This window comes from Paenibacillus hemerocallicola (assembly GCF_006265175.1).
GTDB lineage: Bacteria > Bacillota > Bacilli > Paenibacillales > NBRC-103111 > Paenibacillus_AB > Paenibacillus_AB hemerocallicola.
Map to the genome: position 1 here is coordinate 1 of NZ_VDCQ01000044.1, position 81625 is coordinate 81625.

At 50.0% G+C, this 81625-nt stretch carries 61 protein-coding genes and 3 pseudogenes; 15 read left to right on the plus strand and 49 right to left on the minus strand.

Annotated elements, in window-relative coordinates; all coding sequences use genetic code 11:
- Nucleotides 1–270: 270 nt before the first annotated feature.
- The 3 genes from FE784_RS25770 to FE784_RS25780 all read right to left on the minus strand — a co-directional run bounded on the left by FE784_RS25770 (nt 271) and on the right by FE784_RS25780 (nt 5117).
- Complete coding sequence (locus FE784_RS25770) at nt 271–2655, minus strand: polyprenyl synthetase family protein (RefSeq protein ID WP_139605141.1); 2385 nt, start codon at nt 2653–2655, stop codon at nt 271–273.
- Nucleotides 2656–2795: 140 nt separating this feature from the next.
- A complete protein-coding gene (locus FE784_RS25775; protein WP_139605142.1) occupies nt 2796–3542 on the minus strand; it encodes a sugar phosphate isomerase/epimerase family protein in 747 nt (248 codons plus the stop codon).
- A gap of 36 nt (nt 3543–3578) precedes the next feature.
- A complete protein-coding gene (locus tag FE784_RS25780) occupies nt 3579–5117 on the minus strand; it encodes an FAD-dependent oxidoreductase (RefSeq protein WP_139605143.1) in 1539 nt (512 codons plus the stop codon).
- Between the two features lie 109 nt (nt 5118–5226).
- On the opposite strand from FE784_RS25780, the gene FE784_RS25785 reads away from it, so the two are divergent.
- Nucleotides 5227–6063, plus strand: coding sequence for an AraC family transcriptional regulator (locus tag FE784_RS25785; protein ID WP_139605144.1), 837 nt, complete (start codon nt 5227–5229; stop codon nt 6061–6063).
- Nucleotides 6064–6403: 340 nt separating this feature from the next.
- Here FE784_RS25785 and FE784_RS25790 read toward each other — a convergent pair whose 3' ends face one another.
- From FE784_RS25790 to FE784_RS25815, 6 genes are all read right to left on the minus strand, one after another.
- Entirely contained in the window at nt 6404–8365 is a 1962-nt protein-coding gene (locus FE784_RS25790) for an alpha/beta hydrolase family protein (RefSeq protein ID WP_139605145.1), read from the minus strand.
- A gap of 50 nt (nt 8366–8415) precedes the next feature.
- Complete coding sequence (locus FE784_RS25795) at nt 8416–8574, minus strand: hypothetical protein (RefSeq protein ID WP_218103810.1); 159 nt, start codon at nt 8572–8574, stop codon at nt 8416–8418.
- A 468-nt stretch (nt 8575–9042) separates the two neighbouring features.
- Complete coding sequence (locus FE784_RS25800) at nt 9043–9390, minus strand: alpha-amylase family protein (RefSeq protein ID WP_139605147.1); 348 nt, start codon at nt 9388–9390, stop codon at nt 9043–9045.
- 58 nt (nt 9391–9448) lie between these two features.
- Entirely contained in the window at nt 9449–11395 is a 1947-nt protein-coding gene (locus FE784_RS25805) for a glycoside hydrolase family 55 protein (RefSeq protein WP_218103811.1), read from the minus strand.
- A 222-nt stretch (nt 11396–11617) separates the two neighbouring features.
- A complete protein-coding gene (locus tag FE784_RS25810) occupies nt 11618–13420 on the minus strand; it encodes an alpha-amylase family protein (protein WP_139605149.1) in 1803 nt (600 codons plus the stop codon).
- Nucleotides 13421–13448: 28 nt separating this feature from the next.
- Entirely contained in the window at nt 13449–14318 is an 870-nt protein-coding gene (locus tag FE784_RS25815) for a MurR/RpiR family transcriptional regulator (RefSeq protein ID WP_139605150.1), read from the minus strand.
- Nucleotides 14319–14523: 205 nt separating this feature from the next.
- Between FE784_RS25815 and FE784_RS25820 the strand changes: the two genes are divergently transcribed.
- Entirely contained in the window at nt 14524–14796 is a 273-nt protein-coding gene (locus FE784_RS25820; RefSeq protein WP_139605151.1) for a helix-turn-helix transcriptional regulator, read from the plus strand.
- A 557-nt stretch (nt 14797–15353) separates the two neighbouring features.
- Here the strand turns inward: FE784_RS25820 and FE784_RS25825 are convergent.
- A complete protein-coding gene (locus FE784_RS25825; RefSeq protein WP_139605152.1) occupies nt 15354–16094 on the minus strand; it encodes an SDR family oxidoreductase in 741 nt (246 codons plus the stop codon).
- Between the two features lie 222 nt (nt 16095–16316).
- On the opposite strand from FE784_RS25825, the gene FE784_RS25830 reads away from it, so the two are divergent.
- Nucleotides 16317–16898 (plus strand): TetR/AcrR family transcriptional regulator, encoded by a 582-nt coding sequence (locus FE784_RS25830; RefSeq protein WP_139605153.1) that lies wholly within the window; start codon nt 16317–16319, stop codon nt 16896–16898.
- A gap of 45 nt (nt 16899–16943) precedes the next feature.
- Here the strand turns inward: FE784_RS25830 and FE784_RS41125 are convergent, their stop codons facing one another.
- Both FE784_RS41125 and FE784_RS25835 read right to left on the minus strand, forming a co-directional pair.
- The gene (locus FE784_RS41125; RefSeq protein WP_176706516.1) at nt 16944–17081 is read right to left on the minus strand and encodes a hypothetical protein; all 138 of its coding nucleotides are present in this window, start codon (nt 17079–17081) and stop codon (nt 16944–16946) included.
- An 88-nt stretch (nt 17082–17169) separates the two neighbouring features.
- Nucleotides 17170–17748 carry a TetR family transcriptional regulator gene (locus FE784_RS25835; RefSeq protein WP_139605154.1) on the minus strand — a complete coding sequence of 193 codons (579 nt, stop codon included), beginning with the start codon at nt 17746–17748 and terminating at the stop codon, nt 17170–17172.
- A 155-nt stretch (nt 17749–17903) separates the two neighbouring features.
- Here FE784_RS25835 and FE784_RS25840 point away from each other — a divergent pair, with 155 nt between their 5' ends.
- The gene (locus FE784_RS25840; RefSeq protein ID WP_139605155.1) at nt 17904–18584 is read left to right on the plus strand and encodes an SDR family NAD(P)-dependent oxidoreductase; all 681 of its coding nucleotides are present in this window, start codon (nt 17904–17906) and stop codon (nt 18582–18584) included.
- Between the two features lie 254 nt (nt 18585–18838).
- Here FE784_RS25840 and FE784_RS25845 read toward each other — a convergent pair whose 3' ends face one another.
- The 3 genes from FE784_RS25845 to FE784_RS25855 all read right to left on the minus strand — a co-directional run bounded on the left by FE784_RS25845 (nt 18839) and on the right by FE784_RS25855 (nt 25301).
- Nucleotides 18839–20953 (minus strand): S-layer homology domain-containing protein, encoded by a 2115-nt coding sequence (locus tag FE784_RS25845; protein WP_139605156.1) that lies wholly within the window; start codon nt 20951–20953, stop codon nt 18839–18841.
- Nucleotides 20954–20991: 38 nt separating this feature from the next.
- The gene (locus FE784_RS25850) at nt 20992–21768 is read right to left on the minus strand and encodes a stalk domain-containing protein (protein WP_139605157.1); all 777 of its coding nucleotides are present in this window, start codon (nt 21766–21768) and stop codon (nt 20992–20994) included.
- A 197-nt stretch (nt 21769–21965) separates the two neighbouring features.
- Nucleotides 21966–25301, minus strand: coding sequence for an ATP-binding protein (locus tag FE784_RS25855; protein ID WP_139605158.1), 3336 nt, complete (start codon nt 25299–25301; stop codon nt 21966–21968).
- Between the two features lie 176 nt (nt 25302–25477).
- On the opposite strand from FE784_RS25855, the gene FE784_RS25860 reads away from it, so the two are divergent.
- Nucleotides 25478–25798 (plus strand): hypothetical protein, encoded by a 321-nt coding sequence (locus tag FE784_RS25860; protein ID WP_139605159.1) that lies wholly within the window; start codon nt 25478–25480, stop codon nt 25796–25798.
- Nucleotides 25799–26078: 280 nt separating this feature from the next.
- Here the strand turns inward: FE784_RS25860 and FE784_RS25865 are convergent, their stop codons facing one another.
- On the minus strand, nt 26079–26627 hold the full coding sequence (locus tag FE784_RS25865) for a pyridoxamine 5'-phosphate oxidase family protein (RefSeq protein WP_139605160.1): 549 nt from the start codon (nt 26625–26627) through the stop codon (nt 26079–26081).
- A 225-nt stretch (nt 26628–26852) separates the two neighbouring features.
- On the opposite strand from FE784_RS25865, the gene pdxR reads away from it, so the two are divergent.
- Entirely contained in the window at nt 26853–28283 is a 1431-nt protein-coding gene (pdxR, locus tag FE784_RS25870; RefSeq protein WP_139605161.1) for a MocR-like pyridoxine biosynthesis transcription factor PdxR, read from the plus strand.
- Between the two features lie 370 nt (nt 28284–28653).
- Here the strand turns inward: pdxR and FE784_RS25875 are convergent, their stop codons facing one another.
- The 3 genes from FE784_RS25875 to FE784_RS25885 all read right to left on the minus strand — a co-directional run bounded on the left by FE784_RS25875 (nt 28654) and on the right by FE784_RS25885 (nt 37132).
- Complete coding sequence (locus FE784_RS25875; protein WP_139605162.1) at nt 28654–34860, minus strand: metallophosphoesterase; 6207 nt, start codon at nt 34858–34860, stop codon at nt 28654–28656.
- Between the two features lie 273 nt (nt 34861–35133).
- Nucleotides 35134–35961 (minus strand): metallophosphoesterase family protein, encoded by an 828-nt coding sequence (locus tag FE784_RS25880; protein ID WP_139605163.1) that lies wholly within the window; start codon nt 35959–35961, stop codon nt 35134–35136.
- Nucleotides 35962–35986: 25 nt separating this feature from the next.
- Nucleotides 35987–37132 carry a substrate-binding domain-containing protein gene (locus tag FE784_RS25885; protein ID WP_176706517.1) on the minus strand — a complete coding sequence of 382 codons (1146 nt, stop codon included), beginning with the start codon at nt 37130–37132 and terminating at the stop codon, nt 35987–35989.
- A 226-nt stretch (nt 37133–37358) separates the two neighbouring features.
- Between FE784_RS25885 and FE784_RS25890 the strand changes: the two genes are divergently transcribed.
- Nucleotides 37359–37913 carry a type 2 periplasmic-binding domain-containing protein gene (locus FE784_RS25890; RefSeq protein ID WP_139605165.1) on the plus strand — a complete coding sequence of 185 codons (555 nt, stop codon included), beginning with the start codon at nt 37359–37361 and terminating at the stop codon, nt 37911–37913.
- A 199-nt stretch (nt 37914–38112) separates the two neighbouring features.
- On the opposite strand, the gene FE784_RS25895 is transcribed toward FE784_RS25890, so the two are convergent.
- Both FE784_RS25895 and FE784_RS25900 read right to left on the minus strand, forming a co-directional pair.
- Nucleotides 38113–40395: a right-handed parallel beta-helix repeat-containing protein gene (locus FE784_RS25895; RefSeq protein WP_176706518.1), complete on the minus strand. Its 2283-nt coding sequence runs from the start codon at nt 40393–40395 to the stop codon at nt 38113–38115.
- 19 nt (nt 40396–40414) lie between these two features.
- On the minus strand, nt 40415–41500 hold the full coding sequence (locus tag FE784_RS25900; RefSeq protein WP_139605167.1) for a peptidylprolyl isomerase: 1086 nt from the start codon (nt 41498–41500) through the stop codon (nt 40415–40417).
- 219 nt (nt 41501–41719) lie between these two features.
- On the opposite strand from FE784_RS25900, the gene FE784_RS25905 reads away from it, so the two are divergent.
- The gene (locus FE784_RS25905; protein ID WP_176706519.1) at nt 41720–42562 is read left to right on the plus strand and encodes an AraC family transcriptional regulator; all 843 of its coding nucleotides are present in this window, start codon (nt 41720–41722) and stop codon (nt 42560–42562) included.
- A gap of 54 nt (nt 42563–42616) precedes the next feature.
- Here the strand turns inward: FE784_RS25905 and FE784_RS25910 are convergent, their stop codons facing one another.
- The 6 genes and pseudogenes from FE784_RS25910 to FE784_RS25940 form a co-directional block, all read right to left on the minus strand.
- Nucleotides 42617–43621 (minus strand): Gfo/Idh/MocA family protein, encoded by a 1005-nt coding sequence (locus FE784_RS25910; protein ID WP_139605169.1) that lies wholly within the window; start codon nt 43619–43621, stop codon nt 42617–42619.
- A 20-nt stretch (nt 43622–43641) separates the two neighbouring features.
- Nucleotides 43642–44949, minus strand: coding sequence for an ABC transporter substrate-binding protein (locus FE784_RS25915; protein ID WP_139605170.1), 1308 nt, complete (start codon nt 44947–44949; stop codon nt 43642–43644).
- Nucleotides 44946–46433, minus strand: coding sequence for a glycoside hydrolase (locus tag FE784_RS25920; RefSeq protein ID WP_139605171.1), 1488 nt, complete (start codon nt 46431–46433; stop codon nt 44946–44948). Before FE784_RS25920 ends, FE784_RS25915 begins: the two co-directional genes overlap by 4 nt.
- Nucleotides 46434–47265: 832 nt before the next feature.
- A complete protein-coding gene (locus tag FE784_RS25930; protein ID WP_218103812.1) occupies nt 47266–47859 on the minus strand; it encodes a dihydrofolate reductase family protein in 594 nt (197 codons plus the stop codon).
- Nucleotides 47860–48154: 295 nt separating this feature from the next.
- Nucleotides 48155–48880 (minus strand): LysM peptidoglycan-binding domain-containing protein, encoded by a 726-nt coding sequence (locus FE784_RS25935; protein ID WP_246132175.1) that lies wholly within the window; start codon nt 48878–48880, stop codon nt 48155–48157.
- Nucleotides 48881–49066: 186 nt separating this feature from the next.
- Nucleotides 49067–49216, minus strand: a pseudogene (locus FE784_RS25940) (GMC oxidoreductase); the annotation flags it as partial.
- A 476-nt stretch (nt 49217–49692) separates the two neighbouring features.
- Here FE784_RS25940 and FE784_RS25950 point away from each other — a divergent pair.
- The 3 genes from FE784_RS25950 to FE784_RS25960 all read left to right on the plus strand — a co-directional run bounded on the left by FE784_RS25950 (nt 49693) and on the right by FE784_RS25960 (nt 53004).
- Nucleotides 49693–51363 carry a thiamine pyrophosphate-binding protein gene (locus FE784_RS25950; RefSeq protein ID WP_139605172.1) on the plus strand — a complete coding sequence of 557 codons (1671 nt, stop codon included), beginning with the start codon at nt 49693–49695 and terminating at the stop codon, nt 51361–51363.
- Nucleotides 51364–51379: 16 nt separating this feature from the next.
- Complete coding sequence (locus tag FE784_RS25955) at nt 51380–52282, plus strand: SDR family oxidoreductase (RefSeq protein ID WP_139605173.1); 903 nt, start codon at nt 51380–51382, stop codon at nt 52280–52282.
- An 80-nt stretch (nt 52283–52362) separates the two neighbouring features.
- Nucleotides 52363–53004: a L,D-transpeptidase family protein gene (locus FE784_RS25960; protein ID WP_246132178.1), complete on the plus strand. Its 642-nt coding sequence runs from the start codon at nt 52363–52365 to the stop codon at nt 53002–53004.
- A gap of 282 nt (nt 53005–53286) precedes the next feature.
- Here the strand turns inward: FE784_RS25960 and FE784_RS25965 are convergent, their stop codons facing one another.
- The 3 genes from FE784_RS25965 to FE784_RS25975 all read right to left on the minus strand — a co-directional run bounded on the left by FE784_RS25965 (nt 53287) and on the right by FE784_RS25975 (nt 54838).
- A complete protein-coding gene (locus FE784_RS25965) occupies nt 53287–53691 on the minus strand; it encodes a GNAT family N-acetyltransferase (RefSeq protein WP_139605175.1) in 405 nt (134 codons plus the stop codon).
- Nucleotides 53692–53769: 78 nt separating this feature from the next.
- A complete protein-coding gene (locus FE784_RS25970) occupies nt 53770–54225 on the minus strand; it encodes a DinB family protein (RefSeq protein WP_139605176.1) in 456 nt (151 codons plus the stop codon).
- A 91-nt stretch (nt 54226–54316) separates the two neighbouring features.
- Complete coding sequence (locus FE784_RS25975) at nt 54317–54838, minus strand: DinB family protein (RefSeq protein WP_139605177.1); 522 nt, start codon at nt 54836–54838, stop codon at nt 54317–54319.
- Nucleotides 54839–55367: 529 nt separating this feature from the next.
- On the opposite strand from FE784_RS25975, the pseudogene FE784_RS25980 reads away from it, so the two are divergent.
- Nucleotides 55368–55529 (plus strand): annotated as a pseudogene (locus tag FE784_RS25980) (ArsB/NhaD family transporter); the annotation flags it as partial.
- A gap of 132 nt (nt 55530–55661) precedes the next feature.
- On the opposite strand, the gene FE784_RS25985 reads toward FE784_RS25980, so the two are convergent.
- Nucleotides 55662–56369: a DNA alkylation repair protein gene (locus FE784_RS25985; protein WP_139605178.1), complete on the minus strand. Its 708-nt coding sequence runs from the start codon at nt 56367–56369 to the stop codon at nt 55662–55664.
- A gap of 330 nt (nt 56370–56699) precedes the next feature.
- Nucleotides 56700–57596 (minus strand): helix-turn-helix domain-containing protein, encoded by an 897-nt coding sequence (locus FE784_RS25990; protein ID WP_139605179.1) that lies wholly within the window; start codon nt 57594–57596, stop codon nt 56700–56702.
- 148 nt (nt 57597–57744) lie between these two features.
- Between FE784_RS25990 and FE784_RS25995 the strand changes: the two genes are divergently transcribed.
- Nucleotides 57745–58659, plus strand: a complete 915-nt coding sequence (locus FE784_RS25995; protein WP_246132176.1) for a DMT family transporter — start codon at nt 57745–57747, stop codon at nt 58657–58659.
- Nucleotides 58660–59150: 491 nt separating this feature from the next.
- On the opposite strand, the gene FE784_RS26000 is transcribed toward FE784_RS25995, so the two are convergent.
- The 13 genes from FE784_RS26000 to FE784_RS26050 all read right to left on the minus strand — a co-directional run bounded on the left by FE784_RS26000 (nt 59151) and on the right by FE784_RS26050 (nt 75834).
- Complete coding sequence (locus FE784_RS26000) at nt 59151–59783, minus strand: class I SAM-dependent methyltransferase (protein WP_139605180.1); 633 nt, start codon at nt 59781–59783, stop codon at nt 59151–59153.
- A 95-nt stretch (nt 59784–59878) separates the two neighbouring features.
- A complete protein-coding gene (locus FE784_RS26005; RefSeq protein WP_139605181.1) occupies nt 59879–60673 on the minus strand; it encodes a Cof-type HAD-IIB family hydrolase in 795 nt (264 codons plus the stop codon).
- Nucleotides 60674–61107: 434 nt separating this feature from the next.
- Nucleotides 61108–66207 (minus strand): FG-GAP-like repeat-containing protein, encoded by a 5100-nt coding sequence (locus FE784_RS26010; RefSeq protein ID WP_176706520.1) that lies wholly within the window; start codon nt 66205–66207, stop codon nt 61108–61110.
- A gap of 73 nt (nt 66208–66280) precedes the next feature.
- On the minus strand, nt 66281–67606 hold the full coding sequence (locus tag FE784_RS26015) for an ABC transporter substrate-binding protein (protein WP_139605183.1): 1326 nt from the start codon (nt 67604–67606) through the stop codon (nt 66281–66283).
- A 26-nt stretch (nt 67607–67632) separates the two neighbouring features.
- On the minus strand, nt 67633–69192 hold the full coding sequence (locus FE784_RS26020; RefSeq protein ID WP_139605184.1) for an extracellular solute-binding protein: 1560 nt from the start codon (nt 69190–69192) through the stop codon (nt 67633–67635).
- A gap of 67 nt (nt 69193–69259) precedes the next feature.
- Nucleotides 69260–69394 carry a hypothetical protein gene (locus FE784_RS42475; RefSeq protein WP_281287161.1) on the minus strand — a complete coding sequence of 45 codons (135 nt, stop codon included), beginning with the start codon at nt 69392–69394 and terminating at the stop codon, nt 69260–69262.
- A gap of 90 nt (nt 69395–69484) precedes the next feature.
- On the minus strand, nt 69485–69658 hold the full coding sequence (locus FE784_RS26025) for a helix-turn-helix domain-containing protein (protein ID WP_139605185.1): 174 nt from the start codon (nt 69656–69658) through the stop codon (nt 69485–69487).
- A gap of 15 nt (nt 69659–69673) precedes the next feature.
- Nucleotides 69674–71704: a cache domain-containing protein gene (locus FE784_RS26030; RefSeq protein ID WP_176706521.1), complete on the minus strand. Its 2031-nt coding sequence runs from the start codon at nt 71702–71704 to the stop codon at nt 69674–69676.
- Between the two features lie 7 nt (nt 71705–71711).
- Nucleotides 71712–71879, minus strand: a complete 168-nt coding sequence (locus tag FE784_RS41130) for a hypothetical protein (protein WP_176706522.1) — start codon at nt 71877–71879, stop codon at nt 71712–71714.
- 382 nt (nt 71880–72261) lie between these two features.
- Nucleotides 72262–72657: a VOC family protein gene (locus FE784_RS26035; protein WP_139605187.1), complete on the minus strand. Its 396-nt coding sequence runs from the start codon at nt 72655–72657 to the stop codon at nt 72262–72264.
- Between the two features lie 157 nt (nt 72658–72814).
- A complete protein-coding gene (locus FE784_RS26040) occupies nt 72815–73498 on the minus strand; it encodes a hypothetical protein (protein ID WP_139605188.1) in 684 nt (227 codons plus the stop codon).
- Nucleotides 73499–74019: 521 nt separating this feature from the next.
- Complete coding sequence (locus FE784_RS26045; protein ID WP_139605189.1) at nt 74020–75294, minus strand: MerR family transcriptional regulator; 1275 nt, start codon at nt 75292–75294, stop codon at nt 74020–74022.
- Between the two features lie 195 nt (nt 75295–75489).
- Nucleotides 75490–75834, minus strand: a complete 345-nt coding sequence (locus tag FE784_RS26050; RefSeq protein ID WP_139605190.1) for a winged helix-turn-helix transcriptional regulator — start codon at nt 75832–75834, stop codon at nt 75490–75492.
- Between the two features lie 251 nt (nt 75835–76085).
- On the opposite strand from FE784_RS26050, the gene FE784_RS26055 reads away from it, so the two are divergent.
- Entirely contained in the window at nt 76086–76625 is a 540-nt protein-coding gene (locus FE784_RS26055) for an NAD(P)H-dependent oxidoreductase (RefSeq protein WP_139605191.1), read from the plus strand.
- Nucleotides 76626–77058: 433 nt separating this feature from the next.
- Here the strand turns inward: FE784_RS26055 and FE784_RS42055 are convergent, their stop codons facing one another.
- Nucleotides 77059–77289: a hypothetical protein gene (locus FE784_RS42055; RefSeq protein WP_246132179.1), complete on the minus strand. Its 231-nt coding sequence runs from the start codon at nt 77287–77289 to the stop codon at nt 77059–77061.
- Here FE784_RS42055 and FE784_RS42950 point away from each other — a divergent pair.
- Nucleotides 77281–77451 (plus strand): annotated as a pseudogene (locus FE784_RS42950) (IS4 family transposase); the annotation flags it as partial. The gene FE784_RS42055 and the pseudogene FE784_RS42950 sit on opposite strands and share 9 nt — an antisense overlap.
- A 352-nt stretch (nt 77452–77803) precedes the next feature.
- Here the strand turns inward: FE784_RS42950 and FE784_RS26070 are convergent.
- The 3 genes from FE784_RS26070 to FE784_RS26080 form a co-directional block, all read right to left on the minus strand.
- On the minus strand, nt 77804–78550 hold the full coding sequence (locus FE784_RS26070) for an RraA family protein (RefSeq protein WP_139605192.1): 747 nt from the start codon (nt 78548–78550) through the stop codon (nt 77804–77806).
- 147 nt (nt 78551–78697) lie between these two features.
- Nucleotides 78698–79972, minus strand: a complete 1275-nt coding sequence (locus FE784_RS26075) for a sialidase family protein (protein WP_139605193.1) — start codon at nt 79970–79972, stop codon at nt 78698–78700.
- Between the two features lie 68 nt (nt 79973–80040).
- Nucleotides 80041–81625, minus strand: a 1585-nt coding sequence (locus FE784_RS26080; RefSeq protein ID WP_176706523.1) for an FIMAH domain-containing protein, incomplete at its 5' end; no start/stop codon positions are given.

Genomic DNA, 81625 nt, shown 5'->3' on the forward strand with positions numbered 1-81625 from the left:
TGCGTGCGCTCGGATTTCGTCTTCACGTCCTGCTTGATATAAGCTCTCCAATCAAACTCTGAGAGGTATTACTTATTATCTGTCTCTCAAACGAAACCATTCACTTGTGAACTATATAACCGGCAAACTAAACAGTCCGTAGGACTCTCCCCTACGGACTATAGGTCATTGCACTTGGTTTAGTCTAAATTATAGAGTAATTCTCTAATTCCTTCAATTATAATTTGTATATGTCCACTTTCCCAAAAGTCTCTGACTGAATTTTCAACTTCAACGATCCCGGCTAATGATATAAGTCAGCAAATGTTTCAAAAACACGGGAGCGCGCGGCAGCTTCTTCCACTCCTCCATGGCGAGGCAGTAGTGCTCCCACATCTCTTTTTTGGCGCCATCCCGTCCCAGAACGGTCACGAAAGTCGAGGTGTCGTTTTCAATGTCTTTGCCGGCGGGCTTCCCAAGCACATGCACATCCCCTTCTGCATCAAGCAGGTCATCCTTGATCTGAAAGGCAATGCCCGCATGATAAGCATAGCCGGATAAGCCGGCAATTTCCGCCTCGTCGGCTTTCGCGAGAATGGCCGGCATGACCAGCGAAGCCTCGAAGGCGATGCCGGTTTTGTAAAAACAGATGCGGTTCAATTGCTCAAGCGTTTGCACTTTTCCTTTGGAGCGCAAATCCATCGCCTGACCCGCGCACATATCCCCCGCCCGCCGGGACGAATATTGGATCAAGGACAGTACGGTTTTGGCGTCGAACCCTTGCAAGGAAGCCTGCTCTTCTGTCGCCTTCTGGATCAGAAACAGGCCGGTCAGCTCCGCGGTGGCGCTATCGTGCGCTTCATGCAGCGTCGGACGCCCTCTGCGGACGGACGCGTTGTCCTGCGACGGCAAATCGTCGAAGATCAGGGAGGCCGTATGCATATATTCCAACGATCTGAGCAGCGGAGCGATCGCTGCCGCCTGAAGCCCGTATTCGTCGACCCCCATGACCCAGGCCAGTATGGGCCGCAGCCGTTTGCCGCCTCCTTCCAGACTGTAATTGGCCGCGTCGATGATCGCCTCCTTCACCGGCGGAATCCCGTCCTGCTTCTTAATGAGCAGCAGGCTGTCGATCTGTCGGCGGACCGTAGCGATTTTGTCCAGAAACTGCTGCTCTTCTATCCGGTCGTTTTTCAGGACGGTCACCATCCGGTCCCGCAGCAGCTTGTCGAAAAAGTTCACATCGTCCGTACTGCGAACCAGTTTTTGGACAAGAAGATTGAACTCCGGAATTCCGGAGGCGAACGTCGTTACGATCTCGTTATACGCGTCCTCGCCTGCGCGCCGCCTGTATCGTTTTAAACCGTTGACGGCGCGGGCGAGAATCACGTCCCGGGCTTTCGCATCGTTATCGTATACATGATGGAGCAAATGCGAGATAACCGCCCAATACAGCTCGAAAGGATTGATCAAGTCCGAACGCCGGCCGCCGTAGGTCCAATAATACGTAAAGGGGGTCACCGCTCCGGCTTTCTTATCCTCAAACATATCCGCAAAGTCGTCGGCCAGCTGGTTATAGATGCCGTAGTAAAAGGTGCGTTCGTCGAAGCCCTCATCGGCGGGGACGCGTATGACGGACCGGACGATGAGCCGGGAAAAGGCCGATTTCAAAATGATCGGCACATACAGCTCTTCGTTCGTGTAATCCGCATTCGAAAGCTCCTTTGTCCGGTCCGTATCCTGGGCATGAAAAAATATATAGGACTGCTCGAAAAAAAGGCGCTGCGTTTCCGGCCGCTGATGCTTCTTGATATAAGCATAGGCGTCCCGAAGCTCCGCGTACACGTACCGGATCAGCTTCTTGTTAGACCCGGCCAACTTCCCGGGCTCCGGCACGGTTCCGGTGAGCAGAGAGGTTCGAATCATGCGGCTGTACAGTTCTTTTTCGCGAACGGTTAAAACCGGGGAATCGAGCAGATCGTCGATAAAAGGATAGGTCAGGCCGTACGAATAGCCAAGCCGGATCGCTTCGTCCAGCCTGCGCGCACGCTCCGCAGACGGCGTATGGTCGGCCAGCTCTTCGATAACGTGCAGGACAACCCCGACGATGATTTTGATGAGCTTGCGCAGCGAATGCTCGGCGTTCATTTCTTCCGGAATGTGCGCGGAAACGGCTTTTAGCTTGTCGATTACCCAGATGATGGCAGTTTCTATTCCTTCCTTCCGGGCCCAACGGTACAGCCCTTCCAAGCTTATCAACTCCGGCTCCGCCCCGCCATTTGCCGACTCGGAACGGTTCAAGTACATTTTGACATCGGCGACGACTTGGCGAATCCGGCTTTGGGTGGCCGGAGCCTTCAGCGACTTTCCCAAATCCCGCATGTAAATATACGAGACGCTTCGATCCAGGAAGCTGTCCAGTCTGCCCGTTTGGTTCAGCCAGCGTATATAATTGTGATAATCCCGGGAATCCGGTTTACGAATCGCTTGTGAAAAGAAGGACAGCAACGATTTACGGCCGCTTCGGCTTTTTTTCCACAATTGAAAGTCTTTGGTCAAAGCGGGGACATAGCTTTTATCCTGGACCTGCTCATAAAGCGATGCGAAATATTGAGCCGCCTTTCGCTCGGCCAGCCGATACGACTGATCAGCCTGAAGCGTAAGTTCCTCGTTCATAGGCCAGCTCCCTCGACTTCCATGTATGATAAACGATAATCCGGAAAAGGGATTATGTTTACATATTGTATACGTGAAAGTCGGGGTCGGGTTACGAAACCGGCCGAGGTTGGGCGGATTCCCTGCGTTTTTAGTTCCGGTTACGCCTCCCGATCCGCCAAAATCAAGGCGTCTACGCATCGTTTAATGCTGGGGACCGGATCGTTCGGCTCCCCTTCGTATTCGATCGAGGCGTACCCGTTGAAATGGGTTTGCTTCAAAGCGCGCACTACGCCGGTTACGTCCAAATTCCCTTCGCCCAATGCCGCTTCGAGACGTTCGCCCGACTCCGAGTAGTCGAAGTCTTTGAAGTGCACGCCGTAGATACGGCCTGCGAACCGATGGACAGCAGCCACCGGATCTTCATTCGCATCGATCAGCCAGCCGGTATCGAGACACAATCCGATCGGTTCCGGCGCTCGGGCGAGCGCTTCTTCGAGTCGAGCAGCAGTGCCGTAAACAAGATCTTTTCGTCCGTGGTTATGGATGGCCAGTTTGATCGAATACTCGTCGCACAGACGTCCGAGCATCTCGAAAGCATCGGGAGTCGGCTTGGCGCCCAATACTTTGATGCCTGCCGTGACTGCGAATTCGAAAAACGCCCTTGCTTTCGATTCATCGTTGTCGAATACGTTAATCCCGTACGAATTGAAGCTTATTCCGCTGCTCCGGTATAGATCAAGCACCCGATCCGGCTCTCCCGCAACCTCGAGGTTCAAATGTTTCCTGCAAATTTCAAGCCTCGTTAGTCCGCATTCTTGAAGCGCATCCACAATCCGTTCATTGGAAAACTCGCGGAAACAGTACGATTGCACGCCCAACCCGATTCCACCCAGTATACTTGTCATGTTTGACGTTCCCCCCGCCTCGATTGTATGGATAGATTACAACGGATTCCCCGACGTCCCTGGCGGAGTCACATAATGGTCTCCCAGATCGACAATTTGGCCGTTTTGCTCCAGCAGCCGCCGCAGCTCTCCGTACGGCACATCCTGAACGGATAACTGATCGCGCACGGCAATTGCCGCAGCGGTCGCGGCCGATTGCCCCAAAACCATGAAGACGGGTTCCATCCGAATGGAGCCGTAGGCCGCATGGGTGGCGGACAAACAAACGGGCACCAGCAAATTGTCGCATTCCGCCTTCTTCGGAACGATGGACCGGAAGCTGATCGGAAAAGGAGCTTTTACGGAAGCCATGAAGCCGCCTTCCACACAAAGATGGCCTTCTTCGTCAAGGCAATACTGGGTGTAGTGGGAATCCATCGCGTAGGAGCCCATTCCGACCGGATCGTCGTCCATTTCCTTCCGGTTCACGGTGTTCTCGGTAATGATCTTCTCGCCCAGCATGCGTCTCGATTCGCGAACATACAGTTGCGACGGCCAATGACCGCTCTCCGTGAATTCATCCATAGGCAACCCCCATGGCGCGTATGTTTCGCGGATCGCTTCCGGTACCCGGGGATGTTTTTGCAGCGTCCAGATCAAGCCCTTTTGATACGTTTCATGAGCAAGCTCGATTTGTTCGCGCCGAGCATAGGTCGCCTCCGGGTATTCATGGCTCATCCCGATATAATCGGTGGAAACCTGCCCCGTATTGTTGGAATCGGTTTTGCTGTTCGGCATCATCGTCAGCTTGAACAGCAGTTGATCGTAGCCGTTCTCCAGCAGGCGGAACAAGATTTCATAGTCGTCCTCCTCGTACCCTTCCGGCTTCGCTACCTCGATACGGTTGGACGGATCGTTCGTGAGACACATCCGGTAATTGTAGGCTTGAGTTTTGAGATCGCCTCCCCCGACCGGTCCTCCGGGGTCGGGATTGATGCGGTTCAGCAAGCCGCTGGACGGATCGCCGGGTACCCGATACGGATCGACGGGCTTCTTCAGCCGGAGCGGCTTGCGGATCCCGTTGTTGCTCTCGCCGTACACCTCGTTTCCTTCCCTGCCGACTATGTAGGAAATGCCCGCTTTCGCCATCAGGTCCCCTTCGTAGGTTGCGTCGATAAATATGTTCGCTTCGTAGACTTCGTTCGACTCCAGCGCGATCGAAACGATGCGGTTATCCCGCTTCTCGATCCCCCCTGCTTCCTTGAGCCGGTCCCGGAGCTTTACCGGAAGCCCGCATTCTTCGATACAGTCATAAAGAACCTCCAAAGCGGTTTTGGGCTCAAATCTCCAAACCAAACCCGAACGATTGTACTTTTTGGCGAGCCTCTCATAAAATTGTTTGGCAAAACCGCCGACAGTCGCCGGGTCTCCGGCATCCGTAGCTCCCAATCCTCCCGTCGTCAAACCGCCGATGCGGATTCCGGGCTCGATGACGATGGTGCGGAGCCCCATTCGCACCGCTTGAACTCCCGCGGCGATCCCCGCCGCATTGCCGCCATACACGACGACATCGTACACAAATGTTTGTTTCGACATGCGATTCCCTCCTGCTTGTGAATGGTCATAACGTTCCTCTTCTTGTCATCCTCTTCCGTGTCCCTATATAATCAGAGCAACATCGCTTCTTTCCGGAGGATCCATACCTATGACGGAGCTCGTTCCATACCGATCCAGCGTCATCTTTGCCGACTATTACAAGCATACGATGCCTCATTCCGTTACGTACAAAGACGGACTGACCTTCTATCTGTTCCGGCTTCAGGCGGAAGGAAGCTGCCGCGCGTTAGTGGCGGGGCGGTACGAAACCATCATTCCGGGCGACCTGTTGATTTATCCTCCCCATGAGCCGTACGAGCTGCACGTTCATCCCCGGAGCGCTCGGGAATCCGCTGCGGTTCAACCGGTCGGAGACTATTACCTGGCCGGCAAAGGGGACTGGATGGACGCATGGTGGGCCAATAAGCGGCTGCCGACCAAAACCAACATCGGCTTCGACGATTCGGTCGTTACTTTATGGAAGCATATTATCCGTGAAAAGCAAAAAGTGATGCAGAACCAAGAGGAGATCATGGACTATTTGCTGAGAACGCTCTGCTTGACGCTCGAGCAGGCGATCCAGCTGAAGCAGCACGGCCAAGAAGCGGATACCGCCTATCGACTCAAGCTATATATTGAAAATCATGCGAACGAGCCGCTCACTTTGAAAAAAATATCCGACTCCGTCGGCTTGAGCGTCTCCCGCTGCTCGCACCTGTTCAAAGCCGCATTCGGCAAATCGATGTTCGCCTATTGCATCGACGTGAAGCTGAAGCTGGCACAGCAGCAGGTGCTCTACAGCAATCTTGCGCTGCAGCAAGTTGCCGAAAAAACGGGCTTCCAGAGTTACCCTCATTTCTGCCGAGTGTTTCGCGAACGATTTGGACATCCTCCGGGAGAATACCGGCGTAAATTCGGATTCCAGTTCAATAATTCATTCAAGTAATGTTATGACTTCATTCCTCCCCAATTCATTAATGCGCTTGCTACCCCCATTATAAAACTGCGTAGCTATTGGCGAGAATGATGAATCTACCTTTTTTACTTGATGAATCTTACTGTTTTAAAGTTGGGCAAGATGGTCCGAAATGATTTGCTAGTTACTTGCTTAAGTTTGTCCCTTTGCCACCAGCAACCTTTCTTTCGAGTCTAGCTTTATTAACAGTTCTATCCGGGATTCCAACAACGACCTTAGGTATCCATGGGGACTAAAAAAAGATGACCCCTGTTCAATACAGGAATCATCTCGGGGCAGCAGGCGGTTGCATGCCGTCCAATCTTGAACTTTATTCAGCTTGAGCGCGCCTCCAACGCTCCAAATCCGGCAAGTCGAAATAATGCAGCATGCCCGGCATGACCATGCCCTCGCTGTCCAACGGATCATAATAGCGGGAACGGACCCACTCCGCGATGCTGCCGATGCCATTCACCGTATCGACCCGTTTCAGCCGATCGTCCAACACCTCCGCCAATCGTCCGTATAAGCTGAACTTCCCGGCCGCATATAGTCCAATGTCTTTTCCAGCTCCCCCGCCAAGCAGCTCCACGATATCGAGCGCCCGGATTACGTCAAATGTTCGCACGGCGGCCAAGCTATCGTCCAGCCAGAACAGATCGATCGTAAATTTATGAATCGTCCCGTAAAAATCATGCATGTCCCCATGCGTCGTAATGCTATTGGGTATTACCGCCCCGTCGCCGGATACGTCCAGCACGAAAACCGCTCTCCCGGTACCGCAAGTTTCACGAATCCATTCCAGATGCGGTTGCAAATCTTTGGTGCCGCGCGCCCAAAGCCCGATCGTGACGGGAGCGTCCACGCCAGCGCAGGCGCTGCTGCGGAACATGAACCCGTGGTTGAATAGCGACGTCTGACTCCACCACAGGACGCTTTCTGCGGTCAGCTCCTCGTCCAGCTTGCCAAGCGACACCCGACGCGGACCTAGCGCACACGGCTTGCGTCCCCCATATACCCGGTCGCGCAGCCAAGCGATCGCCCGTTCTTTTCTGACGTTATCCGGTACAGCTGCAGCAGCTTTCTCCAGATCGGCCAGACGATCAAGATTCTCTTCATGAACGCCGCGCACATCGTCACGATCGCCGCGCACTTGTCCGCTAGCCGTGCACCACAGCCGTTTAGGATCGATCGGTTGTATGCCCTCCCACGTACAAGCAAGCTGTTTTCCCAATAGATGCTTGCTGAAAAAAGCGGCGGCTTCTTTCGCCATAGGCACCGAATAAGTGTGTACGGTCGGGTCTTCGAACAGCTCCAGCCGATTGTCCCCATCGTACATGTCCCAAAACCTCTTCGTTCTTTCTACCGTTCTGCGCGTCCCTTCTATCGGGAAGAAATCGTATTCCGCCGCCAATACGAGAGTGGGGCGCGGCGCCATCGCCATCAGGATGTCTTCGTGATCGAACCCGATCTTCGTCATCCCCGTCCATATTTGCTCCGCATCCTGCGCTTGACCGGCATACATGTACGATTCCCTGTTCATGATGAAGGTGGCCGGCGCGGCGGCGGCAATGCGGGGATCGCATATCATGGCCGCGCTCGTCTGCGTCCCGCCGCCGGAGCAGCCGGTTACGCCGATTTTCGCGGGATCCACCTCCGGACGCGTGCATAAGTAATCGATCGCGCGTTTCGTATCGTGGATAAAATAACGGGCAAGATTGTCGCCGAGCGGCAAACATTGCTTTCCGACGTATTCGTGCTCCCGCGTCGAAGCCGCGACGACCGTCTTCTCCGTCTCGCGGTCGTAATAGCTTAACCGTTCCCCTTGACCGATCGGGTCCATATTCAGGACGATCAACCCCGCGCGAACGAGATGCAGCGAAACGGTCTGATACAAATCGGAATGTTTCGCCAAAGGGCTATGTCCGCACAAATGCAATACCGCGCCGGTCGGCGATTCGATTCCGTCGGGTATGTACAGGTTCGCCGTCACCCATTGATTCGGACGCGACTCGAACATCGCCTTCTCGATCCTATAGCCGTCCCCCCGCAAAGTCCCCGTTATTTGCGGATTGAGGGGCGTATCGCTTGACGGGAGTCCACCGAGCGAACGAATGAATTCATCCCGCATGAAGTTCCGGCGCTGTTCCAACTGCTCGACGGTTGCGATCTCGTCTCTAGCCCGGTCCCCCGCTGCAAAAGCTTCCGCGGACCGGCCGTACACCATCTGCTTCAGCTGATCCTTTACATCGTATATGCCCAGCTTGTAGCTTTCCAAATCGGTTACTTTCATATCGTCGCCTCCTCATTCCTCTATAACGATAGGCAATCATTCATCACGGGCTACTTTTTCGGATTTTCGGCGATATACTTATTCAGCTTCTCATCTGCGTCCCTAAGCGCCGTATTAATGTCCTTCTTGCCCGCATACGCCAGGTTGAACTCGTCGTTAAGAGTCCGCCAAAATCCGACGACGCTGTAACCTTTCTCGAATGCCTTCAAGCTCTCACTCGAACAGTGTGCCGGCTGTCCATTGTTCATCCTCCATTAATGAATTTAAAAATTCTTAATTTCAAAAATATGTATCAAATATTTCTTTTATAACTCCGTTATAGCACACCCGCTTAGAAAAGGGAATATGTTTCCAAAACTATTTTACGTCGATGATCGGAAGCGGACAAAAAAAGGCTAAGCCGTTCATTCGGGTTAGCCTGATCGTAATATCAATCTATTTTTGGCGGCGCCGTTCGAGACGGCTACGGCGGCCATAGTCAGCAGCGTCCAATCTTCCTGCTGCCCAGCTCATCGGGCTGCGATAATTCGAACGGCTTCCCGCTTCGGCGCCGCCGCCTGGCTTTCATGCTTCTATCCAAGGAATGGGGCGAGTGAAATTCGGTCAAGTACAGTATTCGATTACTATCGGTACAGGAACGAGTGCTGCCCCATATTCCCTTTAATAATCGATCACAATCATTTGGTGGCAGTCGAGAACAGGCAGCGTATACCGGATCTCGCCTTTCTCTTGCATATAACGAATTTCTTCCATCTGGGGAGCCAGATACACTTTTTTTGAGTTCGGACCCCGATCTCATGCGCGGCAGCGATCATTTCTCCCAGCAAATCAAAGCGCAATCCGGGATGTTTATCGAACTGCTTCGTATCGTAGTAAGCCCATCCGTGAAAACATTTCGCGAAAACGGTTATCGAATTGACGTTTCCGAGCTTCAGCATGTCTTGGAACTGCTTGCGCGAAAATCGCCCGCCGATCGCGACCAACCCGTGATTATGAAAATCCAAATGAATTTGCCTGAACCGCATAGAGCTCTCTCCCCCGATCCGCTTCTTCTCCGCCCCGCGGATCTTGTATTCCGTGCCGTTAGAACGAGCCGTTCAGACCCACATTTTTGACTTTAAAATAAGTTCCGGTAGACGGTCTCGTAATCGTTGTCTTCAAAATCATGATTTGCTGAGAATTGGGACTCAGCGTCAACCCGAACGCGAACGATACTTTACCGCTGCCTCCGCCCGTTTTCGTGCCGCTGCCGGTATGGAACAACGTATAGGAGCCATCCACTTTTTGCAAATACAGTTCGAAAGTAACACTGTAGTCGGTCGTGGCATCGGTGAGCACATTCAAGTCGATGTTGACAATATATCCCCACTCATTGATCGGGAGTCTCCAGTATCCGACCGGCGTCGTCTCCCCCGGCAGCAAATCGTCGGACAAGTCCGGTGTCGTAAACGGCAGCCCTTTCTGCTCGAACAGACCGTTCACCGACCGGAAATTGATCAGTCCTTCGACTTTGGCTCTGCCCAGACCCAAATACTTCGATTCGTTCAAGTACGAATGGATCAATACTTTACAACCCCCAAGCAATTTGCTGTTGGCTTGGATGACGTTGTAATTCGACAATCCGGCGTAGGAGTTGCTGCCCAGAACGAATCCGCTGATCCCATTGCCTGTACTATCAACCCCGATGATAGCGGAAACTTTATCGGATCCGGTGTACGTATTCACGAAATTGTTGCCTTCGATGATACAACCTTGCAAAGAATACGAGCCGCTCGGCGTAATTTTAATTTGTTCGTACTTGTTGATCTCGAAATCGATTCCTTTAACGTTAATGCCTGCCGCTGAAGAAATTCCGCCCGTCATATCGATGTGGATGCCTATTTCGTTGGCTTCTATGACTCCGCCCACCACATTGAGGTTAACCGAGCACCACTTGATGCCGGCTTTTTTATTTTTGAAAATCAAGCTGTTGAGCAGCGATATGGCGACTGCTTGAAGTTCAATGAGGGATAAACCGAGGAAGCCGTTTTGCTGGTTGCCGACAAACCGGCAGTTGACAAAATCGTACACCCAGCAGCCGCTGACGAGCTGGATGCCGTTTCCGCCGTGATAGCTGATATCTACGTTCGTAAACATCATATGGATGGCCGAGGTCATGATCAAACCGTCGCCGCCCGTGGCGCCCGAACCGTATGTATACGGGTCTCCGTTGCCGATAATCCCGATGTTGACGAGCGATACGTAGGTGCAATTCGTAAATTTAATCGATTTGCCGACGGAATCGTTGAACAGGATCGAAGATTTTTGGCCTTCTCCTTTGATCGTGATATCGCTTTTTCCCAATAAGGTTATGTCTCCGGTATGACGATAGCGATTGCGGCCTAGAACCAGCGTGCCGCCATTGGGAAGCGCATTTACCGCAGCTTGTATGGCTGTTGTCCAGTCGTCTCCGACAACGAGCTCGCTATAGGAGTCCAAATAAATATGGTTTCCCGATACGACTTTAAGACTGATCGTCCGATAAAGCCCGGAAGTAAATTGAACGCGGTTTCCGACGAACGTGACGGCGGAGGTGCTCGTCAGCGTCCCGGCATCATGGTAGGTGCCCGGGGGAAAATAGATCTCCGCAATGCTCTCGCTTATGGCCGCAGCAATCGCACTTTGAATATTTGCGGTATCGTCCGTGATCCCGTCGCCTTTCGCTCCGAAATCTTGAACGCTAATCGCTTCGCGCAGTCGGTCGGCGACGGTACGTTCCGGCTGTCCGTCCGAATACTCGAAAGTTACGCAATCCGCCGAAACGGTTTCGCATTCTTCGGGATCAGCCCCGTATACCGATGAAGAAACGGTACTTCCTCTTCCGAAGCCGGTCAGCAGCCCCGTTGATGCGGCGGCTACACCCGCTGCGCCCAAGGATGCGAGCAGCTTGCGGCGGCTGATTTTATCGTTCGCGGAACCGCCTGCTTCTTCTTGTTCTTGCCATACGTTTGCCAATCGGTTTTTCATTTCGTTCGGCCATTTCTCATTCATTCGAATGATCCCTCCCATTAATGGTTTGCCAAATCGTTCAAACCTTCGTATGCATGGTCTGGGTTGTAACCGCGCGGCACCACCTCCTTTATATTATATTTAATTTTTTATATATTATATAATTTAATAAAATTACGTACCATTGTTATTTTAGTTTTCTCGCAAAAAACTTTTTTCGCAGCCATTCCTTACCTTCTTACAAGAGCCCGGAAGAAGGGAGAACTACGGTGTGACGGAGCATGCAGGCATGCCTTCCAGCACAACCATCGCATGAAATCCTACATTATGCACATCAAACCGGACACCTTGAGCGGCCTCTTCAAAGACGATGTCGGTCATGTCCGGCGCCGTATATATCTTCGACGGTCGGGCACGCACCGTCACCCGAATCGTCGGAGTCGGGATGATCTCTTCGATAAAGGCTGGCGTCCCATCCGTCCGTTCCGTGCGAATCGACGTAAAGTGAATGATCCATCGGTGCTGCTCTTGCTGCTTCATTAGTGTAACCTCGACGGATAGCGGCGCTTCGATCCGGATGACCGGCTCCGGCAGCAACCGGTCGATGCAGTTCAGCACGATTTTGCGCAGCCAAGGCGAGCCTGTCGCGACAAACGACGTTTCCACCGAGCCGCTGAAATAGATAGCAGCCCCTGACCCGTGACGATGGTACGTAATGGCGGGGTAGTCCGTCACTCGCTCCGGATGCGCATGCTGATGGTAAACGTGACGATGAGCGCGGGTTTCGACGGCAGGTCTGACAAGCATAGCAAGCGCTTCCACTCCACCGCGTTTGCGGACGCGCAACAGGGGACTCGACGTTTTCTTCAGCAGTATCGGCATGCGGGGTACGCCTTCCGCAATATTCCGCTGGAATGCCGACAAATAATGGACACTATAGGGTGAAATATCCAGAAAATCGTTGCCAATTACGTCGGCCAGTCCGAAATTCGCAAGCCGCACGCCGTCGCGTCCATACAGCGAGGTGTGCCCGGTTGCGAGCAGCCGTCCGCCTTGAGCGACGTAGTCACGGATTCGCAGCTGCAGCCGCTCGGGAAGATAAGCCTGATCCGGCAGTACGACCAATGCGTATTCGGATATCCGGCGTTCCAGCACGGCTGCATGCGGAACGCTCCGAGCATCGTGCAGCCATGGCTCGCGCTCCTCAATCCAACGATTCATCGCACCGATGGACGCGATCATATCGGGATTGATCGTGCCGGCAAATTCGCCGCTCGGAATGACGATGTGGCCTGGTCGGAGAGCGGCGCCGTTGGACACGGCCACAGCCGCCATCGTCAGCAATGTCGGCTCCGGCAGCAGCGTCCAGTCTCCCCAGCTGCCCATCTCGTGCGGCAGCGATAATTCGAACGGCTTGCCGTTGCGGCGCTGCCATCTGGCCTTTATGCTCCCGTCCAAATAATGGGGCGGATGAAATTCGGTCGTCGTATAGTCGGCATGCTCATCGGCTTCCCGATTTGCCAAATGGTAGTTGCCGGAGCCATTCCAACTGATCGCATAGTTCGGATTCAACGCCTTGAGCACCATCACCGCGTCACGTAAAAAATGATGGCGTATTTCCCTCCGGAATTGCAGGAAATTGCGCATATCCGCTGTGCCCGGCTGCGGATCTACCGGCATTTCCGTGCCGAACCGTTCGCCATACCAGCGCTTGCAGTAATCGCAGTAGCAGGCGCCCGGCCAAACGTACGTAATATCGAAGAAAAAACCGTCGACATCGTAGGAGGAGGCAATCTCCTTCAACTGATCGTAGACGTAATCGCGATAAGGAGAGTTCATGCACAGCAGATCATAGAAGTCGAACGCGCCTTGCACCTTGGTACAGAATGTCGCAGCTCGCTTTAATAAGGCATCGCCTCTCAGTTGCATCACTTTATCGAATTCAACATTCCGGAACAATAAAAAATCGCCAGCTATGATGATCGGCTGACGTTTCTCTTCCCATATTGAGTCGGATTCAAACAAAAGCACGGCACTTCCGGCCACCCCGCGCTTCTCCCCTGGCATTAGGGGCCAGCCTCCGCACATCCGGTGTTTATTCGACAAATATATCGGAAGCCGTGTACATTTGCTCCAGCTGCTGCTGCCGGGCCCGGAACTGCTCCCGGTCCTTCGTCTTGATCCCGTATATAAGCAGATTCAGCAGGCTGATGACCGAAGACATCGACGCCATGCCCGTATCGACATTCACATCCGTCGCCAGTGTAATATCCGATATGCGGCCCACCGGCGACAGAAGCCGGTCGGTTACGGACAACAGCTTCACGTTTTGCCGTTTGGCCTGGTGTGCCAAATTCAATAATTCCCGGGAGTAGCGGGGGAACGAAATCACGGCGACGACGGAACGTTCGGTGAGATTGACCAGCTTGGCGTAATCGTCTCCGCCGGAGGGGCATAGCTGCACATGGTCACGGGTCGTGCTCAGCATGAACGAAAACCAGTAAGCCGCCGCATAAGAAGCGCGGTAGCCGGCGATCAGCACTTGGTCAGCCCGAATAAAGGCATCCACCGCTTTCCAGATTTCCGCATAGTTCAACTGCTGCAACGACTGCTTCAATATCAAAATGTCGTTTTCGATTACCTGCGCCAGCGCATTCGACTCATCCAATGCGGACAATGCGGGAATTTCTTCTTGAGGCGGAATGTAAGCGGGAACTTTATTTTTCAATATCCGCTCCCGCATCCGCTGCTGCATTTCGGAAAAATTGCTGAATCCGAGCGCATACGACAACCGGATTACCGTCGTTTCGCTTACGCAGGCTTCGCGGCTGATCTGCTTGGCCGTAAGCAGGGCCCCTTCATCCGGATGCAGCAGCAAATATTCCGCAACCTTTTTCTGTGCGGAGGATAACCCGTCAAATTCTCCTTTGACAAGCTGTTCAATGGATGTTTGTCCGGTTGTCAAACCAATACCTCCCTAAATGTTAAAATTTATTATCCGTTTATATTGAATCATATAATTCTTCACCAACCCATATATACCACAACCCTCTCGAAAAGGGAATAAAATGTGCTGACGCCGTTTTTCGATTTCTTATGTGGAGCCGTTTTTTCGCCAGACGCTCGATTTCGATTCCCATATGAAGCTCTCTGTTCTGGAAGACGAAGAAATGAAGCAGCGTCTGGATCGTATCGTCGGGGAATTCAGCCGCAAAGCGCTTGGCTATCGAATCTCCGTTAAAGCACAGTTGATCGACATGCTGGTGTGGCTCAGTCGCCGCTACGAAAAGCGCATTATTGCCCCGTCCCCGCTCCGGAGTCAACCCGCCGCCATCAAAGCCGTATGCGAATTAATCGAGCAACACTACGCGCAAGACATCAGCTTGGAGCAAATTAGCCGCATGTGCACAATGAGCCAGTCCAGTTTGCCAAAAACAAAATGAGTGTACCCGTTATCCTCTTCATATAAAATCACCTCATGGACAGCTATAAATTGGCTTTCAATAATTCCACCTGATATATAAAGACGAACTTATGGAAAATAATGTTTCAACTATACTGCCCGTTCGTAACGAAGCGTGCCGAATGACAGTCAGCCTCGCCGCCCCACTTTCCCATCATATGCAGCAACCAGCGCCCGGTGTTTTTCGGCGCCGTGAGTCCGAGCACGCCGTGGTTGCTATTTCTGCCTTCGTCGGGAATGTCACAATGTTCTTGACACAAAACAGGAATGTCACAAGGTCCTTGTCATCGCCCAATGTCAAGAACCTTGTGACATTAAACAAAAAAGTCGCGATTTACGCGACTCGTAATGTAACAATGAATCCTCTGCATATAGCTTACTGTTCTGCTGTCAATCCACGGTTGATCCGTTCGAAAAAATAAATTTTTACGATTCACTCTTTATTATCCCTTCAAAAGTCGCAACAAACGATTGAAAGTTTTCTCCGGCATTGCCCCAGCCATAAGGATAAATCCCGATCATCTTGTTTGGAAATGTTCAAGACAACGCGGTCGGCCTAACCATAATTTCGCTGATTAGGGTATCATCAGGTTCATTAATGGCAAACGCGATGGCTCTAGCAATACTGTAAGGAGAAATCCCTTTGCCGCTGAGCTGATTGGCTATCGTCTGCACTTCCGGGCTTGTAATGCTGTCAAAAAGTTCGGTCTTCGTCAGACCTGGAGCAATCACGGTAGATCTAATACCCGAAGTCGAAGACTCTTCCAAGCGCAGTCCTTCCGAAATGGCTCTAACTGCAAACTTTGTGGCCGCGTATACGGCAGATGTCGGGGACACATGATAACCGGAAGTAGAGGATAGGTTGATGATATGACCGGACTGCTGCTCCCGCATGGTAGGCAATACCGCTGCGATACCGTATAAAACGCCTTTGATGTTCACATCTATCATTTGATCCCACTCTTCTACTCTTAATTCATTCAGCCTCGAACTCGGCATGACCCCTGCATTGTTCACCAATACATCAATTCGGCCATACACACTTAAGGCAAACTTGGCCAAATTCTTCATATCTTCGGCAGAGACGACGTCTGCTTTTACAGAAACGGCCTCGCCGCCACCCTGTTTAATTTCATTAACAATCGCATGCAGACGTTCCTCTCTTCTGGCTGCCAATACCACCTTTGCGCCATTTTGTGCCAACAACTTCGCTGTAGCTTCTCCTATTCCGCTGGAAGCCCCCGTTATAATGACCACTTTATCTCGTATATTTTCCATTTGTTAAATGCTCCTTTACCCAAAATTTTTCTTTGAGATTCTGAAATGGGTGGACTAAGTTAAGTTTCTATTCGATATTAAACGTGTGTTGTATATTTAACGGCCGTTGATTAATATTATAGACAGAAGCCCTGATTACTCAATGGTTAATTGATGCGTATTTGTTTTATATACAACACCACCCCCAGAATTGTTGATTATCTGTAGGAGGTAACGAAAGGAATGGAAAACGCGGTTAAAACCGATCGACGTATTCTCCGAACCAAGCAGTCCATAACTAAGTCGTTTCTGGAGCTTTTTTCGGAAAAAGATATTGAACAAATCACTATTAACGAGATAGCGGAGCGTGCCAATGTTAACCGCGGCACCGTTTATCTGCATTACAGTGACAAATACGACCTTTTGGACAAATGTATTGAAGATCACATCAACGAATTGATCTCGTTGTGCAAGAAACGGGAGGCCAATCCGGTTAGCCAAGGAATGGTACATGAGCCCAAACCGGTTTTTGATTATTTTCGTGACAATTTCCCGTTTTTCTCTGCTATGTTTTCCAATCAAAGAGCTTTTCTATTCCGAGACCGATTGCTGAATTTTATCTCAGTCAATCTTATGGATAAAATGGAAAGGCCGGACAATAAGCCCGTTATCGACAATGAGTTAAAAGCCCAATTCATGGCCTCTGCTTTTATTGGCATTGTGGAGTGGTGGATACGTCATCAAATGCCGCATTCCACACAATTTATGGCCGATCAGGTTAGGAATTTATTTGAAAAGAATCAAGTTTACCCGAAGGTTCATTGATGTCTTCAGAGCTATATCCTTTCTGTCACAAGGTTCTTGTCATCGTCATCGCCCAATGTCAAGAACCTTTGCAGTCAGATATGTTTCTCCATAAGCAAAACGAAAAAGTTCCGAAACCAACATCATAAATCCCAAGTTCCGTTTATCGGTTTCATACAGTTTCCAAAGTTCACTTATATTCATGATAAAACCTCCCATCAGACCTAGTACATCTAGGTTTGCTACCGATGAGAGGTTTTTTTGAACTGTTGCATTAAACTAGCGTTCCCCGTTAGCATAACGATTTCTTGGAAGACAAATACCCACCTAATACCAATAACGAGACCTTCGAGGCTACTTCCTCTTGATTGATAGTTACGTTCCCAGAAGCCCATTGATAAGCGCCCTCATGTATAATGTTTGCAAAAATAGGCACATAAAAATTTTTTTCGCTATCCGTATAACTGCTTTCTAGACTTTTCGACAAGTATAACTTTAACTCATTTACTACGTTCTCTTTCAATTGTGGTCCGACTAAACCTACATAGCTGCTGCGACATTGTATATTCGGTTGATGATAAGAGTCGCATACCGCTAATACGAGTTGATTAATGCTGTTTTGATCGAATTTCACGAGACCTGATGTGCGTTTTTCAATGGCAGTCGAGGCGGAATCCCCTATAATGTAGTCCAAGAAATCGTACTTGTCACTGAAGTGCGCATAGAATGTTGCCCGATTAACATGTGCTCCTTTTGTTATATCCGCTACTGTTATTTTTTCAAAATCCTTTTCGGATACCAATTTAAAAAAGGCATTAATCAATGACTTCTTAGTATGTGTCATTCGTACATTCATTACTTTTGACGCCATTTCTTTCACTCCCTGCCCGACAGTTTATCGATCTTGTTGCTCTAGCAACATTCATACATCTATTGTTGGTTGCTCCATTAAATCAATGGCTGTATATTACTCATTAAAGCAACACATGTTAATTTAATATATCACTGATAAGGAGTTCGTGAAAGATGAAAACTATTGCAATAATTGGTGCAGGACCTGGCTTAGGTCTGTCTCTCGCCAAAAAATTCGGAGAGAAAGGATTTAAGGTAGCCGCCATCTCGCGTAATCCTGAGAAATTATCAATTATCGTGAGTGAACTTAAAAAGCTGAATATTGAAGCGCAGTCCTATGTAGCAGATTTAACGGATCTGGCTGCTTTAAAACAAGCCATACATGCTGTTAAAAAGGATTTTGGTAATATTGATGTGCTAGAATTTAGTCCTTATGCCGGGTGGGGCAAATTTACAAATGTATTAGAAACAACACCCGAGAGCGTATTAGATCAAGTAAACAGCTATTTGCTGCCTGCGGTTCTTTCTGTCAATGAAGTATTACCAGACATGATAAATAACCGTTCAGGGGCACTTCTCTTTACTACCGGCTTATCTGCAATGTTCCCTTTACCATTTGTCGGAAATGGCGGAATCGTTATGTCGGGTATTCGTAACTATGCTACAAACCTTTACAATGAGTTGAAAGAAAAGAGTATATACGTCGGACATCTTTCAATCGGAACCTTGATACAAGCCGGCACGACAGGAGATCCGGATGTCATTGCAGAAACATGGTATAACTTATACGAGAAAAAGGACCACTTTGAAGAAATATTCCCGCAAGGGTTTGACCCAACTAAATTGTCAAATTAATAATAAAAGCGATAAGAAAACCATTCAAATTCTGGTTGTCTTATCGCTTTTATATTGTCAACAGCAAAGGTGACAGAAGCAACATTTTGTTCCAGTATCTATCGCATGATCCTGCCCGTTCGTTGAGAAAACGGCAGCCATTTGACGGGCTGCCGTTCCTCGGGTTTCATTGAACCACTATTGCCTAAGACGAAATTTCCGGGCTCCATCGTTTTATGATGAAGTAGCCACTTAGCTGATGTAACCCATCTGACCTAGCGCTTGATCATCAGCATCCGGATGATGGCTGATGCGGCTTCCGCACGGGTGGTGAGTACCTGAGGCGCGAATTGGTTGCCCGGAAGGCCGCCGACGATGATGATGCCGGTCTCCTCGGCCTTGGACACGAATGGTTTCGCCCAGGCCGGAATATCCGCATCGTCGGCGAAGCCGGTCTGATGCGTACGGTCTGCGGGCTGCCCGGAGGAGCGGACGACCATCGCGATCATCTCCGCATGAGTAATGTTCGCATTCGGCCGGAATGTGCCATCCTCATATCCGCTAATAATTCCGAGCTGCACCGCCTGCGCTACCGGATGGACCGCCCAGGTACCGATCTGGTCCTTGTCCGCGAAGGAAAGCGGAGCGCCTTCCACCGCCGGCTTCATCCCTTTCATGAGCATGGTCGCAAACTCTGCGCGGGTAACGCCCGCATCTGGCCGAAATGTGCCGTCTTCATAACCGTTAACGAATCCGTACGCCACCGCCTTGGCGATCTCTTCGTACGCAAGGTGTCCCGAAATATCGGTCAAGTTCGGTGCAATGACTTCTTTATTCAGCTTTAGACCGCTCTCGACCACCGGATCCGGAGACGGGGACTTCTCATCCGGAGTCCCTGTTACAGTCACATCGCAAATGGCAGTGAATTCCCCATCCTCCGTCTTCACTATAATTTTCGCCATGCCCGGCTTTTTACCCGTTACTCGGCCGTTGCTATCCACCTCGGCCACTGTACTTTCACTGCTGCTCCATATCACCCGTTTGTTCAATGCCGCATCAGGGATGATTGCGGCCTTCAATACTTCGCTGGCACCCGCTTGCAGGTCGATCGCATTTTTATTCAAGCTGACGCTTGTGGCGTCGGTACCGAGCGCGTACAAAGTTTTCGGCGAGACCATGTATACCGTTCCGTCGGTTCCGACTGCGGGGCTGTATCCTCCAAAGCCCTTGGCGTAATATTGCCATTGTACTTTCCCTCGGGGATCAATCGCATAGAACCAATCGCTAACGGCTGTTGCGACATAGACCGTGCCATCGGCTCCGACCGCCGGAGTCGAAAATAGCGGTTGATTGCCGCCGCATACCGCTGCATTCGTCAAAAACGGTTTTCCGGCATCCATCCCCCATTTGACGGTTCCATCCGGATTGTAGGCGAGCAGCTTCATATCGGACCATATATAAAGGGTACCGTCTGCCCCGACGGCCGGCTTGGAATAGGTTTTAGTATCCGAGCTCCATTTTATCGAACCGTCCGGGTTAAGGGCATATAGAGAATCTCCGCCCGAGCTGAACGATTTCACATAGATCGTACCGTCGGCTCCGAGTACGGGAGGAATATAAACACCGCTTCCCTTTGCACGAAATGTCCATTTCTTCTCTCCATTCGGTTTGATCGCGTAAAGATCGCCGATTTTCGTTCCGATATAGATCGTCCCGTCCGCTCCGACCGCGGGAGAAGCCGCTTCGTTTCCTTTAACATGCCACTCCGGAGTGGCAATCTGCTCTTTCGCCTCAATGGCATATAGCCACTTCTTCGTCCCGTCCGGATGAATGGCATACAGCCCGCTCACTCCTGCTGCAAAAACCGTGTCGTCGCCGCCAACCGCCGGTGATTTAAATCTATACCGGCTCCACGAGCTGCAGTAGTCTCGGGCCACAAGAGGACCTTCCCTGGCGAATTCCCACTTCTGTCTCCCGGCCGGATCTATGGCATACACTTTACCATCGGCACTAGCCGCATAGATCATATCGTCGGAGCCAAGCACGGTGAAATAGACGATATCCGCCAATAAAATATCCCACTTTTTCGTTCCGTCCGGGTTGATGGCATACAGCCTTTTATTTTCCGCACCCAAATAGATGGTACCGTCGGAACCGACCGTCGGAGAAGTGGAGATGGCGGCGTCAATGCCGTTGTATGCCCACCTGACTTTGCCGCTCGGACTGCCTTTATCTCCCGGGATTATTAAAGGAATAGGTATAATATCCTGATATTTGGCTTCAACCTTTAGATTGGGTGCTGCCTCCGCTGCGGCAAGAGAAGGAAGTAGGCCTAAGCTCGATACCAGACCCGCCAAGAGGAGTCCGCCTGATTTCCGTTTGATTTTCATTACGAACCTCTGGACTAAGATCACGGATAAGCTTCCCCTCACTTCGTTGACGTTTCTTTCGAACCGGCGGACGGCGTTCCTTCCTTGGCGGCAGGATCCCCATTATCGAAATAAGAAGTATCCAAAATTCTTGCATAAATATAAGGGTTTGTATTCTCGCTTTGCACATGGATTTTGATTTTCTCCAGACCTTCGACATTGAAAACAAGCTGCTTTACGTCGTCATCCGGTTTAACGGCAAGCTTTTTCAGTATCGTTTGGGCCGTATTTGCAGCATTGTCGCTCGCGTTATACAGCGAAAATTCCACCTCGTGCTCCCCGGGGCTGACGACAGCGGCATCCAGGACAAGCCGTTTGTATTTCCGGTCGATGGTAAAAACGACGTCTCCGTATTGGTCGATCTTTAAAACCTCTTGAAACTGCTTGTTTTTCACCAGTGTTTCTTTGGAGTCTTTGGACAAAATCGCATAGATGTTGTCGATCTCCATCGGCATGGCAAAAATCGGCGTTTTTTCGGCAGGGCGGCCTCCGATATAAATTTTTTGGCTAACCGCGTCGTAGTCGATCTGTATTTTTAACGCCTCGGCCAAGGCGCGGACCGGCAAATAATTGCTTCCTTCATAATGAATCGCCGTCAGCGGGTTTCCGGATTCGTCTTTGGGCTGCCATAGCTCTCCTTTCAGCACAAACGATACGCCCCGGTTAAAAAAAGCGTTGATCGGCTCCAAATTGGCCGCGGCATAAGCGGATCCGTAAGAGCTTGCTATCACGGCGGCGACAAATACTGCAATCATAACCATCTTCTTATTTTTCACTTTCTTTTCATCCTTTCGTTATTGTATTCGGATTCATTGTAAAGAGCGGAGCGCTTCAAAAGCGCTTCAAGGTCCGCTTTGTCGCTTCAGCGCGTATCATCCTTGTGCATGTAAAAGAAGTCGATCCCTGCGGACCGACTTCTTTTATATATATGGAGTTGTGTTCATACAAAGTTTCACTTTCGCCAGTCAGTTATTCATTTCAAATAATGATCGATTTCATCCAAAATCTCGGGGGATACTTTTTCGGCTTGAGCGGCATCGGCTGCAAGAGGCGGCATTGGACGCGCCGCGGCTGCCGGGCAGATCACGTTTAGGTCGCGGCACCGTTCGAAATAAAGTTGTTTGCCCGACTTTCGGTAAAGCTCTTCATTCAACAAGTGCGCAGCGCTTCGTTGTTCCTGCGACCCGGGGTTCAGCTTCCACATCGCATAGCGAATGGATGCCTGTTCTTGCGGATCGGGATATTGCCCCTTCATCCGTTCCATCCGGTTCATCGCTTCTCCGGGACTGATCCGTCCTAAACCGGTGTTCAAATGCACCAGCAACACAAGGAGGTTGATCCCCATATCTTTCCGTTTGAGCCGGTTTGCGATTTGCAAAGCTTCTTCCGCTATCTCCGCAGCGCTTTCATACCGATTCTGGCGCTGCCTCAGTAAGCTCACGTAATACAGGGCTTCGCATTCGAAGTAGGGGGTTCGCAGCTTCTTGAACAGCCGAATCGAACGTCCGAGCAAGATATCGGCGTCTTCCAGCCGCTGTTGAGCCAGCAGGCAGCGTCCTTCATAACTGAGCATGATGGCCGCCACTCGCCAATCCTGGATCGCCACAGCTTCTTCGAGACAAAAAACGATGCAGGGCGTCGCCTGCGCGTAGTGTCCAAGATACCAATAGTACCGGCCCAACATCCCGTTGGCGTTGGCGAAGCCCATGCGGTCCCCGATCGAGCTGCTGATTTCCATTTTGTCCGCGATGAAGGCGTAAGCCCGATCCATCTCGTCCATGTCCATATAGATCATTGCCAGCAAACCCATCGCTTGCTCAATCGAATATTTGTCCTTATTTTCCGTTGCGACCGAGATTTGCTTCTTGATCCAGAAAATCGCTTGGTCGTATTCGCACTGGTCATAAAACAGATGGCCAATAATACCGAACAATCGACAATCCTCGCGGCCTTGATTTTCAGCATCGGCCAGCTCCATCCTTCTGTCCAAATAATATAGCACGTTGTTGTAGTTTCCCATGTAGTAGTGCAAAATTCCGAGCGTTGTATAAACGAAAGTCAGTCCGGAAGGATCGTCCGTCAACTCAAAGCAGCGCAGTGCCCGTTCCAAATAAACATTCGCTTCCTCATAGTTCCCCTGCAATCGCAAACAATTGCCCAGTGCCACGTCGCAGAGGGATCGTTCCCGGAGCGTTGCGGAGTTTCCCGAACGCTCCAGCCATTGCCTGTAGCTCTTCTCCGCTTCGATCCAATTGCCGACGATAATCCATGCTTCGCCGAGCTTCATCAGGTAAGGCAAAATTTGTTCGGACGGAAGCAGGAGGCAAAGCTTCCGGTAATATTTGATCCTCGTTTCGTTGGCGTATATATTTTCGGCGACAGAGGCGGCCAGCTCATAATAAGGAACGGCCTCTACGCCCATTCCGGCAAGCTCGAAATGATAGGCGATTTCCGCTGCGGCAGGCTCAAGCTGCCTGTGATGGAAAGCGATCAGCCCATGTGCGATTTGCAGGTGATACTGCCTTCGTCTGCTCTCGTTCTTCCGATTGTACGCGACACTCCTTACGATATCATGTGTAAAACCGTACTGCCTGTCCCCAAATTCCTGCATAATCTTCAGTTGCACCAGCTGCTCCATTTGTTCGAGGACCATCTCCTCTTTCATTTCCATTACAAGCGCCATAAGCTCCGCCGATACGGGTCTTCCGGCCGCGGCCGCGACCGAAATAAGCTGCATGCTATCGGGCGAAACCCGGCTTAACCGAGCTTCGACGACGGATTTCACCAAAGGCGAAAGACGATAGCTGCTCTTGCTCCTGCCCGTTTGCCATTCCCTCATCGTTTCCACAATGAACAGAGGGTTGCCTCCGGTGTCCGCGTATAAACCGGACGAATTCAGGTCCGCTAACGGAATGCCGACAATAGCGGCCATCAGCCGTTTCGTATCATCCTCGTTCAACGGAGCAAGCTCGATTTCCGTTATATTCCGTTCGATCCGAAGTCCGCTAAAAAAATGGCCGACGGCATCATCCTCGTACTCGTCGTTCCTCATCGTCGCGATCACCAACAGTTTCGCTTTGGAGCCGCTGCGAAGAAGATAGGAAATAAACTGCAAGGTTTCCTTGTCGCTCCATTGGATGTCGTCTAGGCAGAGCAGCAGCGGTTGTTCGGCAAGCAGCATCCGTTCTATCGCTTCATACCATTTGTTCAGCTGCCAGCTTTCCCGAATCGGCGTCGGCATCGGCAAGTCCGGAAATCGTTCGAACAACTCCGGCAGCAAGCGGGCCAGTTCCGACATCCAAACCGGATTCATCCGGGGCAACGGAAGGCTCCTGAGCCAGCCTGTCACGGGAGTATAGGCCAGCGAACGTACGGTCGGGTAGCACCCGGCAAATGCGGTTTGAATTCCTTGGCTCTCTACCCATGCCTTAAATTCGAGAGCCAATCGAGTTTTGCCGATCCCCGTCTCTCCCTTCAGCAGCAGCATGGAGGTCCCCCCCTCCTTGGCTTGCTGCCAAACGCTCAGTATGCTTCCCCATTCGTCGATTCTGCCAATAAGCGGCGTTTGGCTGCACCCGGCTGCCGCCTGATAATCGCCACCGTTCTGTAACAGCTTTCTATACAGCTGCAAGGTCTCTTCCGCGGGAGCAATCCCCAGCTCGGTTTTCAAAACGCGGCTCAACTGCTCATACACTTGCGCAAAACCTGCCATATCCTTGTTCAAGGCGTTCAGCCGCATCAGTGTACGGTACGTTTCCTCCCTGAATTTGTTTTGGATCAGCAGTTTATTCGCGAAAACCAGGGCCGACGAGAACTCCCGCTGACTTTCCAAAATAGCAACAAGCTTGTCGAGTACGTTCAAATACGTTTGCGCCAGCAATTCCCGCTTCTCACTCAGCCATTCCTCGTAAAATCCGGGCAGAAGCTCGCCCCGGTACAGCTCTTCTGCTTTGAGCAGCTCGTAGAGTGTGTTTCCTTGCGCCGCCTGTTCAAATTCACGCACATCCGATCGGCAGGGCAGCTCCTGCTTCCAATGCATGTACGCGGTTGTAACTGTAATATATTGGTCGATTTGAGGAAGGCATTCCCGGAGATCGTGAATGAGTTTCCGCAAGTTGGAAAGGGCTTGTTTCTCGGTGGAATCCGGCCAAAAATCAAACGCAATGCGCTTCCTGCTTTGCGGCATGTCATAAGTAAGGATCAAGTACGCCAACAGCAGCACTGCCTTTTTGCCGGGAATTTCCATGACGGCCGCATCGTCGAGGGCGATTCTCAAACTGCCCAATAATTGAAAGCTGTAGCCTGCCAAAATGATGCCCCCTTATCCATTTAGCATGGTTCGGCCTCTGCCTGCTCTTCATTCAAACTTATCTTAAACAGTCATCCTGTCAATAGACTGGAAGGACTAACATTCGCCGATGGCAGACGCGGCGATCGAAATCTAGCACGGATCGCGTATGGCGTTATGACCGTCTGAACAGAACCGTGCGGCTTCTTCTGGAGGAAGCGCGTGAAGAGGAGGACATCGCTCGGATCGAGTTGCTGCTGAAAGTTTCGAATGCGCCTGGTATTGCCGCCAATCGGACGCCTCCTGCCGGACTCCGAAGCGGCGGCGACAAGCAGCCGCGCCAACAGCCCTCCCTTTCCGGCACGCTGTCCAACTTTGACGAATCCGCCCAAAATAAGCTGCTGTCGGCATTGGACGCGCCTGGTCCAAACAGCGTGGAGACGGCGCTTTCCTGGTGGCGCAGCAAAATATCGGAGCCGGGAACGTCCTCCGATGCGTGGCACCTTCACCTGCTGTAAGTCTGCTACCTGATCGTGCGCCGCGCAGAAAGGGGCGATAATCGGGGAGGAAAGCGCGAAACAGTAATAGCGGAAATACATACCGTTTCCAGTATTTCCGGATGGATGAACGAATCTGCCCATTAAGTGAGCGAAAGGCTGCCGATCGTGTCGACAGCCTAATAATGGCGCTTTTTGAACAAACGTTGACGACTCATTCGGCATGGCTAGGCAAGCAGAGACGATGTGTGCTGCCGAAGAGAGGGATCGGCCTAGCGCAAGTCGTAATAGTACTTTGTCGTTAAATCTCTCGTCCGACATTCATGACCGTTCTATACATTTTTTCTGCTTCAACAGGACTTTCTTTTGCCGTCACATGCTGCGGGATTATCCGGCAAACTTGAACCGGCCCGCCGAATACAGCCGACCTATACTTTTCCACATGCTGCTTGGGCAAGGAGCGGTTATAATAGCCGGGTACATACTTATTGATCATTTCCTGAAGTACACGGGTGGCTTCTTCCAAATCTTTGATCGGCTCTGCTTGTCCAAATATCATTACGCTCATATAAGCCGTATCCGTTTTCGCAGGTACCGGATCCGTAATGGTTCCGTATTCCTCACATACCGTAAAGCATACCTCTGGATTTGCACTCATGACCTGATTACGTCTTCCATCTCCAGCTCCGTGAAAATAGAGCTTCCCCTCAGTCCATACATAATTAAGCGGTACAACATAGGGCAGGTTCCCATCAACCAACCCAAGATACCCAATTCTCGCTTGGTGAAGGAAATTTTCAATTTTCTCTTGATCCTGGCATTCCCTGATCTTGTAACGAACCGAATCCATTTCAAAATCTCTCCTTCATTCATAAGATATGATATTCATTCCACTCCAATTGTCCTAACTCCGATACTCTTCTTGAGTGCAGCAACGACCAGATTGCAAATACCAGTGTTATTACGATAATATAGCAGTGAATGGATTGTGTTTACACATCCAAACATCACGGTTATATGCAATCCATAATTAATATTATAATGATTGGAGCTTCTCTATTTGGAGGTGTGCACGATGATGAAAGTAATTCGTACTGATAAGAGACCGATCTGGCAGCAATTGCTTGATCAAGCGATTCATAATATTACAAGCGGAATCTGGGCCCCAGGAGAATTGTTGATTCCTTCCCGCGAACTCGCTCACTTGGTAGGTGTCTCTCGCTCAACTATACAGATCGTCTACGAGGAATTGCTAAGTCGAGGCTATACGGTTACATCTCGCCGAGGAGGAACGCGAGTTAGTAAATGGAATCAAGTCACTGAGTCTACGAAGGAAATAATAGAATACGGCCCCATCCCCCCCTCACTTCCCTTGTTGAACTCGGCGGTCGATCAATTACATGACTGGTTCAGAGGCAAAGAACATGGAGAAGTGGATATTGATTTTAGTCCCCATGAACCTTATTTGGATGGACAATTTCAAAAGAACTGGCGACAATCGCTTCTCCACGCATCCGCTGCAATGGATTTATCAAGCTGGGCTTACGGTAATCCCTATGGATTCACACCATTACGCGAGCAAATTCAGCGTTATTTATCACTTGAACGAGGAATCCATATCCAAACCAATCAGATTCTGTTGACCTCAGGAGCTCAGCATAGCATTGACTTAATCGCACAATCGCTTCTATCAGATGGGGACACTGTCTCTGTAGAAGATCCCGGTTTCCCAGCTGCCTGGATGGCGATGAAATATAGGCGTATGAATGTGTTGCCTGTTCCCGTTGATGAATATGGTCTTGTGGTTGAGCGTATTCACCCACAATCCAATCTGATCTTCGTGACCCCTTCGCACCAGTGCGCGGTCGGGGTCGTTATGTCGGAGCCGCGTAGGCAACAATTGCTGCATAAGGCCGCTCAAGAACAATTTTGGATCATTGAGGACGATTATGATAGTGAATTTCGATATCGTGGGGAGCCGCTTCCAACTCTGTTTAGCCAGGCATCTAAAAATACCTTGTACCTCATGAGTTTTTCTAAAATGATTGCTCCAGGCATTCGTATTTCGGCTATCGTTGGCTCTGTAGAGGCAATTGCTCAACTAGCCAGGGTCCAGGAGCTGACTTACCGTCATCTGCCGATTATGGATCAGCTGACACTAACCCACTTCATCAAGAATGGGCATTTTATGCGCCATATGAGAAGAGTCAGAAATGTGTACCGACGAAGGCACGAAGCCATGACAAAGGCTATTATGGCTAGCGGCTTAGGGGAGCGTTTCACACTAAGTGGAGTAGAAACGGGATTGCATATGTTACTTGAAGCTGAAGAGTCATACGACGAAGAAACCGTGGCAAAGTTAGCTCTTCAAAAGGGAATGCGTGTATATCCTCTTGGACCCTATTGTTTGGAAAGCAAACGAAAGGGATGGGTGTTGGGGTTTGCAAAAGTAGATGAAGCATCGATTGAGCAGGGGATTCATCGTCTTGCGAAGTTGATCTTATAGGGTCATTTCACAAACTAATTCACTGGCCCTCTACGCTCTTTTCATCCAAAAATTTATGATAAGGTTCAGCCTGTCACAATTAAACTAAGAAGAGTAAAGGTGTCGTACTGTGCATGGCGATTGCACGTCGATTTGCATCAAAATAGTTTCTAATGATAATTCCGATTTCACAGCGTTATCCTTATTGAATTAATAAAGCGATATATCAACCTGGGTATGCTTCACTCGGAAAAGCCCACTCTATTCTTTTCATTCTGCGTCGTTCAACAACCTCGTAGTCAATGGCGATTTCGTTCTTTGAAATAATTGGATTTTGAAGGTGAAATAAAAAGCTCCCTTTGGACCGTAACCAAAGGGAGGCTTTGTTAGTTTACTTAATGAACGCTTTAATAAAGTTTGTGAAGATTGTGGCGACACTTGCTCTATCGGCATTTGCCTTCGGTGCAAATATGTTTTCACCTACACCGCTTATAATACCGTAGCTTTGGATCCGTGTCACAGCATCTTTTGCCCAGTTGCTCACTGTACTTGCATCTGCAAAATCCGGCTGGCTCGTGCTGGCCAGTATAATGCCCTTATGCTTTATATAGTTGTTCAGCATTAGAGCCATTTGCTCACGAGTGATTTGTGCATCAGGGTCAAATCTTCCATTGCCTACGCCTGAAACAATTTTCTTATCTGTTGCCCAAGCGGCTGCCTTGCCATACCAAGCATGAATGTCAACATCGATAAATTCGGATGTCTTGTAGCTTGAAAGGTCTGCTCCCTCCATATTCGCAAGTACCAATACAAACATGGCTCTTGTCATTGTCATATCCGGAGCAAATATGCCATCGCTTACTCCGCTAAAGAGCTGGCGAGCTGTAACGAAGTCCACTGCCCCTGCATACCACTTTGTGCTTTCGACATCCGCAAACTTTACTTTATTGTAGCCAATAACATACCTTGAGAAGTGGCTAAGCGTCATCTTGACTGTACCAGTTGCAGCATCAAATCTCGCCAGTACCTGTTGAAGATTTCCGTTATCGTCCAAATAATAGACGACAATTGCGTTTGCATCTTCTCCTGCTTTTAAACTGTACGGAACTTCAACGGTTGCATGACCGCCATTGAAATTCGACAGCTGGTCATCGCCGCTAGTTACCGTAAAATCATATACCGGTCTGTCCGCAACTTTTTCCAGGATAGCTGCAGGCACGGAAAGTGCCCCCGGATCTACAACACTTGCAGAAACTTTCACATCCGCCTTGGCTGCTCCCGCAATTGTTTGTAGAGCCTTGCTGTCGAAGGTGATTGCTGCAACAGGTGTTGAAATCGCAAGTGATTCTGTCTTGCCGTCGGCTACCGCTCCTATAGAAAGTTTTGGAATAGTCAATTCCACTGCCTTTGCATCGGCCGGAGCTACTACCTTGATTTCCACTTTGCCGCTTGCAGCTTCCGCGAATGCAAGTGCATCTGCCACTGCTTTTTCCGTTACGGTGGCATAAGCTGTGCTGCCTGTAGCGGTTTGTTTAACTTCCATTGTAACTGTGATGCTGTTATTTTCCGTTTCGGACGGTTCCGGCTTTGGAGTTACGGTTCCATTGTTATTGCCGCTGCCCCCGCTGTTATTGCTGCTACCGCCGCTACTATTGTTGTTACCCTCACTATTATTGCTTCCGTCGTCACTACCATTGTCGCTGTCGCCGCCGCTTGGCATGTTTTCATACCCGGCTTTCAATGTAACCTGGCTTGCCGGCATCGCAAATGCAAATGGATTTGCTGTGTAACTTTCATTTGCTAGACCTGTCGCTGTCCATTTTACAAAGCGTTGTCCGTTTGGAACAGAAGCCTTTACCGTAACCTGCGAGTCTTGCTTAACCTGTGCAGGACTGCTTACCGCAATTCCATCTACGGTAATAGTGCCTCCATCCACAGTCAGGGCAGAGACTTTCCTGTCTTCTACTGTCAAAGGTATGGTGTATACAGTGGAGTTCAAATCTGCAAAGGTTATAACAAGGTCATATGTCCCTGGAACTAAATTACCATACTCGGGAAGCTTGTTTATGTCATCATATGCAATTTCAAGCCGTTCCGGAGGTGCGCCATAGCCTGTGCTTGGGAACCAATAGCCGCCGGCGGCATCAAGAACCAGTGCATTGTCCTTCATGATCTTCACGCTGTTTACAGCTTTCCGCCAGTTTTCCGGTTGGATTCCCAAAGCGCCGCTGCCAAAGTCTACCGTTACCCAAATATGCGCTTCAACAGCCCTGTTGTAATATGCACTGGTTGAGACAAGGCTTGGAGCAACGCCGGAAGTAGCGTCGGACAGCTTGAAGGTGACGTCAATCGAGTGTACGGCGGTAACATTGTCAAAAATAAATTCGCCTGCCGCTGCCGCCGCCTTGTTTTCCACTCCGTCAACTTTTACGGTGTCGATTTCAAAATATTTGTTTGGAGTGAAGGTGAACTTCTGACTTTGTCCGCGCTCGACCAAAACATAACCGTTTGGAGAAATGGTCCCGCCCGTATTTGCCGTTGCTATTACGGTCACGAAGTTATCTTCCGTTCCCCCGCCAACATCAATAGCTCGGGGTACGGGTACGTTGTTTGTTGCATCCCAATCCCAAACCTTGGTAAAGTCCCATCCCAACGCCTCGAAAGCTGTTTTTTGCGCAAGTTCAGAAGCCGTCTTTCCTACAAAAGCTGCGGTGATTCCTGTAGGCAGCCCACTTGTGCTTAACTTGACACTGTCATAGTAGTTGACTTGATTCGGGTCGATGATTGGCCTGCTGCCGGACCAATAGCCTGCTATTTTACCAGGTGCAGCCTCGTATACTGCATTGGACACCGAATTGCCAGTAAAGGTTTGGAGCAGACTGCCTGAAGAACCGCCCATATCACCTACAACAGCACCGAAATATTGACCTCCGACAAGCCCTGTGACCGTACCCTTCACATAGTTATTAAGAATAACTTTTCCGGTTGTCGTATCTCTTTGGGTAAGCGGCGAACCTGAACCGTTCCAATTTGTACCTCCGATCAAGCCGCCAACCGTATTTCCATAAACTTCTGCGGTTACGGAGGAATTTTGCACAGTGCCCGCATGGAGCAAACCTACAATACCGCCCGTATAGCCGGCACCGGTTACTTTTCCATCCACATAGCTGTTTTCAATCGTGCCGATAGAAGTTCCCGCAATGGAACCCGTGCTATTGACGCCGGTAATATCTACATTCACCAATTTTACATTGGCCACTCTGCCGCCTGCACCTATATAAGCAAATAAGCCAGTGTTATTGTTGCCGCTCAATATGTTTAGATTTCGTATCTTATAACCTTTTCCGTTGAATGTGCCTAGAAATGGAGTTGGAGTGGCGCCGCCACCGATTGCGGAAAATGACACGTCTTTCATATCGATATCCGCCGATAACTCGTATTTTCCGTCGATCGGATAGGCGGGTGTGCCAAAACCTAATGAAAATGCGACCAACTCGCTTGCTGTTCCTATTTTTACAGCTGTTGTCCCGCTGCCGGCAAGAGGTGTGACTTTAGCCGTGGCCAAGCTTGTTGCGACTCCGTTATAAAACCCTGTTCCCGTGGCGACGGAGCGCAAATACAAACCTACATCCGCCGTTTTGATCGAATAATTCGATGAAGCTTCTCCTGCGATGGCTGTCCACGTCGTGCCGTCTGTTGAGCGTTCCCATCTGAAAGTAGCGGTAGCGCTTGATGGAGTAACGGATGCATTCAGGGTTTGTCCTTCTTTAGCAATCCCTGTAACCGCAACATTCGTTATCGTCAACTCGTTGACGTCCTGCGGGACCTGAGGATAACTCCATGCCGACAAATCGGGAGTACGCGGTTTGTTTGTAACAAGTGCGTTGCTATCCCCGGTTACCAGAGTTCCATTGGAATCATATCCCTTGCTCGTCACTCTGATTTCGCTTGGTGAAATTGAAATATTCGAGAATCCTGGTCCTATTGCTCTTACATCCACATACGCAACGTTTGCAGGGTCTTTTGTGTAATAGGTTCCGCGTCTGTCGTTATTTCCGGAATAGCTTGTGATATAGGTTGTTCCGTTGCCGTAAGTCTGTGGCTCAATGATTGCGCCATTGGCATACAGCTTCGTGCGGACATAGAGGTGGTCGTGTCCCATAAGCACCACATCGACTCCCGCTTCATCAAAAGCGCTTGTCCAGGATGCGACAGGGTTTGCCATACGGTATCCGAAAAGAGATTTGTGTATGACCGCAACACGCCATTTGGTCGGGTTTTGTTTAACGACCGACTTCATCCAATCCTGCTGCGCTTTGATTTGCGCGGCGTTGTTCTGGTCCTGGTAATCCATCATTAAGAAAAGGGTATCGCCATAAACAAAGTAGTAGTTGCTAGACTCAAACTGCATCTTGTCCATACCCGCTACCATTCTTTGAGTACCGTCGCCTCCGCCGTAATATGACGCGCCGTTTTTAGGCGGATTGTAGCGTCCCAGCAGGTTTTGCAACGTGGGGTCCACCGGGTTCCAGCTGTTGTTCGGCGCCCAGCTATTGCCCGCACCGTCGTACTCATGATTTCCTGTCCCCATATACAGCGGAACACGCGCGAACGTATCGGCGTTTGACTCAAAAAAACCGTCCCATTCCGAGGTGTCGAACCCATAAGTAACCTGGTCGCCCGAGCTCAGAATAAACGCAGCATTCGGGAAATCAGTAAATGCTTGGTTGAGAGCTTTGTTGTTGTGATTGACTTTATTGTTACTTGCTGCATGAACGTCAGTAACCCAGTTAAAATTAAATGTATCGAGATTGCTGGCAGGAGTTGTAAAGCCGACCGGCGATTCTACGCTTGTAACATTCGTCGAACCGTCACCGACGGAATATACATATTCCGTGCCAGGCTCCAGTGCGGCCGTTTCCGCCTTATGGCTTTGTACCGGCGCAACAGAGTACGCAGTCCCTGCACTATTATAGTTAGCTTTTGAGATGGCGCTTGAAAGGTCTACCGCGTTATTGGTTCCTACAGCAACATTGGTAAACTTTCCGCCATTGCTTTCAAAGTCCGATTTTTTGGCATAATACAGTTGCGTTGTCTTAGTTGTTACTGGCGTTACCCAGTTAAATCGTGCGATATACTTGCCTGACTCTTGTTTAAAGGAGTCGAACAAGTAGGTTACGGAGGTAGGCGCTTTGCCTCCGCCTGTCGGTTGGGTGATCTTATTCCCTGATTTGGTAATGGTGAATTCATCGATGACACGGAAAGGATTTTCAGAGCCTGTAGCTTTATAGTACGCTTTATAGATTATCGCATTGCTAGTAACCTCCACCTTGCTGTACACGCCTGGTGAGTAGATGGCCCCGCCGCCCGTGCCGGTTTTGTTTATGCGAAGGTCATAAAAATAGTCATTCCAGGAAGTGTCACGGCTGGTGTCCAGACTGTAACCATAATTGTAAACCGATCCGCCTATGACATAGGTAGGTGCTTCGCCGAATTTTGCTTTTTCAAAGCTTCCTGTACCTGGCGCAGTAGAAGTTGTCTTTAAAGTGGTTCTAGCATAGGCATGCTCATGACCGTTGAATACCAAATCCACGCCTGCATCGGTAAGTTTTTTACCTGTTACATTGTCGATTTGATAGTGACTTGAACCCGGGTCATAGGGTGGAACATGAAGATATGCGATTTTCCATTTCTTAGTGGTTTTCGCAGCCTCATCCGCCAAAAATCCCCATTGAATGGCGTTGTCAGCGGAAGAAGCAAAAGAATTAAGAGAAATAAACAAGGCGTCTCCATATTCAAAGGAATATACTGTTCCATCTGCAGCTGAAGACAGTCCGCTTGGTTTCCGCAAAGATGTATGGTTAAATCTTGCTTTATACTGTACAAAATCTCTGTCATAGGATGCACCGTCATGGTTACCCGGGGTTGCCATGATTGGCAGCGTATCTAAAAGGTTTTGGGCTGCATCAAAGAAATACTGCCATTGGTCAGAAACATGCCCATCCTCTACCACATCGCCCATATGAAGAAGAAACGCAGCATCCGGTTCATTTGCCTTAATATAGTCGTATAACTTAGCTGTATTGTCAAACGCGCTTACGGATGTCCCCTGTGTATCAGGGGTGATAACAAAAGAAAACGGTTTCTTGCCGTTAGAATCGACAGGAGACGTAAAGCTGGCGGTAGCACTATATCCGCTACTTGCGTTGCCAACTTTATAATAATACTTTGTTCCAGGAGTAAGATCCTGAACAATAACATTAAAGGAATGGATAGCTTTAAAGCCAGTCCGCCTATTCTCAGGAAAAATATCTGTGGCCACTGGAGAGCTCATTGTTGCGCTTTTTATTACACCACCAACCAGGTCGGATGATGTGCCATAAATAATTTCTGAATTATTCACCGTCGGATCCGTTACCCAATTAAAACTCATCGCCGATTTGCCTGCTTCTGCCCCCCCGGCTATACTCATTGCAATTTGTGACGGAATGGCCGCAGGTGCTGCCGCACTTGCTGTCATAGGTGCTGCAAGTCCAGAAATAACTAAAAGCACTGCTAAAATTGCCGAAATTAGTTTTGACGCTGATGTTCTGTGCACTTCAAGCAGATCTCCTCTCAATTAGATATACGGCCATTATGATCACTGTATATTAAATCTAATCGAGTATTATTTTAAGATTGTGTTAATTCTTATATGATTATTATTTAAAAATAACCGCCTTCCAAGAAGGGCGGTTATTTTTGAATAATCCATACTTTTCGGGATAACTTGCATAAAATCGTTTCGGTATCCGTTGTGCTGCGCGACTGCCGCTAGAAAGCTAGAAAGGCATGTTAGCCGGCCTTTTCAGAGCCGGCATTCTTATCGGCCCTAATCGAATTCCTCACGGATGTCGATTTCCAGATCCGTTTGTTCGTCAATCTCCCCGCCCGGACGATGGAAACCTTTCAGTCGATCGTGCAGCGCTTTGGCGCTTCGGAGCAGCGAATCGCCACCCGCATCGATTGTCCGAATACGAACCTGATGCCCGTCCAGCTCGATCAAGCGAAAGCACGGACGGCAAAAGGCCGCGGCCGTCTGGATAAACCGCCACTGTCCTTGATGGACAACCGAATGCGTATGGGTATGGCCATTAAAATAAAACCCGGGACCGCCGCGCTCCCTCAGAAGCGGACGCATATCCTGATACGGCATGAATGGTCGCTCCCCGCCAGGCGAGCCGGAGGTCGTTTCGGGTACCGGATGGTGACCGAAGACGAGGATCGGCTTGTCCATCGAACGGGGTATTTGTTCACGAAGCCAGTCCCACTGCTCGGCATCCAGCCCCCAACCGTGCAATTCCGCTTCTTTGGTCGTATCCAAAAAAACGAGAAGCGCTTCGTCGGTTTCCATAGCCCCGTACCTCGGTTGGCCTGTTACGGTCAATAGCTCGCTTTTGGGCATCGAGAGGACATCGTGATTTCCGAGAACGCTGCGGAATGTTGCGCCCGCGTCGTCGAAGTACTGCTGGAGGCTCTCGAATTCTTCGGCAAGTCCCATATGGGTTAAATCTCCGATCGATATGTAAAGGTCGGCCCCGTTGTCCAGTATCGTCCGCACATAATTATCGAAAAAAGAGTCCCTGTCATTAAGGAGCGGCGCGTTATCGTCCGTGGAGGCGAAATAATGCAAGTCCCCTATCAAAACAATCTTCAACATGTCGGCATACCCCCATGTTCTATGCTTACTTTGATATTTGCCTACTGCGAGGCGCGGTAGATTGGCGTACGATAAGCTCGGTCGGCACTTCCATTTTTCGACGCTCCTGCATCGGATCCTCGATCACCGAAACGATCAGGCCCGCCGCTATTTTCCCAAGCTCGTATTCGTGTTGGACGACGCATGTTGGCGGAATTCTGGAGAAGCCGGACAACTCATAGTCGTCGAAAAACACGACGGACAGCTGCTCCGGTATACGCAGGCCCATCTCTTCCGCCACTTGTATGACATTCAAGCCGATACCCGTGTTGACGGCAAATATGGCGGTCATATCCGAGTTTTTCTTCAAAAATGTCTGAAGCCCTTTTTTCACTTCGTCGTCGCAGCGGCCGGTATGCATGATGCAGTTCACATCCCCCATAACCAGATGGCTGTCCCGAAGCCGATGCTCGACCGGAACGCCGTGATCGGCCAAAGCGGATTCATAACCGGCCAGCCGATCTTCGATGCTGCTGACTCCCCTATGCGGGGGAGAGAGAAAGCCGATGCAAGAATGACCCAATTGGATCAAATGCTCGACGGCGCTTCTCGCTCCCAGAAAATTGTCCGAAACGACACAGTTCAGGTCCAACCCTCGCAAATACCGATCGATCACAACCAAAGGGAAATGATCCAACGTAAGCCGAAGCACTTCTTCGCTGTAGGCGTCTCCCTCCACAGGGTAAATGATAACCCCCGCCACTTGAAGCTTTAGGACCTCCTCGATCACCTTCTTCTCCATATCGCGAGAGCCGTTCGTTTTGCAGAACAGCAGCCGGAAGCCCAGCCGCGCAAGCTCCTCCTCGATTCCATTGAGCAGATTCAGCATGCGGGTGGAGAAGGCCGTGGGCAACAGACAGGCGACCAGTTTCGGCCGTTCATGCCGCTCTTGGCCGGAGACGTCGCGGAATACGAAAGACTCTCCGGCATAATGGGGGGAAATATACGACCCTTTGCCCTGGATCCGATAAATGAATCCTTGCTCGATAAAGTCATCCAGCGCATTTTTGACCGTCAGCCGGCTGACCCGAAATAATGCGGACAGCTCGCTTTCCGAAGGCAGTTTGTGATCGGCCTTCCAGTTCTGTTTTTTCATTTCGTCCAGCACGTATTGCTGGATCTGTTTGTACATCGGAACCTTCTTGACAGGCCTGCTCATCTTCTCATCCTTTTCGACCAACTTATATATATAAAATATACAAGTTTACAAAATCTTATAAGCAAGAAAAACAAATCTCGATTGATTTACATAAATACCAGATATATATTGATATCGAGGCTAATGAAAATGAAGTATTCACGCCCCTAAGACGTATATTATCAAATATACAAGTTAATATCAAGATGAGGTGATCAGGGTGAGACAAGGATTTCTGGCGTTAGGCTTGATTACGGTCACAGCCGTTTTGGTTGCAGGCTGCAGCGCTGCCGGCTTCCATTCAGACAATGCGCAGGATGCCAAGAAGCTGACGAAAGGCTTCCAAAGAGGCCCGACGTACCCGGAGCGTCCCGGGGTCGGCTTGCAGGTTGACGCCCACATCCTGTCCGTCACTTCAGCCAGCAAGCATAAGCAGGAAGCTTTCCAGGTGCTCGCGACGGTCGTTTCCGACGAGGTTCAACTGGATATTGCCAAGAAAGGCAAAATTAGCGCCTTGAACGATCCGAAGATTCAGAAGGCGTTCGGGGAAAACTTGACCTTCGTCAATGGAAAAAACCTGCAGGCTGCTTTTAAGACAAAGCCAGCCGAAACGTTTGTAGCCACTGAATATATTAACGATGCCAAAACGGAAATACGGGCCGCCTTTAAAGAGGTTACCGAAAAGGGAAAGGACATTAATACCGCGCTCCGCGAAGCCGAGGAAAAAACAAATTTGAAAATCCAGCAAAAGGAAGCGGCAAAAGTCGTGAAATAATGTTGCAAGGAAGCGGTTGGCTGTTGGGAATCTGCGAGCATTGAGATTGGATTAAACACCATGATCTTTTTTTAAATCTCCGCATGCACTCCTATTGAGTTATACAAGGATTAAGCGCATATGTTTATGTCGAGGCCTTTCCGACACAAACATATGCGCTTGAAATAAAAATTCCCAATGCGTCAGGACGAGACGCGATTCACGGGGTGCGGATGCCGATCGTCAAGCCGGGCTCACTCCAATTGCCGACCTTATCCCCGGCCTTTACGGTAAATGCATAATCCGAACCTAGCTCCAGCCCATTGACGGTATAGTTGTATACGCTGCCCACGACAGTGGATAGCATCCGGTTGGCTTCGTATACCCGATATTGCGTTACGCCCGTATTGTCCGTAGCCGGAGTCCATGTCAGCAAGACCGACGCAGAGCTTCCATACGTGGCGGACAGCACGCTTCCATTCGGCCAAGTCGGAGCAACCGCATCTGCCGGAACGACACTGAAATCGTCAAAATAGCCGGAAATGCCTCCGTCCAACACGGCTAGACGCAGCGATGTGCGGCTTCCGCTGTTCACGACAAGGCTGAATCGCTGCCAGTCGCCTCCGGTATGACCGATAATCGCCTGCCCGATTGTGGCCTCCTGCATGTCCAGCACTTTAAAGACGGCGATTTTGCTGGATATGCCGCTATTGTTCGTATTCGCATAAAGCGAGAAGACGTAATCCGTGTTAGGCAACACTCTAATGTCCTGACGTACTCCTCGATATCCGCCCTTGCCGGTCAGCATCAAGGACCTGGCGCCGCCTGCGGTATGATTTTGTCCGGTCGTATAGGCAAAAGGAGATGCAGGATCGCCGTAACCATAGGACCACGGCCAATTACCGGCAACCGGTGCTTCGAAGCCGGGGTTCAACAGCATGTTGACTGGCCCCGGATCTGGAGCAGGACCGTGCGCAGCCGCTTCCGGATATTCGAACGCGCCAATATCCGGATAACCGACGTATAGCGGATTCCCCCAATAATCCCGGCTTCCATTGTCCGCGATCGGCTTGCCCGCGTTGATAGCCGGCGAGGCCGCCTGCAGACGGTAGCCATCCACCCCTGTCTTGAAGTCGCTTCCGTAGCCCGGGCTTATGAATAGCGGATCGGCCTTGACCGGATTCGGGTCGTCAGGTAGGACGCCGATTCCCGTATACAGATTGGAATCGTACATAAAGTCCGGCTGATACGCTCCGCCGGCAACCGCGAAAATATTGTTCCACAGCTTAGCGCCCTCCCCGTAGCCGGTAAACCCGTCGCTACCGATCCTTAGTATGCAGTCCGGACAATAAATGTCGTTATTGTACACGTATGTTTTCTCTGGCGCCCGTATTTTCATTTCGCCGCCGGCGTCGTTCTGGCTAATGTTGTACCGGATAATATTCGCCTGGAGAGGTGCGCTGTCGCGGTATGGTGTCAACTCCTCCGTCACCAGCAAAAATCCGCCCTGATTGTCCCGGCTGTAATTGTACTGGAAAATAATCGTGCCGCCGTTTCTGACATCCGCGTCCAGCCCTTGCCCGTCAGTGATTTCTTTGACCGTCCGGGCCACTTCGTTGTATTGGAATATGGCGTCTTCCACGCAAGTCGGGAACATGCCGGCAATCCAACGGAACCCCTGACCGTTTATACCCGCATCGAGCACCGTATTGGATTCGACTAACACGTTCTTGGCCTGAGCGACGATGATGCCGTCCCGCCCGGTTTTGTTGACGACATTGTTGCGGAATACGAGGTCCCTGGAGGTTCCCGGGGAAAAGTGGAATATCCCTCCCCCCGTCACATCGTGCACATGGTTGCCGTCGATTTCCAGATTCTCGAAAACGCCGGAAGCTTGAATCGCCGCCGACCGCCACACATCGCCGTCCAAATAATTATGGATCCCTTTGACATGATGAACATCCATATTGAGGATGCGGATGCCGCGCATCGGCGGAGCGGCCGGGTCCGAGCCGGTGCCGTGAATGTAGATGCCGCTGCGCAATGCAGCCTGTGCCGAATCATTGGTTACTTCCAAGTTCTGAATCGTCCAATACTCCTGCATCGTCAACTCGATCGCGGCTCGGGTGCCGTTACCCATAATTAGCGGCTTGCTTCCGACGCCATAGCTGTCGATCGTAATGGGTGCAGCCGCCGAGCCCGAGCCGGCCGGTTTCAGTGTGCCTGTCCAGGCGCCGCCGGCCTTGAACAAGATGCGGTCGCCGGACGAGAACGTCGTCGCGTTTACTTTGCCGAGCGACTTCCATGGCGCGTCCGAATTCGTTCCCGGGTTAGCGTCGTTGCCGTCAAACGAATCGACATAATAGACAGTTCCCGTCACGCTTTGCTGCTGCTCCCGGCTTTGCGCCGACGAAGGAGATGCCTCGCGTATCGTCGACAGGCTGGCTGTCAGCAGCGCAACCATCAACGGGAAGACGATAAGGCGGATAAGCTTGTCGTTCATGTTCATCATTCTCCTTTGCTCACATATCGATCCGGTTATAGACAGGCTCGTTGATTCGGATCTGTGCCTGGCGGACCCGTTTCATCACCTCCTCCTCGTAGCGCCGATCGAGTAGAAGCGCTTTCATGTTCGTCTTTGCTTCGTCGAAAGGAATGTACCCTTGCACGGTTTTCTCCACGCCTCCCAACAATGTGAACACTCCGCTTTCTTCGATTACCGCGCTGACCTCGCTACCGGAGAGCTTGCGGGCCGCTTCCGTTACGAGTGGGCTGTACTTCGTATCGTTAGCTAAAGTTGAATCGTCAATGGTCCGTCTGCCGACAGTCCAATTTTTGGAAATTTCCGAACTTTCCGGTCCGTTAGCTTGCAGCGGCGGCTCTACCGCCCCCGATTCCAGCCATCGAATCCTTAGCCCGTTCATGGCTGTACGGAGGTTTTCCGTACCGGCGGCGTCGCCGTATGGAAAAGGTACGGAAACCACCTGGACGTGAATGGCATCCTCCTTTTTGTACAATTCCTCCTTATGCCGTTCATAGTAGTCATGAAGCTCTCTGTCGGAAGGAGCGATGCTTGGGACAAGCTTCTTCTTCAACTCCGCCGCGAGGTTGCCGAATACGATATCGTAATAAGGAAGCTTCTCATATCGTGTAGGACCGTATACGATCAAATTCCGGCTTGCCGCTTTCGCCCTGCTTGCATTCTCCTCCTCCCACCGACGCAGGAAGGCCGGATATCCGATCTCCTGCACGACGCCCTCTTGCTTCGCCCATAGTTGCTGAACTTTTATGGTTGCGCTTTCATTAATGGCCGCCATTTTCAGCTTCTGAAGGGGCACTTCCCCGCCGTAGCTGCTTGTCCAAAATTGCGAGCTGTCCCCAGCATTGTAGGATTGCTGAAAGTAGCGGTAAATTTCGGCCCGACGGGCCGTCATGATCAGCCTGAATTCCGCGACCGTGACTGGCTCTCCATCGATCATCGCCACGACCGCACGCTCTCCGTCCCCGAGGAACGACGATCTTGATTTTCCTATAATAACGATTGCCAATAGCAATGCCGCGGACACCAAAGCCGTTATCCAAACACCCCGACTGACGATTCGCTTCATATGCCGTCCCCTGTCTTTGCAGATTGTATTCGACTTTTCACGAAACGCCGACGATCTTTCACCGGCGCTGTCTGAGGCACATGCGTTCGGTTGCACGAAATCGACTTTTTTGCAAACGAATTGAAGACCGGATTCATTTTCGTATGGTAAACTGAACTTGACTATTATGGGATCTTAAACGAAACGAATCGGAACATTTCGCAGATGAGGAGGATTTCCATGCACTTGCGCAAAATCGATTTTTTGGATTTTTCGAAGGAGCAAGGCAAGGAAAGCGGAGGAGGCATTCATCCGTATCCGGAAATTTTGTTCATTCTGGAAGGGACAGCCCGGCTTCAGTGGATCGACCGCGACTATACGGCTACCTCCCCTTCCTTATTCCTGCTGCCGCCCAACACCCCGCACATGCTGTCCAACAAATCGGACTATTGTCGTTTTGGTTTCATAGAGTTGGATATGGAGGGATCGTCCAGTTTCCCTAATCTTGAGCAAGCCTATTTGTGGAATGGCATGCAGCCGGCGAACCCCGCGCAATGGCCGGCAACGGTTTTAATTTACGAAACGGCCCTGCAAATTCGAGACAATCTGAGCCCGAATAATCCTTACCGCTCGATCGCAAAGGACCTGATTATGTTGGACATCCGCAAACTGCTGCTGCTCGTCTCCTGCTTCCTGCAGACGCGCAAAGCAGGCCTTGTTACTCCATCTCCCGCAGCCGTCTTTCCCGATAAAACCAGAACGAGCGAACGCATCCATACGGTCATTCGGTATATGGAGTCCAACTACCAGCATCCGCTGACCGTAAATGTGCTGGCCTCGGAAGCTTACCTGGACGTCTCCTATTTCATCCGCTCCTTTCATAAAATCGTCGGCAAAACGCCGCTTCAATATTTACACGATCTGCGTCTGAACGCCGCCATCTGCTTTCTGTCCACGACTACCATGTCCATCCAGGACATTACGAATGAGGTCGGCTTTCAAAGCATTCACTACTTCAGCAGGCTGTTCAAGCAAAAATATGGAGTAAGCCCGTCCTTGTGGAGAACGCGGCAAATCTGCTGAGAGGAACGAACGTCAGGGAACTGCAAATTCCCTGACGTTTCACTATACCCGGGGTTATTCGAATGGAACAGGCAATTCTTGGCCGGCAGCTGCCGACGTCCCGGTCGTTTCGAGAACCGCTATTACCCGCCGCGTCTGCTCCGGTTTCACCTCGAGATCTGCGCCGTTCATCAAATGGTCGGCTATATTGCTGTAATACGCCATTGTTTGACTAGGCATATACGGGATTTTGCTCTCGATCTGGACGCCATTCTCCTCGGTCTGCAGCGTCAGATGGCCTTCGCCATTATCCAATACCGCGCCTTTCGTTCCGAGGAAACGCCGGGCCGCCTTTCCTAGACGAGCGATCGAGGATTGCTGCACATGGGCGAATGCGCCATTCTCGAACGAGAGGATACAGTCTATATGGTCTTCGTTCGTGCTCTCGTGCCAGATGCGGTTCTGCACGTATCCGCGGACGGAACGGACCGGGCCCGGCACGGTGCGGAGCAGCCAGTCGATATAGTGAGCCCCCCAATCGTAGAACGCGCCTCCGGACAGCCGTTTGTCGGAGCGCCACCAGTCGCGAGGACGCTGGTAGGAGCCGAAAAACATTTCAACGTGAAAAATGTCGCCAAGCACTCCTTTCCGGATCAGATCCTGCAGCGTCAAAAACCAGCCGTCCCACCTGCGGTTATGGTACACGCTCAGCATCAATTGCTTCTGCTCCGCCAGACGGACGAGCGCATCGGCATCCTCGACGCGGATGCACATCGGCTTTTCCACGATGCAATGCTTGCCGCTCTCCAAAATCCGCTTGGCGAGATCCGCATGCGTGTTGTGCGGCGTAATGACCGTAATCAGATCCAGATCATCCTGCGCCAGCAGCTCCGCTACATCGGTAAAGGTACGTATGCCGGGGAAATCCTGGCCAGCCTGCTCGGCTCTGGCAATATCGAGATCACAGACTGCGGCGAATTCGAAGCCGGCCTTCATCATCTGACTGGCGTGCTCCTTGCCCATGTTATACGCGCCGCCGTATCCGATTACGGCGCTCTTCCATACTCGCTTGCTTTCCATCGTCTTCCTCCGACTTCGTTTTATTTCGCTTTAAGCTCGGCGATCTTCTTGGTAAATTCCTCGTCAGCCTGCCTGAGTGCCGTATTGATGTCGCTTTTGCCTGTCACGTAGTTCAATAACTGGTTGCTTGCACTCGTCACTCCATCCCGGTCATACACCGTAACCGGAGGAATGACCGGATAGGTTTGGGTAAACAGCGGCTTGAGATTTTTGCCCTTGGCGGCCGGATTGTTCTCGAACGCATGCTCCAGTAGGGTTGTATCCTTCAGTGCGGAGAGGCGCCCATTTTTACTCGCTTCCACCTGCACTTCGGGATCGGTGCTCAAAAATGCGATGATCTGGAAAGCCAGATCGCCATGCTTGCTGCCTTGGGGCAGCAGGAAGCCGTCGGAGAACAACCCGGCGTTGACGTTTGGCTTCGCCTTGAGCGTCGGGAACGTAACCACGTCCCACCGGAAGCCCTCCTTCTCCGCGGCGACCATGTCTGTGTTTTGCAGAAGCAATATGTCTGGGAGCATGGCGGTCGTTCTCGCCTTCAGAAATTCGTCCCTCGTGCCGAATGGGCTTTTGAGCGGCTGATTGGATACGTCGTTAATCCGCTTGAACAAATCGAACAGCGCTTTCCAGCCGTCGCTCATGAGCTGCGATTTCTCCGTTTTCGCATCGATAAACGCCAGCTCGCTTTGCATTTGCAGACGATTCAACGAATACGGCGGGCGCAGGCCGACATAGCTTGCATCATTTTCACTACGCGTCAGCGTCTTGCCGAGCTCGATTACTTCGTCCCAGTTCATGTTGTCCTTCGGATAAGCGACCCCGAACTTGTCGAATATGTCTTTGTTGTAATGCAGGGCGAATGCGAGGACGTTGTAAGGCATGTAGTAGATTTGGCCCTGCTCCGAGTAAGATTTGATATTGTCGATCATTCTCGTATCGTATTTGTTGAAATCGAAGCCATGCTTCTTGGCAAGAGGCTGCAGGTCGATCGGCACCTTGAGCGGTGTCAGCATGTTGATGTTGGTCAAGCCGCCCCATATGATGTCCGGAATGTCGCCCGTCTGCAGCAGTTCCTCGATCGTGCTGCCTTTCTGGTTTTTGACGAGCTCCAGCGTAACATTCGGAAACTTCTTCTTGACGAACTGGTTGATATATTTCTCGAAATCGTCGAGCACCGTATGGGCGTAAAATTTCAGCGTGACGGGCTCCGCCGCCTTCGTCCCGGCCGTGCCGCCCGGCGTTGGCACGCTTTCTGGCTTCGTGTCTCCGCCGCAGGCCGTCGTTGCTGCCGTGATGGCGAGAAGTATGGATGCGAGCGCTATTTTTTTCATCGAATTTCTAACCCTCCAGTTGCCGCTTGGTCGCGGAATGATGGTACGCGGTGGAACGTAATGTAGTTGGCGTCGTGAAAATTGTGGGCCCCGTTCAACGCCGTGCGCGACACGAACAGCAGATCGTCCCCGTCGGCTATCCAGTCCGCGTATTGGAAGCCGACCTGTTTGTCGTTCTCGGGCCAGCCGTTATCCTCGTAATTCAGAACGTCCCGGACGACCTCCCAGTGCTCCATGTCCGACGAGCGGACAAGCGCCAGCACGTTCCGCTGCCCCGCGTTCGCTCCGGTGACCCGGCTGACCAGAGACCAATATTTTTGCGAGCGCTCATCGAATTGGACCGTAAATTTGGACATATTGCCGTGAAAATCGATCGTTTTGCCGAAGACGAGCGGCGCGTCGGGGTGTTCCGCATCGGCGTATAACACGATCGTTCTGCCATGGCTCGGCAAGCCCCCGATCGTCTGATAGCGGGGAATGACCGCGAGCCGCCCGTCGGGGGCGACGACGGCGTTGCCTTCCAGCAAGTTCGGAAGCGAGCCGCCGCTGATCGCGCCAGGCCATTGCGGATCGTACGGGAGGAACGGAGTCACCGTCCAGCTTGCCGAATCGAGCAAATCCGCCTCTATCGGCGCAGACAGCATGCCGGTGCGATGTCCCCCGGACTTCCAAGCGCCATAGTCAATCGACGTCCAGATCCGGTTGCGGTGAACGATCACCGGCATCGGTGCCTTATGTGGTCCTCCGGTTTCCCGCGTACCGCCCTTCATCAATATTGTCGGAGCGCTCCACGTATTCCCGCCGTCCTCGGAACAACCGATCAGCAAATCCCCATATTCCGTACTTGTGCCGAGCATGTACAGCCGCTCGCAATGGACGAAGAGCTTTCCCCAGAAGCAGGGGGACAAGTAGTTGATGAAACGCCATGCCCGCCCGTTGTCGTCAGAACTGAAAATCATGCTCAAATTTTGCCCGGCTTCCATCCAGAACACGTCGTGCGACACGACAAGCCGCCCGTCGGGAAGCTTGACGATCGAAGGACTGGCCGTCGACCGTCCGGAGAAATCGTACGTCCTATCCTCCGGATGAATGTAGTTGACGATCGTTCCCGGTACGTGCCCACACCGGAACAATCGGACCGGACCTACGACGGGATCGTTGGAGCCATCCTGCGTAATCCAGGTCAGATGAAGCCGGTAATCGATCCCATTTTTCAAGTTCGAAATGGTAGCGTTTCCATATCCAGCGCCTGCATCGAATCTCTTTATGACCGACTCTCCGCCCTCAGGCTGCAAAGTCGCCTCGATCACAAGAGGTGCACGGTCTCCTTCACCCTTTGCATTCAAGCGCCAACTAATCTGAACTTCCCCGTCTCCCGGCGCTACCCGGTCGATATGCAGCGCGTTCGCGAGGCTTCCGAATTCCCCTGTCCAGCCATCCTGACCGCCGCTGTTCCATGCCCGCTTTGTCAAATTGCCGTTCAACCGCTCTCCCCCCATCAATCGCATATGATCTGCTTCGTTGATCGCTTACAGGTTCTAATCATAGCAAAGCGGTTGCGGCGGGTCTTTAGAGAAAATCCCTTATTATGCCGTGCGGCCCACCTGTGAGAAACCGCTTTCTCGCGCTTCCTTTTCACAACCGTTTGCACAATATCGTCATGTCAAAAATAGGTTTGCCCCAAATCGTATTTGGGTATTGCCGCTCCGCTCAACCGAATCCGCCTAGTTAAAAAGCCTCCATCCCATTTGTACAGGGGTTGGAGGCTCTTGGGCTCTTGGGCTCTTGGGCTCTTGGGCTCTTGGGCTCTTGGGCTCTTGGGCTCTTGGGCTCTTGGGCTCTTGGGCTCTTGGGCTCTTGGGCTCTTGGGCTCTTGGGCTCTTGGGCTCTTGGGCTCTTGGGCTCTTGGGCTCTTGGGCTCTTGGGCTCTTGGGCTCTTGGGCTCTTGGGCTCTTGGGCTCTTGGGCTCTTGGGCTCTTGGGCTCTTGGGCTCTTGGGCTCTTGGGCTCTTGGGCTCTTGGGCTCTTGGGCTCTTGGGCTCTTGGGCTCTTGGGCTCTTGGGCTCTTGGGCTCTTGGGCTCTTGGGCTCTTGGGCTCTTGGGCTCTTGGGCTCTTGGGCTCTTGGGCTCTTGGGCTCTTGGGCTCTTGGTAAGAATGCGTTCTCTCTCCTGACTCGTAAAGAAAAATGTAGGTGGACTTTGGTGAAGACTATTGGGATAGGCAGAAGCAACAATCTATTGTAAAATTTGCCGTTCGAAGACCGGAATGCTTAGTTTACTCAGTGACATGTTGCAGCACAAGAATGATTACAAATATTTATTTGATGATACGATATCTAAGGTGGGTTGTCCCATGAGATTCTAATGCCCTAATAGGTTCAAGCTGGATACATTCGGATCCGAAATGATCAAACAAACGAATCCCCTCTGTAAGTAGTACGGGGGCTATATGCACCTGAATCTCGTCAAGGAGCGATGCTTCGAGGCATTGTTGCGCTACTGCCGCACCACCCAACACATATACGTCTTTATCGCCTGCCGACTCCTTGGCCTCCCGTATGGCAACTTCAATGCCTTCTGAGACAAAGGAAAATACAGTCCCGCCTTGAGGAACGTTTTCCGGGATGTCGTGGGAGAGCACATATACAGGAACACCACGAATTGGATGATTTCCACCCCATCCGGATGTAATATCATAGACTCGTCTGCCGGCAACTATGGCTCCCGTCCTTTCGAACAGCTCATTCAAGATTTCGCTTTTCTTAAAAATACCGGTTTTGAAATCCAGAATCCACTCATGCAAACGCTCTACGTCGTCAGCCTTTCCAGCAATAAATCCATCCAGTGACATCGAGATGTCTAAAAATACCTTCCCATCCGGTTCATCCCCTTCTAGGCTCTTTGATTTCAAGGAATCGCTCACCCCATTCTACCATTTAGGAAGAAATCTTATTTCTTCTAAATTGCTAAGCGGTCAAAATTAGACAGACCGAAAAGGCCCACTTTTATCAGTGGACCTTGTTTTGTGCGCTTAGAGGTATTTTTTCTTCCATTAATCACTTGGGCCTTGGCCATTTCGTGACAAACATGGATTTCCATAGAACGATCTCAAATAGGATTGGAGCGTATACAGGTGCGCATATAACAAAAAACATGTCTAAGACAACCTGACATGTGGATACTTACAAATACACGTTAGAAATCTATTAAAAAATATTGGGAAACTGCTTTACGATTCCATCTGTAAATGCATCTGCCATCTCCAGAGCCTGCTTCTCAATCTGGTCGTAGGTATCGATATCGGATTTGTATGTTTTGGATAACCGGTACACTGCTTCATCTTTTGTCATGCGCAAATGCTCGTGCAGCATGTTACTCAAGACTGATTTTGGCCAATTGGGGTTGATACTATTTAGAAAACCAGCGATTTCATCCGCATTGGCATACCATTTTCTTTCCGTTTCCGCGGCCGCTTGGCTATTGCCGGCTTTAGCTTCTTTAACAAGTTGTGCGGCCAACACAAGATGATCTCTAAATAAGCTGCTAAATTTCGAAGCTACGGCGTCGCCATAGTAACGTCTAAACACTTCGGCCATATCCGGGGGATTCCGGAGGAGACGTTCCGTGACCAACTCCTCATCCGGCAGCCCTGCTGCAATACTTATGATCAGCATCCTGGTCCACGCCACATGTTGTTCCCAAAGCGTTCGAAAAACTTGGTTCAACTCTTCTTCCGCCTTACTGATCGTTAAAGATTTTTGTATAGATGCAGATTCATTTCTTAAAGATGTTAGGGACGGTTGTGCATACGGAATATAATGATGCCCATTTTGAAAATGGTATGGGTAAGTCCCTGGATAACCAACATTTATTGCTGTACGAAACGAAGGTTGAAACCGCGGATCTGGCGACCACGGAGTTGAATAGTACATTCTTTCCCCTCCAACATAGTCATTTACCTATTAAGCATATGTGATAAAGACGTGATTGGTCTGGGCTTTTAACTACATTTCCTTCAACATGAGTATTCCTGCACTTCCACATTGTATAAGAACCGCCTTCCGCTGTATGGTGAACAAGGGAGGGTTCGAATACGAAAGGGCCGGTTAACCCGGCCCCTACAATTCAAGCATCTTGGCTTTTTCCTCGATATAGTCCGCCGTTCTTAGTGCAAGCGACATAACCGTATTCGTCGGATTACCGGCACCCGAAGTGACAAAAAGGCTTGCATCGCATATAAACAGGTTGGGAATGTCATGGGTTTGTCCATCTTCTCGTCCATCACATCGAATGATGGATAGTGGCTTTGATTTAACATAGGATCACCGCGCCTTCCCATACACTGCCATCAAACCGAGTACGCTTAAAGCGGAGAACATTAAAGGAAGGGCGATCGGCGGTCCAATAAGAAAGTTGCGCAACGCCCAACCCCCGACCCGAACCCCTACACCCCGGAAATGGAAGTAAAAGCCGATCAAGCCGGCTTTAACGCCGAAACATCAGCACCAGAAACAGCGTATGCAACCAAGGAGCGTTATACCAAGTCAAAATGATACCCGATATAAAGAAAATAGGCGCGGAAATGACAGGGACCCACATCGATTTATGGTTAAAATTTTGAAACTATTCCAACGTCTATCGACTTCGTCCTCCATGCTTGTACTAAGCGTATTCATGTCCTAGTAATAATTGATTATCGTACATGACATACTACCTGGAAAAGGAAGCGAGGGAGCGCAGCCGCATGCCGAGCTCACTGACTGCGAAGGAATCGAATGCCAAACGAATAGTAATAAAGCCACAGTCTCGTATTCCGCAGCCTGTAGCGCAAGTGATTCTTGAACAACTTCAACTATGGGGAGTACAGCGGATATACGGGGTCGTCGGGGATGCCGTATTCGGACTCATGGACGCGCTTGCCAAACAAAATACCATTTCATTTATTGCCGTCAAACACGAATCCGTGGCCGCTATGATGGCTTCGGCGGAGGCGAAATTAACCGGCAAACTTGGTGTTTGTATCGCGCAGATGGGTCCGGGACTTGCCAATCTCATCAACGGGTTGGGCGACGCTTTTTTGGACAACGCCCCGGTGCTTGCGATCACCGGGCAAGCGCCGCTCAACAAAATAGGCACTTCCTACAAGCAGTACATCAATCAACAACAGTTGGTGCATGCGGTTTCGCTTTACAGTCAATTGGTCATACATCCGGATGCAGTAGTCCAATCGCTTACTCAAGCGATGTACACATCCGTATTACACCGAACCGTTTCCCACCTGTCCATTTCATCGGATGTATTTGGCATGACGACTTCTATGCAGCCGTCAGAACAACCTCATTTATCCGTCCCTGTTCCCGATCCGACGGACTTGCATGAAGCATTGCATCTTATGCAATCCGCCAAAAAACCTATGATATTGACGGGAAATGGTGCAAGATCCGCCCGCGAATCCATCCAAGCTTTAGCGGATACTTGGGGATGCGGAATTGCGATGAGCTACGGAGCGATCGGAGTTATTCCGGATACGAATCCATTGATGTTGAACGGTCTCGGAGAGGGCGGCAACCCCTATCTTCCAGCATTGTTCCGAAAGGCGGATGTTGTGCTTGCTATTGAAACGTCGTGGTGGCCGGAAGGAATGGTTCCCGATACGGCAAAAGTTGTCCGAATCGCCCAGCATCAAGCCGACCTCGGTACGGCTCCGGCGGATATCCGATTCGTCGGGGATGCGGCAAGTCTTGTTCAGCAATTGGTCGAGGGACTGCGGCGACATAATCCCAAACCCGCTTGGATCCATGAGGTTCAGCAGTGCAAACGGGCATGGTCGGCACAAAACGAAAACGAGAGGTGCCAACCCGGATCTCCGCTTCCCCCCTCAAGCATTATCGGATTCATGGAACAATATATAGACGAAGATGCAGTGATTGCCCTGGATGAGGGCGATTGTACGCTCTGGTTCATGAGAAATTATCGGGGAAAACGACAATGCGTCTTGCTCTCCGACCGGTGGCGAACAATGGGATTCGGACTTCCTGCCGCGATGGCGGCCAAATTATGCTCGCCGCAAAAACAAGTCGTCTGTGTGACAGGCGATGGCGGTTTGGGAATGGTATTAGCCGACTTATTAACCGCCGCCCGATACGGTTTGCCGCTCACCGTTATTGTCTTTAACAACGGTACGTTGCAAATGGAACGGGACAAAATGATCATGATGGGACTTGCACCCGAAGGAACGAAACTCGCTAATCCGGACTTCACCAAAGTAGCGGAAGCTTGCGGATGGAATGCTTATCGAATCGAAAACGATGAACAATTGAAAGATGCGTTAATCCAAGCCCAAACAAGCAAAAGAGCGGTTTTGCTCGATGTGCTTACTGCCCCAATTCCACATCCGGACTTCAAATCGCAATAAAAAGGAGAATCAATCCATGGCTACGACGACAACGCAAAATCCGAATCAAACCCAGCCTCAAACGCAGCCTATCCCCCCTTATCCGTCTCAACACCAAAATCGGCAGCCGGGTATTGAAGCGCTTATGAATCCGAGACCCGTATTCGATAATCCAAGCTACACCGGCAGCGGGAAATTGAAGGATAAAGTGGCGGTCATTACCGGCGGCGATAGCGGTCAAGGACGGGCCATTGCCGTCGCCTTTGCCAAGGAAGGCGCAGATGTCGTCATCGTTTACTTGAATGAACATTCCGACGCGGCAGAAACAAAGCAATTCGTAGAACAAAAAGGTCGCAAGTGTATATCTATTGCCGGGGATATCGGAAACGAAGCGTTTTGCCGACAGGTGGTGGAACAAACGATTGCGCAATTCGGCAAGCTGGATATTTTAGTCAACAATGCCGCGGAACAACATGTACAAAACAGCTTGGAGAACATCAGTTCCGCACAGATGGAAAAAACGTTCCGGACGAATTTCTTCTCCATCTTCTATTTGTCCAAAGCCGCATTGCCCCTTATGAAACCCGGTAGCACCATCATCAATGCAGCGTCGCTTACCGCATACGAAGGAAACGAACAATTGATCGATTATTCCGCGACAAAAGGAGCGATTGTATCTTTCACACGTTCCTTGTCCAAGTCCCTGCAAGGCAAAGGCATTCGCGTCAACGGTGTCGTACCCGGAACGATATGGACTCCGCTCATTCCGGCTTCTTTCGCGGCAGATCAAGTGGCGAATTGGGGCGGAAGTACTCCGATGAAACGGGCGGGGCAGCCATACGAAATCGCCCCTGCCTACGTCTATTTGGCATCAGATGATTCTTCCTATGTATCCGGTCAATTTATTCATGTCACCGGCGGAGTGATTATGAACGGATAGTGTGGGGATCACAAATGATGAAACAAGAAATACTTATCCGGTTTTGTCGAGTTGTTACAATCATTTTACTCATTTCGAGCATGTGCGGAAAAGTTGGTGTACGGCCTGCATATGCCGATCCAGCGCTGCCGATCGTATCCGATCAAGGGGAATATGTGATTGAAGTTTTCCCCCAGCAACATAAACTAATTGTGTGGAAGCTAGGACAGAAATTGAAAACTTATCCCGTTGCCGTTGGCAATCCAGCCACCCCTACCCCTATCGGGGAATACAAGGTCATCTATAAAGGGGAAAACTGGGGGGAAGCGTTTGGTCCGCGATGGCTTGGATTAAATGTCCCTTGGGGCACTTATGGTATACACGGCACGAACAAACCGCATTCCATCGGGCAGCATTTGAGCCACGGTTGTATCCGTATGCGTAACAGGGATGTCGTCGAACTATTCGAGATGGTTCCAATCGGAACAAAAGTAGCAATCTACGGTCATGTACTAGGAGATCCGGGGCGCGGTCCGAGAGATTTGGCAGAAGGAGACGTCGGCGGAGATGTACAGCTGATTCAGTCCCGATTGAAGAGCGCTGGATACTATAACGGGGTTTGTGATGGCAAGTTTCGTTCGAATACAACAGCTGCTTTAAAAAAATTTCAACGTGATCGACGCTTGGCACAGAATGGCGTCGTCTCAAGTAAGGTATATGAAGAATTAGGATTGTTGGAGTGAATGCATCATTCAGCTAAAAACGGTACGCCAGCTCCGCTCTCTGTGCGTTTCTTCCATAAGCGCCGCTCCCTTGCCCGCTTTCCCTGCATCCATTACAGCCGGACCTGGCGAAACGCCCTGTAAGTGTGACGGAATTGCAGCACCGCGCAAGAGTAAGGTCGGGACCACAGCGACGGCTTCCACGATATCCGTAACTTTGCGGCCGGGCTCGATGATTCCAAGCTGCCATTCCGTTCTGGCAGCCTCGTCTTAATTGACCATCGAGCTCTGGTTCCCGTTTGTTTAGCTCTCGAATTTTTTCATAAAATTTTTTTGGTCCTTTGTAAAAGTATAACCGCGCCGTTCGTAGAACCTGTGGGCATGTATTCGGCTTGGGTGGGATAACAGTTTCATTCCGGAAAATCCATTGTCCTTTCCCCACCGCTCTAGACGCTCGATCAAAATGCCGCCTATCCCTTGTTTCCTATAACTTTCTCTAACAACAAATCCCATGACGTTTATTAAAGAGTCGGAAAACAGCAATTCATACGGGGTTCCATGAATGTATCCTATTACCTCGTTGTTTTGCTCGTAAACAAAGATGATGTCTTTGGTTTTCTTCATAATGGTATCAATCTTCGCCTTTACTTTCTCTTCGGAAAAATATGAGCCTAAGATACCTGTAGCCGGATCAAAGCCTACTGCCATTCCAGATGTTTCACGCTATCGTTCTCCGTTAGTTCAATGCCAATCCCATTCCGAGAAAATGGTGATTATTAGGCCCTGTTAGAGCCTCGCGAACGTGATGTAATCGACTTGGACAGGCTCTGCCGATTCGATCCGAAGTGCCCGGTTGATCTGTCCCCGGTGATATTGCCCATGTAAGAGGACCTGCGACAGGATGTCCCGGACGGACGTTCGGAACGGAACCCCGCTCTGGTTCGCATAGTCGATCATCTCGTCCAACTCGGATTCCTCGAGCCTTTCGATATAGACGCGATATTGCTCGGCGTTTTCTTCGAACATTGTCCGGATCGCCGTCAGGTCTTCCGCTTCCTCCCACAACGAATATTGCACGCTGCCCTTGCCCTGCAATCGGGACAGCCAGACTCGTTCCGCGACCGCTACGTGCCGAACCAGCTTCAGAAGGTCCTTGTTCTTCGTCTCACTCTCCTCGAGCGCGTCCAAGATGCGTCCGTCCGCCCAGTACAGGTGGTCCATCATGCACTTGATTGTCTTCATTTCGGTTTCCCCCTCTTCGTCTCATCGATTACTTGAACCTACTGTCTCCGTTAGCGAAATGAACAACGACTACACTTTTCGTACACCACTTTTATTTTGAAAAGGTATACCACTTTCTGAGAAGATTAATATGTGCCTGATGATAGCGGCTATGGTCGGCTATATGCCATAATCCCCAGCGAATGGTTGCTTGCTTTTCATTTTCATGACCAAATGTGACAACTTTGCCTAGGTCAGCATCTGTTAATTGTATACATGTATCTTTCAACATTTTTAACACACCTTCATAATGAGACATCAGTGTATTCAAAGACATCCCTTCGACCATCGGAAGCCTGTTATTTGCATCTATCATGGGTCCATATTGTTCTTTTAGAGACTCTGGAAGCGGTTGTCCTTTCATTCGATAAACCCAATTGAGATCAACATACATGATATGTTTTATTAACTGTGCTGTACTGTTGAAGCTGATATCGGGACCCTTGTAATCTACTTCTTCTTGCGACATGCCTTCAGTGATGAATCGTAGTCGCTGGCTATTTTCTTTCACAGCGGAAAATAACATTCCCACAATTGGCGACATGTTATCTTCACCTTGTAAATCGTAAAACATCTCTCTTCCTCCCATCTTACATCCGCCCTTTGGATCTTTTTACATTTAACCATATTATAGAATTTCCTTATTGAATCGAAACCCTTTTTGAGTCACTTCATCACTCCTCGTTTTGTTACAACATATCCTCCTAATTTCTTCAAGTTAATTCCATTATCCTGCCCGTTAGCGGAGCGAGGCGTAATCCACACGGCAGCCTCGACTTCAGTACATGAATATTTCGCCCTATCGCCGTTTACGTTTCGTTCTCGTATTCCTACACGCGCCGATAAAAAGTCGGTTTTGACATGCCGATTCGCCTCATAGCTTCCGCGGCCGTCACCCTTCCTTCTTTCCATTGCCGGTACACCTGGATAAATGCTCCATCGATTCGCGGAACTTAATGAGTTGCCGTTCCGGATTTTGATCTTTGGCCGAAACTCGCCCATACCCCAACCTCATCTTATCCTACTCCCTCGTCTCAAAATCTCCTGTTCAAGCAACTAATTCGTAGGGTTTCTATGGTTTACATTGCTTTCCTTATTTTTTAATCACCTTAACATTTGTCATTTGGCAGCCCAAGGGGCTGAACATCGGCTGGTCGGCTAGTGCCGGGGCTATTCTCGCCTTGATGTTCGGCGTAGTCAGCTTCACGGACGTCGGTACCGTTACCGGCATTGTCTGGAATGCCCCCTTGGCATTTGTGGCCATTTATTGTTCTAAACGGATGAGGTGGTCTACTAGTTCGGCTTTTGTAGACTGCATATAACGCTGTCCCCATTTGTCCTATCCTGGTCGTCATAATTCCGGCCGGGTTGTTTTCTTGTGGCAGGACAGTAGAAGATTAACACCTTACATGCTTGCGTTTGAAGCCAAGTTTCCCTCTCTCTACAGTCTTTTGAATATTTTCGACAGCGTTTAGGAACTTCCTTTTTCCCATGTCACTTTTGACTTCTAACGGGCATACTGCCTTCGCGGTTGCGACCGCCTTGTCATGGAGTGGTAAAAAGGAAGTCGCCACTGTGTATATAAAATTAATCATTGAGTATTTCGTTCGCACGGGAGCATTGTAAATCGCATTTCCCACTTGTTCAAGCATCTTGGTAAGTTTGCTTTCCGAAAATTCGCTATCCGGACGACTACCCAACAGCCAGCAATAACAACTCCAACCTGCTGACATTCTCAAATCTTCGCCACTTGCAATCCACTTATCGGCAACATCTTGCGCAATATCCGCTTCCGACAAAGTGACCGCCACTACAAAATCGGACAGCATATAAAAATATGCCGAATCCAGCCAACGGTCATAATCCGCCTCAGTCATTGAGTTTGGCTCAGCTATGATTCCGGCAAAGTACATTGCGTCGTAATTCCCCGTGGCATAGAGCTGCTCCGCCAAGGGTTGATTGTGCTTGGTCTTTTTGAAAATCGGCTTCATTTCTCCTGTCGCCACGCCAAAAAGCGGCTCCCGCGCGCCATTGGATAGGTACATCTTCTTGAGTCGTTCCTTGCCGAGAGCCTCTAGTTCATGCATAACCATTTCTATATTCATCGTTTTACACTTCCTTCGTCTGGAGGGTTTGCCGATATTCCTAAGCATAGGATACCTAACTCCATTCAAGGGTACCACTGCCCAACCCACTTTACCAAAGGCGCCAGGGAGAAACAGTAGGAGGAGATAAAGAAAAAGTCCCAAGAATTGAATTATTGGTTAGCTAATACGTCCCAGAATGTTCCTTCTGTGACGTGTTTGTGAGTTACCGGACGTACTCACAGGTAAGTCGTCGATATGTTCATTTGCCAAAACACTTTACAGAATGTCCTTCTGGAAAGTGTTTTTTGGATCGGCGAACATACCTAGCAAAACGGTATTTTCAGTGTTTTATGATGGTGTCTGTACATTTCGAATTTTTCGGTATTCCTTAGGTGTAATATCGCGCTGCTTTTTAAAGGACTGGATAAAGTGATTGACGTGATTGAAACCCACTATTCGGGCTATCTCGGTTACTGTATACTCCGTCGTTTCTAACAACTCGCAGCTCTTTTTAATCCGATACTTAACCAAGTAATCGTAAGGAGTCATATGGATGCTTTTTTTGAAGCTGCGAGCGCACTCCGAAACGCTCAAATGGGCTACGTCAGCAATTTCCTTCAAAGTAATAAGGTTCGTATAGTTTTGGTGGATAAAGCTAAGCATCAATTGCAATCTCTCTTGTTGGAGTCTGTTATGTTTAGAGGATTCCTCTGAAGATAACATAATATTGGAGATTAGAATTAGCCATAGCTGAACCGTATGGATGGAAATCTCATACTGCCATCCCCATGATTCTTTCCTTTCAAATTTCTTCTTCATCTCCCATAGAATTTGCAGGATTTGCTTTTGCCACTCCGCGTCTCCTTTGATTACCAATGATAATAAGTATGAATTGGTGTAAGGAAGGACATGGTTCCTTTCCATCGCGCTATCCGAATAAAAGGCGAGCAGCTTCTCCGGAAAATTAAAGCTCACATATTCACCGTCATGACTTAGGTACGTAACAATGTGCAGAACGCTCTTATTGAGAAAAATGGCTTGACCCGTTTCTAAACCGTAATCTATACCGTTGATTCGTATCGTAAGATTCCCTTTGGTGACTAAGGTCATTTGTAATTCTTCGTGCCAATGAAGATCGTTAACTCCCCTGCCTTTCGGAATGGAACTCCGATTCGTATGAATGTACATGATGTATGGGAAGGCCTCGTCAGGATACTGAATGGCTTCATGCAGTTGTTTTTTCAAGAGGTACACTCCTTAATTGACGATATTTCAATATTAAATAGAGATATAGTTACACAATTTAAACGTCGGTGATGATATTATTATATCCAACTTCGACATCTCCTTACAAATCCGTGCACAGGTAACCGTCGAACAGCTGGGAGGAACCGTGGTTAAGTTAAATAAAGCTTCTTTGCTTTCTCATCCGTTTATAATGTTGTTTATCAGTATCTTGTCTGTTTCTATCTCTTCGATCCTGATCAAGCTATCAGATACGCCCACTTCCGTGGCAGGGATGTACAGATTGTTTATTTCCGTTGCCATCATGCTCGTATTTGTCCCTTGGAGTACGCTCCGCACCATAGAAATGAATAAAAAAGACTGGGGCATCGTTGTGATTGCCGGTCTTTTTCTAGGGCTGCACTTTTTATTCTGGATGGAATCCTTGGTCTATACTTCGGTGGCCAGCTCCATGGTCATCTTGTCGTTGCAGCCCTTGTTCGTGATGATCGGATCCTACTTTTTGTTTAGGGAACAGGCTAATTTTTTGACCGTTTCTTGCTTGATAACTGCTTTTCTTGGTTCTCTTCTGATTGCATGGGGAGACATAGGAATTTCGAAAGAAGCGCTAATTGGAGACGGCTTATCGTTAATAGGCACGCTCTTCGTTTCAGCCTATATGCTCGCAGGGCAGAGAGTCAGCCGCAAAATCGATGCAAATGTATACAGCATAATTGTTTTTTTTATCGGTGGCACCGTTATGCTCATCTATAATTTGTTGAATAGTTACTCTTTAACGGAATACGACTCCTCCGATTGGACTTATTTTTTATTGCTTGCGATCATCCCGACTATCCTTGGACAATATATTTTTAATCTATTATTGAAATCGATCGGGGCGACTACCGTCTCGGTTGGCATTATCGGAGAACCTGTTCTCGCTATTATGCTTGCTTACTTATTATTAGGGGAAACCATTTCTTTGTTTCAGTTCATGGGAGGCCTGGGGACGTTATTCGGCATGGGAATGTATTTTTGGTCAAAATCTTTCATTGGGAGGAAGAAAGTTGGCAACCATGGATGATTTTTTGAAACTCGATATTCGTGTCGGAACTATCTCTATTTTTGAATTGATGTTAGAATTCCATTTTCAAAGCCGCAAAGACTAGCTACGTGCCAACTCGCCGTCCTCCATAACTGAATTTTTCAATATCGTAAAAGTAATATTTTTTGTGATCCTTATTGAAATGATCCGAGGAGAAATAAGCTCTAACACATTTAAGATCCCAATAGATCCAGATTCCACCTTTGTCATTGATTTTGACTAAATACTTCATGAGCTCCTTTGGTTCTAATATTCTTTCGTGCCTAGCACCTTCATCAACTAAATAATCCAAATATACGTGTAAATTACTCATCTTACTATTATTCTACCGATTAATTTAGCGTATCTGGCCGATTTTCCCACTAAGCTATCCTACTCTTTAGTTCGACAAAAAAGCAGCCAAACGTTGTACGCCGGCTGCTGTCGTGTTGCTAAGCTATCGTGCCCGTTAGCACAACGGCGGGTCTGCCTCATCGAACGTAAGCCGCTAGCTCCCAACAAATTTTCGGCTTCCCATAGCGATGCATGTCCGTTTCCGTTAACACCTCGATAGACCAATTTGCAAATAACCGTCGCAAATCTGATTCGTCAAAAAAACGTTTTTGCCGCCCCTCGTGCTCATAATAATGATGCTCCACTTGGAGCCCCTGCCCAGCACCATAATTAACATCGCGCGTGGAATTAAACCGTGCCAGCAGTAATCCGCTGGTGCCGACAACTCTCGCAATCTCGTTAACTATAGAAACAGTATCGTCCCAGTGAAAATAATGCAGTGACAAGTCCGCGACAATCGCCCTCGCGCTGCTATCCGGAAATGGCAATCCGCCCGTCATATCGAACAGCATTGTTTCTGCGCCCGGAATATATTTGTGTATAATCGCCAACGCCTTTGAGGAGAAGTCGCAGGCGATGACCCGATAACCTCTTTCTGTTAAAAACAAAGAGTCGCAGCCAGAACCGCAGCCAAGATCAATGACCGGTCCATCTTGAGCCGATGCCAGCCTCGGATCATATTTTTCCAGCCAAAAATCCCCTTGTGGCTTGCCGAGCATGAGATCGGAAAATACCTCGTTCCAATTCTCAGCTTCCGAACGCTTCGTCATAGTCAGTTCCTCACTCTAGAGTGTAATAATTGGTTGCAAGCCAGCCGATCATCTGTCCGACTGCCCGTTTCCCGTTAGTGTCACAATTACGCCATTCACAGTACGAATTTCTCAAGTGCTACAGCAACACCATCATTATCATTGGATTCGGTAATGTACTTCGCACAATCTTTTAATTCCGTTATCCCATTACCCATTGCAATTGGAAATCCGCACATATGGAAAAGTCCCAAATCGTTAAAATCATCTCCGAATACCATTACATGTTCCGAATTTATCCCGATATCATTTAATACTGACTTCACTGCATTTTCTTTTGATGCTGATTTATGCATGATTTGAACCAATACTCCTCTATCGGTTGCGATTACGTTAATCTGGTCACCGAATTTTTGAATAACATCTCTCCATGTGCTATAACCGAGAGCTAGTATTTTTGTCGGGGAGATTGAACTGATAAAATCATAATCGACTATCTGCGGTTTAGGCTCATTCGAACGGGCACCGAACTGAGCACTCTCTGTGTCAGGAACTGGTGTGCACGTATACCATAAGTCATTTACTTCATATGAGATTGTTGACTGAGGCTCACTCGACCTAATGAATTCGTTAATCTGTTGGCTAACCTCTATAGGGATACTAATGTGCTGCTGAGTCTGCTTGGATTTGCATTTTATCAGGGCACCATTGTAGAAAACCATGTAGTCTACAAAAGGGATAGCCTTTACAAATTGTTCAGCTGCTCTAGGCGGTCGTGCCGTGGCAACAATAATATGAATTCCTGAATCAAAACACCTTTTAACGGCACTATAATTTCGAGGAGATATGGATTTATCACTATCAAGTAATGTTCCGTCCAAGTCTAATACAATTGCCTGTATTTCTGCCACTTACATTCCCCCACAGTTTAATTTTTCCAATTATACATAAATAACTGTACAAATGGTAGTACATTATTAAATTAATCTGCCCGTCATTCTTGCCGGCTGCCGTCGTATTGTCTTTATTCAGCTATCGCCCGCTAGCTCAATGGTTTTCAACGTTTAAAAGGAGATTGTACGTGATCACTAAGCAAATCGATACCGCCCCAAGCTCCCTTGCTTCTTTTACATACCGCAGTCCAATCTCGATATTTAGCTTTTGATCGGGAATGCTGCAATTGTATTGCACCGTCGCAATAGTAAAGGTTTTCAATCGTCACACCCTCATAAAAAATAATAATGTTGAATGATTTAAAGAAGGCTTCCGCGAACGCCCCTTAATGCAATGTTGATGTATTCTAGAAGTCATGCAAAAAAGGAGCTGCCGCACAGGAGCTCCCCCATTATCGTACTCCGTATCTTGATTCATTTATAGTCATTATAAGTTTTACCCGGTATGCCGGTCCGGTCTGAAGCCCTGTCGTGTTCCCATTACGATCGGCGACAACCGCGCTAACAACAACGACGGAGCTTATTGGCGATTGCCATGGTACTTTTGGCTGAAAGTGCAGCGTGAACAAACCCGCCGTTCCGGTGACAGCATTCACTCCCGTATAGTTAATAAGAATTCGGTTGTCCTCATACGTGGACCCGGTAACGGTGGAAGAGCTCAGCATGGGCGTCACACCGACATATTGAAGCTGTGCAGGGCTATACTCGATCGCGATCTGTCCGCCGTACACGCTGGAAGTGACGTTTCTCAAGGCGTACAGGACATCCAGTGTCTGACCCGTCGATACGGTCGGCGTTCCCTGCAATCGGGTGCTGCTAGCTGCATGATAGCCTTGGTCGATCTCACGCGGATGAAGTCCCAGCTCATACTCGTACTCGTTGTTCAATCCATCGCCGTCGGGATCAGCCGAAGGTCCGCTTACGCTGGCATCACTCTGCTGCGCCGGGGTGAAGTAGATATGGCGCCAATCGTCATAAGTGCCCTGGAAGGGAGGCAGCTGAGAAGCGGGCAGCACGACCGGAGGAGTCCCCGTCTTCACAATCGGATAATCCGCCTTCACATATTCCGAATAAGCATAAGGCTTAACCTCTTGATTGTACTTATAGTTTTGCGCCTCCTGATAGCTTACCCAAGGACGCTGGGTCCACCTGCTCTCATAGGTGGTGACATCGGACGTATGGACGCTGCCCCCCAGACGGAGATTGGAGATCCCGTTATCCCATACCTGGACGTTCGTCAAGGAGGTCGTTCCCATCTGAGCCGCCAGTCCATAGCTCATATTGTTATAGCTCTTCACATTCGTAGCGGTAAAGGAAACCGTTGCGCGCGATTGATTATAGATCCCGTTATCATTGCCCCAGAAGCTTCCGCCGTTGATCGTACTGCTCGTGCTGTCATGGGAAGAGAAGCCTTCGTCGAAGTTATTGAACGCCTCGATATTCTCGAACAGCAGCCCCGTTCCGGTGCCATGAATATTAATGCCGTCATTTTGCGCACCGGTAATCCGCAGATTCCGATAAGTCTGATACGAGTCCGGCGTAACGATCTCCAAGCCGTTCTCAAGTGTCGAAATTTCCCATCCGGTCGTAGGAGAAGCTTTGCTTTCGTTCAAAATCAGCTTGCTGCCATCCGGCGAAAGAGCGGCATAATCGCTTGTGAATACGCCTGCATTCTGACCGTAAACTTGATCCAGCAGCAGACGCTGGCCGTTGTAGGCGACCAGATGCCGGAACGTGTTCGAATTTCCGTTGGGTAAGGAGTTCGCAATCGGCGCAGGCAGCATATAGGTCCACTGACCGCCAGACTCCTGTGTGAACTGAAACGGACTGAAGCCGCTGATCAGCTCTCCGTTGCCTTCGAAAAGGATGGGATTGCCCGCCACGCCGGAAGTATGCAGCTTTACGGTTTCGTGATACGGGCCGCTTCCGGGAACCAGCGAGATCGTATCTCCCGGCTTCAGCGCCGGGGTACTGGCGACGGCGGCGGCGATCGATAAGTAAGCTCCGCTGGTCAGTCCGCGCCGGTCTACAAGCAGCACGCGAGGCACCGGAGTGGATGTGCCGGTATTCAATGTGATTTCCACCTTATCGACCCGGGCCGCTTCGGAAGAGTTCGAGGTCCCTTCCAGCTTCACCAGATCTCCCGTCTTCAGAGGAATGGCGGCAGCCAGCCGGCTCGTTCGCGACTTGTCGGACACCGATGCCGAGCCGAAGTCTTGATTCGCCGTCCATGCATCGACAACATTGCCATTGACAAATAAGCGGTAGCTCGCGAGGCCGTCGTTTTCATCGAAATAGTGAACCCGAATATCATACGTCCCGTCCTGCCCGTCGAAGATAGCCGATGCTGTTCCGGTTCCGGACACCTTGATGACCTTGCCTCCGGAAGCCGGCGTCTGCGCTTCGACGGTATAGCCAACCAAAGTCATGTCCTCCGCTTCTGCCACACCTGGGAACAGCTGAGTTGGCGGAACCTGCGTTCCGCTGTATACATTACCGGAGGGCAAGAAGACGACGTTGCTGTAAAAGGTATTTCTGAAATTCAAAGGAATATCGCTCGGCTGAGCAGCCTGACTGCCTTGGATCACAATGTTATCGAATGTGACATTCGTAATCTGATGAGCGGCGTCGAAGCCTTCAAGGGTCGAGGCTTGAACCGCCGTGCCTTTGGCGTAGAAGTCCTTCACCTTTACTTGATCGATCCAGCCGGGACTGGAACTTCCGTCCCTCAGTCGAATGCGGAAGTAAAAGAACCTCTCGTTGTAGTTACCGCCGATGTATTCCGCCCGGTTGTTCACGATATCGATATGATGGATCCGGAAGCCTTCGCCGGCCCACAAGGCGGCGAACCGGTCGGCACGAACGACCTCATTATTCTCGAACCGGATGTCGCCGATGTCGTCCAGTGTCTCATCGCCGATCTTGAAGGCGGCCTTGAGCGACCAAAGCACATTATTGGTGAGCAGCACGCCGGTGACCGGTCTCTTCAAGCCCAAGTAATTCGTTACTTTAGGCGAAATCGCATCGTCGCCGGTATAGATGAAGGATCCGTCGATCGTCACTTGCCGGGAAGCATCGATATCCACACCGTCCGTATTCGTCACCGTAGGCAGCAGCAGGCTCGGATTCGCCGGATCTGGACCGCCCCGGAGGTCGTTAATGATCTTGATGTTCTTCAGCAGCACCTGATCGGCGTACAGCAGATGCAGCGTCCATCTCGCCGAATCCAGGAAATACACATCTTGAATCTGCAGGTCCGTCACAGCGGCTGTCCGAAGCAGCTTGATGTTCTCACTGCCGTTCAGCGTCTTCATCGCCATCCCGTTGCCGTCAATGATGCCTCTTCCGCTTATTCGTACATGATCCGCATTTTGTATGAACAGGAAGGAAGAATCCGAGCCGTTCTGCGCCGGATAATTCGCCGCACTGGAGTCGGGAACGGCCTTGATCCACGCCCCGCTCTGCAAGTGCAAGTGGACATTGCTCTTCAGCTTCAGCTGGGCCGTCATATATTTCCCGTCCGGCACGTACAGGACGCCGCCCGCCCCGTTATTCGAAGCCGACACCGCATCGATCGCCTGCTGGAAGTAGCTCGTCACGGCATTCTCCGGATTGCGTCCGGCAGGCAAATAAGCGGCCAGGCTCGTCACATTCGGCGCCTGAAGGTTCGGTGCGCCCACCTCAGGTCCGTCGGCGAACAGCAGCAGCTTCTCCAAGCCATTGACCGTTATAATCAAGGAACGTGGCTGATCGACCTGGAACGAGAGGCGGTTCCCGCTGGGACTCCCCTGAATCTGGTAGCTCTGCGGACTGATCCCGTAAGAGGCAACCGATTCGCTTGCGGTCACTTCAATCTGAGCCGCCCCTTCGAAGGCGAATCTTGCCAAGCTGACATCTCCGAACTTCTCTACGAACACATTCTCTCCGTTAACCTGGAGCGTATAGGCAGTGCTGGACTCCACTCCCGGCCGGACGGGATAAAGCTGCACCGAGCTCCGGGTCGTGAATTGGAGCTGGTTTTTGTCGGCAATCCCCATATAGCTCTGACCATCCCCATTAAAGAAAGCTCTCGGCTTTATTAAAATATAGTAGCTTGCACTGCTCTCCAGCGCCGCCGTATGCGGAATGGTAAGGACGTTCGTGCCGAACCCTGTAATTGCCTGCGATTGGCCCGAGAGCGACTCGACGAGCGTGTCGTCGCTGCTCTTGCGAATCTCTATCGCGCCTGGTCCCCCTGCTGCGATGATCTGATGAAAGGTCAGTAACACCGGGTCTTCGGGTGAAAAGGACGCGCTGTGATTCGCAGGCACGGACCCGGTAAGTCTTGGAGGCGACCCGCTCTGCTGGTAGAGCGCGGGAGCTCCGCCATGGTTCACATTCACGATGTCCGCATCTCCATCGCCGTCGAAGTCGCCGAAACCCAGGAAGGGTGCGCTGAAATAATTGACATTCGCCGGGAACGACACGCCTGAGAATGGATTCGCCGTCCCCGTCAGTTCCGTGTACGTGCCGTCGCTATTTTGCTTCCAATACTGCACGCCGGTGTTCGAAGCATTCCGGTTCGCGAAATCGATCAGCCCGTCACCGTTGAAATCTCCTGTCACAAACTTGCTTGCTCCGGTTCCCACAGCTAATCCGAAGGCATGCAGCGGATTGATCCCCTCGCCGGTCAGCACTTGGAAGCTGCCTCCGTCATTGCGATACAGCGCCGGAGCACCGCCGTGGTTGCCGTTGAACACGTCCACATCGCCATCGCCGTCGAAGTCGCCTGCTGCAACCAGTGGCACCGTGAAGTGATTCAGGTTGGAAGCGAACGTGACCGCTGCGAACGGATTGCTGGCCCCCGTCAGCTCCGTGAAGGTGCCATTCCCGTTAGTCCTCCAATACTGCAAGCCGGTGGAGGTGTTGTTCCGGTTCACCAGGTCCGTATCGCCGTCCCCGTCGAAGTCTGCGGCAATCGCCTTGAAGCTGCCTCCCCCAAGCGCCGTACCGAAGGCGTGCAGCGGATTGATCCCCGAGCCCTCCAGCACCGTGAAGCTCCCGCCATCATTCCGGTACAGGACGGGTTGACCGTCCTGATTGCTGTTGAACAAGTCCAGATCCCCATCCCCGTCGAAATCGCCCTTCAGCAAATACAGCTCGCTGAAGCTGCCAACCGCTGCCGGGAAGTTCACGCTTGCGAAAGGGTTGCTAGCGCCAGTAAGCTCCGTGAAGGTGCCATCGCCGTTATTCCGCCAATATTGCACCCCGGTGCTGCTCCCGTTGCGAGCCGCCAAGTCCGTATCGCCGTCGCCGTCGAAGTCCCCCTCGATGAACTTATTGCTTCCTGATATGCCTACGGCTGTGCCGAATTCGTGCAGCGGATTCGTCCCTTGTCCCGTGAGCACCGTGGCAGCTGCCGCTTGCGTTCCGGTTAGCGAGGCACCCCAGCCCCCCATGCCTAAAGCCATGGCAAACAATAACCCATACCGGGCTATGTTCTTGTGCTTCAACGTCATCCCTCCTCGAAATGAATGCGCTTACATTCGGGGCTGTCACCAAACACGCCTCGCAGAGGCATCCCTCTTATTTTTCATTCGCCTGCTCCGTGGCGATGTACTTGTTAATTCCTTCTTCCGCGTTGCGCAGGGCGGTATTCAAGTCCACAGCTCCGCCAGCAAAATTCACATACTCGGCCATTAACTTCTTTCTGGATTCCACATAATATTTCGAGAAGTCCATCCCTGCGGCCGGCTTGCTCTTGAAAATCGATTGGAGATCAATGCCCTTCAGATGTGCCATATCCGCACCGAGCTGCTTCTTTATCTCCGGATTTTTGAGCGGCGAGAACTTGCCATATTTCCTGGCGACCTTCAGCTGCACTTCATCGGAGGTCATTACTTCGACGACCTTCATGGCGGCGTCCTTGTTCTTGCTCTGCGGCGTGACCACGATGAAGTGGGCGTCGAGATAGCCGTAAGTGTTCGGCAATTCCTTGTAGCTTGGGTACTGTGCGACGCCCAGATTCAAGCCTTTATCCATCGCATCCTTCGCGCTCTCGAGCATATTGATAGTAGCGTACATGGCGACCGTTTTATTTTTCCAGAATGCATCCGTGTCCCCTGCATCGACCTTCGGCGGCATGTTGTTCGGAATGGATAAGATGTCCTTGCCCAGTTGGAACACCTTGCGCCAAGAATCGTTATTAACATTCGCCTTCTGGTTCTTCGGATCCACCACGTTCGGGGAGAGCGAGGAAGACAAGCGAGAGATGTGCTCATAGGCCAGACCGCGGTACTGGATCCCGTTCTCTATGCGCGATATTTTCTTTCCGAGCTCGATCGCATCATCCCAGGTCATGCCGTCCTTCGGATAGGCTACGCCGAACTTATCGAAGATGTCTTTATTGTAATACAGCGCGTTAAACTGCTGGTTGTACGGAATGCCGTACAGCTCGCCCTTCTCGGATAACGCTTTGACCGCATCGATCGCCACCGGCTCGAATCGGTTTAAATCCAGGTTGTTCTGCTTCACGAGCGGAGCCATGTCTCCGACCAAATGATAATTTTCCAGCGTCTTAATCTCGGCCTGCCAGCCGTTGATTAAATCGGGCGTATCGCCTGCAGCGAGCATACCGGGGACAGTCATACCGCCGGACTGCGAGCGAATGAGCTGAACCGTAATGTACGGGTACTTCTTCTTGAGCGGCTCGACGATATAGTCGTTGAACATCTCGTCATTGGTAAAATTCTGGTACGTATACAGCTTCAACGTCACCGGCTCTTGGCGCGCTTCCTGCTTCGGTGCGGCATCCCCCGCCGCCGGCTGAACCTTTGTCGAGCCCGATCCGCATGCGGCGGTCAGCCCCATCATCATGACCATCGGAATCGCTGCGAACACCCTTTTTTTCATAAAATGAATACCCTCCACGTTTTAAATTAAAAACTGCTCTTATTCTGCTCATACCATGCCTGCACTTGGTTCCATACTACATCCCCACTCAGCCGCTTCCATTCCTTCAGCAGCTCCGCCGCACCCCACTCCGGTGTAAACTCAGCCCCGCCCATAATGACCTTATTATCGATTTCATCCGCCTTCGGATTGAACTCGGCAAGAAACGAGCTTAATTCCGGGAACGAAGGGGCGTAAGGAATATCGCTTCGGAATTTGTTCTTCATGGCCGTTTCCAGCCCCAGCGCCTTCAGCTTGGCATATTCCTGAGACAGGGGATCGCCGGCCGCCATCTTCACCAAATCCTCCGTCTGCGGATTCCACTTGTTCACGATCGGGTACTCGTACGCATACTCCAGCTCTTTCTTGTTCTTCTCTCCATCGAGCGCTTGAATGCCGGTATCCGTCTTCTTGTAGTGAACTCCCTCCGCGCCGAATTTTAACGTGTACCACCCCTTATCGACCATCCAATCGAGGAATTCGACGGCAGTCTTTGGATTCTTCATTGATTTATTAAAGGCAATGAGCATTGAAGCCGGAGCCTCCTGCAGCAAGCCGAACTTCCCGTATTTGGTGGAAACCGATTCGAGGGGGACGGGCCGGGCGCCGGGCACGTTCATCTTCAAATCCCGATATTCGGCATCCATGTGCCATGAGCCCAAATAAATGCCCGCCTTGCCCGTTACCCAGAGCTGACGCTCCCGCCGATAGCTCTTGTCTGTGATGTATTCCTTATCCACCATGCCGCCGTCATACATTTTCTTCGCCATCGCCAGCGTATCGGAATACCTGCTCGTCAGACGCCCTAGCTGCATCTGTCCGTCCTCGACATACCAGGTGTCCTGTCTGGAAGCATACATCGCCGACGGATAGCTCTTGAATTGGGTGTTGAAGGCAAAGCCCAGCGTATCGTTCTTCCCGTTGCCGTCCGGATCCTTCTCCACGAACGCCTTGGCGACGCTCAATAGCTCGGCATCCGTCTTCGGCATCGGCAGGCCAAGCTTGTCGAGCCAGTCCTTGCGAATCCACATTCCTTGATTGGCGATGGAGTCAACCCCGCGTTTTGTTGCAACCGCATACATTTTTCCATCAATGGTCAGATAAGGCTTCAGCTCGGGGTGCTCGCTCAAATATTTCTTATAGGAGGTGCTGTACTTCTCGATGTAAGCATCGATCGGCTGAAGCGCTCCTTGAGAAGCCAGCAGGGCAATATAGTTCCGGTCATACTCCCAGATGAGATCAGGCGCTTCGTTCGCTGCGAAGAGCGTGTTCAGCTTCTGCTGCGCCGTACTGCGCGGAATCGGAACCCACTTGACCTTGATTCCCGAATTGTCGTTAATCCACTTCGTCCATCGGTTCTGCTCATAGGAGCCCTCTTCCGCAGGAACGCGTCCTCGATCAAACATGGAGATACTAAGCTCCCTAGGCAGATCGCCTTGCACTGCATCCGTCAGCTTCCCCTCATTACAAGCGGATAACAGACCCGCCATGCCGAGCGTGATCGCCAGACCGCCCCATACCCTCTTTTTCTCTCTTCGGAACTGCATACCCTAAGCCTCCTGAATGATTAGAAGATACTTTTGCACGAGCCGCCTGAATCTCTCGTTCCTTACCTCACTCAGCAGCGACCACCGGAATGAGCATCAGGTACAAATATTTGTCCCGCTTGATCGATTTCCACAGCCCCGACGGCTTGGCTCGGCTTGATGGATAGGAAGACGCATAAGCCTCCGCCAGCCTCCCGCTCATGAACACCCCTCCTCGACTATCTCTTCGGTGATGTTCTCATCCTACTCCACACGGGCTGCTGTGGAAATGTACACTTCTTCATATGATCGGCTATAGATCGCTTTTCGCCAGGTTACCTTTGTTAAGATCATGGACGTTTGTTCTGCTTCGCTCCAAAATGAGTTGTTCCCGGTATTCTCCCGGGGTAACCCCCGTCACCTTCTTGAAGATTCGAATGAAGCTGTGGGAGTTGGCGTAGCCCACTTGCTCGGCGATCTCGGCCACCTTCGCCCCGCCTTCCTAGAGCAGCTGCTTCGCCTTATTCATCCTCAGCTGAATAAGATGATCGGTGAAGTTATTCTCCGTATACTCCTTGAAAATCTTACTGAGATAAGGGACGCTAAGCTGGAATGTATCCGCTATCAAATTCATGGACAGACCGCTTCGCTGGTAGTTGTTCGCGATGTAGTCAATGATGTGCTCGATCGTCTCATTGCTGCCCCGCTGGCTCCGCTTCTCAGTAATCCGGGTGAGCAGCTCCCGGAAGAAGCGGGTAATATCCTGCTTCACCTCTGCCGCATTCTCCGCCGCTTCGATCTGCTCGTACAGCTTGGCGTCTCCTCCGGTTATCGACGCGGCATCCAGGCCGATATCCGATCCCACCTTCAAGGACCGCAGCACGAGCTGCAGGCAGATCTGCTTGAGCAGCTTCGGCGGGACACTCTCCTGAAGCGCCTGCTGGAACAGCAGCTCCAGCTTCTTGGCTACCCCTCCGTCATCCCCAGCCTTCACGGCATCAAGCGCCGCATCCGCGAGGTCGAACAAGCGGTAAAACTGCTGCTGGCTGTAATCCTCGATATCCTCGATGGAGATCACATGATTCGCACCGAGCAGCATTCGGTATTGCAGCGCGTCAATCGCCTCCCGGTAAGACTTCGACAGCTCGTCCAGCCGCTCGTACTGTCGGCCCACACCAATCGTGACCGTCATCTTGAGCTGCTCCTGCACGAAGGTCTTAATTAGATCCGCAGCCGACAACGCTCTCAGCATATTGGATTGCCGGTCCTCCTGTTCGAAGCTGATCAGGATGACGATCCGGCCATCGACCATCTCCACCGCGGCCCCTCGGCTCTCGGCATTGGTCAATTCCTCGGCTGCATTGCATAAGGCATACGTGTACAACTGCAGATCCTTGGAGGAGATAAGCGACTTCTGGTCAAACTCCGCGGACATGACGATGTAGTGGGACGAATACAGCCGGATATCCAGCCATTCCAGCGAAGGCTCTACATCGCTGAATCGCGTTCTGTAGCCCATCAGGATGTCCGAGATCAGCCTCCACTTCATCGCCGGTATATTTTGCCGGACCTGCCGCTGCATGTGGTCGTGCTCCGTTAGGAAGCTGTCGAACAGGCCCTCGGCCGCTTCCAGATTGATCGCCTTGTCCTTGGTCTTCGCACCTGCAGGCTGGCCGGTCCGGGAATGCAGCTGCTTGTTCACGGAGCTGACGAAGCTGACAATCGGCCGATAGGTGACTTTGTTCACCAGGAAGACGGCCGCAACCGCCAGGGCGAACATTATGAACGCGATCAAGAGCAGCCAGTTGCGGATCGTCAATATTTCGCGGTTCAGCTGCACGTCCGGGATGATGCTGACATATTTCCAGCCGGTATACTTGGATGACGCGTAGAACACCAGACTGGGATTCCCGTCGACGGTCTGTGCGAAGCTGCCCTCCCCGCCGCTGCTCATAATCTTCTTCATTTCTTCCCGGGAGCTAATATTTTGGCCTAGTATGCTTTTATCGCCATGCGCGATGACCTGTCCGTTTCCGTCAATGACGAAGGCTTGCCCCAATTGTCTAAGTCCATCATTCACCGACAAATTGTAAATCATGCTCTCATCGATATTGACAACCAATGCGCCTTTGCGAAACGAAGGGCTGCTGATGGCCGGGTAGGAGCGTACCATCGTCAGCACCTGCTTGCTTACCGGGTGCATGGCCAGCTTGTCCTCCACCGTCCGCAGGCCGAGCCACTTGTAATAGCCTTCGTAGTTATCGAAGCGCTCCCTCCACTCGTTGTCGAAGAAGACGGATTCCGGCGCTGCGGTACTGGGCGTCAAGTACATCCGCTGCCCGTAAGAATATAGATAGGCCGAGTGAATATGCGGATTGGCGTTCATCATAATATCGAGCTTCTTCATCAGATCGCTCTGCTTCTGCAGCTGCTCCAGACTGCTGCTGCCAGCGCCTATGATGTCTGAGAAGCTGCGGAGCTCCGGCTCCTGTAATAAGCTGAGCACATCCTTATCCACTTCATGCAGGATCATCTCTGTCTTATCCATCACCTGATGCAGCAGAAACGGCGTTGGAATTGACCAGCTCCTGCTTCAAGCTGCGAGTCGTATTGAGATAAGAGAGCAGCACGGTGATCGAGATGATGACGAGGAATACGGTGGCGTAGATGAGTCCAGCCGTCTTAGAAATATTGGAACTGCGCAGCATCGAGTTCACCTCAAGGTTCAGAAAATGAGCTTAATCAATAGTATTATAGTCGATTCTGCCTATGGACTGCATACAAATATCGGAGTCCTTGAGGCAAGAACGATTCTCCTAAAAAAGGGGGATCGTTCTCGTTTCTTTACGGTAACGCTCAGTGTCAACAATAATTCAGTCGTGCATTTCGATCGATCATCTCCGGAGCCGATAGCGTCCCGAACGGCTCTTCACCGGGAAACAACATGGTCACTTGTCCCGGCTCCACAAAAAGATCCGGTACCGGGGCGCTGCCCGTTAACGTAAATGAAGCAGCCGACCACAAAGATCGGCTGCTTCTGCGTTTTTATTGAATTACCGTACCCAGTTATTGAACTAGCTTTTATTTTATTTAGACAAAATTTATTTGCCATGAGACTCCGAAGCGGTCATTCAGCCAACCGAACTTTTTACTGAACCCATAATTACCTAATGGCATTAGAACATGTCCACCTTCTTTAAGTTTCCCATAAAGCTCATCAATTTCTTCCTCAGTATGACAAGCAACATAGATCGAGAACGAAGGTGTAAAGGAAAATGCATGTTTGACATTACTGTCGATACACATAAACTCCTGTCCTTTTAATGTGAAAGTAGCTTGGAATACAGTTCCTTCTTTTCCAGCTTCATTAGCGCCATATCGAACAATGCTTGTAATTTCAGAATCCTCAATGATCGATGTATAAAAGTTCATCACTTCTTCTGCCTTGCCATCTTGAAACATTAAGAAAGGTATTACCTTGTCCATTGCATGCTCCTCCTTTAATTCTTCCTTTATATTTCTTAAAGCCTCTGTTACTTCAACGGCAACGGCCAATTTTAGTGTTAGGCTGCCGCAATGTCAGTATTCAACTATCGTTTCCCGTTTGTTGAAAAATATTTGCAACATGTTGCAAGTTGCCAACTTACTTCTCCGTAGCTTCACCGGATGTCACATACGTCTCAAAGTACGCCTCTACCCTTCTCGCCACCTCATCTACAGAATCTGAGCCATCCACTTCGACATAGGGTAATCCACGTGATATGACCTCTTGACGGAGATAATCCCTCAAAAGAGCTTCTCGACCAAAAAAGTTGCTCTGAAATCGTACCGGATCGCTCGATCTAATTCTCAGTTGTGGTTTGTCTCTTTTGGCGGCTGACTCTAGGGCAAACTCCTCGGTCGGCAATAGCCAAATTGCCTGATGGATATCCGAGAGTAGCGGCTGAACCAGTTTTGGAAAGAGTCGAGGGCCCTCCACCAAGATTTTGGGCCACTTGGGCATGGCCTGAAGATCCTCGCAGATCATGGGGAATCGCTCGTCGTTGGTGGTGAGGATATCGCGAAACATGGCCTCGGGTGTGGTGTATACCCAATTGTCGTCGATCGTCTTACCTAACCCTCTGTACATCGCGGGATGTAACGCAGGATCGGCACGAGCGATGAAATGGTTATGCTCATGGAAATCGCAAGGGTAAATTTGCCAGCGATGCCGTTCTGCGAGCATACGCGTAACAGTGCTCTTGCCCGAATCCGAAGCACCGCCTATCCACAGTACATGGGATAAAGAATCCCTAAGCTCCTTAGTAGCTTCATACCCTTCTGACAAGAGCATCATCTCCCTTACCTCTATTCAGGCAAGAGTTTAACATATGCTTTTTGGATAAAACAGTCTGTTTTTTCAGTTGTCACTTTGGTATCATTAACTTAAAGCAAGAGTAGCAATATTGCCCTTGAAAGAGGCTGCTGAGAAAGTCGGCAACCTTTTTTTGCGTTTACTTCGCTATTCTGCCCGTTCGTATCGTTGAGAAAGGCAGCCGATCGCAAACCGGCTGCCGTCATGTAACAATTGAACTCTCGTACCTTTAGTTTAACAAATTGTGTTTTTATCATAATTTAATGACGAAATCATTATAACCCTCTGCAACAGGTTTTCCATCTGACACTTTTAACATTAATTTATTTGGGAGCGCAATAAAACTGACCTGGGTACTCTTTCGACAAACCGGGTAATCACCAGCTTTGTTGCTTAAAACTGTCTTCAAATGTGTTCGGTTAGTTGGCTTTGCGAGAGTAATTGGCCTAAAGCCTTATGCAATGCTAAACGTCTAACAAATGCAATCGGTATTCCTACACTATTACATGCTTCCTGGTTATAAGCGTTTCTACATTCTCATCTGAAGATGATTCCTCTTTCTTGTCGAAACCTGTTAGGATCAAAGTTACTATTATATCGTCATTTACTTCATTATCAATAACAGTTCCGAAAATTAGATTGGTTTTATATCCTATTTTGTTCCTTACAATGTTTAAGACTTGATCAACATCCGGAATTGTCAGATCGTCTGAAGCTGTAATATTCAATAATGCACATGAGGTATCCTCAATGACTTTTTTATGAAGGAATGAATTTGAAAATATTTGTTCCATTACGGCGGCTATTTTGTTCAAACCGGATGCCCTTCCGAAGCTCAGATAAGCCCTGCCCTTCTTCTTAATAAGAGTTTGAATATCACGGATATGGATATGAGTTTTTAAAATAAGTGATGATAAGTATACCACTGAGTCTACAATTATGTCCTCATGGGAATTAGAGGTGCTTTCCGAGAAATCAAACAAAAGATCGACATGATTTATTAATTCTTGAACACGGTGATTGACTCCGTTTCCCATTGGGGAATCGTTTATTATTCCAACAGTATGAATACCTAATTTCTGTGCTTCTTGTGCAATAGTTGAAGCAATACCATTATCGACATGGGTAAGAATAAACAAAAGTTCAGCGTCTTCAATTGCTTTCCTGACTCGGTGAATTTCTTCTTGAATGCCTATTTCATAAGAAGATCCTTGTAATTGAATGGATTTGCTAAACCTGGAGTTTGATAATGGTTCTTCTTCATAGCCGATATGTATGATTTCTAGATTTTTGTCCGCACACTTCAAACCCTCTAATACATTTATATGACATCCTACCCCTATTACCTTGACTAAAGATTTCGTCCGAAGCAGATCATTTATTTCATCTGTCTTTTTCATTGAAACCTCCCGAAGGGCCTCCAACGGATCTCCTTTGAAGTGGGACAATACAGTTTCCAAGACCTCTTGCTTAAGAAGTATCTCCGCTTTGTCTTTTTGAAGTCGCTCAATGTGTTCATCCAACAAATGGATGAATGAATCCGGTTCAATCCCATTAAATACAGTTTTAATCTCTCGGAGAGAAAGTCCCATTTTTTTAAGAATCAGAATGATTCCTAGTTTTCCCTTCTCCAAATCACTGTAAAAACGGTAATTGTTTTCCGATGTTTTACTTGGGACTAATAACCCGATTTCCTCATAGTATCTGATTGCCCTAATTGAAATCCCCATACTCGAGGACATTTCTCCTATACTAATTAACGTGTCCATCCTATTATTCCTCCTCTCTCCTTGAATTGTACTGTCTTCCGCAACGGAAGAGTCAAGGTTTTGATTGTTGAATTCTGCCCGTTAGCTTAATGCCCTCCGCCGGTCTAAAACTTTATTTTCTTTTGACAGCTGCTCACCCGCCTGCGGGTGCAAGCCGGCTTGCTTTGTCGTGACGGCATTTGCACTTCCTTAGGGTCAACCGGTTTCATTCATGTAATCGATATGCTTATAGCCCCAGCCGCACATGTCAGTCAGCACGCCGCTTAACGATTGCCCATGCTCTGACAAACAATATTCGACTTTCGGCGGAATTTCCTGATACACCTTGCGTACGACCAACCCGTCCTGCTCCAGCTCGCGGAGCTGATTCGTCAGCATGCCCTGCGTAACGTTCGGAAGCAGCCGCCGCAGCTCCCCGAACCGTTTGGTTCCCTGATTCAACAAAATGAACAGGATGAGCGGCTTCCATTTGCCTCCGATCACCTGCAGCGTCGTCAAAATTCCTTGCGTCGTATTCGGTTCGTGCGTGCTCCCTCTCATGTCCCCGCTCCCCAGCCTTTCGCCTTTGTCCGTTATTCTTATCTTTACAGTAACAGAGAATGCGGATTTGAAACAGTACTACCAAATTTCGTACTTGGTACGGTTTATGATACCGACTCCGCAGGCCAAGCGGCGTCTAACGTACGCTCGACAGGACTAAGTACGAATAAAATGCGTACTTTTCAACCGCAAGATTCCACACCATAATTGGGGGTGTCAATGACGAACACTGAATTGAGAGGAAGATGAACATGAACATTATGGTGATTGCAGCCCACCCGAGCCTGAAACAATCGCGCGCCAACCGGGCGTTTACGCAAGAGCTTGCCCGCCATGCCGGCGTTTATGTTCGCGATTTGTACCAAATGTACCCCGACTGGCGGATTGATGCGGAGAAGGAGCAGCAATTGTTGCTGGTGCATGACCGGATCGTTTTTCAGTTCCCCTTTTACTGGTACAGCTGCCCTCCGCTTTTGAAAAAGTGGTTTGACGACGTATTCACGTACGGCTGGGCTTTCGGATCGGGCGGAGATCATCTGAAAGGCAAATCATTTATCGTCGCCACGACGGCGGGCGGCTCGGAAAACGGGTACCGTGCGGGTGGAGACAACTGGTTCACGGTTGATGAATTGCTGCGGCCGATCCAAAGTACGATTACCCGCTGCAACGGCATATTTCTCCCTGCATTCGTCACCTATAACGCCGACCGGGGAACGGATGCTTATTTGTCGCAGGAGGCTCGGCGGTATGCAGCATATATTCAATCGGAGTTGGAAGTCCTCGTACACTAAGTCTTAACCAACCGCCTAGAGACGCCGCAACGCGCAACGGAGACCCGCCCGCGAAAAAGGATGAAGCGCTTCGCCACTGCTCCGTCCGCCGAACGTCGAGGTCGCAATGCCGGTAACGAACCATATTCCGGGCGGCGGCAGAGTAAAGGTCTGGCTTCTGCCCGGATTGGGGACGGCTGCTTCCCTTGTGCATTACTGCGATCCTTATGTCCATCGTGCCCGGCAGCCGCCGCGTTGGCGTCTTGGATCCAATCCAACGGATATGTTTCGTCTGCACTTCTCCCGGTCCGGATCTACATAGCAGTCGACAAACACATTGTCCTCTGCAAAGTAGGCGGCCTGACTCCAACTATTATCTTGAATATACTGCTGGATCCATCATTTTATCGCCATCTGATAAAACCGGCCAGAAAATAAATCCCCAACGTCATATTTACTCAGGATGAATGGTGATGAGGTCCCGGTCGCCCTCGATTGTCAGCGACGCACGGCGAAAGACGTCGCGCAGCGTATCGACGTCGTCGACGACTGCGTTTCTAATGGCGAGGTTAGACGAATATATAGGCTTTTTTTCATTCACGGCAGCGTCTCCTTTTAAGGAAAATCCAGCAGCAGCTCGGCCACAGCCATTCTGATCATCGATACCATGCATGCCGCCATTCAAGCCGGCGCTTCTGCATCGTATGTGCTGATAGATAGCTGGTTTACATAGGCTCCGCTGATTCAAGAAGTGATCAGCCGCAGGCTACAGATGATCGACATGGTTAAGAACGATAACAAGCGCTGTCACTTAAATGGCCAGCGATTATGCTTGAAAAAGCTGTATATGAAAGTAGCAAGAGATCATCCGAATTTATGTGATGCGCTGGGAAATTTGTCCAACTGATAAAGAAATTCCGAGAGGCTATTTCAATAATATCCTCTCGGTGTTCGTCGAGGCTTGCAGTACAATTACAAACCCGGTTGACAGTCGTTCCGTTGATAAATGCCTGTATATTCGCCACTGTGGTATCCATCAGTCGAATCCGCGCTTCTTTCAAAAATTCCGGCAGCGCCACCCGGGTTTATCGCTCTGCCTCGCCCGGTGCGGAGCCTTCCGCTTCGTCAAGCGCAGTATGTTTCTATCGTATCCTCCCGCAGCATTTTACCGCGACCCTTTCTGGCTTGCATTAATCCAATCACCACTCGCCAGAAGCGCGGAATTTGTTCCTGACGTTCTCACCAAATTGTTTTCCCGCTTGATTGATTTCTGAAAGCAGTTGCTCTACGCTCAAACCCGTGGCGCTTCTAACTGCAGGAATGACGGTCTGGCACTCGTTTGCATCCATAAAGAGTGTCGCTTCCAGCAATCGCGCCTCATCCTCTTCCGGAATTACGATAAAACCATGCTTGTCGGCATGAACAAGTTGTCCCGGCTTCACTTTGCAACCGAACACTTCTACTTCAACTCCCCATTGTACCGGCGTGCTGTAAGCATGCCCGACACATGTCCTGCGGGCAATCGCCTTAAAACCGGCATTGCACATTTCATCGACATCCCGGATTGCTCCGTCTGTAATTGTTCCGACGCAGCCAAGCGCACGATGAGTGTTGCTGTTTACCTCTCCCCAAAACGATCCTATGACAGATGGTTTATCCAAATCCTGAACAATTACAATTTTCGGACCGGGAATACTGGCAACATATTGGAAATATTCACTTGCGGCGTTAGGATTTGCCTTGCGATGGTTCGGATTGCTTGGCTCAATTACAACCGTAATGGCATAACCGACCATGGTGCCCATATGCGGCATGAAATCCCTTGTCTCTTCCAGATTAAATCCCCGGGTGATGTCACTTCTGGTAATGATTTCCCAACCGTTATAAATCGTAGGCGTGTTCCAACGTTTAAGTTTCAACAACTCGGCGTGTGATAAATTGGTCATGTTCTCCATCCTTTCAAATGTAAATCGCACTACTTCTCCGAACCAAGGGCAATCTCGTTAATAAAGCTCTTTTGGAACAGCAAGAACAGGATGATCAGCGGCAGAGCGGCCGGAAAAGCCCCGGTAACCCGGGGCTTCATCAGGCAATTATTCAACATCGATAAAATATCGATAACAGTCGGCCCACCATGTATATCCTTCCCGTTGACCAAGCTTTGCAAGGTATACCTCGATCATTCCGGTCTCGCGATCCTGTATGATGTTGAAGTTGGATAGCTGAAGCTTATCGGAATCACCCTCTTCCCGCTTATCTATCGTTGTAAGCGTGTCCTTCATCAGCAAACCGCGGTCGTCTACCTGAGCAATGATGAGCGGATGACGGGGGAAGTTGCCATAGGTTGCATGATCGGAAATATTGCCGATCCAGTAGATCTTGTCGTTCTTTATGCTCCTGACAAAAGCGGAAATGGTCGCTGCCGAGTAGAACACCTCCCGATTGTCAAAATGCCACGGCACAGGGTCGGTGAACGTTCTTCCCCCGTCATCGGAATAACAGTACCACTTATGCGCAGGCGTTCCAGGTTCGATGCGCGTGTTCCAATTTTTGTTTTCCCAATTGGACCCGCGGAACACCGCCAAGATCCGGCCCGACGGCAGCATAACGGCGACCGGCTCATCTACCCCTCTGGAAGATTTTAAGTCGCTGATCACGATCGGTCGGGAGAACGTAAGGTCATAATGCCCGCGAGATTCATTGAATATGCCGCGAACAACAATCAGGCCGTTCATGATTTCGGAACAAGAGGGGAAAATCTCAGTTGCGCCAAGGTCGCGAATACGCAAGCAGGCGTGCATGGAAGCGCCAATCGGAAATATAATTTCGCCGTTTTCCAGAACATCGACACCTAAACCCAAATAGGCCCGATTGTTGTTGGTATATGCCGGGTTTCTCCAGTTATCCGGATCAAAATCGGCGCCTTCCTCATACTTGATCAATTCGGTTGTTCGCTCATCGCTTCCCTCTTTTCTTATCGATAGCATGCTGTGGTCGACAAAACTTGCTTCGCCATGTCCCCAAAATCGCTTATAGGCCTTATGATGGCCGTCAAAGAAAACCCTGCGCATGTCAACGGATACAAAATGCCCGAAGTGAGGATTGAATGCCTCTTCCCCATTATAAGTAGCCATTTCGTCTTCGCCTTTCGCCTCAACACTTCTGCTGTATACATCTTGCCATTCCCCCCAGGTTCGCCCGTTATCATCGGAGAATCGCTCGAATGCTGCATTGCTCCAATCCGATTCACCTTGCAAGCTCTTACGTTCCACTCTCCTAAGTCCCGTACTGTCTACATAACGTTGCGATCTCAGATCTGTCGTTTTTTTATCCGGGGATTCGACATATAGCTTTTTTCTCACCTTCATATTTGTACTCATGCTCCTCTCATCTTCGTCAAAGTTCATTCTTGCCTATCATTATCCTTTGGCTAATATCATACCTGCATGGCTTTCAGTGCGAGAATGAATGCATTCGCCTGCTGTCCAAGCTCCTCTGCAGCCGTGGTGGTTATCAGATGCTGAGCTCGAACGGATGGATCATCGATGTAGCTTTTGAAATCCTCCATGTAAGCAACCGCCAGTTGTCCGGCCCCTTGATTCAAGAGCAGTTGTATAATATCCAATCGATACTTCAGATTGACGGCAAAACTGGATTGAATCGCGTTCTCTTCCGCAAAGTTTCCTACGGACAATAGCATCCCATTTACATGAACCGGTTCAATCGTTACCGTGATCGTAGCCGGAAGCGAGTATTCATGACCGTCATATACACGAAACGTTACGGTATCTATGCCAGTCTGGCCCAAATTGGGCAAATAGCTAAACGTCCCATAGGTAACATCCGTCACACTCGCAGTTCCTTTCTGACCGTTCACTACGAGACTATACGTTAATTGATCTCCATCGGCATCCACAGCGTGTAACGTACCCCCGACTGCTGTGTTTACTTGGGTGGTAACCGTCAGGTCACGTGTTAATGGCGTTGAGTTGGCTCCAGGAACAGGTGCTTCCGCTTCAATCAGATTCGTGACCAAATCGGCAGGGTAAGCGAAATGATGCCATTTTTCAATATCGATCTTATCACCGATTTTATCCCTAATGCTTCCGGTCGGGTTGTTAAACAAGTAAATACCATCTGCTCCGGCCTGATAGGCAACGTATGCTCTAAGCCGATATTGCAGTTCGCTCATTGCCGTGCTGGACCGGTTGACAGGAATACCTTGCTTGATCAAATCCTCTTCTGCCTTCGTCAAGTCATGCCCGCTTAATGAATACGTTGTGCCAATATACAGTTGAACATTAGACCCTTCTACAGCCTCCACGAATGGAGCGATATCAAAAAATTCTTCATGACTGAGGGAAGTAGGGACGATCATATCAACCAAATCTTCGGCGATCCAAGCATCAATATCCAACCCGTATTGTTTGTATCCATTGTAAGGGAATCGGACCGTGATCTGTTTCGTCGGCAATGCCAGTCTAAGGTCGCGCAGCATCTGCGTAACCACCTCGGCTTTGTAGTCATCCCAACGTTCCAACCCAGCAACGGTTGTTTCATCTTTCGGCTCAATTCCATACTGTGTCAGATAGGCATTGGTTAGTTCGGATTGATACCCGAAAATATTCGGATACCTGCCAAAGTCGAGATTGATTCCATCCACTCCAGGGAAGGCGGCCGCCTCCAGCAGAACATTTTTTATATACTCGCGGACGGCGAGATTCCCGTAATCAATCCTGAAATTCACGGTCCCATTCTTCAACACCATACGATAGGGAAGCATTTGGTTGGCATAGACGGCGCCGTTCATGAATCCGTTTACTGCAGGATCATAGACAGCGTTCATTCGCAGGGAAGCATTCGTCTTTAAACCCAGTTGGTCAGCTTTCTCGGCTACGATCTGCAACGGTGAACGACCGCTGGCGTTGATCGCAGTAATTTGTTGTCGTGCCAGCTTATCCCCGTCCCTCATCTGACTCTCATAAGCTTCCGACCCGGCAAATGGAATACCTGCATATTGA

Coding starts and splice junctions, on each gene's coding strand:
- FE784_RS25770 (WP_139605141.1), bottom strand. CDS start 2,655: ATGAACGAGGAACTTACGCTTCAGGCTGATCAGTCGTATCGGCTGGCC.
- FE784_RS25775 (WP_139605142.1), bottom strand. CDS start 3,542: ATGACAAGTATACTGGGTGGAATCGGGTTGGGCGTGCAATCGTACTGT.
- FE784_RS25780 (WP_139605143.1), bottom strand. CDS start 5,117: ATGTCGAAACAAACATTTGTGTACGATGTCGTCGTGTATGGCGGCAAT.
- FE784_RS25785 (WP_139605144.1), top strand. CDS start 5,227: ATGACGGAGCTCGTTCCATACCGATCCAGCGTCATCTTTGCCGACTAT.
- FE784_RS25790 (WP_139605145.1), bottom strand. CDS start 8,365: ATGAAAGTAACCGATTTGGAAAGCTACAAGCTGGGCATATACGATGTA.
- FE784_RS25800 (WP_139605147.1), bottom strand. CDS start 9,390: ATGCGGTTCAGGCAAATTCATTTGGATTTTCATAATCACGGGTTGGTC.
- FE784_RS25805 (WP_218103811.1), bottom strand. CDS start 11,395: ATGAATGAGAAATGGCCGAACGAAATGAAAAACCGATTGGCAAACGTA.
- FE784_RS25810 (WP_139605149.1), bottom strand. CDS start 13,420: ATGCCAGGGGAGAAGCGCGGGGTGGCCGGAAGTGCCGTGCTTTTGTTT.
- FE784_RS25820 (WP_139605151.1), top strand. CDS start 14,524: ATGAAGCAGCGTCTGGATCGTATCGTCGGGGAATTCAGCCGCAAAGCG.
- FE784_RS25825 (WP_139605152.1), bottom strand. CDS start 16,094: ATGGAAAATATACGAGATAAAGTGGTCATTATAACGGGGGCTTCCAGC.
- FE784_RS25830 (WP_139605153.1), top strand. CDS start 16,317: ATGGAAAACGCGGTTAAAACCGATCGACGTATTCTCCGAACCAAGCAG.
- FE784_RS41125 (WP_176706516.1), bottom strand. CDS start 17,081: ATGAATATAAGTGAACTTTGGAAACTGTATGAAACCGATAAACGGAAC.
- FE784_RS25835 (WP_139605154.1), bottom strand. CDS start 17,748: ATGGCGTCAAAAGTAATGAATGTACGAATGACACATACTAAGAAGTCA.
- FE784_RS25840 (WP_139605155.1), top strand. CDS start 17,904: ATGAAAACTATTGCAATAATTGGTGCAGGACCTGGCTTAGGTCTGTCT.
- FE784_RS25845 (WP_139605156.1), bottom strand. CDS start 20,953: ATGAAAATCAAACGGAAATCAGGCGGACTCCTCTTGGCGGGTCTGGTA.
- FE784_RS25865 (WP_139605160.1), bottom strand. CDS start 26,627: ATGGATTCGGTTCGTTACAAGATCAGGGAATGCCAGGATCAAGAGAAA.
- pdxR (WP_139605161.1), top strand. CDS start 26,853: ATGATGAAAGTAATTCGTACTGATAAGAGACCGATCTGGCAGCAATTG.
- FE784_RS25880 (WP_139605163.1), bottom strand. CDS start 35,961: ATGTTGAAGATTGTTTTGATAGGGGACTTGCATTATTTCGCCTCCACG.
- FE784_RS25885 (WP_176706517.1), bottom strand. CDS start 37,132: ATGTACAAACAGATCCAGCAATACGTGCTGGACGAAATGAAAAAACAG.
- FE784_RS25895 (WP_176706518.1), bottom strand. CDS start 40,395: ATGAACGACAAGCTTATCCGCCTTATCGTCTTCCCGTTGATGGTTGCG.
- FE784_RS25900 (WP_139605167.1), bottom strand. CDS start 41,500: ATGAAGCGAATCGTCAGTCGGGGTGTTTGGATAACGGCTTTGGTGTCC.
- FE784_RS25905 (WP_176706519.1), top strand. CDS start 41,720: ATGCACTTGCGCAAAATCGATTTTTTGGATTTTTCGAAGGAGCAAGGC.
- FE784_RS25910 (WP_139605169.1), bottom strand. CDS start 43,621: ATGGAAAGCAAGCGAGTATGGAAGAGCGCCGTAATCGGATACGGCGGC.
- FE784_RS25915 (WP_139605170.1), bottom strand. CDS start 44,949: ATGAAAAAAATAGCGCTCGCATCCATACTTCTCGCCATCACGGCAGCA.
- FE784_RS25935 (WP_246132175.1), bottom strand. CDS start 48,880: ATGTACTATTCAACTCCGTGGTCGCCAGATCCGCGGTTTCAACCTTCG.
- FE784_RS25950 (WP_139605172.1), top strand. CDS start 49,693: ATGCCGAGCTCACTGACTGCGAAGGAATCGAATGCCAAACGAATAGTA.
- FE784_RS25955 (WP_139605173.1), top strand. CDS start 51,380: ATGGCTACGACGACAACGCAAAATCCGAATCAAACCCAGCCTCAAACG.
- FE784_RS25960 (WP_246132178.1), top strand. CDS start 52,363: ATGTGCGGAAAAGTTGGTGTACGGCCTGCATATGCCGATCCAGCGCTG.
- FE784_RS25965 (WP_139605175.1), bottom strand. CDS start 53,691: ATGGCAGTAGGCTTTGATCCGGCTACAGGTATCTTAGGCTCATATTTT.
- FE784_RS25970 (WP_139605176.1), bottom strand. CDS start 54,225: ATGAAGACAATCAAGTGCATGATGGACCACCTGTACTGGGCGGACGGA.
- FE784_RS25975 (WP_139605177.1), bottom strand. CDS start 54,838: ATGTTTTACGATTTACAAGGTGAAGATAACATGTCGCCAATTGTGGGA.
- FE784_RS25985 (WP_139605178.1), bottom strand. CDS start 56,369: ATGAATATAGAAATGGTTATGCATGAACTAGAGGCTCTCGGCAAGGAA.
- FE784_RS26000 (WP_139605180.1), bottom strand. CDS start 59,783: ATGACGAAGCGTTCGGAAGCTGAGAATTGGAACGAGGTATTTTCCGAT.
- FE784_RS26015 (WP_139605183.1), bottom strand. CDS start 67,606: ATGAAAAAAAGGGTGTTCGCAGCGATTCCGATGGTCATGATGATGGGG.
- FE784_RS26020 (WP_139605184.1), bottom strand. CDS start 69,192: ATGCAGTTCCGAAGAGAGAAAAAGAGGGTATGGGGCGGTCTGGCGATC.
- FE784_RS42475 (WP_281287161.1), bottom strand. CDS start 69,394: ATGAGCGGGAGGCTGGCGGAGGCTTATGCGTCTTCCTATCCATCAAGC.
- FE784_RS26030 (WP_176706521.1), bottom strand. CDS start 71,704: ATGATCCTGCATGAAGTGGATAAGGATGTGCTCAGCTTATTACAGGAG.
- FE784_RS41130 (WP_176706522.1), bottom strand. CDS start 71,879: ATGCTGCGCAGTTCCAATATTTCTAAGACGGCTGGACTCATCTACGCC.
- FE784_RS26035 (WP_139605187.1), bottom strand. CDS start 72,657: ATGGACAAGGTAATACCTTTCTTAATGTTTCAAGATGGCAAGGCAGAA.
- FE784_RS26045 (WP_139605189.1), bottom strand. CDS start 75,294: ATGGACACGTTAATTAGTATAGGAGAAATGTCCTCGAGTATGGGGATT.
- FE784_RS26050 (WP_139605190.1), bottom strand. CDS start 75,834: ATGAGAGGGAGCACGCACGAACCGAATACGACGCAAGGAATTTTGACG.
- FE784_RS26055 (WP_139605191.1), top strand. CDS start 76,086: ATGAACATTATGGTGATTGCAGCCCACCCGAGCCTGAAACAATCGCGC.
- FE784_RS26070 (WP_139605192.1), bottom strand. CDS start 78,550: ATGACCAATTTATCACACGCCGAGTTGTTGAAACTTAAACGTTGGAAC.
- FE784_RS26075 (WP_139605193.1), bottom strand. CDS start 79,972: ATGAAGGTGAGAAAAAAGCTATATGTCGAATCCCCGGATAAAAAAACG.